The organism is Dyella acidisoli (genome assembly GCF_030160295.1).
Lineage (GTDB): Bacteria > Pseudomonadota > Gammaproteobacteria > Xanthomonadales > Rhodanobacteraceae > Dyella_B > Dyella_B acidisoli.
This window is the reverse complement of record NZ_BSOB01000050.1, coordinates 1-115,343: the sequence shown is the minus strand read 5'-3', so window position 1 is coordinate 115,343 and position 115,343 is coordinate 1. Positions and strand designations below refer to the sequence as shown.

94 protein-coding genes and 4 tRNA genes (1 of these 98 running past the window's edge) are annotated in these 115,343 nt (G+C 60.0%); 40 read left to right on the top strand and 58 right to left on the bottom strand.

The annotated features are described in order from the left end of the window. From QQJ86_RS19245 to QQJ86_RS19230, 4 genes are all read left to right on the top strand, one after another. Positions 1-255: the end of an acetyl-CoA C-acyltransferase gene (locus QQJ86_RS19245; RefSeq protein ID WP_284322589.1), read on the top strand. Its footprint begins 951 nt before the window's first position; only the last 255 of its 1,206 coding nucleotides appear in the window; its start codon lies beyond the left edge, outside the window; the stop codon is at positions 253-255. Positions 256-590: 335 nt separating this feature from the next. Next, positions 591-2,024 carry a DHA2 family efflux MFS transporter permease subunit gene (locus tag QQJ86_RS19240; protein WP_284322644.1) on the top strand — a complete coding sequence of 478 codons (1,434 nt, stop codon included), beginning with the start codon at positions 591-593 and terminating at the stop codon, positions 2,022-2,024. Positions 2,025-2,112: 88 nt separating this feature from the next. Further along, positions 2,113-2,814 (top strand): pirin family protein, encoded by a 702-nt coding sequence (locus tag QQJ86_RS19235; protein ID WP_284322588.1) that lies wholly within the window; start codon positions 2,113-2,115, stop codon positions 2,812-2,814. 30 nt (positions 2,815-2,844) lie between these two features. Next, entirely contained in the window at positions 2,845-3,843 is a 999-nt protein-coding gene (locus QQJ86_RS19230; protein WP_284322643.1) for an NAD(P)H-quinone oxidoreductase, read from the top strand. A 166-nt stretch (positions 3,844-4,009) separates the two neighbouring features. Here the strand turns inward: QQJ86_RS19230 and epmA are convergent, their stop codons facing one another. Both epmA and ligA read right to left on the bottom strand, forming a co-directional pair. Continuing rightward, complete coding sequence (epmA, locus tag QQJ86_RS19225) at positions 4,010-4,981, bottom strand: EF-P lysine aminoacylase EpmA (RefSeq protein ID WP_284322587.1); 972 nt, start codon at positions 4,979-4,981, stop codon at positions 4,010-4,012. 23 nt (positions 4,982-5,004) lie between these two features. Next, positions 5,005-7,392 carry an NAD-dependent DNA ligase LigA gene (gene ligA, locus QQJ86_RS19220; protein WP_284322586.1) on the bottom strand — a complete coding sequence of 796 codons (2,388 nt, stop codon included), beginning with the start codon at positions 7,390-7,392 and terminating at the stop codon, positions 5,005-5,007. Between the two features lie 183 nt (positions 7,393-7,575). Here ligA and QQJ86_RS19215 point away from each other — a divergent pair, with 183 nt between their 5' ends. From QQJ86_RS19215 to QQJ86_RS19195, 5 genes are all read left to right on the top strand, one after another. After that, positions 7,576-9,039: an MFS transporter gene (locus tag QQJ86_RS19215; RefSeq protein ID WP_284322585.1), complete on the top strand. Its 1,464-nt coding sequence runs from the start codon at positions 7,576-7,578 to the stop codon at positions 9,037-9,039. Between the two features lie 44 nt (positions 9,040-9,083). Continuing rightward, the gene (locus tag QQJ86_RS19210; RefSeq protein ID WP_284322584.1) at positions 9,084-10,286 is read left to right on the top strand and encodes a cation:proton antiporter; all 1,203 of its coding nucleotides are present in this window, start codon (positions 9,084-9,086) and stop codon (positions 10,284-10,286) included. Between the two features lie 140 nt (positions 10,287-10,426). Beyond that, complete coding sequence (locus QQJ86_RS19205; RefSeq protein WP_284322583.1) at positions 10,427-12,073, top strand: serine hydrolase; 1,647 nt, start codon at positions 10,427-10,429, stop codon at positions 12,071-12,073. A gap of 26 nt (positions 12,074-12,099) precedes the next feature. Beyond that, positions 12,100-13,311 carry a sensor histidine kinase gene (locus QQJ86_RS19200; protein WP_284322582.1) on the top strand — a complete coding sequence of 404 codons (1,212 nt, stop codon included), beginning with the start codon at positions 12,100-12,102 and terminating at the stop codon, positions 13,309-13,311. Then, complete coding sequence (locus QQJ86_RS19195) at positions 13,308-14,063, top strand: LytR/AlgR family response regulator transcription factor (RefSeq protein ID WP_284322581.1); 756 nt, start codon at positions 13,308-13,310, stop codon at positions 14,061-14,063. Before QQJ86_RS19200 ends, QQJ86_RS19195 begins: the two co-directional genes overlap by 4 nt. A 64-nt stretch (positions 14,064-14,127) precedes the next feature. On the opposite strand, the gene QQJ86_RS19190 is transcribed toward QQJ86_RS19195, so the two are convergent. Genes QQJ86_RS19190 through QQJ86_RS19180 form a run of 3 tightly spaced genes read right to left on the bottom strand, consistent with a single transcriptional unit; the run spans position 14,128 to position 19,705 of the window. After that, positions 14,128-17,181, bottom strand: a complete 3,054-nt coding sequence (locus QQJ86_RS19190; protein ID WP_284322580.1) for an efflux RND transporter permease subunit — start codon at positions 17,179-17,181, stop codon at positions 14,128-14,130. Beyond that, on the bottom strand, positions 17,178-18,296 hold the full coding sequence (locus QQJ86_RS19185; protein WP_284322579.1) for an efflux RND transporter periplasmic adaptor subunit: 1,119 nt from the start codon (positions 18,294-18,296) through the stop codon (positions 17,178-17,180). Before QQJ86_RS19185 ends, QQJ86_RS19190 begins: the two co-directional genes overlap by 4 nt. After that, on the bottom strand, positions 18,293-19,705 hold the full coding sequence (locus QQJ86_RS19180; protein ID WP_284322578.1) for a TolC family protein: 1,413 nt from the start codon (positions 19,703-19,705) through the stop codon (positions 18,293-18,295). Before QQJ86_RS19180 ends, QQJ86_RS19185 begins: the two co-directional genes overlap by 4 nt. 383 nt (positions 19,706-20,088) lie before the next feature. On the opposite strand from QQJ86_RS19180, the gene QQJ86_RS19175 reads away from it, so the two are divergent. Further along, a complete protein-coding gene (locus QQJ86_RS19175; RefSeq protein ID WP_284322577.1) occupies positions 20,089-21,738 on the top strand; it encodes an MASE1 domain-containing protein in 1,650 nt (549 codons plus the stop codon). A gap of 19 nt (positions 21,739-21,757) precedes the next feature. Here QQJ86_RS19175 and QQJ86_RS19170 read toward each other — a convergent pair whose 3' ends face one another. Beyond that, positions 21,758-22,207, bottom strand: coding sequence for a hypothetical protein (locus QQJ86_RS19170; RefSeq protein ID WP_284322576.1), 450 nt, complete (start codon positions 22,205-22,207; stop codon positions 21,758-21,760). Between the two features lie 223 nt (positions 22,208-22,430). On the opposite strand from QQJ86_RS19170, the gene QQJ86_RS19165 reads away from it, so the two are divergent. Next, positions 22,431-23,090: a dihydrofolate reductase family protein gene (locus QQJ86_RS19165; RefSeq protein WP_284322575.1), complete on the top strand. Its 660-nt coding sequence runs from the start codon at positions 22,431-22,433 to the stop codon at positions 23,088-23,090. A gap of 67 nt (positions 23,091-23,157) precedes the next feature. Here QQJ86_RS19165 and QQJ86_RS19160 read toward each other — a convergent pair. From QQJ86_RS19160 to QQJ86_RS19110, 11 genes are all read right to left on the bottom strand, one after another. Further along, positions 23,158-23,231, bottom strand: a tRNA-Cys gene (locus QQJ86_RS19160). An 81-nt stretch (positions 23,232-23,312) separates the two neighbouring features. Then, positions 23,313-23,388, bottom strand: a tRNA-Gly gene (locus QQJ86_RS19155). A 145-nt stretch (positions 23,389-23,533) separates the two neighbouring features. Further along, a tRNA-Gly gene (locus QQJ86_RS19150) sits at positions 23,534-23,609 on the bottom strand. A 37-nt stretch (positions 23,610-23,646) separates the two neighbouring features. Further along, positions 23,647-24,264 (bottom strand): CDP-diacylglycerol--glycerol-3-phosphate 3-phosphatidyltransferase, encoded by a 618-nt coding sequence (gene pgsA, locus QQJ86_RS19145; RefSeq protein ID WP_284322574.1) that lies wholly within the window; start codon positions 24,262-24,264, stop codon positions 23,647-23,649. A gap of 45 nt (positions 24,265-24,309) precedes the next feature. Further along, positions 24,310-26,136 carry an excinuclease ABC subunit UvrC gene (gene uvrC, locus QQJ86_RS19140; RefSeq protein WP_284322573.1) on the bottom strand — a complete coding sequence of 609 codons (1,827 nt, stop codon included), beginning with the start codon at positions 26,134-26,136 and terminating at the stop codon, positions 24,310-24,312. Between the two features lie 53 nt (positions 26,137-26,189). Then, positions 26,190-26,672 carry a low molecular weight protein-tyrosine-phosphatase gene (locus tag QQJ86_RS19135; protein WP_284322572.1) on the bottom strand — a complete coding sequence of 161 codons (483 nt, stop codon included), beginning with the start codon at positions 26,670-26,672 and terminating at the stop codon, positions 26,190-26,192. Continuing rightward, the gene (kdsB, locus tag QQJ86_RS19130) at positions 26,654-27,424 is read right to left on the bottom strand and encodes a 3-deoxy-manno-octulosonate cytidylyltransferase (protein WP_284322571.1); all 771 of its coding nucleotides are present in this window, start codon (positions 27,422-27,424) and stop codon (positions 26,654-26,656) included. Before kdsB ends, QQJ86_RS19135 begins: the two co-directional genes overlap by 19 nt. Before the next feature lie 176 nt (positions 27,425-27,600). Beyond that, positions 27,601-28,908: a 3-phosphoshikimate 1-carboxyvinyltransferase gene (gene aroA, locus QQJ86_RS19125; protein ID WP_284322570.1), complete on the bottom strand. Its 1,308-nt coding sequence runs from the start codon at positions 28,906-28,908 to the stop codon at positions 27,601-27,603. Continuing rightward, positions 28,905-29,993, bottom strand: coding sequence for a prephenate dehydratase (gene pheA / locus QQJ86_RS19120; RefSeq protein WP_284322569.1), 1,089 nt, complete (start codon positions 29,991-29,993; stop codon positions 28,905-28,907). Before pheA ends, aroA begins: the two co-directional genes overlap by 4 nt. A gap of 48 nt (positions 29,994-30,041) precedes the next feature. Further along, complete coding sequence (gene serC / locus QQJ86_RS19115; protein ID WP_284322568.1) at positions 30,042-31,127, bottom strand: 3-phosphoserine/phosphohydroxythreonine transaminase; 1,086 nt, start codon at positions 31,125-31,127, stop codon at positions 30,042-30,044. 58 nt (positions 31,128-31,185) lie between these two features. After that, positions 31,186-31,959, bottom strand: coding sequence for an FHA domain-containing protein (locus tag QQJ86_RS19110; protein ID WP_284322567.1), 774 nt, complete (start codon positions 31,957-31,959; stop codon positions 31,186-31,188). Between the two features lie 101 nt (positions 31,960-32,060). On the opposite strand from QQJ86_RS19110, the gene QQJ86_RS19105 reads away from it, so the two are divergent. Both QQJ86_RS19105 and infA read left to right on the top strand, forming a co-directional pair. Beyond that, positions 32,061-32,339 carry a polyhydroxyalkanoic acid system family protein gene (locus tag QQJ86_RS19105; RefSeq protein ID WP_284322566.1) on the top strand — a complete coding sequence of 93 codons (279 nt, stop codon included), beginning with the start codon at positions 32,061-32,063 and terminating at the stop codon, positions 32,337-32,339. 386 nt (positions 32,340-32,725) lie between these two features. Next, a complete protein-coding gene (infA, locus tag QQJ86_RS19100) occupies positions 32,726-32,944 on the top strand; it encodes a translation initiation factor IF-1 (protein ID WP_115494636.1) in 219 nt (72 codons plus the stop codon). 69 nt (positions 32,945-33,013) lie between these two features. On the opposite strand, the gene clpA is transcribed toward infA, so the two are convergent. After that, positions 33,014-35,284: an ATP-dependent Clp protease ATP-binding subunit ClpA gene (clpA, locus tag QQJ86_RS19095; RefSeq protein ID WP_284322565.1), complete on the bottom strand. Its 2,271-nt coding sequence runs from the start codon at positions 35,282-35,284 to the stop codon at positions 33,014-33,016. Between the two features lie 122 nt (positions 35,285-35,406). Further along, positions 35,407-35,733 (bottom strand): ATP-dependent Clp protease adapter ClpS, encoded by a 327-nt coding sequence (clpS, locus tag QQJ86_RS19090; RefSeq protein ID WP_284322564.1) that lies wholly within the window; start codon positions 35,731-35,733, stop codon positions 35,407-35,409. A 136-nt stretch (positions 35,734-35,869) separates the two neighbouring features. Between clpS and QQJ86_RS19085 the strand changes: the two genes are divergently transcribed. Genes QQJ86_RS19085 through hflD form a run of 3 tightly spaced genes read left to right on the top strand, consistent with a single transcriptional unit; the run spans position 35,870 to position 38,110 of the window. Further along, positions 35,870-36,361: an NUDIX hydrolase gene (locus QQJ86_RS19085; protein WP_284322563.1), complete on the top strand. Its 492-nt coding sequence runs from the start codon at positions 35,870-35,872 to the stop codon at positions 36,359-36,361. Then, a complete protein-coding gene (mnmA, locus tag QQJ86_RS19080; protein WP_284322562.1) occupies positions 36,358-37,485 on the top strand; it encodes a tRNA 2-thiouridine(34) synthase MnmA in 1,128 nt (375 codons plus the stop codon). Before QQJ86_RS19085 ends, mnmA begins: the two co-directional genes overlap by 4 nt. Before the next feature lie 10 nt (positions 37,486-37,495). Beyond that, complete coding sequence (gene hflD / locus QQJ86_RS19075) at positions 37,496-38,110, top strand: high frequency lysogenization protein HflD (RefSeq protein ID WP_284322642.1); 615 nt, start codon at positions 37,496-37,498, stop codon at positions 38,108-38,110. Between the two features lie 141 nt (positions 38,111-38,251). Here the strand turns inward: hflD and QQJ86_RS19070 are convergent, their stop codons facing one another. Both QQJ86_RS19070 and acnB read right to left on the bottom strand, forming a co-directional pair. Then, positions 38,252-39,151 (bottom strand): LysR family transcriptional regulator, encoded by a 900-nt coding sequence (locus QQJ86_RS19070; RefSeq protein WP_284322561.1) that lies wholly within the window; start codon positions 39,149-39,151, stop codon positions 38,252-38,254. 100 nt (positions 39,152-39,251) lie between these two features. Continuing rightward, positions 39,252-41,843, bottom strand: coding sequence for a bifunctional aconitate hydratase 2/2-methylisocitrate dehydratase (gene acnB / locus QQJ86_RS19065; RefSeq protein WP_284322560.1), 2,592 nt, complete (start codon positions 41,841-41,843; stop codon positions 39,252-39,254). A 462-nt stretch (positions 41,844-42,305) separates the two neighbouring features. Here acnB and acnA point away from each other — a divergent pair, with 462 nt between their 5' ends. After that, a complete protein-coding gene (acnA, locus tag QQJ86_RS19060) occupies positions 42,306-45,056 on the top strand; it encodes an aconitate hydratase AcnA (protein ID WP_284322559.1) in 2,751 nt (916 codons plus the stop codon). A gap of 55 nt (positions 45,057-45,111) precedes the next feature. On the opposite strand, the gene QQJ86_RS19055 is transcribed toward acnA, so the two are convergent. Next, on the bottom strand, positions 45,112-45,699 hold the full coding sequence (locus QQJ86_RS19055; protein ID WP_284322558.1) for a nuclear transport factor 2 family protein: 588 nt from the start codon (positions 45,697-45,699) through the stop codon (positions 45,112-45,114). Here QQJ86_RS19055 and QQJ86_RS19050 point away from each other — a divergent pair. Continuing rightward, a complete protein-coding gene (locus QQJ86_RS19050; protein ID WP_284322557.1) occupies positions 45,698-47,386 on the top strand; it encodes a long-chain-fatty-acid--CoA ligase in 1,689 nt (562 codons plus the stop codon). The two genes, QQJ86_RS19055 and QQJ86_RS19050, sit on opposite strands and share 2 nt — an antisense overlap. 71 nt (positions 47,387-47,457) lie before the next feature. Here the strand turns inward: QQJ86_RS19050 and QQJ86_RS19045 are convergent, their stop codons facing one another. Then, positions 47,458-47,829, bottom strand: a complete 372-nt coding sequence (locus QQJ86_RS19045) for a PilZ domain-containing protein (protein ID WP_284322556.1) — start codon at positions 47,827-47,829, stop codon at positions 47,458-47,460. 781 nt (positions 47,830-48,610) lie between these two features. Here QQJ86_RS19045 and QQJ86_RS19040 point away from each other — a divergent pair. From QQJ86_RS19040 to arsC, 4 genes are read left to right on the top strand one after another with little or no spacing between them, the layout of a single operon-like run. Continuing rightward, positions 48,611-49,543: a segregation and condensation protein A gene (locus QQJ86_RS19040; protein ID WP_423372778.1), complete on the top strand. Its 933-nt coding sequence runs from the start codon at positions 48,611-48,613 to the stop codon at positions 49,541-49,543. 51 nt (positions 49,544-49,594) lie between these two features. Continuing rightward, a complete protein-coding gene (gene scpB / locus QQJ86_RS19035) occupies positions 49,595-50,533 on the top strand; it encodes an SMC-Scp complex subunit ScpB (RefSeq protein ID WP_284322555.1) in 939 nt (312 codons plus the stop codon). Further along, the gene (locus QQJ86_RS19030; RefSeq protein ID WP_284322554.1) at positions 50,530-51,903 is read left to right on the top strand and encodes a pseudouridine synthase; all 1,374 of its coding nucleotides are present in this window, start codon (positions 50,530-50,532) and stop codon (positions 51,901-51,903) included. Before scpB ends, QQJ86_RS19030 begins: the two co-directional genes overlap by 4 nt. Before the next feature lie 8 nt (positions 51,904-51,911). Then, complete coding sequence (gene arsC / locus QQJ86_RS19025; protein WP_284322553.1) at positions 51,912-52,256, top strand: arsenate reductase (glutaredoxin); 345 nt, start codon at positions 51,912-51,914, stop codon at positions 52,254-52,256. Positions 52,257-52,329: 73 nt separating this feature from the next. On the opposite strand, the gene QQJ86_RS19020 is transcribed toward arsC, so the two are convergent. The 5 genes from QQJ86_RS19020 to rlmE all read right to left on the bottom strand — a co-directional run bounded on the left by QQJ86_RS19020 (position 52,330) and on the right by rlmE (position 57,272). After that, the gene (locus QQJ86_RS19020; protein ID WP_284322552.1) at positions 52,330-53,043 is read right to left on the bottom strand and encodes an AraC family transcriptional regulator; all 714 of its coding nucleotides are present in this window, start codon (positions 53,041-53,043) and stop codon (positions 52,330-52,332) included. A 484-nt stretch (positions 53,044-53,527) separates the two neighbouring features. After that, positions 53,528-53,872, bottom strand: a complete 345-nt coding sequence (locus QQJ86_RS19015) for a hypothetical protein (protein WP_284322551.1) — start codon at positions 53,870-53,872, stop codon at positions 53,528-53,530. 86 nt (positions 53,873-53,958) lie between these two features. Beyond that, a complete protein-coding gene (locus QQJ86_RS19010; protein ID WP_284322550.1) occupies positions 53,959-54,552 on the bottom strand; it encodes a DUF2239 family protein in 594 nt (197 codons plus the stop codon). A 135-nt stretch (positions 54,553-54,687) separates the two neighbouring features. Further along, entirely contained in the window at positions 54,688-56,625 is a 1,938-nt protein-coding gene (gene ftsH, locus QQJ86_RS19005) for an ATP-dependent zinc metalloprotease FtsH (protein WP_284322549.1), read from the bottom strand. Next, the gene (gene rlmE, locus QQJ86_RS19000; RefSeq protein WP_284322548.1) at positions 56,622-57,272 is read right to left on the bottom strand and encodes a 23S rRNA (uridine(2552)-2'-O)-methyltransferase RlmE; all 651 of its coding nucleotides are present in this window, start codon (positions 57,270-57,272) and stop codon (positions 56,622-56,624) included. The genes ftsH and rlmE overlap by 4 nt, the downstream gene beginning before the upstream one ends. Positions 57,273-57,352: 80 nt before the next feature. On the opposite strand from rlmE, the gene yhbY reads away from it, so the two are divergent. Both yhbY and QQJ86_RS18990 read left to right on the top strand, forming a co-directional pair. After that, a complete protein-coding gene (gene yhbY / locus QQJ86_RS18995) occupies positions 57,353-57,649 on the top strand; it encodes a ribosome assembly RNA-binding protein YhbY (protein ID WP_284322547.1) in 297 nt (98 codons plus the stop codon). A 10-nt stretch (positions 57,650-57,659) separates the two neighbouring features. Beyond that, positions 57,660-58,037 carry an Mth938-like domain-containing protein gene (locus tag QQJ86_RS18990; protein WP_284322546.1) on the top strand — a complete coding sequence of 126 codons (378 nt, stop codon included), beginning with the start codon at positions 57,660-57,662 and terminating at the stop codon, positions 58,035-58,037. Between the two features lie 36 nt (positions 58,038-58,073). On the opposite strand, the gene QQJ86_RS18985 is transcribed toward QQJ86_RS18990, so the two are convergent. The 4 genes from QQJ86_RS18985 to surE all read right to left on the bottom strand — a co-directional run bounded on the left by QQJ86_RS18985 (position 58,074) and on the right by surE (position 61,204). Further along, positions 58,074-59,054, bottom strand: coding sequence for a peptidoglycan DD-metalloendopeptidase family protein (locus QQJ86_RS18985; RefSeq protein WP_284322545.1), 981 nt, complete (start codon positions 59,052-59,054; stop codon positions 58,074-58,076). Positions 59,055-59,118: 64 nt separating this feature from the next. After that, positions 59,119-59,727, bottom strand: a complete 609-nt coding sequence (locus QQJ86_RS18980; protein WP_284322544.1) for a YqaA family protein — start codon at positions 59,725-59,727, stop codon at positions 59,119-59,121. Continuing rightward, entirely contained in the window at positions 59,727-60,419 is a 693-nt protein-coding gene (locus tag QQJ86_RS18975) for a protein-L-isoaspartate(D-aspartate) O-methyltransferase (RefSeq protein ID WP_284322543.1), read from the bottom strand. The genes QQJ86_RS18980 and QQJ86_RS18975 overlap by 1 nt, the downstream gene beginning before the upstream one ends. Further along, positions 60,416-61,204 (bottom strand): 5'/3'-nucleotidase SurE, encoded by a 789-nt coding sequence (gene surE, locus QQJ86_RS18970; RefSeq protein ID WP_284322640.1) that lies wholly within the window; start codon positions 61,202-61,204, stop codon positions 60,416-60,418. The genes QQJ86_RS18975 and surE overlap by 4 nt, the downstream gene beginning before the upstream one ends. Positions 61,205-61,372: 168 nt before the next feature. Between surE and QQJ86_RS18965 the strand changes: the two genes are divergently transcribed. From QQJ86_RS18965 to QQJ86_RS18955, 3 genes are all read left to right on the top strand, one after another. Next, a complete protein-coding gene (locus tag QQJ86_RS18965) occupies positions 61,373-61,918 on the top strand; it encodes a Smr/MutS family protein (RefSeq protein ID WP_284322542.1) in 546 nt (181 codons plus the stop codon). 10 nt (positions 61,919-61,928) lie between these two features. Continuing rightward, the gene (locus QQJ86_RS18960; RefSeq protein WP_284322541.1) at positions 61,929-62,294 is read left to right on the top strand and encodes a gamma-glutamylcyclotransferase family protein; all 366 of its coding nucleotides are present in this window, start codon (positions 61,929-61,931) and stop codon (positions 62,292-62,294) included. Positions 62,295-62,465: 171 nt separating this feature from the next. After that, positions 62,466-62,897 (top strand): hypothetical protein, encoded by a 432-nt coding sequence (locus QQJ86_RS18955; RefSeq protein WP_284322540.1) that lies wholly within the window; start codon positions 62,466-62,468, stop codon positions 62,895-62,897. A 98-nt stretch (positions 62,898-62,995) separates the two neighbouring features. Here the strand turns inward: QQJ86_RS18955 and truD are convergent, their stop codons facing one another. The 10 genes from truD to cyoA form a co-directional block, all read right to left on the bottom strand. Next, positions 62,996-64,012: a tRNA pseudouridine(13) synthase TruD gene (gene truD / locus QQJ86_RS18950; RefSeq protein ID WP_284322539.1), complete on the bottom strand. Its 1,017-nt coding sequence runs from the start codon at positions 64,010-64,012 to the stop codon at positions 62,996-62,998. Continuing rightward, positions 64,009-64,335, bottom strand: coding sequence for a cell division protein FtsB (gene ftsB, locus QQJ86_RS18945; protein ID WP_284322538.1), 327 nt, complete (start codon positions 64,333-64,335; stop codon positions 64,009-64,011). Before ftsB ends, truD begins: the two co-directional genes overlap by 4 nt. Positions 64,336-64,355: 20 nt before the next feature. Then, the gene (eno, locus tag QQJ86_RS18940; RefSeq protein WP_284322537.1) at positions 64,356-65,654 is read right to left on the bottom strand and encodes a phosphopyruvate hydratase; all 1,299 of its coding nucleotides are present in this window, start codon (positions 65,652-65,654) and stop codon (positions 64,356-64,358) included. Positions 65,655-65,752: 98 nt separating this feature from the next. Beyond that, positions 65,753-66,586, bottom strand: a complete 834-nt coding sequence (gene kdsA / locus QQJ86_RS18935; protein WP_284322536.1) for a 3-deoxy-8-phosphooctulonate synthase — start codon at positions 66,584-66,586, stop codon at positions 65,753-65,755. After that, positions 66,583-68,256 (bottom strand): CTP synthase, encoded by a 1,674-nt coding sequence (gene pyrG / locus QQJ86_RS18930; protein ID WP_284322535.1) that lies wholly within the window; start codon positions 68,254-68,256, stop codon positions 66,583-66,585. The genes kdsA and pyrG overlap by 4 nt, the downstream gene beginning before the upstream one ends. A 150-nt stretch (positions 68,257-68,406) precedes the next feature. After that, a complete protein-coding gene (locus QQJ86_RS18925) occupies positions 68,407-69,369 on the bottom strand; it encodes a terpene synthase family protein (protein WP_284322534.1) in 963 nt (320 codons plus the stop codon). 404 nt (positions 69,370-69,773) lie between these two features. After that, complete coding sequence (gene cyoD, locus QQJ86_RS18920; protein ID WP_284322533.1) at positions 69,774-70,145, bottom strand: cytochrome o ubiquinol oxidase subunit IV; 372 nt, start codon at positions 70,143-70,145, stop codon at positions 69,774-69,776. A gap of 1 nt (position 70,146) precedes the next feature. After that, positions 70,147-70,773, bottom strand: coding sequence for a cytochrome o ubiquinol oxidase subunit III (gene cyoC, locus QQJ86_RS18915; RefSeq protein ID WP_284322532.1), 627 nt, complete (start codon positions 70,771-70,773; stop codon positions 70,147-70,149). A 3-nt stretch (positions 70,774-70,776) separates the two neighbouring features. Further along, entirely contained in the window at positions 70,777-72,792 is a 2,016-nt protein-coding gene (gene cyoB / locus QQJ86_RS18910; protein WP_284322531.1) for a cytochrome o ubiquinol oxidase subunit I, read from the bottom strand. A 3-nt stretch (positions 72,793-72,795) separates the two neighbouring features. Continuing rightward, on the bottom strand, positions 72,796-73,725 hold the full coding sequence (cyoA, locus tag QQJ86_RS18905) for a ubiquinol oxidase subunit II (protein WP_345782833.1): 930 nt from the start codon (positions 73,723-73,725) through the stop codon (positions 72,796-72,798). A 266-nt stretch (positions 73,726-73,991) separates the two neighbouring features. Between cyoA and QQJ86_RS18900 the strand changes: the two genes are divergently transcribed. From QQJ86_RS18900 to QQJ86_RS18885, 4 genes are all read left to right on the top strand, one after another. Beyond that, on the top strand, positions 73,992-75,791 hold the full coding sequence (locus tag QQJ86_RS18900; RefSeq protein WP_284322530.1) for an aminopeptidase P family protein: 1,800 nt from the start codon (positions 73,992-73,994) through the stop codon (positions 75,789-75,791). 108 nt (positions 75,792-75,899) lie between these two features. After that, complete coding sequence (parE, locus tag QQJ86_RS18895; protein ID WP_284322529.1) at positions 75,900-77,789, top strand: DNA topoisomerase IV subunit B; 1,890 nt, start codon at positions 75,900-75,902, stop codon at positions 77,787-77,789. A gap of 83 nt (positions 77,790-77,872) precedes the next feature. Beyond that, the gene (locus QQJ86_RS18890) at positions 77,873-78,670 is read left to right on the top strand and encodes a hypothetical protein (protein WP_284322528.1); all 798 of its coding nucleotides are present in this window, start codon (positions 77,873-77,875) and stop codon (positions 78,668-78,670) included. A 49-nt stretch (positions 78,671-78,719) separates the two neighbouring features. Further along, positions 78,720-79,241, top strand: coding sequence for a 3-hydroxyanthranilate 3,4-dioxygenase (locus tag QQJ86_RS18885; RefSeq protein WP_284322527.1), 522 nt, complete (start codon positions 78,720-78,722; stop codon positions 79,239-79,241). A 70-nt stretch (positions 79,242-79,311) separates the two neighbouring features. On the opposite strand, the gene QQJ86_RS18880 is transcribed toward QQJ86_RS18885, so the two are convergent. Further along, positions 79,312-79,821 carry an NUDIX hydrolase gene (locus QQJ86_RS18880; protein ID WP_284322639.1) on the bottom strand — a complete coding sequence of 170 codons (510 nt, stop codon included), beginning with the start codon at positions 79,819-79,821 and terminating at the stop codon, positions 79,312-79,314. A 139-nt stretch (positions 79,822-79,960) separates the two neighbouring features. Between QQJ86_RS18880 and QQJ86_RS18875 the strand changes: the two genes are divergently transcribed. The 3 genes from QQJ86_RS18875 to QQJ86_RS18865 all read left to right on the top strand — a co-directional run bounded on the left by QQJ86_RS18875 (position 79,961) and on the right by QQJ86_RS18865 (position 84,194). Further along, positions 79,961-80,941 (top strand): hypothetical protein, encoded by a 981-nt coding sequence (locus QQJ86_RS18875; protein WP_284322526.1) that lies wholly within the window; start codon positions 79,961-79,963, stop codon positions 80,939-80,941. A 206-nt stretch (positions 80,942-81,147) separates the two neighbouring features. Then, entirely contained in the window at positions 81,148-82,632 is a 1,485-nt protein-coding gene (locus tag QQJ86_RS18870; protein WP_284322525.1) for an amino acid permease, read from the top strand. Positions 82,633-82,709: 77 nt separating this feature from the next. Then, on the top strand, positions 82,710-84,194 hold the full coding sequence (locus QQJ86_RS18865) for an amino acid permease (protein ID WP_284322524.1): 1,485 nt from the start codon (positions 82,710-82,712) through the stop codon (positions 84,192-84,194). A gap of 387 nt (positions 84,195-84,581) precedes the next feature. Here the strand turns inward: QQJ86_RS18865 and QQJ86_RS18860 are convergent, their stop codons facing one another. Next, complete coding sequence (locus QQJ86_RS18860) at positions 84,582-84,914, bottom strand: high-potential iron-sulfur protein (RefSeq protein ID WP_284322523.1); 333 nt, start codon at positions 84,912-84,914, stop codon at positions 84,582-84,584. Positions 84,915-85,069: 155 nt separating this feature from the next. Here QQJ86_RS18860 and QQJ86_RS18855 point away from each other — a divergent pair, with 155 nt between their 5' ends. The 4 genes from QQJ86_RS18855 (at position 85,070) to QQJ86_RS18840 (ending at position 88,115) form a co-directional block, all read left to right on the top strand. Continuing rightward, the gene (locus tag QQJ86_RS18855; protein WP_284322522.1) at positions 85,070-85,717 is read left to right on the top strand and encodes a methylthioribulose 1-phosphate dehydratase; all 648 of its coding nucleotides are present in this window, start codon (positions 85,070-85,072) and stop codon (positions 85,715-85,717) included. After that, positions 85,714-86,274: a 1,2-dihydroxy-3-keto-5-methylthiopentene dioxygenase gene (locus tag QQJ86_RS18850; protein WP_284322521.1), complete on the top strand. Its 561-nt coding sequence runs from the start codon at positions 85,714-85,716 to the stop codon at positions 86,272-86,274. Before QQJ86_RS18855 ends, QQJ86_RS18850 begins: the two co-directional genes overlap by 4 nt. A gap of 136 nt (positions 86,275-86,410) precedes the next feature. Further along, positions 86,411-87,097, top strand: coding sequence for an acireductone synthase (gene mtnC / locus QQJ86_RS18845; RefSeq protein ID WP_284322520.1), 687 nt, complete (start codon positions 86,411-86,413; stop codon positions 87,095-87,097). A gap of 7 nt (positions 87,098-87,104) precedes the next feature. Then, positions 87,105-88,115 carry a C13 family peptidase gene (locus QQJ86_RS18840; protein WP_284322519.1) on the top strand — a complete coding sequence of 337 codons (1,011 nt, stop codon included), beginning with the start codon at positions 87,105-87,107 and terminating at the stop codon, positions 88,113-88,115. 79 nt (positions 88,116-88,194) lie between these two features. Here QQJ86_RS18840 and hisIE read toward each other — a convergent pair whose 3' ends face one another. The 9 genes from hisIE to QQJ86_RS18795 all read right to left on the bottom strand — a co-directional run bounded on the left by hisIE (position 88,195) and on the right by QQJ86_RS18795 (position 95,801). Further along, the gene (gene hisIE, locus QQJ86_RS18835; protein WP_284322518.1) at positions 88,195-88,827 is read right to left on the bottom strand and encodes a bifunctional phosphoribosyl-AMP cyclohydrolase/phosphoribosyl-ATP diphosphatase HisIE; all 633 of its coding nucleotides are present in this window, start codon (positions 88,825-88,827) and stop codon (positions 88,195-88,197) included. Then, positions 88,820-89,611 carry an imidazole glycerol phosphate synthase subunit HisF gene (gene hisF, locus QQJ86_RS18830; protein WP_284322517.1) on the bottom strand — a complete coding sequence of 264 codons (792 nt, stop codon included), beginning with the start codon at positions 89,609-89,611 and terminating at the stop codon, positions 88,820-88,822. The genes hisIE and hisF overlap by 8 nt, the downstream gene beginning before the upstream one ends. After that, positions 89,605-90,333, bottom strand: a complete 729-nt coding sequence (gene hisA / locus QQJ86_RS18825; protein WP_284322516.1) for a 1-(5-phosphoribosyl)-5-[(5-phosphoribosylamino)methylideneamino]imidazole-4-carboxamide isomerase — start codon at positions 90,331-90,333, stop codon at positions 89,605-89,607. The genes hisF and hisA overlap by 7 nt, the downstream gene beginning before the upstream one ends. A 165-nt stretch (positions 90,334-90,498) precedes the next feature. Continuing rightward, entirely contained in the window at positions 90,499-91,089 is a 591-nt protein-coding gene (gene hisH / locus QQJ86_RS18820) for an imidazole glycerol phosphate synthase subunit HisH (protein ID WP_284322515.1), read from the bottom strand. Continuing rightward, complete coding sequence (gene hisB / locus QQJ86_RS18815) at positions 91,086-92,153, bottom strand: bifunctional histidinol-phosphatase/imidazoleglycerol-phosphate dehydratase HisB (protein WP_284322514.1); 1,068 nt, start codon at positions 92,151-92,153, stop codon at positions 91,086-91,088. Before hisB ends, hisH begins: the two co-directional genes overlap by 4 nt. 15 nt (positions 92,154-92,168) lie before the next feature. Further along, entirely contained in the window at positions 92,169-93,260 is a 1,092-nt protein-coding gene (gene hisC, locus QQJ86_RS18810; protein WP_284322513.1) for a histidinol-phosphate transaminase, read from the bottom strand. Then, positions 93,257-94,564, bottom strand: coding sequence for a histidinol dehydrogenase (hisD, locus tag QQJ86_RS18805; RefSeq protein ID WP_284322512.1), 1,308 nt, complete (start codon positions 94,562-94,564; stop codon positions 93,257-93,259). The genes hisC and hisD overlap by 4 nt, the downstream gene beginning before the upstream one ends. A gap of 11 nt (positions 94,565-94,575) precedes the next feature. Further along, complete coding sequence (gene hisG, locus QQJ86_RS18800) at positions 94,576-95,469, bottom strand: ATP phosphoribosyltransferase (protein WP_284322511.1); 894 nt, start codon at positions 95,467-95,469, stop codon at positions 94,576-94,578. Beyond that, a complete protein-coding gene (locus QQJ86_RS18795; RefSeq protein WP_284322510.1) occupies positions 95,466-95,801 on the bottom strand; it encodes a YerC/YecD family TrpR-related protein in 336 nt (111 codons plus the stop codon). The genes hisG and QQJ86_RS18795 overlap by 4 nt, the downstream gene beginning before the upstream one ends. Before the next feature lie 158 nt (positions 95,802-95,959). Between QQJ86_RS18795 and QQJ86_RS18790 the strand changes: the two genes are divergently transcribed. Beyond that, positions 95,960-96,577: a DUF998 domain-containing protein gene (locus QQJ86_RS18790; protein WP_284322509.1), complete on the top strand. Its 618-nt coding sequence runs from the start codon at positions 95,960-95,962 to the stop codon at positions 96,575-96,577. A 134-nt stretch (positions 96,578-96,711) separates the two neighbouring features. Here the strand turns inward: QQJ86_RS18790 and QQJ86_RS18785 are convergent, their stop codons facing one another. The 3 genes from QQJ86_RS18785 to hisS form a co-directional block, all read right to left on the bottom strand. Beyond that, positions 96,712-98,604: an HAL/PAL/TAL family ammonia-lyase gene (locus QQJ86_RS18785; RefSeq protein ID WP_284322508.1), complete on the bottom strand. Its 1,893-nt coding sequence runs from the start codon at positions 98,602-98,604 to the stop codon at positions 96,712-96,714. Positions 98,605-98,651: 47 nt separating this feature from the next. Beyond that, the gene (locus QQJ86_RS18780) at positions 98,652-98,948 is read right to left on the bottom strand and encodes a GIY-YIG nuclease family protein (protein WP_284322507.1); all 297 of its coding nucleotides are present in this window, start codon (positions 98,946-98,948) and stop codon (positions 98,652-98,654) included. Positions 98,949-99,124: 176 nt separating this feature from the next. Beyond that, positions 99,125-100,540 (bottom strand): histidine--tRNA ligase, encoded by a 1,416-nt coding sequence (gene hisS / locus QQJ86_RS18775; RefSeq protein ID WP_284322506.1) that lies wholly within the window; start codon positions 100,538-100,540, stop codon positions 99,125-99,127. A gap of 162 nt (positions 100,541-100,702) precedes the next feature. Here hisS and QQJ86_RS18770 point away from each other — a divergent pair. Further along, a tRNA-Pro gene (locus tag QQJ86_RS18770) sits at positions 100,703-100,779 on the top strand. 194 nt (positions 100,780-100,973) lie between these two features. On the opposite strand, the gene QQJ86_RS18765 is transcribed toward QQJ86_RS18770, so the two are convergent. Further along, the gene (locus tag QQJ86_RS18765; protein WP_284322505.1) at positions 100,974-102,419 is read right to left on the bottom strand and encodes a glycosyl hydrolase family 28-related protein; all 1,446 of its coding nucleotides are present in this window, start codon (positions 102,417-102,419) and stop codon (positions 100,974-100,976) included. 328 nt (positions 102,420-102,747) lie between these two features. Further along, on the bottom strand, positions 102,748-115,329 hold the full coding sequence (locus QQJ86_RS18760) for a hypothetical protein (protein WP_284322504.1): 12,582 nt from the start codon (positions 115,327-115,329) through the stop codon (positions 102,748-102,750). Positions 115,330-115,343 lie beyond the last annotated feature (14 nt).

Sequence of the window (115,343 nt, the reverse complement as noted above, 5' to 3'; positions counted from 1 at the left end):
CAGCTCGACTGGATCGAACTTAACGAAGCGTTTGCTGCACAGGCGCTGGCGGTGATCGGCGATCTCGGCCTCGACCCGACCAAGGTGAACCCGCTCGGTGGCGCTATCGCCCTCGGTCACCCGCTCGGCGCCACCGGTGCCGTGCGTACCGCGACGCTGGTGCACGGCCTTCGCCGTCGCAAGCAGAAGTACGGAATGGTGACGATGTGCATCGGTACCGGCATGGGTGCGGCGGGTATTTTCGAAGCCGTCTGATCACTTGCCTGAAGCGGCCCCTCTCCCTCTGGGAGAGGGGTTGGGGTGAGGGTGCGATCAGCGCGTGATGAAAAAACTTGCGCGAGAACCCAGCACCGCGCTCCGCCCGAACCTCACCCGCCTCTCGGCACCCTCTCCCGGAGGGAGAGGGGCTCACTAAGGAACATCTTGTTATAAGCGTGTGCACTCCACGCTTGTCCGAATCTCCCCGCCAGCGAATAATGCGACAGCTGCGGCGCACACCCCGATGCGCCCACATCTCGAGCGCTTCTCGCATATTCGCCCACGCGGCATCGGCAAGCTGCGCTCATTGCAGGTAACGATTTGTGAGCGCGTTGAGTGAGGAAAAGCTGGACATACCGGCGGTTGTGCAGCCGGCGTATCCCGATTACCGCGTCATTTCCTTGATCGTCGGTTGCGCGATCTTCCTCGAGCAGGTCGACGGCACCGTGCTCGCCACCGCCTTGCCCACTATGGCACGCGACTTCGGTGTTTCCGCGCCGGCCATGAGCGTGGCCGTGACCAGTTATCTACTCGCGCTGGCCATCCTGATCCCGGTGAGCGGCGCCATGGCCGACCGTTTCGGCGCAAAGCGCGTGTTCAACAGTTCCATCGTGGTCTTCATCATCGGCTCGATCCTGTGCTCGCTCACTCGCAGCCTGCCGATGATGGTAGCGGCGCGTCTGCTGCAAGGTACGGGTGGCGCGATGATGGCGCCGGTGGGTCGTCTGGTCATCCTGCGCACGGTGGAACGTAAACATCTGGTGTCATCCATGATGTGGACGCTGATACCTGCCGTGCTCGGCACCATGGCCGGACCGCCGCTGGGCGGCTTTATCGTCCAATTCCTCGACTGGCGCTGGATCTTCTACATCAACGTACCAATCGGCGTGCTGGGTTACTGGCTAGTGCGCCGCTACATTCCGGTGGTGCATTGTGGAGCACGGCCAGCACCATTCGACTGGCTGGGCTTCGCGCTTTGCAGCGTCGGACTTGGATGCCTGCTATTCGGATTGGAAATGTTCGGCGAGAACACCGACATGCGCAACGGAGTGCTGCTTGTAGCCGTCGGCGCCGCGGCGTGCCTGGCTTACGTGCTGCATGCCAAGCGTCGCGAGCATCCGGCTGTGGATCTCACTTTGCTGCGCATCGACTCCTTCCGGCTATCGGTGATCTCCGGTTCGCTGATGCGCATTACGCAAGGCGCACAACCGTTTCTGCTACCGCTGTTGTTGCAGATCGGACTTGGCTTCTCTGCACTGCGTAGTGGCCAATTGATCCTGGCGATTTCGCTGGGTGCGCTGATGGCCCGCGGCGTCACCACGCGCTTGCTGCGCTGGATCGGGTTTCGCCGCGTGATGGTCTACAACGGCGTTCTCGCGGGCCTGAGTTACGCCGTTTGCGCGTTTTTCCAGGCTGATTGGCCGTTCTGGTTGATGTTCGGCTTGCTCGTGTGCTGCGGCGTCATCATGTCGATCCAGTTCACCGCCTACAACACCATTGCTTACGAAGCCGTACCGACCGATCGCATGAGTGCCGCCAACAGCTTCTACTCAACCTTGCAGCAGCTGATGCTGTCGGTGGGCGTGTGTTGCGGCGCGCTGATCCTCAAGCTCGCCATGGCCGCAAGCCACAACACCGAACCGAGCCGGCTGAATTTTTCCATAGCCTTTTTGGTCGTCACCTTGGTTTCGCTCAGCTCCACCTATTGGCATCGCGCCTTCGCTCACGATGCAGGCCACGAAATGAGCGGACATCGGCAACGTTGAGTAAGCAACACACTGTTTCTCTGGCGGCTGTTCTCTGTGGCGAACGCTGGCCCTATCTTGCCGGCTTCCGAAACGAGTGAGGTATCCCATGATCGAACGGCGCACATTCGACAGCCTTGGCGGAGCCGATCACGGCTGGCTCAAAGCCAAGCATCACTTCTCATTTGCCAGCTATGGCGACCCCAAGCGCATGGGCTGGGGTGCGCTGCGCGTATGGAACGATGACACCATCGCGCCGCAAACCGGTTTTCCCGCGCATCCGCACGCGGACATGGAAATCATCACCTACGTGCGTGAAGGCGCGATCACCCATCGCGACAACCTTGGCAACCAGGGGCGCACCGTGGCCGGCGACGTGCAAGTGATGAGCGCAGGGAGCGGCATCATGCACAGCGAGTACAACCTGGAACAGGACGCCACGCGCATCTTCCAGATCTGGATCATTCCTGACGAACGTGGCCGCGCACCATCCTGGGGTACGAAGCCCTTCCCCGCCGGCGATCGCTCCGGGCGCTTCGTAGCCCTGGCCAGCGGCATGGACGGCGATGCGGATGCCCTGCCCTTGCGTACCAACGCACGCGTGCTCGGCGCCACGCTCAAGGCTGGGGAGACGGCGCAGTACACGCTGGACAAACGGCGCTATGCCTATCTTGTGCCGGCCAAGGGCGTTGTGGAGGTGAACGGCGTTCGTCTCGATACGCGTGATGGTGCGGCGATTCGCGACGAGACTTCGCTCGAAGTGAAGGCACTGGAAGATGCCGAACTGGTGTTGGTAGATACCAGCCCGTAATCAACCCGAGGAGTTCTGCTGATGACATCCATGCAAGCCATCGAAATCCCGCATTTTGGTGGTCCGGAAGTTTTGCAGCCCGTCGAGCGTCCGATACCTCAACCCGGCACCGGCGAGGTGTTGATCAAGGTCGTCGCATCGGGCGTGAACCGGCCGGATGTCTTTCAGCGTCAGGGGCACTATGCCCCACCGCCCGGCGCTTCCGACCTGCCTGGGTTGGAAGTGGCCGGCGAGTTGGTGGAGGGCGATTTCAGCGGCAGGAATCCTTTCGGGCTTAAACCGGGCGATGCCGTGTGCGCGCTGCTCGCGGGCGGCGGCTATGCGCAATATGTCGTAGCGCCGCTGGGCCAATGCCTTCCCGTGCCCGCAGGTTTGAGCGTGCTGGAAGCCGGTTCATTGCCGGAAAATTATTTCACCGTATGGAGCAACGTGTTCGATCGCGGTCGCCTGGGCCTACGCGAAGACGGCAACAAGGAAAGCCTGCTGGTACAGGGCGGCTCCAGCGGCATCGGTGTCACGGCCATCCAGCTTGCGCACGCTCTGGGTCATCCCGTGTTCGCCACCGCAGGCAACGATGAAAAATGCCGCGCTTGCGAAATGCTTGGCGCACGCGCCATCAACTACCGTACTGAAGATTTTGTGGAACGCGTGAAAGCCTGGACAGATGGCCGCGGCGTTGATGTGATCCTCGACATGGTCGGCGGCGACTACCTGCCACGCGAAATAGATGCACTCGCCGACGATGGCAGGCTGGTATTCATCGCTACACTCGGCGGCATGAAAGCCGAGCTGGATATCCGCAAGCTGATGCACCGGCGCCTGAGCATCACCGGCTCCACCTTGCGACCACGCCCCGTAGCTTTCAAAGCGGCGATTGCTGAGAAGCTTCACGAACGTGTGTGGCCATTGTTCGCGGACAAGCGTCTTCGCCCGATCATCCACGAAGTCTTTCCTGCGCACGAAGCAGCACAAGCCCATGCGTTGATGGAAAGCAGCACGCATATTGGGAAGATTCTGCTGCGCTGGTAACTCATGTCCCCTCTCCCCTCCGGGGAGAGGGCTAGGGTGAGGGGGCACTCTTGCGATACGTGCCAATCAGAGCGCGGCTCTTATGAAGTTTGAGGCAAGCCTTGGCCCCTCACCCCAACCCTCTCCCCGGAGGGGAGAGGGAGTCGTTACGGTGCTCTAGGTTTTCCTAGGCCTTTGAAAACGGAAACGCCAGCACGTCGGCGATCTTGTCCGTACCCGCCATGCACATCAGCAAACGCTCGATGCCCATCGCCACGCCTGCGCAATCAGGCATGCGCCCCAACACTGCCAGCAGTTGTTCGTCGATCGGCATTTCGCGCAAGCCACGCTCACGACGGCGCGCATTGTCCCGCTCGAATCGCGAGCGTTGCTCCACCGCATCGTTGAGTTCGTGATAACCGTTGGCCAGTTCGTACGGCCCAAGGTACAGCTCAAAACGCTCGGCTAGCGGCGGTTCACCGGGGCGAATGCGAGCCAGTGCGCTCTGACTCGCAGGATAATCGTGGATCACCGTGATGCGATCACGCGGAAACGCCGGCTGCAGCTTGTGCGTAATCAACAGATCAAGCCAATCGTCGCGGGTCAGACCGGAAGGCTCGATGCCATATTGCGCCAACGGCTTGCGCAACTCCTCGATATCGGCATGCAACGGGTCCAGGCCCAGCTCATCAAGAAACAGCTGCCTGTAGCCTTCGATCACCACCTCGACGCGCCGCCCTACCATCGCCAGCGCAGCTTCGACCAATGCAATCGCCTCCTCCATCAGCTGTCGATGATTCCAGCCGACGCGGTACCACTCCAGCATGGTGAATTCGGGGTTGTGCCGCTCCCCTGCTTCGCCATTACGGAATACGCGTCCCAGTTCGTAGCAATCGCCCACGCCATCCGCAAGCAAGCGCTTCAAAGGATATTCCGGTGACGTGCGCAGCCACCGTTCACGCGAACCCGCATCGACGTGACCATGAAAAGGCGCGTTGAAGCTTTCGATGTTGGGATCAGTGTTGCCTGCCGCGGAAAGGATGGGCGTTTCCACTTCCAGTACGCCGCGATCGGCGAAGAAGTTGCGGATCAGTGCATAGAGCTTCGCGCGACCTTGCAGACGCAGACGGAAAGGGGTGATGTTATTGGTGGCGTCCATAGCGACGTTGCCTTATTTATTGCTCATTGCCCATGCTTCTTGAACAGCGCCAACAAGCGCTCTTCATCCCACACTTCTACGCCAAGCTCCTGCGCCTTATCCAGCTTGGAACCCGCTGCCTCGCCCGCCACAACAAAATTGGTTTTCTTCGACACACTGCCGGCCACCTTGGCACCCAGCGCTTCAAGCTTCTCCTTCGCCTCATCGCGCCCCAAGCTGGACAATGTGCCCGTGAGCACCGCCGTCTGGCCGGTCAATGGCAGGCTTTCCACTTTGGCGTGTTTCGGAATGGCCTCGAGCAAGCGATGCATGGCGGTTTCCGCTTCCTGCAAGGCGGTCAGCTGATGACGATCAGAGAGATAGCCATCGAGGCTGGCCGCGGCGTTCTGCGACAAGCCCGCAGTGATCCAATGCGTGATACCACCGCCATGCAATTTGGCAACGGTCGGAAAATGCGACGCCAGCAGTTCGGCGTTGCGATGGCCGATGCCGTTGATGCCGGCATCCTCCAGCAACACGGCCAAGTTGAGTTTCTGTTGCAGGCGTGGTGACGGATCAGTTTCGTCGCTTAGCGTCACGCCTGCTTTCAGCAAGGCGTCGACCACGTCGCGATTGCCCTTCTGCTTGAAGAAGGCCTCAATGGAACCGGCTACTTCTGCGCCAATATCAGGCAGCTCGCGCAAGATGGGTGCAGGCATGCTGCGCACCCATTCGAGGCGACCAAGCCATGTTGCTAATGTCTTCGCTGTGCTTTCGCCAATATGGACAATGCCGAGCGCGTAGAGAAAGCGCGCCAGCGTGGTCTTTTTACTGGCCTCGATGCCTTCGATCAGATTCTCCGCCCATTTCGTGGCGATCTTGCCGGACTTCACCGTTTCGGGCGTGGTGCCGTCGCGTTCGTCGGCGCGTCGCTTCATCTCTAGAAAATCATCGAGCGAGAGTTTGTAGAGATCAGCTGGCGTGTGCACATAGCCGAAATCCACCAATGCATCGACGAAACGTTCACCGATGCCTTCGATATCCATAGCGCGACGCGATGCGAAATGGATCAGTGCCTCCTTGCGTTGTGCTGCACATACCAATCCACCCGAGCAACGCCATGCGGCTTCGCCCTCTTCCCGCACCAGTGCCGAACCACACACTGGGCAGTGCGTGGGCATATGCCAGGGATGCGTCTTCGGCGGACGGCGATCCGGCACCACGCGCAGCACTTCGGGAATGACATCGCCCGCACGGCGCACGATGACCGTGTCGCCAACCCGCACGTCGAGCCGCGCCACTTGATCAGCGTTGTGTAGCGTGGCGTTGGTAACGGTGACGCCTGCGACCTGTACCGGCGTAAGACGCGCCACCGGTGTGGCGGCACCGGTGCGGCCGATCTGGATCTCGATCGCTTCGACCGTGGTGCTCTGCTCTTGCGCGGGAAATTTGTGCGCAATCGCCCAGCGCGGCGCGCGCGCGACGAAACCCATTTCGCGTTGGCCAACGGAGTCGTCCAGCTTGTACACCACGCCATCGATGTCGTAAGGCAGCTTGTCGCGCTTGGCGCCGATGCGCTTGTAATACGCGATCAGACCGTCGAAACCCTTGGCGGTGTCTACTTCCGGTGAAACGGGAAAACCCCACTCACGCAGTTTCTCCAAGGTCTTCGAATGCGCGGACGGCAGTTCCGCGCCTTCGACCAGGCCCACGCCGTAGGCAAAGAAACTGAGCTTGCGTTTGGCTGTAATCGCTGGATCGAGCTGTCGCAGCGAACCGGCTGCACCATTGCGCGGATTGGCCAACGGCTTTTCGCCATGCTCGCGCGCGTAAACGTTGAAGGCCTCGAAATCCTTGTGCAGCATGATCACTTCACCGCGCACTTCCAGCACGCTCGGCCAGTTTTCACCGCGCAGGCGCAATGGAATGGCGCGTACTGTGCGCAAGTTGGCGGTGACGTCTTCACCGGCGGCACCGTCGCCGCGCGTGGCGCCTTGTACGAATACGCCATCTTCGTAGCGCAGGCTGATCGCCAGGCCGTCCAGCTTCGGCTCCACCGAGAACACGGGGTTGCTGCGCCCCAGCGTCTGCTCGATGCGCCGCTCGAACTCCGATACTTCGCGATAACGTTCGCGATCATCGCTGCCTTCCTGCTCGAAAGCGTTGTTCAGCGACAGCATCGGCAAGGCATGCCGCACTTCTGCAAAACCGCCGGTTGCCCGTGCTCCCACGCGGCGCGTTGGCGAATCGGGCGTGGCGAGCTGCGGATGCTCGGTTTCCAGCGATTCCAACTCGCGCATCAGGCGGTCGTACTCGGCATCCGGAATTTCCGGATCGTCGAGCACAAAGTAGCGGTAGTTGGCGTGTTCGATCCGCGTGCGTAGGTCTTGTACGCGTTCGGTAAGCGACGGGGATACAGACGGTTTGCTCATGCGCGAAGTGTAACGATTTGCTGTGTCATTCCTTCTTCCTCCACGGTAGGTTGGGGTGCCAACCCCGACATCGCCATCCTGATCAACACCGCTACGTTGGGGTTTGCACCCCGACCTACAAATTTCTAAGGGAGTCGGTGATTCTTAAGCCAGATAACTGCCACAGCAGGTATCATACCGTCCATGCCCTCCTCGTCAGCCGCTTCCTCCACCACCGTTGCCACGGCAATGACGGACGAAGCAGCCTCGTCCCTCCCCTCACGCGAACACTACAGCGGCCTGATCTGGCTGGTTTCGGCGGCGTTCTTCATGCAGGCGCTGGACTCCACCATCGTCAACACCGCGGTGCCGGCGATCGCCTCGGCCTTGAACGAGTCGCCGCTGAATATGCGCAGCGCGCTCACCAGCTATGTGCTGACGCTGGCGATCCTGATTCCGGCCAGCCCCTGGCTGTGCGACCGCTTCGGTACGCGACGCGTATTCGGTGTTGCCATTGGCGTGTTCGCCATCGGTTCACTGCTCTGCGGTGTTTCGCAAACGCTACCGGAACTGGTCATAGCGCGAGTACTACAAGGCTGCGGTGGCGCCGCGCTGATGCCAGTGGGTCGCTACGTGCTGGCGCGTAGTATCGACAAGCGCGATTTCGTGCAAGTCATGAGCACCGTCGCCACGTTCGGTCTGCTTGGTTCGGTGCTCGGGCCGTTGCTAGGCGGCGCGTTAGTGGAATACACCAACTGGCGGCTGATCTTTCTGCTCAATGTGCCGGTCGGCATCGTGGGCCTGTGGCTCAATCAGCGCGAAATGCCCGAGTACCGGCTGGATACGGCCAACCGTTTCGACCTGTTCGGCTTCCTGCTGTTTGCCGCATCGTCCGCTTTGCTTTTGACCGCTTCGGAATTCGCATCGGACGAAACCATCCGCTGGGGCGCCATGGGCGCTCTGGTACTGCTGGCCATCGCGTTCGGCGCGGCCTACGTATGGCATAGCCGCCGTACTGATCATCCGGTGGCGGATCTGAGCCTGCTGCGTGTACGTAGCGTGTGGGTATCGCTGTCAGGCAACCTGCTGACGCGCCTCGGCGTAAGCGGCATGTTCCTGCTGATTGTGCTGTTTTTGCAGGTGGGCTGCGGCTGGTCGCCGCTCATGGCTGGCTTGATGATGGTACCGCAGGCGCTCGGTTCGATCAGCGCAAAATGGCTGGTGAATCGTATGCTGATCCGGCTGGGTTATCGACGCCTGCTGTTCGGCAATACGCTGATCGTCGCAGTGTTGCTGGCGATGTTCGCGCTGCTTGGGCCGCATACACCGATGATGCTGACCGCCTTGTTGGTGTTCGTCTACGGCGGTTTCATGGGCATGCAGTACACCGTGATGAACACGCTGATCTACACCGATCTGGACATCAAGCATGCATCGATGGCGTCGTCGATGGCCTCAACAACGCAGTATTTGTCGATGAGCTTCGGCATCGCGCTGGCAACGCTGCTGATGCAAACCCTGCTACACGGTCAGGACAGCCACGCTTATGTCGTGGCGTTCCGCTGGACTGTGATCGTGCTTGCCGTCATTACCGCGGTGGCCAGTCGCGTATTCGCCAAACTTGACAAGATATCGCCTACAGCCCGCAGCGTGTCATCCAGCGCATGAGCGGGTAGCATGTCGGGCATGCTCATGATCGAAGGATTCCGACCATGCACCACGCCAATGAAATTCTGTTCGCGCTTTTCATTGTGTTCGTCGCCGCGCAGATCGGCGCTGAGATCGCACAGCGCCTGAAGCTGCCTGGCGTGGTCGGCGAGATCGCCGCAGGCTGCGTCATTGGCCCTTCGGTCATGGGCTGGGTCACCCCCGAGCAGATCGCCCCCGGTACGCCGCTGGACGTGCTGGCCGAGATCGGCGTAGTGCTGCTCCTGTTTTCAGTGGGCCTGGAAACACGGCTGGAAGATCTGAAGAAGGTGGGCAAATCCGCCTTCCTGGTCGGCGTACTGGGTGTACTGCTTCCTTTCGGCATGGGCGGTTTCTGGGCGCATGCCAGCGGTTTCGACTGGGGCAAGTCACTGTTCGTCGCGGCAGCGTTCGTGGCCACGTCCGCAGGCATCACGGCGCGCGTGCTGCAGGAACTGGGCGTGTTGCAGCGTGTGGAAAGCAAGGTGATTCTCGGCGCGGCCGTGATCGACGACATCCTGGCGATGTTGCTGCTCGGCGTGGTGGTGTCGCTGCAGGGCGGCGCAGGTTTCGATCCAATGCATCTGATCATGGTGCTGGCGGGTGCGATCGGTTTTATCGCAGTGATCGGCTGGGGCGGCACGCGCGTGATGCGCTGGAATTCCACCTGGCTGGAAAAACCGCGCAGCGTCTATTCGCCGTTGTTGATCGTGCTGGCGTTGTGCCTGGGGTTGGCCTACGTATCCACGCTGTTTGGATTGGCCGCCATCATCGGCGCTTTCTTGGCCGGCATGATTGCATCTGAAACGCGGCAACAGCATACGCTGGAGCAACAATTCCAGCCGTTGCTCGCGCTGCTCACACCATTCTTCTTCGTGCTCACCGGTAGCAAAATCGACCTGCATCAACTCGCCAATGCCGATGCGTTAATCGCACTGCTAGTGGTGACGCTGATCGCGATCGTGTCCAAGTTGCTTGGTGGCTTCCTGGGTTCGCTGTCGCTGGGTCGCACAAGTGCTTCGATCGTCGGCTTCGGCATGGTGCCGCGTGGCGAAGTAGGTGTGGTAATCGCGAGCTTGGGACTTGCCGCGGGCGTTTTCAGCGATCAGATGTACGCGATCATCGTGGCGATGTCGCTACTGACAGCAATGGTGACGCCACCGATTTTGGCTTGGTTGTTGAAGCGAGCTGTGAAGGCAACACCTTCGACGGAAGTGGGCAGCGCCTAGCGTGCACGCCACGGCTGATCGCTCCGTCGCCAACAAACACCCATTCATCACCTTGTAAGCCCGCTTTATCGCATCGCCGGGCGCGAAACGTAGCGCATCCCTATCGTGGCTGAAACCTTCACTCAGATGGGGAACAAGTCATGGCTCGTACGTTACGTTACTCGCTCATTGCCGCAGCACTCTACGCCGGCTCGGCCACCGCGATGACCAATGACCAGTTGCAACATGTGCTGGAACAACGGCTTCGCGGCGACCGCACCGGCGCCTGCGTTGCCGCTGCCGTGATCGAAGGCAAGCAGGTGGCACGCGCCCGCGTTTGTGCAGATCCTGCCGACGATCGACGCATTGATGAACACAGCGCGTTCGAAATCGGCTCAGTCAGCAAGACGATGACGGCGGCCCTGCTGGCACAGCTGATCGAACAGGGAAAGGCGTCGCTGGACGATCCGCTTTCGTCCTGGCTGCCTTCCGGCACCAATGTTCCGGACTTCAACGGTCAGCCCATCCTGCTACGCCATATCGTTACCCACACGTCAGGCCTGCCTGGGCTGCCGCCGCGCATGCAAATACGCCATCCAGACAATCCGTATGCGGACCTGGACGAATCCACCGTGCTGACGTCACTGGCCGACGTGAAACTCAACGCAGTGCCCGGCACGCATTTCGAATATTCCAATTTCGCCATGATGGTGCTGTCGGATGCAGTGGCCCGCCGCTACGGCAAGGATATGGACAGCCTGTTGCGGCAGCATCTATTCGAACCGCTGGGTATGCGCAGCGCGTATCTCGACAAAGCGCCTGACGGCGTGAAAGCAGCTGCCGGACACCTACCTAATGGCAAAACAACGGCTGCATGGACCATCCCAACCAATCTCGCCGGCGTCGGCGGCGTACACGCCACGCTGGATGACATGGTGCGCTATGTGCAGGGTGAACTCGGCCTGCTCGACACACCGCTCACCCCAGCGCTCAAGCTCACGCAGCAGCCGGTTTCCCAATCATCGGGGAAAGCGATGGGCATGAACTGGATGCTTGTCCCGCATCAGTCGCCGCACTCGCTGGTGATCCATGGAGGCGGCACGGGCGGCTTCTCTTCGTTCGTCGGCTTCGATCCCGACAAACAGCGCGGCGTTGTGTTGTTGTCCGATACCGCACTCAATTCCATGGATGGTCTGGGTAAGGGATTGGGTATGCATCTGCTCGACCCTGCAGAGCCACTTGGATCGCCACGCAAGCCGGCAACGCCTACCGATGCTCTGCTTGATGGCCTAGCAGGCGAATACGTATTCGCAAACGGCATGCACATCAGCTTGCGTCATCGTCATAGCGGCCTGACAGCTCAAGTACCTGGGCAGCCAGAATTCGAGATGGGCTACGACAGCGCGGGAGATTTCTATCCGCTTCAACTCGATGCCTTGCTGCATCCACAGCGCGACGCAAAGGGCCGCTACAGTTTTGTCTGGACGCAAGGCGGCGGTGCATTTAGCGCAGAGCGAGTCGACTCATCCAAGTCTGTGGCGTCACTGGCGCCCAACTCGACCCAGCTTCAGGCATATACCGGCGACTATTCGCTTGCACCGGGTTTCGTCATCTCGATCACCAGCGATGGGCACCAGCTTTATGCGCAAGCCACCGGACAACCTCGCGTGGTGTTGAAAGCGGTCGCGGCCGACACATTCAAATTTGAAGTGGTAGCCGCTGAGATCGACTTTGAGCGCAAAGAAAATAAAGTCGTCGCGCTCACGCTGGTTCAGAATGGCGTTCGTCATCACGCCGAAAAGCACTGATCAACCCTTCATCGAGATCTGAGCCCATGCAACCGGATTACTCGCTTGATCTACCCCTACCCTCTGCGGTGATGACCAACAGTTCCCGCTGGTGGTCGCGTTATCGCCGCTATCCGGTGTTCAGTCTGCGCTGGCTGCTGGGACGCAGCCTGCGATTCGGGATCTGCATCGGCACATTAAGTGCGCTCACCGGGCTGAGCTTCACGATGATGGCGCGCGATATACGTCCAGGTCTAATCGTTGCGACAACTTTGCTCATCTCCTTCGCGACGGTTTGTTGTGCGGGTCCAGCGCTGGCGACGATCATGCGAAGCCGGCGCTGGCCCGCAAGCAGCGAGCGCCGGGCGATCATGCTCGCATTGCTAGCCGGCATAGCGCTTAGTTTCGCTGTAGACGAGTACGGTTCTGCCCAAATCGCCAATGTCTTACGCCATTTGGGCAGCTCACTGTCTGTTGTTCCGCGAATGGATCCGTCCGCCGCCATCGTTACGCGTTTGGTCAACATCGTTATTCGCGCATGCTTGTACAGCCTGCTTGGCGGCGGTCTGGCATGGTTGAGCTATCTGGATGAGCGTCACCGATGGGCCGCCTGGACTCGCGAAAAGGAACTGCAACCTTTACGTGAGCAACGCCAGCAGGCCGAATGGCGGCTTGGACTGTTACAGGCGCAGGTTGAGCCGCACTTCCTTTTCAATACGCTGGCATCGATCCGCTCGCTTGTGCGCGTTGATCCAACGCTCGCCGAACACGCCATCGATACGCTAGGGGATTATTTGCGCGGTATCATTCCACGACTACGCGATACCGGCGATGGCGTGGCTTCCACGCTCGGTCAACAGCTCGATCTTTGTGGGGGTTATCTTGAACTGATGCGTTTACGCACCGGTTTGCGGCTCGATTACGAGATTGAAGCGGATCGTGGATTACGTAAGCGCAGTTTCCCGCCACTGCTATTGCTCACGCTGGTGGAAAATGCCGTCAAGCACGGGGTAGAGCCCCGCCCCGGACCTGGCCATATCAACTTGCGCGCTGATCGCGATGAAGAGCGTCGCATACGGGTACGTGTATGCGACGATGGCATCGGCCTGCGCCCCAGTAGCGGCAGCGGAACCGGACTACGCAACTTGCGTGAACAACTCGTCGCGCGCTATGGCGATCGAGCTCATTTCACGCTTAGCAGTCCCACTGGTGGCGGCACCGAAGCGATACTGAGCGTACCCGACGAGGATCCGACATGACGATACGCGGGTTAATCGCCGAAGACGAAGCCCCGCAACGGGAAGATTTGTGCACAAAGTTGCGCGCGTATTGGCCCGAGCTGCAGCTTGTCGCTGCCTGCGAAAATGGCAGCGAAGCACTGGAAGCGGTATCGCAATGCCGCCCGCAAGTCGCTTTCCTCGATATCCGTATGCCGGGAGCGAGCGGACTGGACGTCGCCTGCGCGGTGGCAGAAACAGGCGGTCTGGTCGTTTTCACCACCGCCTATGACGAATACGCGATACAGGCATTCGAGGCCGGCGCCATCGATTACCTATTGAAACCCATTCAAGATACACGCCTGCAACAAAGCGTCGCACGATTGCGTCAACGTCTTGCCGAACCCGCGGGTGATCTTGTCGCGAGGCTCCAGCAGCTCTCACAGAACCTGGAGATGACTCGGTCGACACAGATTCGCTGGATCACCGCCAGCGTCGGCGACAGCGTGCGCATGTTCGACATCGACGAAGTCATCTACTTCCAGGCGCATGAGAAATACGTGCGAGTCATGACCGGTAGCGGTGAAGTGGCGATCCGCACGCCGCTGAAAGAATTGATCGCGGGCCTGGACCCCGACACGTTCTGGCAGGTGCAACGCGGTATCGTGGTGCGTGTTTCAGCGATCGAACGCTTGCGCAAAAACGAGCTGGGCAAGTTCGAATTGGTATTGAAGCAGAGGAAAGAAGTGTTGCCGGTGGGCTCAAGTTATGCGCAGCGGTTTCGCGGGATGTAGGTGCGTTGTGCGTCCCTCTGGCCTACGCAGCCAACCCCTCTCCCGATGGGAGAGGGGTTTTGGTTTATGACGCGGCGGCCGTCTTCCGCCCACGCATCAACACCGCATACAACACCGGCATCACCAGCAACACCAGCGGCACCTGCACCAGCATGCCGGCAATGATCGCCACCGCCAGCGGCTGCTGCATCTGCGAGCCGGAACCCAGCGCCAGCGCCAGCGGCAACAGAGTCAGAATGGCCGCCATGGTGGACATCAGGATCGGGCGCATGCGATGCCGTGCCGCTTCCAGCAATGCCTGATGCAACGGCATGTCGGCCGCGACGTCTTCCAGTTCGGAGAAATAGAAAATGGCCACTTCGGTAACGATGCCGACGATCATGGTCATGCCCATCATCGCCGAGATGTTGAGTTCGATGCCGGTCACCCACAGCCCCATGAACACGGCACCGATCGCCAACAACGGCATCAGCATGATCACCAGCGCCACGCGGAAGCTTTCGTAGAGAAACAGCAGCAGCGTAAACACCAGTGCGATCGCAGCGAGCAACACCACGGTCAAGCCGCGAAATGCTTCTTGCTGCTGCTGATACAGGCCACCTAACTGGTAATACATGCCCTTGGGCAGCATGCCTTGCTTGGCCAGCATGGCTTTCACGTCGTTGATCACCGCACCCATGCTGCGTCCGCTGATGCGGCCCGTGACAGCCACCATGCGCTTCAAATTGCTGCGCGTGATTTCCGGCTGCCCCTGTACGATCTGCAAGCTTGCTATCTGCGACAGCGGCAACAGATGACCGTCCGCCGCACGAATCGGTAGGGCTTCCACTTGCTCCAGACGTTTGTATGACGAAGCCGGCAAGCGCACACGCACACCAACCATCTTGCCGTTCGTCGGAAGCTGCGTGGCGACGGTACCCTCCACGGCCGCGTCGACCTGTTCCTTGACTGCCGTAGGATCGAGCCCCTGCAGCGCAGCCTTGGCCGGATCCACCGTCATGACCAGCGCATCACCCGCGGGGTTGATGCCGGGCAGCACGCCGTTGACGCCGTTGATCTTGCCTAGCGCATCGGCCACGCGCTGCGCCGTGTCGTTGAGCTCATCCGCGTTGTCACTGTAAAGCTGGATTTCGATTGGCTGCGGCACAGAGACCAGATCGCCGACCATGTCTTCGATCAGCTGCGAGACTTCCACGTCGAGCCCCGGCACCTTTTCTTCCACCTCCGTGCGGATGTCGTTCATCACCTCTTCGGTGGAAGGCCGCGAACCATTCTTCAGACGGATGAAAATGTCGCCGGTGTTGGCTTCCGTCAGTGCATCGCCAAGCTGCAACCCGGTGCGGCGCGAATACGTATCCACATAGGGATTGGCGCGGATGATGGCTTCCACCTGATTGAGCAGGCGTCCCGTTTCTTCCAGCGACGTACCTGGCTTGGAAAGGTAGTCGAACGTAAAGCCGCCTTCGTCCATCGCCGGCATGAAGCCGGTACCCACTTGGCTGAAGGCCAGCGCGCCGAGCGCCACCAGCGGCAGCACGATCACCACGACCCAGACCGGCCGCTTCAACCAGCGCTGCAGCACGTTTTCATACCCATGTTTGATACGCTGCGTAAAACCTGTTGCCGAATGATCAGCGATATGACGCTGGTCCAGCAGTCGCTCCGACAGCAACGGCACCACGATCAAGGTCAGCAGATAGGAAATCACCAGCGCGCTGGCCATGGTGAGCGACAGTGCTTTGAAGAACGCACCGGTAACACCGGTGAGAAACGCCAGCGGCAAAAAGATGACTACGGTCGCTCCGCTGGAGCCGGTCAGCGGGCGCGTGAATTCCCACGCGGCGCGCCCGATGCGCTCACTCACGTTCCCCGTGGCACCGTGCAGCCGACGCATGATGTGTTCCTGCATCACGATCACGTCGTCGATGATCAGGCCCACCGCAGCGGCCATGCCACCCAGCGTCATCATGTTGAAGCTCATGCCCAACACGTGCAGCAGCAACACGGTGATGGCCAGTACCGCCGGCACCACCAGCATGGTGACGAAAATGACGCGGGTATTGCGCAAAAAAACAAACAGCACCAGGCCCGCAAGCACGATGCCGATCAGGATTGCGTCGCGCACGCTGTTCGCCGAACCGGTGACGAGTTGCGACTGGTCGTACCAGTTGGCGATTTCCACACCGGCCGGCATTTGGGGGGAGTAATCCTGCAGGCGCTGCTTCACATCACGCGCGATCTGCACGCTGTTGCCGTCGGGTTGCTGCAGGATCTGGATCAATACGGCATCCTGCCCGTCGGCAGTCACCCGTATCCACTGCGGCACGTGGCTCAACGTCACATTGGCGATATCGCCAAGGCGCACGATGCCATGGCTATCTGCACGCACCACAACCTGGCGCAAAGCATCCACCGTACGAGGCTGGTTCTGGGCCAGCAAGAGATAGAGCTTGTAGTGATCGGAGACGTGCCCCATCGCTTCGATGGTGGCGGCGTGACTGACTGCGGTCGCCACATCGCTAAGGCTCAAATCCTGCGCACGCAGACGGTTCGGATCCACGTCGGCATGGAATTCGGCAACTTCCCCACCCTGCACCTGGATGCGTGCTACGCCGGGAATGCCGCTAAGCAAGGGGCGTAACTGATATTGCGCCAAGTCGTACAACGCGCTGGGCGACAGCGTATGCGAACGCAGGCTGTAGGCCAGCATGGGGTACGAACTGGGGTCCATGCGGCGCGTGGTGAGTTGCGTACCTGCCGGCAATTCGGGCAGCACCTGGCTGGCGGCGGCGCTGACATCGCCGAACGCGCGGCTCATATCGGTGCCCCAGTCGAAGCTGATCGATACATCCGCGCTGCCGCGGCTGGTGGTCGAGCGGATGTCTCGCACACCGGGTACTCGACGCAAGGCCGTTTCGATCGGCGTAGTCACCGCGATTGCCATCTGATCTGCGGGACGATCGCCAGCATCGAGCGAAAGCATGATGCGCGGAAACGCCACGTTCGGGAACATGGCGACTGGCATGAACACCGCGCTGGCAATACCGCCGGCAGCGAGCATCACAACGAGGAAAAGCAGCGAGCGCCAATGGCGCTGCATCCATGTGGCAACACTCACTTGGCCGACTCCTGGTCCTTGGCAGCTGTCGGTGATTCTTTCGCTGATTCCTCGTGCTCACGCACAGCATCACCATCGTTGAGCTCGTAGTTACCGCTCACGATGACGCGCGCTTGGGCATCCAGAGAACCTTGCACGCCGACGGTATCGCCGTCCGGGTGCTTCAACGTGACGTCGACGCGCTTGGCTTTGTCATGATCGACGATGAACACATAGTCGCCCTTGTCGTCATGCAACACCGCATCGCGCGGGAGTGCCCAGGCCGTGTAGTTGGAGGTGGCAATATTGGCCTGCACGGCGGCACCAGCCACCAACACGTTGCCTGCTTCCGGCGGCAAGCTGACTTGCAGCGGCAGCAAATGCGTCTGTGCATCAACGGCACGACCGACCATATCCAGGCGGCCATGCAGGGTTTCGCCATCACCGTAAGCGCCTTGTACGTCCACTGACATACCTGCTTTGAGGCGAGAACCTTGTTCCGGTTGCGCGCCAAGGCGTGCGACCAATGCTTGCGCCGGCGCGAACGTCAACAACGCCGTGCCCGCCTGGAAGCGATCGCCGAGATTGACGTTGAGCGCCGTCACCACGCCATCAGCGGGCGCGCTGACAGCTTCTTCGGTAGTACCACCGCCGAGCGCGCGCTGCGCCTCCAGTCCTGCCTTGGCGTCGTCCAACGCTTTGCGCGCCGTCGCCACCTGCGATTGCGTGGCCAAATGCTGTGCCGCCATCTGCTCGGTGCGCTTAAGTTCGCCACTGGCCAGATCGAGCGCGCTTTGCGCTTGCAGGAAAGCATTTCGCGCCACCGGATCGGGCGCTATGCGCAGCAAAGCCTGGCCACGCTGCACGGTTTGCCCCGCAGCTACCGACAGGCCGATCACTAAACCACCGTGACCAAGGCTGATCGTACTGGCGCGGTGCGGATCGCCCACCGCAGTACCCCAGGCCTGGATGGTGTCGTGGAAGGTCTGGCTTGCCGGCGATGCCGTCGTGACAAGCACGGTGCCCTTCACTTCCGGTGCTTCTTCATCATCGGCGCCGCCGCCCTTGCCGCACCCGGCCAACACAGCAAGCATCAATGCCGCCAGCGCGGCACGCGTAAAGACAAATCGATTCATGGTTTTGATGTCGATGCGGAAGACGGTTGGAGGTCGGTGCTGCCCAGCAAGGTTTCCAATGCAATAGCCTGCAGCGACTGCTGATCGCGTGCGGCGATGGCGTCCATGTCGGCGCCGAGCGCATTCGCGCGAATGGAGAGATAGGTCGGCCAGTCGAGCAGCCCCTTCTGCCAGGCGCTCTCGGCGGCGCGGCGCGCCTCATCCAGGTGCTGTGCATGGGCTTTCGATTGCTCGCGTTGCTTGCTGAGCGTGTCCTGGTCGGCCATCAACTGACTGATGTCATTGCGCGTGGTGAGCACACGATTTTCGTAGTCGTCCTTGAGCTGTTGCCGCGTGGCTTTCTCGATAGCGATGTTGCCGCGATTGCGATCGAACAATGGCAAGGTGAACCCGATGTTGATGCCGTGGGAAAGCACGCCGGAGTTGTCGCTTTGGCGATCAACGCCGAACGTCAGCGCGGGGAACTGCGCGCGGATCGCGCCACGCAGCGTGGCTTCCTGCGCTTTGTAGCCCGCTTGCAGGGCGAGCAGATCCGGACGCCGCTGCGGCAGGCTGGCCAATGCGACTTCCACCTGATCAGGTGTGGGCGATGTCTGGAATGGCTCGCCGGTCAGATCCAGGGGGGCATCCGGCGCAAGTCCTAGCAGCAGGCGCAGATCGTGCTCCGCCTGGTGCAATTGCACCGTGTTATCAGAGAGCCGCTTGCTGGCATCGGCATAGGCATTCAACCCAGCACTGGCAGCGTCGTAGGTGAGATTGCCGTCCTGCAGCGCCTTGCGTACATAGCCATCCACGGACACCAGGGCAGCTTGCTCCGCGGCGAGCCGTTGCTGCTGATCGCGCAGGGACACCACCTGATTGAACAGTTGCCGGGCCTGGGCGATGGTTCGCCACTCCGCCCAGAGCAGGTCCAGGTTCACCTGATCGGCTTGGGCGTTCGCAGCCGCCTTGCGGGTGGAGCGCAACAGCAGGCTGGTGATGTCCTCGCTGATGCCATAAGCGGAGGATGTGCGGAACCCCGGAATGGGATGCGTCAGGTATTCCTGGTTGAGGGAGATCTGCGGATCGGGCAGCAGCCCCGCCTGAAAGGCTTGCGCGCGCGCAATGCCCAGCTGATCGCGCATCACCTTCAGATCCGGGTTATTGGCAACCGCCAGGATCGCCACGTCGGTGACGTCCATACCGTGGGAAAGGTCCACGCGATGCGTGCGTAGCTCAGGCAGCGGCATGGTCGATGTGTCGGCGGAGAGCTGCGACACCTCCTTCGCCCCCTGCCCCTCGCCCAGCGGCAACGGCGAATAGGTCGCACAGCCAGCCAGCCACGCCACACAGGCCAAGGCACTCAGACGCCATGCATGCACCGGGGGTACTACCCGGCCATTTGGCAAATCCTTACGAAGCAACCGCACGTGTAAATCTCCGCCCTGGTCTCTGATCGTTTCGGGATAAAGGCTAACTGCCTTTGCTTAGCGCACTCTTTGTGGGAAAACTCGCCCAGCAATCGCCTCTACCGTCGTCGCCCGCCCTATTCCCGGAGCGGGCAAGGCTCCCTGATCTCGCTAATTTCGCAAGAAATTGTTTCTATAGTCCTACTTGTCGGCTGTCCCCATGGCGTTCCCAGAGCCCTCTCCCCGTGTCGCGCGTCTCAACTACGACAGTCGGCAGCCGATATTCCTAAAAAGGTCACGCAGGCTTCACGGCTGAGATTGTTTTATTCTTGGTCCAAGCTGGCGGGGAAACACTAGACAGCGCTTTAGTCATTTGTGGACCTCTTTTAGGGGAAAAAAATCGCATGGGAAAGCGGTGGTGGACTAACGATTGGCTACTGCAGCTGAGCGTCGCGGTCGGCTACGGGTTGCTTTACCTCGTTATCCATCCCTACTCCAGCTCACACTGGCCCATTCATGCCGGTGTGCGTCTTGCCTGCCTTCTGTTAGTTCCTTATCGATTCTGGCCCGCACTACTTCTTGGCGAAGCGGTGCCGAACGGCTACGAAGCTTTCCAGTGCCTCGACTCGCTCGGTCCTACCTGGGTAGCCATCAAATCCATTCCTCCCTTTGCGGTCGCGATGCCGATCGTATGGGCCTGCCGAACCTGGATGCCTCCGCTTCCCGCGAAGAATTTGGTGGATATCAAGGCGCTGTTGGTTTGCGGATTGCTGGTTTCCATAGGCGGGATGATTTACAGCACCGCCGCGCACGCCGTAGAACTACACCCCTCCACGCCGTTTGCTCTCATAAGCGCAGTCACCTTCTTCTTGGGACCCTATCTCGCCATTCTGTCTGTGGTGCCATGGGTATTGATGGCGAAACTCGATTATCGAGAAGGCCACTTGCGTGAGCAGATAGGCCAAATACTCTCAAGCCGATTGTTTCTGGATACCGTCGCGTTGCTAGTTCCCACGTTTGCCGTTCTCACGTGGATGAGCGTTGCCGGGAACGATCAGGTCAAGCAAATTGCGCCACTCGCCATGTTCCTTCCTATGGCCTGGCTTACGTTGAAGCATGGCTGGCGCGCCGCTGCCGTCGCAGGCCCGCTGGCCATCGCGTGCATTTCGCTGGAAATATCCATCTACGACGACTTCGATACCAAGACCTTTGCGATACAGACATTTCTCGCCATCGGCGTCAGCTGTCTGTTTGCGCTGGGCGCACGCATAAGCGTCCAATTGGTACAAGAAGAAAAGGAAAGAAACAGCGCAGTCAGCGTGCAACGCTTGGCCAGGCAGAGCCTTCAGCTCAGCGAGCAGCGTATGCGGCAAACCTCGCAGGCGCTCGAATATTTGGCCGGGACTTTGCACATAACAAATGGCCGCTTGCTCGATCAGATGCGCCGTATCGTCCCCAACATCGAAAGCCATGCTTTCTACAAGCAAGCCGTTGCTACGCAAAACCAAGTCTATCGCCTGGCGGAAAGCATGCATCCCGTGGCATGGCGTGAACGCGGATTACCCGCTGCACTCAATGAAACGATCGCTCGCGCATTGGATGAAGCTGGCATCGCTTATCGTTGTGAAATCAACGGGCGCGGCTTTACCCGCTTGGCACCTGCCGTTCTCACCGCCACTTATCGAACAGCTTGCGAAGCCGTCGTCTACGTAACTTCCCGACTTGCGTGTACACGCGTGAATCTCATGCTTCGCGGCGGCGAAACGCACGGTAAACGTTGGGTCGTGCTGCGCGTGGAAGGTGTGCTGGAAGAAACCGGTGTCGCCAGCGCCGTATACCATTCGGACGAGCGCAAGCGCTTGGGTGCGAAGCTCGGAGCGAGCATGCTGGATATTCCGGAAATGCGCGATCACGTGCACATTTTCGATGGGCTACTGCACCTTCGCATGCCCGCGGGCCATCTTCAGATTACGGCTCTACTGCATGACGCCATGCAGGAGGAGCAGAGGCCAGAACTGCGCTCTGCCCCTCCGCTGCGCTTGTGGGTGAAATAACGAGTTCCTCCGCATCTACTTAAGAACCGCCGCCGCCTGAGCATCCACTCGGACATGTCGTTGTATCAACCACGGTAAATCTTGTCCCATTGCTCTGGGGCGTAGCCGTCACCGTAGTGCTGCTGTCGCTATAAACCGTCTCCGTCGAAGACGAATTTGTCGTCGATGACGTTACGACGTTCTGCGAATCCACACCCACCGGCAATACGATCGACGTTCCATTGGCGGTACCGACCGCGGCATGCACAGTGCCATTCAGATCGTTGATCTGGATGTACTTGATTCCGTTCAACACGAACACGTAAACGTGGTAATTCGGACTGGCGCTGACGTCTGCAGCGTTTGGCCACGCTTGACCAAGCCCTGTTGCGGGCGTCGACGTTTGAGCAGAGGCGATGGAGGTCACGCAAAGAGCAGTCAGGGCGGCGAATGCTGCTTTACGGATAAAGCTTCCTTGAGTGCGGGACATGGGCTTCCCCTGGTATGGTAGTTCGCCTACCGGAGGCCAGAATGTAGCAGGGGAATCGTTCATAAGTTGGGGAATTTTTCCGGTGTAAACACCGACAATTCGGCCACGCAATAGCGCAATTGATTCCTTCACGTTTCCTTGACGACGTGATCCATCGATGGACGAACTTGAATCGTGATAACTAAAAAACTGCCCGACCACATCCCACAGCAGCGAGAAGTTCATGCCCAAACTGTGCGTACGCAGCTTTACGGCTTCCATCGACGGCTACGGCGCCGGCCCTAATCAAAGTCTTGACCAACCACTCGGCATTCGTGGCCCCGAATTGATGGAGTGGTTCTTCCACACGCACATGTGGAAACACATGCAAGGCGTTGACGACGGCGAAACGGGTATCGACAACAGTATCGCCGAGCAAGGCTTCGCGAACATCGGCGCGTGGATCATCGGACGCAACATGTTCGGTCCCGTGCGCGGCCCGTGGCCGGATGAAAGTTGGCGCGGCTGGTGGGGTGAGGAACCGCCCTACCACACCCCTGTCTTCGTACTCACGCATCACCCGCGCGCGCCACTCAAGATGAAAGGTGGCACGGAGTTTTTCTTCGTCACCGAAGGCATCCACGCTGCACTCGAACAAGCCATCGCTGCAGCAGGTGGACGCGACGTTCGACTAGGCGGCGGCGTTGCTACCGTGCGCCAATATCTGCAAGCAGGTCTGATCGACGAGCTTCACCTTGCTGTTCGCCCCTTATTGCTCGGCCATGGCGAACATCTATGGAACGGTCTCGATGCGCATGCGCTCGGGTACGAATGCACGAAATGCTTGGCGGGCGAACGCGCGACACATGTCTTTCTGAGCAAGCGTGAAGACGCACGTAAATAGTTGTGCGTTATTGCCCGGTACACGCAAAAAGAAAGCGCCACAAGGGCGCTGACTTTCGCGTTCGCATTGGAGGCCAGGGTCGGAATCGAACCGGCGTACACGGCTTTGCAGGCCGCTGCATGACCACTCTGCCACCTGGCCAGTGCGCTGAACCGCAACCATAACAGGTCCGGATCCGCTTTAAAAAAACAAAACCCCGGCTCACCGAGGTTTGCTTGAAACTGGAGCGGGAAACGAGACTCGAACTCGCGACCCCGACCTTGGCAAGGTCGTGCTCTACCAACTGAGCTATTCCCGCATCGGAGCGTGTAACTATAGCAGAACCCGGTTGAATGTGAATAGCCGTGTCTGCTTTTTTTCAGCCTTTCAAGCTACTTGCAACACATACTTGAAGTGCCGATACAACAAGGCCCCGGCGTGTGGCCGAGGCCTTGTCTGAAAACTGGAGCGGGAAACGAGACTCGAACTCGCGACCCCGACCTTGGCAAGGTCGTGCTCTACCAACTGAGCTATTCCCGCATCGGAGCCGCGCATTTTAACGTGTGAAACAAAACCGTCAAGCGTTTCGGTCCTGCTCGGGCGTGGATGCGACAGCTGGCGCGTCGTCGCGCAGGGACGGCCAGGCAGCGCGCACGTAATACAGACCGGACCAGATGGTGAGTATGCCTGCCAGTACCAGCAAGCCTTCGCCGATGTGATACAGGCGCAACGCTTCGGCATCTTTTTCGTGCTGCAGGATCAGCACGATCAAGGCCACCATCTGCATGACGGTTTTCAGCTTGCCTAGGAAGGCCACGCGCACTGTGGAGCGCATGCCGATCTCCGCCATCCACTCGCGCAATGCCGAGATACTGATTTCGCGCCCCACGATGACGGCCGAGGTCACAGCCATCACAATGCCGGACCAGTCGCCGCGGTGGGAGGCCACCAGCAGGAAAAGGGTGACGGCCACCATCAGCTTGTCCGCCACGGGGTCTAGGAAGGCGCCGAATTTGGACGTCAACTCTAAACGTCGGGCGAGATAACCGTCGAGCCAGTCCGTAATGCCAGCCAACGTAAACACGATGGCGGCGACGATGTTGTGGCCGCGAAATGGTAGATAGAACACCAGCACCATCACCGGCAGCAGCGCTACGCGGAACAGCGTCAGCCAAGTCGGCAAATTGATGCGCATGAGCTCTTTCCGTTTTTCCGTTCAGTGTCTCACGAACGCACTTGTTCAGGCATGGAGTGCGTCATAGATGCGCTCGGCCAAGCCGCGATCAATGCCTTTGACCTGCATCAACTCCTCGACACCCGCAGCCTCTACACCGGCCAGGCCGCCGAACGCTTTCAGCAGCGCCGCGCGACGACGTGCACCGACACCTTGCACGTCCTCGAGGACGCTGCGCTCGCGCGCTTTTTCGCGACGCTTGCGGTGCCCGCTGATGGCGAAGCGATGGGCCTCGTCGCGTACCGCAGCCACCAAGTGCAACGCAGGCGACGTGGGGCCCGGGTGAATTTCACGATTCGACCCGGCCAATATCAGTGTTTCTTCGCCGGCACGGCGCCCCGGGCCCTTAGCTACGCCCACGACTTCGATACCGGTGATACCCAGTTCCCGCAATACGTCCAGTGCTTGCGCCACTTGGCCGGTGCCGCCGTCGATCAGCAATACGTCCGGCCGTGCGCCCTCGCCTTCCGCCACTTTGCGGAAACGGCGGGTGAGCGCCTGATGCATGGCTGCGTAATCGTCGCCAGGCGTGATGCCGGTGATATTGAAGCGACGATAATGCGATTTCTCCGGCCCTTCCGGCCCGAATACTACGCATGAAGCAACCGTGGCTTCGCCGCGCGTGTGGCTGATGTCAAAACACTCGATGCGCTTGGGCGGTTCGTCCAGCTCGAGTACGTTTTGCAGATCATCGAAGCGCGCACCCAGCGTCTGCCGGCTGGCGATACGCGAAGTGAGCGAGGCCTGCGCATTGCGCTCGGCCATCTGTAGAAACTGCGCACGATCGCCGCGCACGCGTGTCTTGATTTCCACAGCATGACCGCATTGCTGGGTCAGCATCTCGCTCAGCAGTTGTTCGTCTTCGATCGGCTCACCGAGGATGATTTCGCGCGGCACCGGACGATCCAAGTAGTACTGCGCCACGAACTGCGCCAGTACGTCGGCCGGTTCTGCATCCAGCGGCAGGCGTGGGTAGAAATCACGCGTACCCAGGCTGATGCCGTTACGGAAGAACAGCACGCTGACGCAGGCAATGCCGGCTTCGATGCGACAGGCAATCACGTCCATGTCCGCGGTGGCGCCTTGCACGTGGTTCTGCGCATGCAGTTTGCGCAATGTTGCAATCTGGTCGCGCAAGGCGGCAGCGCGTTCGAAATTCAGCGCGGTGCTGGCCTGCTCCATCGACGCGACCAGCTCGTCGATCACGGCATTCCCGCGACCCTCAAGAAACATCTCCACGTGGCGCACGTCGCTGCGGTAATCCTCCGCGCTGATCAAGCCCACGCACGGCCCGGTGCAGCGACCAATCTGGTATTGCAGGCACGGCCGCGAGCGGTTGCGGAAGTAGCTATCCTCGCACTGCCGCACCTTGAACAGCTTCTGCATCAGATTGAGGCTTTCACGCACGGCGAAGGCGCTGGGGAACGGCCCAAAATAGCGTCCCGGCTGATTGCGCGCACCGCGATGGAACGCCAGGCGCGGGTAATCCTCGCCACCGGAGAGATAAATGTATGGGTAGCTTTTATCGTCGCGCAGCAGGATGTTGTAGCGCGGCTTCAGCGCCTTGATCAGCTGGGATTCCAGCAGCAGCGCTTCGGCTTCCGTGCGCGTGACAGTGATTTCGCAGCGAGCGATCTGCGACACCATCGCCGCAATACGCGGCTCCATACGCGGCTTCAGGAAGTAGCTGCCAACCCGTTTCTTGAGGTTGCTGGCCTTACCCACGTACAACAGCTCGCCGTCCTCGTCGAAGTAACGATAGACGCCGGGAGACGTAGTGAGCGTGCTGACGAAGACCTTGCCGTCGAAGGCCTGGAGGGGAGCGGGCTGCATACGGACGATTTTAGCCCGTTTGGCGGATTTCCAACCCCTGCCCCTGAAACAATTCAGCCGGTGCGCAGTCGCTCGATCAGTCCCCGGATGCCGCGCTCGGCCAAGGCGACGGATTGCGTAAAAGCGGTGAGCTCTTCGTAATACGGATCTGGGAAATCCCTTAGCGGCGTCACACCTGCCCATTCCAGGAACAGAGCCAGACGATCACTCGCCTTCTCTCTGGATGCATTCAGCATGTCACGCAGGTTGTTGCTGTCCATCGCCAACAGCAAGTCATAGTGGTCAAAGTCGGTGGCGTGCAATTGACGCGCGCGATGTGCCTCCAACTCATACCCCGCTTTCACTGCGGCAGCGCGCATGCGCGGATCTGCCTGCTCGCCAACATGCCAGCTGCCAGTGCCGCATGATGCAACCTCGATGTCCAATCCAGCATCGGCTAGCTGTTTACGCGCCACCGTTTCCACCAACGGCGAGCGGCAAATATTGCCCAAGCACACGAACAAAATGCTGCGCGCGATCACCGACGGCTCATCCATGCTTCGGCACGCTGCAAATCCGCTTCGGTGTCGATCCCGGGTGGAAATGGCTCCGGCGCTAGGCGAACAGCGATGGAATAGCCATGTTCCAGCACACGCAATTGTTCCAGTGATTCGGTCTGTTCCAAGAGTGTGTGTGATAAGCCGGTGTATTGCAGTAAAAAACCGGCGCGGTAGGCGTAGATGCCGATATGCCTTAGAAAAGGTATTTCATCCGGCAGCACATTGCGATCCGTTGCGAAGGCATCGCGCGCCCAAGGCAGCGGTGCGCGGCTGAAATACAGCGCACGGCCGTTGGCGGCGCGAACCAGTTTCACCACGTTGGGATCGAACAATTCGTGCGCATCGGTGATCGGCGTCGCGAGCGTCGCCATCGGCGCATTGTCTTCGGCCAGCGCCTGCGCCACTTCACGGATGCCCGCTGCGGGGGCGAAAGGTTCGTCGCCTTGCAGGTTCACCACGATGGTTTCGGGCGACCAGCCATAGTAGGCCGCGCACTCAGCCAGGCGATCGCTGCCGGATGCGTGGTCGCTCCGGGTCATGCAGACATCCACGTCTTGCGCGGCCAGAGCATCGGCGATGCGCTCGTCGTCTGTTGCTACCACTACTTGCGAAGCCCCCGCCTGCTGGGCTCGCTGCGCGACGCGTACCACCATCGGCACACCCGCAATGGGGCGTAACGGCTTGCCTGGAAGGCGGGTGGAACCGTAGCGGGCGGGGATAGCGACGATGAAATTGGGCGTGGTCGGCATTGAGAACTCGCAGCAAAGCCCCTCTCCCTCTGGGAGAGGGGTTGGGGTGAGGGTTCGCTCAGCGCGCGATGATAAAGGCTTGCGCAAGAAATCAGCATCACGCTCCGACCGCACCCTCACCCGCCTCTCGGCACCCTCTCCAGGAGGGAGAGGGATTCACTCAGGAAGATGGCGATTTAGCCCAGCGAAAACCCGCAACTATTGGCCAACTCCAAAAAACCCGGAAACGACGTAGCCACATTCGCGCAATCGCCAATCGTTATCGCATCACGCGCCACCAAGCCCGCTACCGCAAAACTCATCGCTATACGATGGTCGCCGTGGCTGTCCACTGTGCCGCCGTTGATGATGCCTCCGTCGATGATCGCGCCGTCCGGCGTTTCCTCGATGCGTACGCCAAGCGCGCGCAACCCAGCCGCCATCGTCGCGATGCGATCCGATTCCTTCACACGCAACTCCGCAGCTCCGCGAATTACGGTACGTCCCTTCGCCACCGCGGCAGCAACGAACAACGCCGGGAACTCGTCGATCATGTCCGGTACAAGCGCTTCGGGCAGTTCGATACCGTGCAACGGCGCATGGCGCACGATCAGATCGCCCACGGCTTCTCCGCCGCTTTTGCTCTGGTTTTCAATGCTGATATCGGCCCCCATCAAGCGCAGCGCTTCAAGCAAGCCGGTGCGACGTGGATTCAAACCCACCGCCGGCAAACGCAAGGTGGAGCCGGGCAAGATGCTGGCTGCAACCAGAAAGAACGCCGAGGAAGAAAAGTCCGCTGGCACGACGATATCCGTCGCACGCAAGCGATGACCGCCTTCAAGCTTGGCGTAACCGGGTGAGAATTCGATCGGCCAACCGAAGGCCTGCAACATGCGCTCGGTGTAGTCGCGCGTGGGATGCGGTTCGATCACTTCGGTGCTGCTTTCGGCATACAGTCCTGCAAGCAGCAGCGCGGATTTCACCTGTGCGCTCGCCACCGGCAGTTCGTAGCGGATACCATGCAGCTTACGGCCACCACGCACTTGCAACGGCGGCAGGCCATCCTGCGTATCGATCTGTGCACCCATCTTTGCGAGCGGATCCGTGACACGGCGCATCGGACGCTTGGAAAGTGACTCGTCACCGATCAGGGTGCTATCGAAAGCTTGTCCGGCAAGCAAACCCGCTAGCAGTCGCATACCAGTACCGGCGTTGCCGCAATCGAGCGGCTGGTTCGAAGCACGCAGACCATGCAAGCCCACGCCATGCACGATGCGCTCGCCGGCAGAAGGCGCTTCGATCGCTACGCCGAGTTGCGCCAGTACGGCAGCGGTCGCACGCGTGTCTTCACCTTCCAGAAAACCGCGAATATACGAGGTACCTTCTGCGATGCCCGAAAGCATCATCGAACGATGCGATACGGACTTGTCGCCGGGCACTACCACGTCGCCACGCAGGGCCGTTGCAGGCCGGCTGACCCAGTTCAGACGCTGCGCACCACTCATGGCAAGGCCACCGGGTAGGCGCCGAGTACGCGCACCTGAGCGGCGTGTGGCCCCATGTCTTTCAAGGCTGCCTGCAGGGGTACGTCGTCAATGTGACCGGAAACGTCGATAAAGAAAGCGTATTGCCACTTGCCGGTATGCGCCGGGCGGGATTCGATGCGATTCAAGCTGACACCATGTTTGGCGAACGGACTCAGTATTTCGTAGAGCGCGCCCGGTTTGTCGTTGACCGTAATCAAGAGCGAAGTGCGGTCATTACCCGAAGGTGGAAACAGCGAGCGACCGATCACCAGGAAGCGTGTGGTGTTGTCGGCGCGATCCTCGATCGCCTGCTCGATGATCTTCAAACCATAAACTTTCGCCGCCGTAGCGCCGGCAATCGCAGCGGCATCGTCAGCATGACGCGCCAGGCGCGCGCCTTCTGCATTGCTGTGCACGGCGATGCATTCGGCATCCGGCAGGTTCACGCGCAGCCAGGTCTTGCACTGTTGCAGCGACTGCGCATGCCCGTAAACCTGCTTGATGCCTTCAACCGAGTCGCGCTGTGACAGCAGGCATTGGTGAACGCGCAGCTCCACTTCGCCACAGATGCGCGCTTCGGAGGTGAGGAACATATCCAGTGTCACCTGGATCATGCCCTGCCCGGAATTCTCCACCGGCACCACGCCGAAATCCGCATGACCGGCAGCAACTTCCTGAAACACTTCCTCGATGCTGCCCAGCGGAAGCCCATAAGCGGCGTGACCGAAATGCTTGCGCACGGCTTGTTCGCTGAAGGTGCCTTCGGGACCGAGATAACCGACTTTAAGTGGATCTTCCTGCGCCAGGCAGGAAGACATGATTTCGCGGAACAATCGCACCATCTCCGCGTCGGAAAGTGGGCCGCTGTTGCGGTCCACCACCATACGCAGCACATGCGCTTCGCGTTCGGGACGGTAATAGTCGATCGCCGAAAGCCCCTCGCCTTTCACCTTGGCCACTTCGCGGGCCCAGTTGGCGCGTTCGGAGATCAGCTCCTGGATCTGCCGGTCGATGCTGTCGATGCGGTCACGCACCTGCACCAGCGATAGCTTGGGTTCGTTCATGCGATGGATGTCCAAACGTAAGGATGTCCGTTTCGGTACGGCAGTGTATCAGCCATGCCGGCGTGCAAAGTCGTGCATGAAATCCACCAGCACTTGCACGGCCTGCAATGGCACCGCGTTGTACAGCGATGCGCGCATGCCGCCCAGTGCTTTGTGTCCCTTCAGCGCGAGTAGACCCGCGGCCTCCGATTCCTGCAGGAAGGCAGCGTCGAGTGCGCTATCGTGCAGGGTGAATGGCACATTCATGCGCGACCGTACCGGCGGATCGATAGGGTTAGCGTAGAACCCACCGGAACCATCGATCGTCGAATAGAGCAGTTCGGACTTCTGGCGATTGAGCTCAGCCATCGCGGCAAGACCGCCGTTGTCCTTGAGCCATTCGAAAGTCAGCCCGGCCAGGTACCAGCCCCACGTGTTGGGCGTGTTGAGCATCGAATCATGGGCGGCGTGCTCGACATAGCGGAAGATCTTTGCCATCGGGCGCGTCGGCCGTTCGAGCAGATCGCGACGGATGATGATCAGCACCAGACCGGAAGGGCCGATGTTCTTCTGCGCGCCGGCATAGATCAGGCCGTAGCGGCGCACATCGACGGGGCCGGAAAGAATGTCCGACGACATATCCGCCACCAGCGGCACATTGCCCACATCAGGGGGCTGCTTGAACTGCACGCCGTGAATGGTTTCATTGGTGGCGATGTGCACGTACGAAGCGTTGGGGTCGAGCTTCCATGTCTCACGCGCCGACATGCGCAGATAGCTTTCAGACTTGCTGGTGGCCGCAACGTTCACGCGCACGTAGGGCGCCGCCTCGCTGGCGGCTTTTTCGCTCCAATGACCGGTGATGATGTAGTCGGCGCTGTCACCTTCGACCGCGAGGTTCATGGGAATCTGCGCGAAGTGCTGCGTAGCCCCGCCTTGCTCGAACAACACAGCATAGTCATCCGGGATGTCCATCAGCTCGCGCAGATTCGCTTCCACCTGCTGTGCCATGGCGATGAAGCGCTTGCCGCGATGGGACTGCTCCATTACCGAAGCGCCACTGCCGTTCCAGTCCAGCAGCTCGCGCTGCGCGCGTTCAAGCACCGACAAGGGCAATGCCGCCGGACCTGCACTGAAGTTCCAAACCCTGCTCACGCACCGCTTCCCGTCTTGTAATGATCGCCGCATTATGCCGCGACGCAGCAACAAAACGTCAATGCGCGTGCAACAACAACAGGAGTGCAATGCCTAAGGCCAGCACCGCTGCGGTGGCAATCAGCCACCACACTTCCCCACGCGGCCCGGCTGCATCTTCCGGCAAGGGGTTTGCGGGCTCAGGTGGAAGCACGATTTCCGGTTCGCGCTCCAGGCCCGGCGCATCGATCAGAAAGCGGTGCATGCCGATGCCAATCTGGTCGCCCGGAAGCAGCACCGTCTGCTGCGCGACGATGCCGTTGACCCGGGCTGGATAACGCCCATCGGCGGGCTGACTGGACTCCATGCGCAACTGACCATCACGCCAGAAAATCGTCAGCGTGGCCGTTTCGCCCTGCGGCAAGTCCAGCGGAACACGACCTTGCGACCCCAATTCCAGCCGATCGGCCAGCGGCAGTACCTGACCTGAGAGCGGCCCAGCCACGGCGCGAAGTGCCACGGTGCAACGCTCCTGCGCGGGCGTTTCGGGCGATGTGCGTCCGACAGGTGCTTCATCCGCACACAACAGCATGCGACAGTCGCCTACGCTAAGCATGTCCCCCGGATGCAGGATGGCACGCTCGCGCACCGGGCGCGCATTGACATAAATGCGATTGGCATCCGGCAGCACATCGAGCACCCAGCCACGTTTGTCTTGACTGATCTGCAGGTGATGCGCCGCAGCTTGGCCAGTCCCCAGCACCAGGTCGTTGCCGGAGTCACTGCCGATGCGCAACACCGGCTGGCTCCAGCGGAAATCCGCTCGGGTGGAATGGGGAAACTCGATGCGCATGAAATGATCAATTATATGACGGCGCGACTCTACCAGATGCATGAAAAATATCGACAGGATTTGCGTTTATCATGCCTAGTTAATCTGTTAGAGCAGCATCCATGCCCAGTATCGAAATCCGCCGTCCGCACCGTTTGTCCGCTGCCGAAGCACACGCCGTGATTGACCAGGTTGCCACGCGCATGCGTGAGAAGTTCCAGGTCCAGACACAATGGCAGAACGACAGCACGCTGAGCTTCGACCGCCCCGGCATCAACGGCAAGATCGCTATCGGCGGCGATGAAATCCAAGTGAGCGCGCAGCTGGGCATGCTGTTTTCCCCGCTCAAGGGCATGATTGAACAGGAGATCCGGCGCAAGCTGGACGAACATTTCTCCTGAGTGTTTGGATCTTAGGGATGCTCTGATCTATTCCACGTACCCGGCATGACGTCCAGAAGGCCCGCAGGGTGTGTTGCGTGGCGCAGGGCAGACTGGCCTGTTCAAGCCACGCGGCACAGCCTGCGAGCCTTCTGGAGGTCACCCCGCCATTAAATTCAACACGTTGGGGCCGCACTGTATGCGCGCAGCAGTTTGCCCCAGCGTCTCGACAGACAGCCAGTCTGCCTTCCCCGCTGCGACAAACTGCTGCGCGCATACAGTGCGGTGACGGGTGCGTGGAATAGATCAGAGCATCCCTCAGCCTAATTTCTTTGACCCGCCCCTGTTACGTGGCATAATGGATGGCTTACGCGGCCATGGTGGCCCGCGCACACCTCCCGGAACGCATGGCCAAAGACGACGTCATTGAAATGGATGGTACGGTCGTAGAGACCCTACCCAACACCATGTTTCGAGTGAAGCTGGAAAATGGCCATGTCGTGATTGCCCATATCTCCGGCCGCATGCGCAAGCATTACATTCGCATTCTCACTGGCGACAAGGTGAAGGTGGAAATGACCCCCTATGACCTTACCAAGGGCCGCATTACCTACCGCATGAAGTGAGCCTGACAAGTTTCCAAATAAAAAAGCCGCGCATCTGCGCGGCTTTTTTATTATGGCGACCGATCAACGTCAGGAGATCGTCGCCGGCACCGGTTCGGCCGCTTCGGTGTTCACCGCCAGCTGGCCTTCTTTAACGCTCAGGCTCACCTTGCCACCCTCGGCCAGCTTGCCAAACAGCAGCTCGTCGGCCAGCACTCGCTTGATCTTCTCCTGGATCACGCGTGCCATCGGGCGAGCTCCCATCTGCGGATCGAAACCGTGCTCGGCCAGCCAGCGGCGTGCATCGGCGTCGACGTCCAGCGACACGTGCTTCTCGCTGAGCTGCGATTCCAGTTCGATCAGGAACTTGTCGACCACCCGCAAGATGTGCTCGAAGTCCAGCGCGTTGAACTGGATGATCGCATCCAGGCGATTGCGGAACTCGGGGGTGAAGGTACGGCGGATCACTTCCATCGAATCCATGGTGTGGTTCTGCTTCACGAAGCCGATGCTGCGGCGCGAAGCCTGTTGCGCGCCGGCATTGGTGGTCATCACCACGATCACGTTTTTGAAGTTCGCCTCGCGACCATTGGTGTCGGTTAACACGCCGCGGTCCATCACCTGCAGCAGGATGTTGAACACATCCGGATGTGCCTTCTCGATTTCGTCCAGCAGCAGCACGGCATGCGGATGCTTGGTGACGGCCTCCGTCAGCAGGCCACCCTGATCGAAGCCGACGTAACCCGGAGGCGCACCCACAAGACGCGACACCGAATGCGCTTCCATGTACTCGGACATGTCGAAGCGGATCATCTCGATGCCAAGCTGCATGGCCAACTGCTTCGTGACCTCCGTCTTGCCCACGCCGGTGGGGCCGGCGAGCAGGAAGCAGCCGATCGGCTTGGAAGGATCGGCCAGACCCGAGCGCGCCATCTTGATCGATGCCGCCAGCGCTTCGATCGCCGGATCCTGCCCGAACACCACCATCTTGAGGTTGCGTTCCAGATTCTTCAGCACGTCGCGATCAGATGCCGACACTTGCTTGGCCGGGATACGCGCCATCTTGGCAACGATGTATTCGACTTCCGGCACGTCGACCTTGCCAGTGCGCTGTTCGATCGGCAGCAAGCGCTGGCGTGCGCCGGCCTCGTCGATCACATCAATGGCCTTATCGGGCAGCAGGCGATCGGGAATGTGCTTCACTGACAGATCCACTGCGGCCTTCAGCGCTTCCAGCGTGTAAGACACGTTGTGGTGTTCCTCGAAGCGCGACTTCAAACCCTTCAAGATCTCCAGGCTGTCGGCCACGCTGGGCTCGACCACGTCGATCTTCTGGAAGCGGCGCGCCAGCGCGCGATCTTTTTCGAAGATGCCGCGGAATTCCTGGAATGTCGTGGAACCAATGCAGCGCAACTCGCCCGAAGCAAGCATGGGCTTGATCAGGTTGCTGGCATCCATGGTGCCACCTGACGCAGAACCAGCGCCGATGATGGTGTGAATCTCGTCGATAAAGAGAATCGCGCCCGACTGCTTCTTCAGCTGACCGATGACGGCTTTCAGGCGCTTCTCGAAGTCGCCGCGATACTTGGTGCCAGCCACCAGCGCGCCTAAGTCCAGCGCCCAGATGGTCGCGTTTTCCAGCACCTCCGGTACTTCGCCGTCGACGATGCGCTTGGCCAGACCTTCGGCTAGCGCTGTCTTACCCACACCAGCCTCACCGACATAGAGCGGGTTGTTCTTGCGGCGACGGCATAGCACCTGGATGGTGCGTTCGATTTCGTCCTGGCGGCCGATTAGCGGATCGATCTTGCCTTCCAGTGCCAGTTCGTTGAGGTTGCTGGCGTATTCGCTGAGCGGATTGCCTTTGCCCTCGCTGCCTTCCTCGGCATCGCGCTCGCTGCCGGAGATGCCGCTGGAAGGCTCGTCGCCGATCTTGGCGATGCCGTGCGAGATGTAGTTGACCACGTCCAGGCGCGTGATTTCTTGCTGATGCAGGAAATACACCGCATGGGAGTCCTTTTCACCGAAGATCGCCACCAGCACGTTGGCGCCGGTGACTTCCTTACGGCCGGAAGACTGCACGTGGTACACCGCCCGCTGCAGCACGCGCTGGAAACCCAACGTGGGCTGCGTATCGCGTTCGTCACCGTGCGGCAGCACCGGCACGGTCTCGGCGATGATCTTTTCCAGCTCATGGGTCAGCCGCGGAAGGTCCGCGCCGCAGGCGCGCAGGGCGCCCAACGCCGACTGGTTTTCCGTGAGGGCGAGCAGCAAGTGCTCCACGGTCATGAACTCGTGGCGCTGTTCGCGGGCCTGCTTGTAGCACTGGCCGATGGTGACTTCGAGATCCTTGCTGAACATCCGGACCTACTCCACTAGCAATGTTGGGCGGCTTCACCGCGATAGATGCAAGATGGGGGCCAAAAAGACCTGATCAATATCTTCCGCACAAGAGCCGTCTTGACGAAAAGTTGAACAGATCCTCAAACCTTTTCCATCGTGCACAACAGAGGATGCTGGTTGGCACGTGAATACTCGTTCACCTGGGTGACCTTGGTTTCGGCCACTTCACGCGTGAACACCCCGCACACACCCTTACCGCGAGTGTGTACGTGCAACATGATCTGTACGGCTTTCTCCTGGTCCATGCCAAAGAACATACGCAGTACCTCAACTACGAAGTCCATCGGTGTGAAATCGTCGTTCAACAGCAACACCTGAAACAGCGGCGGTCGCGCCACCTCAGGTTTTGACACTTCTACTGTGAGCCCATGCCCACTGCCGTGTTCTTGATCGGATTCGTTCGCCATGCTCTGAAAAATGGATTCGGCCTGTTCGAGTTAAGTATACGCCTGGGGATTATTTTGCTACCCGGCGGGTGCGCTTGAGGTAATGGCACAATAACGCCATTTCCAGTCCCCCTCCCCAGGGTTCTTTGACCCGACGATGACAACACCCGATAACTCAAGCTGTGACGTGTGGCGTCCGCATGTGACAGTGGCCTGCGTTGTAACAGACCGCGACCGCTACCTGATGGTTGAAGAGGAGGTCAACGGCTGCGTGGCTTACAACCAGCCCGCAGGTCATCTGGACGACCTCGAGAGTCTGCAACAGGCGGCCGTGCGCGAGACACGTGAAGAAACCGGTTGGACAGTGTCACTGACCCATTTAATTGGCGTGCATCAGTGGCGCAGCAAGGAACACGGCCAGGTCATCGTGCGTTTCAGCTTTGCGGCCAAGCCCTTGAGCCACGATCCTCAGCAACCGCTCGACGCGGGAATTCGTCGCGCGCTGTGGCTGACACGCGCCGAAATCGCAGCGCTGGGCGACCGCCTGCGCAGCCCGATGGTGTTGATGAGCATCGACGAATGGCTCGCCGGTCAGCGACTACCGCTGTCGGTGGTCACCAGCCTGATGCCCGGCAGTGATGCGTCATGAAAGTGATGCTGGGCATTTCAGGTGGTGTCGATTCCTCCGTCGCTGCACTGTTGCTGCAACAAGCCGGCCACGAAGTGGAAGGCCTTTTCATGCAGAACTGGGAGGAAGACGACCGTAACGGCCCCTGCACCGCCGACCAGGACCGCAAGGATGCCGTCGCCGTCTGCGGCCGCCTGGGTATTCCTTTTCACGCCCGCAATTTCGCCGCCGAGTACTGGGATGGTGTATTCGAGCACTTCCTGGCCGAATACCGCGCGGGACGCACGCCCAACCCGGACGTGCTCTGCAATCGCGAAATCAAGTTCAAGACCTTCCTGGACGAAGCGCGCGCCTTGGGCGCAGAAAAGATCGCCACTGGCCACTACGCACGCGTGGACTGCCTGGACGGACGCTACCGACTGCTGCGCGCGGTCGACGCCGGCAAGGATCAAACCTACTTTCTGCATGCGCTGGGCCAGCAACAACTCGCCGCCACTTTGTTCCCGGTAGGCGAGATCGAGAAATCCCAGGTGCGCGACATGGCGCGCAAGGCGAACTTGCCCACGCACGCCAAGAAGGATTCCACCGGCATTTGCTTTATCGGCGAGCGCGATTTCCGTCAGTTTCTGACCCAATACATCCCTGCCTGTCCTGGCGAGATGCGCAGCCCGGACGGTCGTCTGATCGGCGAGCACCAGGGCGTCATGTATTACACGCTCGGGCAGCGCAATGGCCTGGGGATCGGTGGACGCCAAAATACCGGCGGCGAGCCCTGGTATGTGGTCGGCAAGGATGTCGCCCGCAACGTGCTGTACGTGGCCCAGGGCGGTGAGAACGAATGGTTGCAGTCCCGGCGGCTGCTCGCCGAAACACCTACCTGGGTGGCAGGTACGCCGTCGGCAAAGGAATTCCGCTGCACGGCCAAGACCCGTTACCGACAGCACGATCAGGCCTGCATGGTGTCAATACACCATAACGGTCTGGAAGTACGGTTCGACGAACCACAGCGAGCTGTCACGCCTGGCCAATCAGTGGTGTTCTACGCCGGTGAGGAATGCCTGGGCGGCGCGGTGATCGCAGCCACCGATGCCGCGTATGGCGGCCTTGCCCACCCAACTACAAAGGATATGACGCAGCGTGCTTAAAGCTTTCGCCATCAACGAGGAACGGGTGCTGGCGCTGGCCGGATTGTTCCAGGCTTCCGCCCTCGCCCACCAGCTCGCCAATGAGGGGCGCTGCGACGATCTCGCACTCGACGCCAGCTTGGCCAGCGTGTTCCGCATCGATGCACCGTCGGTGGTCGGGGTGTACGGCAACGTATCGGGCATTCGTCTGGGTCTGCGCACCCTGATCGGGCAACTTGACGAAAACGGCCGCGACATGGCGATCACCCGCATGGTGGTCACCGTGATGCGCCTCGAACGCAGCCTGGCCCATCGCAAAGACCTGCTGGATCAACTGCAGCAAGGCATCGTTTCTGCCAAGCGGCAGGTCGATCATTTCGGGCTGAATTCGCCGCAGGTTTACAGCCGCTTGGCTGAGCTGTATGCGACCACGCTCTCAACGCTGAGGCCACGCGTGATGGTCACTGGCAATCCGCAATGGTTGCAGCAACCCGCCCTGGTCGAACGGGTACGTGCAAGTCTGTTGGCCGCGGTGCGTTCGGCAGTGCTGTGGCGACAGATCGGTGGACGTCAGTGGCAACTGCTGCTGCATCGGCGGCAATGCACGATGTTGGCGCGCGGGTTGTTGACCGGTACAACTTTGTAGATTGGGGTGCGAACCCCAACATGGCACCGCGCACATGCATAGCAATGTTGGGGTTTGCACCCCAACCTGCAGCGCTGCGTCGAAAACGCAGCGTCAGAGCTTGCGACGCTGCACATCCGCCATGCAATCGGCCCGGCCTCGTTACATCGCATCAATAAGGTGCAAACCGGGGCGTTGTCTGGCCAGCTTGCGCAGCAATTCTGCAAAAGCCTGCAGATCGCCATGCCATGGCGACGCCTCGCGCCAATACAGCGCAATCTCCCGCCCTGGCGCCTCGCCCTTGATCTTCGCCAGCACAATATCCGGCATCGATGCCAAGCGATCATGCGCAAGCGCTGGCACCAACGCATGCCCACCACGTAGCGTCACCAGGGCAGCGAGACTCTCCAGGCTGACATCCTGCACATAGCCTTCGTCATCAGCATGGCTTTCCGCCATCAAGATCGCCTGGCTGGCATCGAGCTGATCCATCGAGATCGTGCGTTTGCCGGCCAAAGCGTGATCCGCGCGCAACAAGACTTCCCAGGGTTCGAAGAACAGCGGACACATCACGATGCCGCTCAGCGAAGACGCTGGCGGTGCAAGCACGGCATCTAATTCACCTTCATGCAATCGACGCAGCAACCCTCGCGGTTTACCTTCCGACAGACTCAAGCGCGCACCAGGAAAGTGCTGTGGGAACGGTTCGATCAGATGCGGCAACAGATAAGGCCCCAAAGTGGCCAACACACCCAGCCGCAGTTCACCGCCGAATGCAGTGTCACCGGCACGCGCTGCTTGCTGCAAATGTTCTGCAGCAAGCAATACCGCATCGATCTGCTCCAGCAGGCGTTGCCCGCCTGCCGTTGGCACGACGCGCCGCCCGCCGCGCTCGAACAATGGCGCACCGAGGGCCTGCTCCACTTTCTGAACCTGATGCGAGAGGCCCGACGCGCTGATGTGCATGGCACGCGCGGCGCTGTTGAAGCTGCCGTGGCGATGCACGGCCTGCACAAGAATCAGGTCACGCAAGGAAACTGCCGAGAGGTGGGTGGAGATCATCGTGTGGCCCTAAGTACGTCACGGCAAAGCATAAACGACGAAGCCCGGCACTTGGCCGGGCTTCGTATCTCTTCTTGGGAAAGAAGGGATCGTTCGCGGTTTACGCAGTGACCGTATCCGCCACTTCCTTGAAATCAGCGATCTGATCGAAGTTCATGTAGCGATAGATCTTCTCGCCATTCGCGTTGATCACACCGATGTCGGCCAGGTATTCCTCCTGGGTCGGGATGCGGCCGAGACGCGAGCAGATCGCGGCGAGTTCCGCCGAACCCAGGTACACGTTGGTGTTCTTGCCCAGGCGGTTCGGGAAGTTGCGGGTTGAGGTGGAGAACACCGTGGCACCTTCGCGCGCCTGCGCCTGGTTGCCCATGCACAGCGAGCAGCCCGGCATTTCCATGCGCGCACCGGCCGTGCCGAGTACACCGTAGTGACCTTCCTCAGTGAGCTGCTTCTGGTCCATCTTGGTCGGCGGAGCCACCCACAAACGCGTGGGAATGTCGCGCTTGCCTTCAAGCAGCTTGGACGCGGCGCGGAAGTGGCCGATGTTGGTCATGCACGAACCGATGAATACTTCGTCGATCTTCGCGCCGGCCACATCAGACAGCGTCTTGACGTCGTCCGGATCGTTCGGGCATGCCACGATCGGTTCATGGATGTCGTTGAGGTCGATCTCGATCACGGCGGCGTAGTCGGCATCCTTGTCGCCGTCGAGCAATTGTGGATTAGCCAGCCATGCTTCCATTGCCTTGATTCGGCGCTGCAGACTGCGAGCGTCCTGGTAGCCCTGCGCGATCATGTACTTCAGCAGCGTGATGTTGCTGTTCAAGTATTCGATGATCGGCTCCTTGTTGAGCTTCACCGTGCAGCCGGCGGCGGAACGCTCAGCGGACGCATCGGACAGCTCGAACGCCTGCTCCACCTTCAGATTCGGCAAGCCTTCGATTTCCAGAATGCGGCCGGAGAAGATGTTCTTCTTACCCTGCTTGGCGACCGTGAGCAGATTCTGCTTGATCGCATACAGCGGAATCGCATTGACCAGATCGCGCAGCGTGACACCCGGTTGCAGTTCGCCCTTGAAGCGCACCAGCACCGATTCGGGCATATCGAGCGGCATCACGCCCGTGGCAGCCGCGAAGGCCACCAGGCCGGAACCCGCCGGGAACGAAATACCGATCGGGAAGCGGGTGTGGCTGTCGCCGCCGGTGCCGACCGTATCGGGCAGCAGCATGCGATTGAGCCAGGAGTGGATCACGCCATCACCCGGACGGAGGCTGATACCGCCGCGGGTGGAAATGAAGGCCGGCAGATCATGGTGCGTCTTCACGTCCACGGGCTTTGGATAAGCGGCGGTGTGGCAGAACGACTGCATCACCAGGTCAGCGGAGAAACCAAGGCACGCCAGATCCTTCAGTTCGTCGCGCGTCATCGGGCCGGTGGTGTCCTGCGAACCCACGGAGGTCATCTTCGGCTCGCAATAGGTACCTGGACGCACGCCCTTGCCTTCTGGCAAACCGCAAGCACGGCCGACCATCTTCTGCGCCAGCGTGTAGCCCTTGCCGGTGTCGACCGGGCTCTGCGGCAGGCGGAACAGCGTGGACGGCGGCAGGCCCAGCGCTTCGCGCGCCTTGGCGGTGAGACCACGGCCGATGATCAGCGGAATGCGGCCACCGGCACGCACTTCATCGAACAGCACGTCGGACTTCACCTGGAATTCGGCGATCACCTGGCCGTTCTTCAGCGCCTTGCCTTCATAAGGGCGCAACTCGACCACATCGCCCATGTCCATGCTGGAAACATCCAGCTCGATCGGCAGCGCACCGGCATCTTCCATCGTGTTGTAGAAGATCGGGGCGATCTTGCTGCCCAGGCACACGCCGCCGAAGCGCTTGTTAGGAATGAAGGGAATGTCTTCGCCGGTCCACCACAGCACGGAGTTGGTCGCTGATTTGCGGCTGGAACCGGTACCGACCACGTCACCCACGTAGGCGACCAGGTGGCCCTTCTGCTTGAGATCCTGGATCAGCTGGATCGGGCCGCGCTTGCCGTCTTCTTCCGGCTGGAACGGTGCACCGTCGCGCTTGTTCTTCAACATGGCGAGCGCGTGCAGCGGGATGTCCGGACGCGTGGTGGCATCAGGTGCCGGCGAGAGATCGTCGGTGTTAGTTTCGCCCGGCACCTTGAACACGGTGATGGTGAGGCTCTCCGGCACCTGCGGCCGGCTGGTGAACCATTCGGCATCCGCCCAGCTCTGCAGCACGGACTTTGCGTTGGTGTTGCCCTTGTCCGCTTTCTCCTTCACGTCGTGGAAGGCGTCGAATATCAGCAGGGTTTTCTTCAGCGCTTCCGCCGCGATACCGCCCACTTGCGCATCGTCCAGCAGTTCGATCAACGGATGGATGTTGTAGCCGCCGAGCATGGTGCCCAGCAGTTCCGTCGCTTTCTCGCGGCTGATCAGCGAGCACTTCTCGGTGCCGAATGCCACGGCGGCGAGGTAGGACGCCTTGACCTTAGCCGCATCGTCCACACCGGCCGGCACACGGTTCGTGATCAGATCGACCAGGAAGGCCTCTTCGCCCGCGGGCGGGTTCTTCAACAGCTCGATCAGGTCGGCGGTTTGCTGGGCCGACAGCGGCAGAGGCGAAATGCCCAGCGCAGCGCGCTCGGCGACATGTTGACGATAGGCGTTGAGCATGCGATCGGATCCTGTTCGGGAGGCTACAAGTTGCAGTGAACCAGTCCCCTCTCCCCTCTGGGGAGAGGGCTAGGGTGAGGGGCCAATCTTGCGGATGGGCTTTGTGGCGCGAGGGAGAAGGAGCAAAAGCTTCAAAGCATTGATCAAGTTTTCGGCAAGCCCATCCCCTCACCCCAACCCTCTCCCCGGAGGGGAGAGGGAGCAGTGAACTCGCATATTTTGCCAGCCGCCCCCAAAGCCCAGCAACGAAAACCTGTTTCCGGCTGCGTTCGAAATCTTGCAATGTGATCGTGGCCAAATCGCTCGAAAGTGGCTTGCACGGTTACCGAATTGGCCCAAACTTTCGCGGCATCGCCAAGACGGAACGCAAGCCTCCTTGCAATTCCCCTAACGTCCGCTGTTCTAGCATTCCCCTGCTACGCCGCGTGCGTCCGCCAGTCTTCAAGCAACAGGAGCTACCCCATGCTGGACTCATTTGCCACCCGCGACACCCTCAAGGTCAACGGCAGCTCGTATCAGATCGCCAGCCTTACTAAGCTCGGCCAGCAGTTCGATCTGAAGCACCTGCCTTACTCGATGAAGATCCTGCTGGAGAACCTGTTGCGCCATGAGGACGGCGTCAACGTCACTAAAAAGGAAATCGAAGCGGTCGCCAAGTGGAATCCCAAGGCCGAGCCGGATACCGAAATCTCGTTCATGCCCGCACGCGTCGTGCTGCAGGATTTCACCGGCGTGCCTTGCGTCGTGGACCTCGCTGCGATGCGCGACGCGGTGGTGAAGCTTGGCGGTGACGCCAAGCAGATCAACCCGCTCGCACCCGCAGAATTGGTGATCGACCACTCCGTGCAGGTCGACGCCTACGGCTCACCTTCGGCGCTGGAGAAGAACGTCGAGATCGAGTTCGAGCGCAATCATGAGCGCTACTCGTTTCTGCGCTGGGGCCAGAAGGCGTTCAATAATTTCAAAGTGGTACCGCCGCGCACCGGCATCGTGCACCAGGTGAACCTGGAACACCTTGCCCGCGTGGTGTTCACTGGCCAGAAGGATGGCGCCGACTGGGCCTATCCCGACACTGTGTTCGGCACCGACTCGCACACCACCATGGTCAACGGTCTTGGCGTGCTGGGATGGGGCGTGGGCGGTATCGAAGCCGAAGCGGCGATGCTCGGGCAGCCATCTTCGATGCTGATCCCGCAAGTGGTCGGCTTCAAACTCATTGGCAGGTTGCCGGAAGGCGTGACCGCCACCGACCTCGTGCTTACCGTCACGCAGATGCTGCGCAAGCTTGGCGTGGTGGGTAAATTCGTGGAGTTTTTTGGCGAGGGTCTGAGACACCTGCCGCTCGCCGATCGCGCCACCATCGGCAACATGGCGCCGGAATACGGCGCAACCTGTGGCATCTTCCCGATCGACCAGGAAGCGCTCAACTACCTGCATCTGTCAGGTCGTAGCGAAGATCAGATCGCGCTGGTCAAAGCCTACGCACAGGCACAAGGTCTGTGGCATGACGAGAACACACCGCATGCACAGTTCTCCACCACATTGGAACTCAATCTCGCCGATGTGAAGCCATCGCTGGCTGGCCCCAAGCGTCCGCAGGATCGCGTGCTGCTCGAAGACGTAAAGAAGAGCTATCACGATAGCCTCGCCACACTCACCGCCAACCGCAAGAACGGCGGCGAAGTACGCGCTGAAGCGCGCCTTGCCGGCGAAGGCGGTGGCACCGCGGTGGGCCATGACGCCAGTGCGCTGGCGAAGGGGCCGCATGTATCGATGAATGGCGAAAACTTTCATCTACAGGATGGCGCAGTGGTGATCGCTGCGATTACCTCATGCACCAACACATCCAATCCAGCGGTGATGCTTGGCGCCGGCCTGCTCGCCAAGAAAGCCGCGGAGAAAGGCTTGAAAGCCAAGCCGTGGGTGAAAACCTCGCTCGCACCTGGCTCGCTGGTGGTCACCGATTACCTGGAAAAAACGGGCTTATTGAAGGAACTGGAAAAAGTCGGCTTCTATATCGTCGGCTACGGTTGCACCACCTGCATCGGTAACTCGGGTCCATTGCCCCAGGAAATCAGCAAGGGCATTGGCGAAGGCGATCTCGCCGTGGCGTCCGTACTTTCCGGTAACCGCAACTTCGAAGGTCGCGTGCATCCGGAAGTCAAAATGAACTACCTGGCCTCACCGCCGCTGGTGGTGGCTTATGCGTTGGCCGGTTCGCTGGATGTGAATCTGTCGAGCGATCCGCTCGGTACCGGCAGCGACGGCAAGCCGGTGTACCTCAAAGACATCTGGCCGAGCAACAAGGAAATCTCCGATGTGATCGCCGGTGCGATCAACCCTGGGATGTTCACCAAGAACTATGCCGATGTGTTCAAAGGCGACAGCCGCTGGAACAGCATCGCCTCGCCGGAAGGTTCGGTCTACAAGTGGAGCGAGTCTACTTACATCAAGAACCCGCCCTACTTCGAAGGCATGACGATGGAGACGGGCAAGATCGAAGACATTCACGGTGCGCGCGTGCTCGGCTTGTTCGGCGACTCGATCACTACTGATCACATCTCGCCCGCTGGCTCGATCAAGAAAGACAGCCCAGCCGGCCGCTTCCTGATCTCCAAAGGAGTGGAACCGAAGGATTTCAACTCCTACGGCTCCCGCCGCGGCAATGACGACGTGATGGTGCGCGGCACGTTCGCCAACATCCGCATCAAGAACCTCATGCTGGATGGCGTGGAAGGTGGTTACACCTTGTATGTGCCGGTTGGCGAACAGTTGGCCATCTACGATGCAGCCATGAAGTACAAGGCGGACAAAACACCGCTCATCGTGATTGCCGGCAAGGAATATGGCACCGGCTCCTCGCGCGACTGGGCCGCCAAGGGCACACTGCTGCTCGGCGTAAAAGCCGTGATTGCGGAAAGCTTCGAGCGCATCCATCGCTCCAACCTGGTTGGCATGGGAGTGCTGCCGCTGCAGTTCAAGGATGGCGAGAATGCCAAGTCCCTTGGCCTAACCGGCAAGGAGACGTTCGAGATCACTGGCTTGCAGGATGGCGAGGCGAAGGAAGCCAAGGTGGTGGCCAAGAGCGATAAGGGCGAGAAGACCTTTACCGTGAAGGTGCTGCTGCTTACGCCGAAGGAGCGCGAGTTCTTCCGGCACGGTGGCATCTTGCAATACGTGTTGCGACAACTTGCAGGTAAAAAAGCGGCCTGATCGGATAAGCCCCTCTCCCACCGGGAGAGGGGAGGCAGCGCAATATCTGCTCGCGTCAAATCTGCTGCGTCCACGTCGCGCTATAACAGCGCCAATCATGCCCTTCCCTGCGCCACGCAGTTTCCACTTTGTAGACGCCCAATTCCGAAGGAAACAACTTTCCACCGCTGGTCAGTGTGATGGTGAAACTGGCCACGTACCGCTCACCGCGCGGCTGCACATCCACCGGACCCAGCACGGCATGCAAGGTTTCGCTACGGAATTTCGCCGCCCGCAGCAAATTGCCGATGTCCTGTCGAGTCATCCCGCCGCCATTGCCGTCGAAATCATCGGTCAATGGGGCGACCACCGCAGAAGCGTCGACCTGCTCGGTAGCCTGGGCCACTTTGTCGATGGCTTGCCGGATCAGCACCTCGTCCGGCGCGCGGTGGCAGCCGGTTGCCATCACCACCAACAAGGCCAGAAACGCAAAACGGTACAGATATTTCATGGTCGATCGTCCGGCAGCTTTTCCCAAGGAGTGCTCGCTGCGACGCGGCTTGCCGCTGTACGCTAGCGTATGCTCCAATGCTTCGCCCGCATGATGCACGATGCGCGCGGCCACCACCAACGGTATGTATTTGAGGAGCTTGGGATCGAACATGAGTAATCAGCGTCCGTGGCTGAATAACTATCCGGATGGTGTTCCCGCAGAAATCGACATCAACCAGTACGCGTCGGTGGTGGCGGTATTGGAAGAGGCTTTTGACGGATACCGCGATCGCGACGCTTTCTCCAGCTTCGGCAAACGGCTGACCTACCGCGAAGTCGACACCCTGAGCCAGCAATTCGCCGCTTACCTCACCGGGGAGCTGAAGCTCACCAAGGGTGACCGCGTTGCGATCATGCTGCCGAACATCCTGCAGTATCCGATTGCCCTATTTGGCGCGCTTCGCGCCGGCATGGTGGTGGTAAACACCAACCCCATGTACACGGCACGCGAACTCAAGCATCAGCTGGAAGATTCGGGCGCCGTGGCGATCGTGGTGCTGGACAACTTCGCGGCCACCTTGCAGCAAGTCGTTGCAGAAACGCACGTCAAGCACATCGTAACCACTGGCATCGGCGATCTGCTCGGTCCCAAGGGCGTGCTGATCAATTTTGTGCTCAAGCACGTGAAGAAGATGGTGCCACCGTACTCGCTGCCACACGCGGTACGGTTCAAGGATGCGTTGGCCGCTGGCGCAAAGCACGAGGCGCCGAAGCCCTCCGTCACGCATGACGACATCGCATTCCTGCAGTACACCGGCGGCACCACGGGCGTGGCCAAGGGCGCCATGCTCACCCATGGCAACATGGTGGCGAACATGATGCAGGCTGGCGCTTGGATCGGTGCCAATCTCACGAAAGAACGCGAGATCGTGATCACCGCGCTGCCGCTGTACCACATCTTTTCGCTTACCGCGAACGGCCTGGTGTTCTTGCGCCTGGGTGGCTTGAACATTCTCATCACCAATCCGCGCGACATGCCCGCCTTCGTGAAGGAACTGCGCAATTCGCACTTCTCGGTGATTACCGGCGTCAACACGTTGTTCAACGGACTGCTCAATACGCCTGGTTTTGAAAGTGTCGATTTTTCCAATCTGCACTTGAGCCTGGGCGGTGGCATGGCGGTACAGCGCGCCGTGGCCGAGCGCTGGAAGAAAGTCACCGGCTGCACGTTGGCCGAAGCTTACGGACTTACTGAAACATCACCGGCAGCCTGCATCAATCCGCTGGACCTGAAGGAATACAACGGCTCCATCGGTCTGCCGATTTCATCCACTGACGTGGCGATCTGGTCCGAAGACAACCAACCACTGCCTATTGGCGAAGTGGGCGAGCTGATGGTGCACGGCCCGCAAGTCATGAAAGGCTATTGGAAGCGCCCCGACGAAACCGCCAAGGTGCTCACCGACGACCGCTGGTTGCACACCGGCGACATCGCCAAGATGGATGCGAACGGCTACGTGTACATCGTCGACCGCAAGAAGGACATGATCCTTGTGTCGGGCTTCAACGTGTATCCGAACGAGATCGAGGATACGGTGATGAAGCACCCCGGCGTAGCCGAGGTCGCCGCCATCGGCGTGCCCGACGAACATTCGGGCGAGGCAGTGAAGCTGTTCGTGGTGCGCAAGGACCCAAGCCTCACGGTGGATCAGCTCAAGGAGTTCTGCCGCGAAAACTTCACCGGCTACAAGCGTCCGAAGATCATCGAGTTCCGGGACGCGCTGCCCAAGAGCAACGTGGGCAAGATTCTGCGGCGTGAATTGCGCGATGAAAAGAAACAGCCCGCGGTAGCGGGCTGAGTGTTCACAAATCGGGAGTCGTAAATCGTAAAAGGCGAGAAGTCCCGTTTTTTACGGTTTACGATTCCTGCCTATTGGTCGTGCCACATCTCCAGAATGTCGGCATAGCCACCAAGCAGATTCCACAGCGGCACCTGCTTATCTTCGGGAATACGCGTGTAGGCAAAACCGATATGCCGTTCTGACACGCGCGCCACCTTCGCTTCCAGGTGAATGTGCAGATCATCACCGAAGATCATATCCAGCACCCAGCTCTCGCCCGCGTTGCCGAACCATTCGTTCGGGCGCAATACCAGAGCGCCCGTCGCTGAAATATCAATCAGGTCGGTCGGGTGCGATTCGTCACCATGGCTCATCAGGACCGTGGTCTTGATGCGCATCCGCGCAGGGCGCAGATGGTCCTTGCCTGAACCGTCCATGGCATCGTCACGTTTTGTGTTCATGCTTTTTAGCTCCCTACCCGCTCAACGCCGTCGATGCGACGCCCAGATCCGACTTGCGCTGCAATGAAACCCGCACTTTCGGTGGCTCCTCCGTCACTCGTCGGCACCAGCGTATTCCTGCTGGCGTCCCCAGATGTGCGCATATGATGAAGCAAGCCACATGCCACTGCTACAGCTACGTTTCAGTGCGCGATAGTGTCTGTTTCCAGCACCCGCTGACTCGCGGCGGACACAAAGGGTCACATGCTGCCGTAGCTCGAACAATGGCGAATCAGGCCACTCTTCGGTGCCTACAGGCGCATTTTTGCTGTCCGGCGCTGCCGCAGGCATTTTCTTGACAACCCGCTACCGCAGCTGAAGCGTTCGCTGGACATGCCGCAACAGTGCCGTTAATCTGTAACTCGCGCGTGGGGCCATGCATGGATGGTCGCCGGGAACCCCGGTTGGAATGGTCTTCACCCGATGTACTCAGCCGACCTTTTACGAATCGCGGGCGACGCCAGCGGCGTCACGCCGGTTTTTGCCTGATCGTATCTTCACCGACCCGGCACCCGGCGGCCGTCAGCCTGACACGAACCACGCATGTGGATTCATCAGGGCCAGCAATTGCGGGAAACCGCACGCTCGGCTGGGCACCGTACAGTGGCTTTATCGGAATGACCTCAAGAAACCGGGCATTCCAGGCATGAACCCTTAATCTTCTGCGTACCGGAAAAAAGGGTTCTGAGTCGTCAACAGAACGAATGCCAGCCCATATCGGGCGGGCCAATGACATGCATTGATGAGCACTGAGCCAACCGAGTCTCAGCCAATAGAAGCAACGCAAAATGCGTTCGCCGGGGTACCGCAGCAGCAGGAAATGCCGCTGGCAGTCGTGCGCGGCGAACCGATTCTGCAGATGCCGCAGGATCTGTACATTCCACCGGATGCATTGGAAGTCATCCTGGAGGCATTCGAAGGGCCGCTGGATCTTCTGCTGTACCTGATTCGCCGGCAGAACCTGGACATTCTCGATATTCCGATCGCCGAGATCACCCGGCAGTACATGGAATACATCGATATGATGCGCGACGTGATGCGCCTGGAGTTGGCTGCCGAATACCTTTTGATGGCAGCGATTCTGGCCGAAATCAAATCGCGACTGTTGTTGCCGCGGCCGCCATCGGAAGAAGGGGTAGAGGAAGACCCCCGCGCCGAACTGGTGCGCCGCTTGCAAGAGTACGAGCGCTTCAAGAAAGCGGCCGAAGACATCGACACCCTGCCTCGCCTGGAACGCGACACCGTGGTGGCACAGGCCGATACGGGCGAGCGCAACGTGATCAAGTTGCCGCCGCCGCTGGATCTGAAGGAAATGCTGCTGGCCCTGAAGGACGTGATGCATCGGGCCGAATTGTTTGGGCACCACGCCATCAAGCGCGAGGCGCTGAGTGTGCGCCAGCGCATGGGCGAGTTGCTCAGCCGGCTCGACGACACCCAGTTCCACCGCTTTGAGTCGCTGTTTGATGTGAGCGAAGGAAGGCTGGGCGTGGTGGTCACCTTCCTTGCCATGCTGGAGCTGGCCAAGGAATTTCTGATCAGCATCGTGCAGGAAGAAGCGTTGGCGCCGATTTACGTGAAGGCCAATGTCGCCCCGGCTGGCGAAGCCGCCGTGGTGGAGGACTTCGGTGGCGACGACGTGTTCGAAGAACCGAGTGCCGCTTCCGGCGGCGAATGACACGCAGCCCTACAAGAAACGCAACCGCTATGGATACCCGATCCTAAGGCCATGCAGATCGAGCAACTCAAACCGATTATCGAAGCCGCCCTGATGGCCGCCAGCCAGCCGTTGACCGTAGCGCAGCTGGGTGAGCTGTTCGTGGAGGAAGACGAGGTCGACCGCGCGCAGATCGCCATGGCACTCGAAGCCCTGGCTGAAGATTGCCAAGGCCGCGGCGTAGAGCTGAAAGAAGTCGCTTCCGGCTTTCGCTATCAGGTGCGTCAGGACGTGCACCCGTGGATCTCACGCATGTGGACGGAAAAACCCAGCCGTTACTCGCGCGCGCTGTTGGAAACGCTGGCACTGATCGCCTACCGGCAGCCGATCACCCGCCCGGAAATCGAACAGATCCGCGGCGTGGTGGTGTCCTCCAACATCATCAAGACGCTGGAGGAACGCGAATGGATTCGCATCGTCGGCCATCGCGACGTACCTGGCAAACCTGCGCTGTTCGGCACCACCCGCGCCTTTCTCGATTACTTCAATTTGAAATCGCTGGATGAGCTGCCGCCGCTCTCCGAAATCCGCGACATGGAAGATCCGCAGCTACGGCTGGACGACGATTCCTTCCCGCCCAAGCCGATACGTAACCTGCCCATTGATCCAGACGCAGAAGAAATCGACGGCGAAACACCCAGTGACGAAGCACTGACCAAAGAAGAAGAAGAAGAAACCATCAGCACAGAACACGGCGAGCCGCATGCCAGCGAAGAAACCACAGACGCGGCACCTGCTGAAACGCACATTCACGAATCACCTTCGGACGAAGGCCAGGAAAGTTCTGAGCCATCGCCCCATTCGCAACACGCTGCACCCGAGCACGACGAGCCCACGAATGAAGTGAGCGCTGCCGTCGAAACCCATTCCACCACTGCCGACGAGGCAGCGAACCCAGCGGATGCCGATCACGGCACCGCCGAGCAAGACACCGAGGAGTACCGCGCATGAATGCGCCGCAAAAATCCGTATTGAGCCTCAAGCGCGCCGCACCGGCCGAAAACGCACCGCAGATCGAAGAGCGCTTGCACAAAGTACTCGCTAACGCCGGGCTTGGCTCGCGCCGCATGCTGGAGCAACGCATCCAGGCCGGTGAGGTCGAGTTGAACGGCAGCCCCGCCACCATCGGTGCAAGCGTCCATGCAGGCGATCGCGTCGTGATCGACGGCAAGCAATTCGTCGTCGCCACCGACAACCGCGACGATGCTGAAGTACTGGTCTACCACAAGCCCGAGGGTGTGGTGACCACGCGCGAAGATCCCGAAGGCCGTCCCACCGTGTTCGAACAGCTGCCGCGATTGAAAGGCGCGCGCTGGGTCGCTGTGGGTCGCCTGGACATCAACACCACCGGCCTGCTGCTGCTTACCACCGACGGCGACCTCGCCAATGCGCTGATGCATCCGCGTAGCGGCCTGGAACGCGAATACCTGTGCCGCGTGCATGGCGAAGTTCCCGATGAAGTCATCGAGAAACTCAAGGCCGGCGTAGAACTGGAAGACGGCCCTGCCCGCTTCGACGAGATCGCCATCATCAGCCGCGGCGGCAGCCATAGCTGGTTCCGTGTGGTAATCCGCGAAGGACGCAACCGCGAAGTACGCCGCCTGTGGGATTCGCAAGGCTTCCTTGTCAGCCGCCTCAAGCGTATCCGTTACGGCGCCACCGAACTGCCGCGCATGCTGCGCCGTGGCGATTGCGAAACACTGAACGAAGAAGCAGTAAAGGAACTGCGCAAGAGCGCCGGCCTCGGCGCTCCGCAACCAGTGCTGACGCTGAGCCCGGTGCTGCACCAGCGCCGCGCTCCGCGCAACGTCGTGGAATATCGTCCCGAAAAAGGTGGCGGGGCTAATTGGAGCGGCGGCTATCACGACGAAGCACGCGAACTGCGCGCCTTTGACCGCATTCGCGAAGAAGCCCCCGCGTATGGCAAGCAGCGCCGCCGCGCAAATCCGAATCGCGAAGTGAACGGCAATGTGGCCACACCCGAGCGCCAGAAGAAGAAGGTCCACAACAAGAAGAAGCGCGGTATCGGTCCCGGCCAGGAACTGCCTCCCGCACGCACCTGGTTCGCAGGTGAAAACCGCGAAGGCGGGCGCGCTCATGGCGGTGGCCAACAACAGCAAGCACGCGGCAATCGTCGCGGAGGCGGTTCCGGCGGCACGAACCCTTACGGCGGATTCAATGCCGGCGGCGGCGGCGGTAGTGGTGGCGGCAACGCCAATCGCAACAACCGCGGCGGCAACCGTCCAGGTCCAGGTGGTCGTCCGCAACGCGGTAACCGACCGCATGGTGGTGGTGGCGGCGGTCGTTCCGGTAATCGCTGAACTATCGCGTGATCCGCATCTATCACAACAGCCGCTGCTCAAAATCGCGCAGCGCGCTCGCTTTAGTGGAGCAGACTGGGAAGCCGTTCGAGGTAGTCCACTATCTCGAAACGCCACCCACCGCCACTGAGCTGAAAACGCTGCTGTCGCAGCTCGGCATCACGGCGCGGCAATTGCTGCGTGCTGGTGAGGATGAATATCGCGAGCTTGGGCTTGATGATTCATCGCTAAGCGAAGAGGCGCTGATTGCGGCTATGGTGGAGCATCCGCGTCTGATAGAGCGGCCTATCGTAGTCGCCAACGGAAAGGCCGTAATCGCTCGCCCTCCGGAAAAAGTGCTGGATATCCTCTAAAGTCCGTAAGTCAGAGGTGCAAACCCCAACATCGCCATGTTTGTGGCCTTCGTGTTGGGGTTTGCACCCCAACTTACGCCTGCACGAGCGAACGATACGCGCTGGGCGTCATCCCCACCGTCGCCTTGAACTGGCGCGCAAACGCACTCTGATCGACGAAACCGCACGCAATGCCGATCGAGGCCACGCTATCGTCGGTGTGCAGCATGCGCATGGCAGCCTCGATGCGTAGCTTGATCAGTACCTGCTGTGGAGTGAGCTGGAATACGCGACGGAAATGGCGCTCGAATTGCGCAACGGAAAGTTCCGCCAGCTCGGCCAGCATCGGTATGCGGATGGCGTCGCCATAGTGATCCTGCATATAAGTCAGCACGCGCTTCAGTCGATCGTAGACGGGATGACGCCCATCCGGCAGCCCAAGATCACGTGAAATGCCGATCACGCCGCCAATCTTGCCGCGTATCAGCAATGGACGTTTACAGGTGAGACACCATCCCGACGCGCGGTTGGCGAACATGTGCACTTCCAGCTGATTTTCGATCACCTCTCCCATCAACACACGTTGATCCTGCGCCGCGTAGGAACCGCCCATCGCGCTTGGGAAAAGCTCGGTCACGTCTTTGCCAATCACTTCGTTGCGCTGTTTCAAACCAAGACGGCGCACCAAAGTGAGATTGGCATGTGTGTATCGCCCTTCCGTGTCTTTCACAAAAAACACGACATCCGGCAGAACGTCGAACAAGGGCTCCAGCTCATCGGCAGAAATCTTCATGGTGACAAGAAGCAAGCTAGCAAGTGGATGATAACGCTGCGGACCTTCACATCATCGTCCGGTGCTGCATCTTAAGCAGTTTTCTGCACATTCGTGCAAGTGCCCCTGCATTTAGCTGCTGCGAAGCAGCAAGCACATTGTGCAGAATTCCGCACTCAATACTCCTAAACCTTTCTAGACATTGATGCATTTTCACCGCGCAGCAAGCTTGTGCCGAAATATGCATTTGTCGTGCCTCAAATATTCAAGACGCGCCGTATCCGCTTGCACATGCTTACGCCAGCTTGCAGCAAGTCATTCGTACGCAATGCAGGCGGCTATCCGCAACTCGAGGCAATCACAAACCTGCGCGTCCCCAATCTCTCAACTTTGCCGCCACAGTGTTCGGTTGCCGAGCACGACGACCTTCAGCATGCGCTATTCGTTTTGACGCGTCTCCCCAGGACGCGAAGTGGCAGTGAGCACAGGGATGTGCTCGTTTTTGGATTTGCACCAAACATCAGGGATCGACAGGTGTCAGCGGCAGCAAACGCGAATCTTCGAACGCCGCAATGCGATGCCCTATCACGGCCAGATAAGCTTCATGCGAAGTGAAAGCCATGAAGGATGCAACGCTTTGCTGGCGCACCAGCATAGCCATATCCCATCGTTCGTTTGGCGGACCGATCAGAAAATCACGGCCATGACCAAGAAACAACACGTCACCTCCACTCTCACGCAAGTACGGCAACGTGTGCTCGATGTAACGTTGAAAGGCTTCCTCACTGCTGATGGCGTTGGGCGGTGCTAAACCCGGCGTCGCCGAATAATCGGCCAACGTATGAAAACGCAGCAGATTGAGCATTACGACGCTGCCTTGCAGCGTCTGGCCATGAAGGCACGCCCTGCTTCCCAGGTTGGTTCCAAGTAGTTCGTCATGGGCGTGTCCGTTTAATCGGCGAACGCCAGGTGCGTGGCGTAATCGCGCACATCGACGGGCCACTGGGCGATCAGCTCGCCAAACTTCGTGCGATCGTTAGCGAACAAAGCGCGCGTGGCTTCTTCGAAACCGGGCATGTTACCGGCCATGGCTGACATGAAGTGATACGCACGCTCTTGCGCCGCGCGAGCTCTGTCGCCTTCGCCATGGGCGCGACGTGCTTCCTCCACCAGCTTGCGCAGCGTGACGGATGCGCCGCCCGACTGGGATTCCAACCATGTCCAATGTCGCGGCAACAAGGTCACTTCGCGCGCTACTACACCCAGCTTGGGACGGCCGCGACCGCGTGGCGCTTCAGGTTCTACCTCTGCGGTGCCCTGACAAGCGGAAACGGGGCGATAGCGGGCAACGACATCGTCATCAGTTCCACGCGTGTCGAAATCGATTGAACGGCCTGTGCTGTCATCGAAGATCAGAACCGGCCTGGAACCACCACGCTCGGCGGCGAGCTTCACCGCCAAGGCGACAACGTGTGGGGCGCCAGAGGCCAGGCGCCGATGGCCTTGGAAGCTTGTATAGCTGATAGGTGGCAGCGTATCGGTCATGAGGCAGACTCCTGTCGGGCACCAAATAATACCCGGGTAATATTTTACCAACAATATCACCCGGATAAAATAATTTTCATGTCCCAATAAAAAAGCCGCCCACAAGGGGCGGCTTTTCTCGAATGGCTGGCGGACTCAGATCCGGCTTTGCGTGGCTGGATCCCCAACCTTCGCACCCGCATCGCCACGCGGCGGCGGCGGTGGCACCGACTGCCCCATGGATGAGGTCTTGGACCAATCCGCCGGCGGACCCGGCACGCGGCCGGACATGATGTCGTCGATCTGGCGCGCATCGATGGTTTCATACTGCAGCAAGGCATCGGCCATGACGTGCAGCTTGTCGATGTTCTCAGTGAGCAACTGCTTGCTGCGACCGTACGCGCGGTCGAGGATCTCGCGCACCACTTCGTCGATCTTGCGCGCGGTCTCGTTCGAAACGTTCTTGTGCTGGGTGACTGAACGACCCAAGAAAACTTCGTCCTCTTCCTCGCCGTAGGTTACTGGGCCGAGTTCATTCGACAGGCCCCACTTGGTAACCATGTTGCGAGCCATCTTGGTAGCGCGCTCGATATCGTTGGATGCGCCAGTGGTGACCTTGTCGTTACCGAAGATCAGCTCTTCGGCTACACGGCCGCCGTACAGCGAGCAAAGCTGCGATTCGATTGCGGTCTTGTTCATGCTGTACTTGTCGCCTTCCGGCAAGTACATGGTGACACCCAGCGCACGGCCGCGCGGAATGATCGTAACCTTGTAGACCGGATCGTGCTCCGGCACCAGGCGACCAACGATAGCGTGACCGGCTTCGTGATAGGCGGTGAGCTTTTTCTCGTCCTCGCTCATTGCCATCGAACGGCGCTCGGTACCCATTAGAATCTTGTCGCGCGCCTTGTCCATGTGAGTCATGCGGACTTCGCGAGCGTTCTCGCGTGCTGCGAACAATGCTGCCTCGTTGACGAGGTTCGCCAGATCCGCACCCGAGAAACCCGGTGTACCGCGCGCGATGACCATCGCGTCCACGTCGCTGGCGATCGGTACCTTGCGCAGGTGCACTTTGAGGATCTGCTCGCGACCCTTCACGTCTGGCAGGCCCACCACTACCTGGCGGTCAAAGCGACCTGGACGCAGCAGCGCCGGATCGAGCACGTCAGGACGGTTGGTGGCAGCAATGACGATGATGCCTTCGGTACCTTCGAAACCATCCATTTCCACCAGCAACTGATTGAGCGTCTGTTCGCGCTCATCGTGACCACCGCCAAGACCCGCACCACGGTGACGGCCCACGGCATCGATTTCGTCGATGAAGATGATGCACGGTGCGTGCTTCTTGGCTTGGTCGAACATGTCACGTACGCGCGAAGCGCCCACGCCGACGAACATTTCGACGAAGTCAGAACCGGAGATCGAGAAGAACGGTACCTTGGCTTCGCCCGCGATGGCCTTGGCGAGCAAGGTTTTACCGGTGCCTGGCGGGCCAACCATCAGCACGCCGCGCGGAATCTTGCCGCCGAGGCGCTGGAACTTGCCCGGATCGCGCAAGAATTCCACCAGCTCGCCCACTTCTTCCTTGGCTTCGTCGCAACCTGCGACGTCGCTGAAGTTGACCTTGACCTGGTCTTCACCTTGCAGCTTCGCACGCGAACGACCAAAGCTCATCGCACCGCGGCCACCGCCGCCCTGCTGCATCTGGCGCATGAACCAGATGAACACGCCGACGATCAGGATCACCGGTAGCCAGTTCACCAACAGGCCGATCAGCGAGAACCCGGTGCCGGAATCCTGCGTGACGGTGACGTTCTTATCCTGCATCTGCTTGACCACCGAATTGGTGGAGAAGCCGAGTACTGGCGCGACGGTGCGGTAGTTGCTGCCGTCCTTCAGTTTGCCGGTTAAGGTGGCGGGATTTTCGGCGCTGATGTTGGCCGTGGCGACATTACCGCTGTCCACACTCTGTACGAAGCTGCTATAGGGCAGATCCGAAGAGGCGCCACCGTGCGGATTGAAGCTCTGGAACACAGTGATCAGAACCACCGCGATCACCAGCCAGAGCAACAGAGTTTTCCATGTTTCGTTCATGCGCGGGTCTCGCCAGTTTGCCGGCCAGCCGGTCGATAGCCGGTGGCCAGCGCATATACCTCACGCGAACGCGCGCGGGAGGCCTTGGGTTTACGCATACTTACGCGCGAGAACTCGGCGCGCAAGGTGCGCAAGTAATCATCGAAGCCTGTTCCCTGGAATAGCTTGATTAGAAACGCTCCGCCCGGTTTGAGCCAGTGCCTGCCGAAATCAAGCGCCAGTTCCGCCAGATCCATTGCCCGGATCTGATCGGCCAGTGCTACACCACTCATATTGGGGGCCATGTCCGACAGCACAAGATCGACCTTTTGGCCATCCAAGCGTGCTTCCAGTGCACGCAGAACAGTTTCTTCACGGAAGTCGCCTTGCAGGAAATCCACGCCGGCAATTCCCTGCATCGGCAGGATGTCCAGCGCCACCACAGTACCACTATCACCCAGGCGCTGCCGGACGAACTGCGACCAGCCGCCGGGCGCCGCGCCCAGGTCGACTACGCGCATGCCAGGCTTCAGCAGATGATCGCGGTCGACCAGCTCTTCCAGCTTGAACACCGCGCGCGAACGCAGGCCCTCGGCTTGGGCCTTTTTGACATAGACGTCATCGAAATGCTCCCGCAGCCAGCGGGAACTGCTCTTGCTGCGAGGCATGGGTCGGCTATTGGACCGGGAACAGGGGATGGACATGATACCCTTTACGATTATCCAGCTGTAACTCTGAGACTGAATACATGCCCATTTCTCCCTCGCAGCGACGCTACTTGCGAAGCCTCGCACACGACCTCCATCCGGTGATTCTGCTCGGCGCCAAAGGCGCCACCGAGGCGGTGGTGAAGGAGCTGGATCTGGCGCTCTCACATCACGAACTCGTGAAAGTGAAGCTGTCCGGTGGTGACAAAGAGCAGCGCGAGGAGCAGATCCAGGTGCTGATCGACGGCACTAAAGCGGAGAACGTCCAGGAGATCGGCCACATCGTGGTGCTCTTTCGCCGCAATGAGGACGATCCGCGGCTTGCCCTGCCGCGTTGAGGACGCAGTCATGGATCTCTCTCTGGACCGCCACGGGGATTACCTATTCGTCCGCCGCGTCACTGAGCGCGCTATCACCGTGGTCGACCGCGAATTGACCGAGAGTTTTCTGCTTTCGCCCCAGCGTGCGGTAGAACAGTGGCCAGTCAACAATGCCCAGGCCTTGAGTGATGACCATGTCGAGTCAGTGCTCGAACTAAAGCCCGAAGTCGTGCTGCTTGGCACCGGCACTCGTCAACAGTTTCCGCCGGCTGCGTTCATGGCGGGTTTTCTGCGCAAGGGTGTGGGGATTGAGGTGATGGACAACGCCGCCGCTGCGCGTACCTACGATCTGCTCGCCAGTGAAGGGCGGCGCGTGGTCGCGGCATTCATTCTTCCGGCCGCTTGAGCTTCCCTCTCCCGTCCACGGAGAAGGAACAACGACTCAACGCGACGGCAGATAATCGAGCGGATCCACAGGATTGCCGTCTTTGCGGATCTGGAACTGCAATTCATCGCGCGAACTGCCGCTCGAGCCCATCTCAGCAATCTGCTGCCCCGCCTTCACCTGCTGCCCTTCGGTGACCAGCCGCTTGCGGTTGTGACCATACGCGGAGAGGAAGCTGTCGTTGTGTTTGATGATGATCAGCTCGCCGTAACCCACCAAGCCATTACCGCTGTACACCACCGTGCCGTCAGCGGCGGCAACCACGGAATCGCCTTCTTTGCCTGCGATGTCGATGCCTGGAATCGCCGCGCTGGACTGAAAGCGTCCGATGATCTGGCCGGACGCCGGCCAACGCCATTTCACGCCGCCCGCGCTGCGCGTGCCCCCGCTTGTCCTTGCCACGACCGGTGGCGCCGGCGCTACCACTGCTGCTGGCGGTGGATTACTGGGAGCAGCGGCGGCTGGCGCCACCGTGTTATGCAGCGCTGGCGCAGGATGCACGGCCGCCACGGAAACGGGGGCCACAGAGCTTGCGTGTGCGGGTGATGGTGCTGACTGTGACCTCTCCGGCGCAGGTGTGGCTTCGACCGTCTGGAACACCGGCGCTGTGGTTGTCGGCGGTGGCGGGACAGAAGACGAAGGTGCCTTAGCGACGGCAACCGCTGGCGACGCGTGTGCAGCAAGCGGCTCGGCACCTGCACCACGTCCCGGCAGCTTCAACACCTGCCCGGGCCAAATCGTGTACGGCTGTGCGATGCCATTCAACCTGGCCACTTCGCGAAAATCGGTGCCGTTACGGAATGCGATGGAGTAAAGCGTGTCGCCTTTGGTCACCGTGTACGTGCCGGGCTGCTGCATCGGCATCGGGCGCGGGGTGACTACCGGCGCATTCGCTGGCGGCTGCACCACCACCGTGCTGCAGCCGGTCATGAGTAACGCTATAGCGGCAAGTGCGGACCATCGCTTCCATTCATTCATGCGTGCCAGCATAACGAGGTCGCGCGGAGTTTTCATGCGATCGAAACGGAACCATCGCCGCCCGTTAATGCTTCAGCACCCACCACCCGGCAAGGCCCGCTAATACGATAAGCGCCGCCCAGCCAATCCACTCGATGTGCTTATGCAGAATGCGCTCCGCGCGTTCGCCAAACAGGCGGATCAGCAAAGCCAGCACCCAAACACGCTTTCCGCGCCCAAGCAGAATGCAAACCAAGAACGGAATCACCGGGACGCCGACGATGCCCGATGCCCAGGTGACGAACTTCATCGGCACCACCGGCTGCAGCGCGGCGAGCATCAATACCAGCAAGAGTTCCAGCCAATGCTGGTTCATCTGCGCGCGCAGGCTTTCCACGCCACGCTCGATCGAGTCGTACAGATGGAGGGATTGCAGCAGTGGCGTAAGCGCATGGAAAGCCCAATGCCCCAACGCGTACCCCACCAACGAACCCAGCAGCGAGAAGAGCAGGCTGAGGTTGGCGTAGAAAAACGCCCGATGCCGTTTGCCCAGCATCATCGGCGCCAGCATCACTTCCGGCATGATTGGGAAGATAAAGGCTTCCACAAAACTCAGGCCGCACAGGTAATACACCGCCCGACGGTCGCGCGCCCAAACCAGAACGCGCGCATAAAGCTTTCCAAAGAGCCGCATCAGCCGATACCACCCAGCAAAGGTACGAAACTCACCGCTGCTAGTTCTTCCTGCATGAAATCGCCTTTTCCATCGCCGCGCATGCGGATCAAGGTTTGACTGCTGGGAGACCCGACCGGTGCAACCAGCACACCGTCGGGAGCCAACTGATCGAGAATCTGAGAGGGAATGGCATCACCCGCCGCAGTGAGGATGATCGCATCGAACGGAGCCTCGACGGGCCAACCGAGCTTGCCGTCATCGTGGCGAGAGCGGATGTTTTCGAGACCGAGCTGACGGAAGCGACGCCGCGCCTGGCGCAGCAATTCCTCGATGCGCTCCACCGTGTAAAGCTGCGGCACCAGTTGCGCCAGCACCACGGCCTGATAGCCGGAGCCCGTGCCGATTTCCAGCACTTTTTGTGGCCGGCCCGATTTGAGATCGAAAGGTTCGAGCAACGCTTCCGTCATGCGCGCAACCACCCACGGCTGCGAGATGGTTTGCCCGTGGCCGATTGGCAGTGCAGTGTTCTCGTAAGCGCGCGAATGCAACGCCTGATCGATGAAGTGGTGACGCGGCAGATTACGCATCACATCGAGCACGCGCTGGTCGCGAATACCCTCTTCCTTCAATTTTGCGATGAGCCGGTCGCGTGCGCGCTGCGAGGTCATGCCCTCGCCTTTCAAAGCAGATGGCGGCAACGGATGAATCATGCAGCCTTACCGTTTTCCTGGTTCATGCCGTCGCTCAACGCGCGCACCCAACTGCCGACTTTCTCCAGCGCCTGGAAGCGGGTGAGATCGACATGGATGGGCGTGACCGAAATGTAGCCGCGCCGCACGGCATCGAAATCCGTGCCCGGCCCAGCGTCGTCCACGTCACCCGCCGGACCGATCCACCAGATCGGCTTGCCGCGCGGATCGGTCTGCTTGATGCATGGCGCGGAACGGTGGCGCTTGCCAAGGCGTGTGGTTTCGAAACCGCGGATATCTTCCCACCGAAGATCCGGCACGTTGACATTGAGAATGGTATCGGCCGGCAGCGGATCGACCAGCAGGCGCTCCATCAGCAGCAGCACGGCCTTGGCAGCCGATTCGTAATGCTCGCCCTTGTGATCTTTGCTGACCAGCGACACGGCGATCGCCGGCAGACCGAGGAAGCGTCCCTCCATCGCCGCCGACACGGTGCCGGAATAAATCACGTCGTCGCCAAGATTGGCGGAGTTGTTGATGCCTGAGACGACGATGTCCGGCTCGTAATCGAGCATGCCGGCCAGCGCGATATGCACGCAATCGGTAGGCGTACCCACTACGCGGTAATAACCGTTGTCCATGCGTGAGACGCGAATCGGCGCATCGAGGGTGAGCGAATTGCTGGCTCCCGAGCGGTCGCGGTCCGGCGCCACTACGGTGACCTGGCCGACCGCACCGAGGCGCTCGGCGAGCACACGGATACCCGGCGCATCTACGCCATCGTCATTGGAAACCAGAACTCGCATCATGATCCGTTAGAGGTTGACTACCCGGCACACGGCCAGCAGATAAGCTGCACGCACCCTAGTTTTAGGAGTCTAACTTAGCCGACCGTTTGTTTCACCGGCGATTTTGCCGGATTGCATACATCCCATCTTCACCGTCGCGACGACGCATTCGCTACGATAGCTACTATGAAACGCCGCCATCCCGCCACCGTGAGCGACGAGGACAGCCGCATGTTCCGCGAGGCCATCGGCGAGATACGCCAACTCGACCCCGTCGAGCCCCCGCCGGCCAGTCCAAAGCCGGAACCTCACCCGTACATGCTGGAAGCCGACGAGGCTGCCGTGCCAGGCGAACTGCTGGACATGGCTTTCGACCCCGGCCTGATGGAGGTGGGTGAAGAACTTAGCTACCTGCGCGACGGCTATCCGCCGAAACTGTTGCGCCAACTCAAGCGCGGACAATTCAGCGTGCAGGACGACATCGACCTGCACCAAATGAACGCTGCGGCGGCGCAAGCCACCATTGCCGAATTTCTTGCGCAAGCTGCCGAACGTGGCTTCCATTGCGTGCGCATCGTGCATGGCAAGGGCTTGCGCTCCAAATCGTCCGGCCCAGTTCTGAAGGTTTTGACGGATCGCCTGCTACGTCGACGCGACGACGTGATCGCGTTTGCTTCCGCACGTCCCATGCAGGGCGGTACGGGAGCTGTAGTGGTATTGCTGAAAGGATAGATGGCCTTCTATGCCCAAGCTTTTTTCATACGGCACGCTCCAGCAGGAAGACGTGCAACTCGCCACCTTCGGCCGCATCCTCACCGGCCATCGCGATCAGCTGACCGGCTTCGTTCAAACCGAGGTCGAGATAGACGATCCAGACGTGGTCGCCACCAGCGGCAAGACTCACCATCCGATCCTGGTATTTACCGGCAAGCCGAACGATTGTGTCAGTGGCACCGTCTTCGACATCACCGACGCCGAACTCGCGCAAGCGGATGACTATGAAGTCGACGACTACAAACGCATCGCCGTGACGTTGGCTTCCGGAGTGCAAGCCTGGGTCTACGTGGATGCGCGCCAGGACATATCGCACGATGCGACGTCAGCTTGATCAACTGTGTCGCACACGCTGCCGCCACACCGTGAGCAAGGTCGTTCACTTATGAACAGCATCCGTATGACATGTAAAGGACAACCATCACACATGGCATCTTTTGCTAGCCTAGACGCTGAGCGACAGACAACGAATCACCCAGCCAACGGCATCGCAAGGAAGGTACTTATGGGAAGCAAGATCATCGCAGCAGCGTGGTTAGTCTTCGGTTTGGCACTGTCTTCTCAAGCCGTCGCGCAGGATGCCAGCAAGTCCATCACGAGCTTCCAGAACTTGACAAGCACACCTGGGCTATCCACCACTGCGGCGCATATGTCCAATGTACGGGTCGCAAACCAAGCGCAAATCAACGACTGGAAAAGCAGCCCTCCGATACTCGGTTCGTCTGACCAATTCACAAACCCTTCGAACATCCATCTTTCGTTGACGCCGGTATCCAACACGCAAGCACTCCGTCGCCTCCCGTTTTATGTAACGGCTCCCTATTGGCTGCCGCGGAGCCGACCATTCAACGCCAGCAACGACATCTCTACCGCACAACACACCACGCATGGCGCACTCATCAACGATGTAGCGGCCCTGGTGCGGTCGTCTAATTAAGCTGAGTAAGATCCGCTGACGAACTCGGATTCACCGCACTCTGACACGGGTGTTGCTTCTGTCATGGGTGCAATCGCTTACAACCAAGGCACGAATATTTAAGCGATCAGTTCACGCGCCACGACCGTGGCATAGGCGCCAGCGGGCAATTCGAAGCTTAGCTCTAGCGCCTCATCATCAAGCCAGCGCCAGCGAAACTCTTTTGCAAGCAAGCGTAATGGACGACGTTCCTGATCCATGCGTGCTGCGGCAAGGCCCTCGGTCAAGTCGCTAAACGCGGCGGAAACCTCATGCTCCAATTCACCCGCTGCGCCGCCGGCAGGTGAATCACCCTGCCCCCACAGCGGCCCCGATGGATGGATATCGCCCTGCGCGAGGCGTGTGGCAAGCACATCGTCGAATGGTTCTGGTCCAAACCACGAGCGCGAACCAGCCAGCGACCAGATTTCTCCTTCCAAAGGTTTGTCCCACGCATCACGCTCTACCCGCGCAGCCAGCACACCGTTGAAAATGTGCGAGCGTGCGGCGGATAGCAGGATAGAACGCTTGTCACGATCCACACGGCGGCCGGCGAACATCGCCCGCGCCTGTGCGACGTTGCCGCCTTCGCGCCCGAAACGCTGTTCTCCGAAATAGTTCGGTACGCCACGCGTGGCGATGTTGTTCAACACCTCTTCTGCACGCTCGCGATCTCCGCGAACGTCGCGCAATACCAGTACGAAGCGATTGCCACGCAAGGCCCCGCGCTTGAGCTTGCGCTTGTGGCGCGTGCTTGCGAGCACTTTGACTTCGGCGTGCGGGAACGCGCTCCAATCCGGATCGGCCTTGCCAGGCAACTGCACGGTGAAAGCCTGCCGCGTGACAGCGTGGCGATCCTTCAATCCGGCATAGCCGACGTTCACCGGTGACACGCCCGCAAAACGCGCCAACTCACGCGCGACCCAATCGGTATTGGCCTCGCGTTTCTCCACCCACAGCAAAGCATGTTCACCTTCGCCATCGGCGTCGTAGCCAAGGATTTCCTCAACGCGGAAGTCTTCGGGTGTGCTGCGCAGTGTGCCTGTCAAAGGCGGCGTGCCATAGGCACGCGGAAGTTCGGATTCTGTCGTGTTCAATTGCCGCTGCTCGTGCCGGAAGCTGCTGGCGCAGCCGTACTCGCCGCCGGCTTCGGCACTACCTGATAAAACGTCTCGCCCGGCTTGATCAAGCCCAATTCACCACGAGCACGCGCTTCCACGGCCTGCTCGCCATGCTTGAGATCGTTCACGTCTGCCGCGAGTGCCTGGTTGCGTTGAGTGAGCTTGTCGTTCTCGTCCTGCTGCTTTTTCACTGCGGCACGCAAACTGGCCACCTCGGACATGCCGCCGTGACTGGACCACAGTTCAAACTGCAGTCCAATCAGCATCAGCAGCAGGATCAAGGCGACCCAACGCAACATGGCTTTAGGTGCGACCTCGCTCAGCCTGGCAAATGGGTCAGACTGGGGAAGGCATTACGGCCGGCGTAGATGGCAGCCGAACCGAGTGCTTCCTCGATGCGCAGCAACTGGTTGTACTTGGCCACGCGATCGGTGCGGCACAGCGAACCGGTTTTGATCTGCGTTGCGGTGGTGGCGACGGCAATATCGGAGATGGTGGTGTCTTCGGTTTCACCGGAGCGATGCGACACGATCGCGGCGTACTTGGCGGCGTCGGCCATGGCGATGGCTTCCAGCGTTTCCGACAGCGTGCCGATCTGGTTCACCTTGATCAGGATCGCGTTGGCGATTTTCTTGTCGATGCCTTCGCGAAAGATCGACGGATTGGTCACGAACAGATCGTCGCCGACCAGCTGCACCTTGTTACCGATCTTATCGGTCAGCAGCTTCCAGCCGTCCCAGTCGCCTTCGGCCATGCCGTCTTCGATGGTGACGATCGGATACTGCTGCGCCCAGCTTGCCAGCAGATCGACGAACTGCGCAGGCGTGTAGACCTTGCCCTCGCCTTCCAGATCGTACTTGCCTTCTTTGAAGAATTCGGAGCTGGCGACGTCGAGGCCAAGCAGGATCTCGCTGCCGATCTTGTAGCCGCTCTTGTTCACCGCTTCGAGGATGGTGTCGAGCGCTTCGATGTTGGAACGCAGGTTCGGCGCAAAACCGCCTTCATCGCCCACGGCAGTGTTGAGGCCCTTGCCCTTCAGCACGCTCTTGAGTGCGTGGAAGATTTCGGTGCCGGCGCGCAGTGCTTCGGCGAAATTCGGCAGGCCAACCGGCAACACCATGAATTCCTGCACGTCGACGTTGTTGTCGGCGTGTGCACCGCCGTTGATGATGTTCATCATCGGCACCGGCAGCGCACCCGGCTTGCCGTTGCTGAGGTACTTCCACAGCGGCTCGTGGCGCGAAGCGGCCACAGCGTGTGCGGCAGCCATCGATACACCGAGCAGCGCGTTCGCGCCCAGGCGACCCTTGTTCGGCGTACCGTCAAGTTCGATCAGCTTCTTGTCCAGGCCTTTCTGATCGGCGGCGTCGAAGCCCTTCAGCACATTGGCGATTTCACCGTTGACGTTACCAACCGCCTTTTTCACGCCCTTGCCCAGGTAACGCGATTTATCGCCATCGCGCAGCTCCACCGCTTCGCGCGTACCGGTCGACGCACCGCTGGGTACCGCTGCACGGCCGAAGGCGCCGCCGGCCAGCGTCACTTCTGCTTCGAGCGTGGGGTTGCCGCGAGAGTCGAGGATTTCACGGGCGTGGATGTGCGTGATGGCTGTGGTCATGGGGTGCCTTGTTCTATGTTGGAAAATGACGAGTGCTTCGAACTTGCCAAATACTGTTCCCTCTCCCCCATCCTTTATCAAAGACGGGGGATAGGGAGTTAGATCTGCTGCTCCAGGAAACCATGCCGCTTAGTCACGGCATCCAGCTCAAGCAAGGTCTGCAGTAGCGCCTCCATCTTGCCTAACGGCCATGCATTCGGGCCGTCACTAAGCGCCTTATCCGGATCCGGATGCGTTTCCGCGAACAAGCCAGCAATACCCACCGCGACCGCAGCACGCGCCAGCACCGGCACGAATTCACGCTGACCACCGGAGCTAGTGCCCTGCCCGCCCGGCAACTGCACCGAATGCGTAGCGTCGAACACCACCGGGCAACCGGTTTCGCGCATCGCGCTAAGCGAACGCATGTCGGAAACGAGATTGTTGTAGCCAAAGCTGGCGCCACGCTCGCAGACCAGGATGTCGTCATTGCCGACGGCCTTGGCCTTGGTCACCACGTTCTTCATGTCCCACGGCGCGAGAAACTGGCCTTTCTTGATGTTCACCGGCTTGCCGGCGCGCGCCACGTTCTGGATGAAATCGGTCTGTCGGCAGAGAAACGCCGGCGTCTGCAGCACGTCCACCACCGCAGCCACTTCATTCATCGGCGTGTATTCGTGCACATCAGTTAGCACTGGCACGCCGATCTGGCGTTTCACCTCAGCCAGCACACGCAGGCCCTCTTCCATGCCGGGGCCGCGAAAGCTGCTGCCGGAGGAACGGTTGGCCTTGTCGAAACTGGATTTGAAGATGAAGTTGACACCAAGCCGGCCGGTGATTTCCTTCAGCTTGCCGGCTGTATCGATCTGCAGTTGTTCGGATTCCACCACGCAAGGGCCGGCAATCAGGAACAGCGGCTGATCCAGGCCGACCTCGAAACCGCACAACTTCATGCAACCGACTCCTTTGCCGCCAGCTTCTCACCGTCACGAACAGCTTTGAACTCCCGCGCGGCACGCACAAAGCCGATGAACAGCGGGTGGCCGTCGCGCGGCGTAGAGGTGAATTCTGGATGCGCCTGGCAACCGAGGAACCACGGGTGCTGCTGCAGCGGCAGCTCGACGATCTCCACCAGCAGGTCGTCCATCGACTTGCCTGAGATCACCATGCCCAGATCCTCGAACGATTGGCGATAGCGGTTGTTGAATTCGTAACGGTGGCGATGGCGCTCACGCACGACATCCTGGCCGTAGAGCTGGCGCGCCAAAGTGCCAGCCTTGAGGCGGCATTCCTGGGCGCCAAGGCGCATCGTGCCGCCGAGATCCGAACGCTCGCTGCGCTGCTCGACTTCGCCGGTCGCCGTGGTCCACTCAGTGATCAGCCCGATCACCGGATTCGGCGTGTGACGATCGTTCTCGCTGGAATCAGCGTCGGTGAGACCAGCGACATTGCGCGCAAAATCCACCACCGCTGCATGCATGCCGTAGCAGATGCCGAAATACGGAACGCCATGCTCGCGAGCGTATTTCGCGGCCAGAATCTTGCCCTCGAAGCCGCGCTTGCCAAAACCGCCAGGCACCAGGATCGCGTCAACCCCGCTCAGCACCTTGGCCGCGCCTTCCGCTTCGATCTGCTCGGAGTCGATCCACTTCAGGTTCACACGCGTCTGCTGCTTGATGCCGCCATGACGCAGCGCTTCACCCAGGGACTTGTACGCGTCCTTGTGCTCCACGTATTTGCCAACGATGGCGACGGTGACCTCGTCCTTCGGATGCTCAACCGCCTCGACCGTGCGCTGCCAGCCGGAAAGGTCGGCCGGTTTGGCGTCCAGGCCCATCTTCTTCACGACGATGTCGTCCAGACCCTGCTGGTGCAGCCACAGCGGCTGCTTGTAGATGATGTCCACATCGGCCGCGCTGATAACGGCTGGCTCCGGAACGTTGGTAAACAGCGCGATCTTGCGTCGTTCGCTGTCGGGCAGCGGCTGCTCGCAGCGGCACAGCAGGATGTCCGGCTGGATACCGATGGAGCGCAGCTCCTTCACGGAGTGCTGGGTTGGCTTGGTTTTGATCTCGCCGGCGGCCTTGATGTACGGCACCAGGGTCAGGTGCATGAACAGGCACTTTTCCGGGCCGTGCTCGATGCGCAGCTGGCGGATGGCCTCCAGGAACGGCTGGGACTCGATGTCGCCCACCGTACCGCCGATCTCGACCAGGGCCACGTCGAAGCCGCGGGTGGCCTCGTGGATGCAGTGCTTGATCTCGTCGGTGATGTGCGGGATCACTTGAACGGTGGCGCCCAGGTAGTCACCGCGGCGCTCCTTGCGGATGACCGATTCGTAGATCTTGCCGGTAGTAATGGAGTTTTTGCCGGTGAGACGGGTGTGGACGAAGCGCTCGTAATGGCCGAGGTCCAGGTCAGTTTCCGCGCCGTCGTCGGTCACGTAGACCTCGCCGTGCTGGAAGGGACTCATCGTGCCTGGATCCACATTGATGTAGGGATCGAGCTTCATCATGGTGACCGAGAGGCCGCGCGCCTCAAGAATGGACGCAAGCGACGCCGCTGCGATGCCCTTGCCAAGTGAGGACACCACACCGCCAGTGACAAAAATCAGGGGGGTCATGGAAAGCAGCCGTGCTGGAAATCAGCATTTTAGCGGCAGATCGTCCCTGCCGCGAGATGCTTGCATGGCTTTAATGCAAACTTCCTGGTTAATTGCGCAGTTCCGCCTGCCAAAAACCCAGTTGGCTGATGCTCGGCAGCATGTAGCGATTCAGCTGACGACAACGGGTACCGCCCCGGCGACGGGAGAGCCGGCGGCTTTTGGCACGGTGGATGGAATCCAGCACGCAATACGCTTCCGGTCATAGCGCGGGCAAACGAAATGCCAGTAACTGAAGCCCTCGGCCATGTGAAGCATAAGTACGCCCCACTCTTGCAGCCCGGCAGGCAGTGCATCGACCAAGGTTGACAGTTTCGCCAACTCCGCGCGGCACAAGCCAACCACCCGGTCGTAAGCTGATTCAAAATCGCATTGATGCCGGTTCTGAACCAGCGCAACAAGATTTACGCGATCCGCATCCTTTTCCACACTTACCAGTTCATTCACGATGGCGACGATGGCGGATGCTGCCATCACCACGCGCCGGGCCGTCGGCAGGCGATCCACGTCGCCAACATCCAGATCGAGGAGCTGCGCGGTGGGAATCACACCGATCGTAACCAGGCGCCTGCGCAGATGGGACCATGGATTAACCACGCTAGCTGAATACACGGAATGATTTTCGCGAGCGACCGTCTTCACCCAGGTGGCCATCTTTCGATTAAGTCGGCACAGATAGTCGGGAGAAACCCCCAATTCTTTGTAGCCATCTACGATCGACCTCCAAGCACGCAGATAGAGGTCCTTTTCCTGCCAGGCGCCACTATCCCATCGAAACGCATTCGCCATGCCATGCAAGACTGCCCTCAGATCCGTTGCTCTTTCCACCACCACATCGTCCCAGAGCAACCATAGAGTGATGTATTTCGAATACAGCAAAAGCTCTTCGCTGTTGGCAAAGGGATGCGAAAAGCCGGCGTATCCCCACACCGCCATGTTGCTTACGCTTTCCAGACAATGCTCATCAGGAATAAGGCCTGAGGCATCCATCCACGCAATCGTTTCGCGCTCTACTTCATAGGCATAGGGCGAAAGTTTCACATGCGAAAGACTTAGCTCATGGCGCACAGCCATGCGCGAACTCGCCGGAGTCCGCGTCTGCAACTCGTCAACCGAATCCATTCCCATCGTCCACCTCGTGCGGCGAGAAGCGATTGCAGCAACGGATGACCATCGACAAAGCGACACGTATCGCCCGGCGCATTCAAGCTCGGGCGGCACTTGTAATGTAAGAATCGCGCCAGTATCGGCGCGCAGTTGATGCTATGCGCGCATCTATAAACCTTGAAATAAATTGCCGTTAAAAACCTCGCCGGCAACATGTCCCCCTTCTTACTTCAGGCAATCCATTTCGGACACTCCGTCACAGCAAAGAAGCGGCGCATAAAAAAAGCCTCCCGTACAGGGAGGCTATTCTTTCGGCTGATGCAAAAAGAGCCACGATCCCGCCCACAGGGTTGGGCGGGATCGTGCACGCTTTAGCCGATGCTCGAGGACGTCGACTGCATCATCGGATGCATCATGTACATATTCATGTTGTGCATCACCCACAGCGAACCCACCACCACGATGGCGATGATGAGCAGCGTGAAGACACCGATCGACAGGTTGTCGCGCTGCCCTGGCGCGGCGCTCATATGCAGGAAGAACGCCAACTGCACCAGCAACTGCGCGATGCAGAACACCACGATACCTGGCACCACCAGGTGCTGCGGCACCGCGCCGCTCATCACGCAACCGAATGACAGCAGCGTAAGAATCAGCGACAGCGCAAAACCTACGGTGTAGCTCTTCAGGCTGCCGTGTGCGTTGTGTTGATGGGCGTCAGAATGACCATGCTGGCTCGACATCTCAGAGCACTCCGAACAGATAGACAAAACTGAACACGCAGATCCACACCAGATCCAGGAAGTGCCAGAACAGGCTCAGGCAGGACAGACGGCGCTGCACGGCATCGTTGAGGCCGAACTTGCCCACCATGACCATCATCGCCACCAGCCAGATAAGGCCGGAGGTAACGTGCAGGCCGTGCGTGCCGACCAGGCCGAAATAGGCGGAAAGGAATGCGCTACGGTCCGGACCGGCATGCTCGGCCACGATCAGGTGATGGAATTCGTAGACCTCCATGCCGACGAAGCCTGCGCCGAACAAGAACGTAACAAACAACCAGACGATCACCTTGCCGCGGTGGCCGGCATGCATGTTCAGCATGGCCAGGCCGAAGGTGAAGCTGCTGATCAGCAGCAGCATGGTTTCGCCGAACACGTACTTGAGATCGAACAGCTCCTTACCGGTCGGGCCGCCAGCAGTGGAGTGCCCCAGCACGGCGAAGGTGGCAAACAGGCCTGAGAAGATCAGGCAGTCGCTCATCAGGTAGATCCAGAACCCTAGCAGGGTCTTGGAACCATCATCGTGGTGCTCATGGTCATGGGCACCGCCATGTACGACGGCGCCGTGGTTAGCAGTGATAGCAGTCATGGATTAAGCCACCTTCTCGCCGGCCGATGCCGGGCCCACGTTTTCGATCAGCTTGTGCAGCGGCACCAGACGTGTACGCTCGATCTTCTCCACCTCGGCACCCGGTACGTAGTAATCCACGTCGGTGTCGAAGGCCCGGACGAGGAACGAGCCGATCATGCAGAGCAAACCGCCGATGGCGAGCCACCAGATGTGCCACACCATGGCAAAGCCGAACACCGTGCCGAACGCAGCCATGATCAAGCCTGCGCCGGTGTTGCGTGGCATGTGGATGTCGTCGTAGTGCGCGTACTGCGGGTAGGCGCGCTTGTGTTCCTTGTCGGCCCAGAACTGATCCAGTTCTTCCACCTTCGGTAACACCGCAAAGTTGTAGAACGGCGCCGGCGAGCTGGTAGCCCACTCCAGCGTGCGGCCGCCCCACGGATCGCCCGTCAGGTCGGGATTCGCAGCGCGATTGCGGATGCTCACCACGAACTGCAGCAGCATGAAGCCGATGCCCAGTGCGATGAAGACGGCGCCGACGGCTGCCACGATCAGGTATGGCTGCCAAGCAGGGTTCGCATAGTGATTCATACGACGCGTCATACCCATCAGGCCCAGCACATACAGCGGCATGAAGGCCAGATAGAAACCGACCACCCAGCACCAGAACGAAGCCTTGCCCCAGCGCTCCTCCAGCTTGAAGCCGAAGGCCTTCGGGAACCAGTAATTGATCGCAGCAAACACGCCAAACACCACGCCGCCGATGATCACGTTATGGAAGTGCGCAATCAGGAACAGGCTGTTGTGCAGCACGAAATCCGCGCCCGGCACAGCCAGCAGCACGCCGGTCATGCCGCCGATGGTGAAGGTGACCATGAAAGCCACCGTCCACAGCATCGGCAGATTGAAGCGGATGCGGCCGCGGTACATGGTGAACAGCCAGTTGAACAGCTTCACGCCTGTCGGAATCGAAATGATCATCGTCGAAATGCCGAAGAAGGCATTTACGTCCGCACCCGATCCCATGGTGAAGAAGTGATGCAGCCACACAATGAAGGACGCCACGCCGATACCCGCGGTGGCATACACCATCGACTTGTAGCCGAACAGCGGCTTGCCGGAGAACGTCGCCACGACTTCGGAGAACACACCGAAGCACGGCAGGATCAGGATGTACACCTCCGGGTGACCCCAGATCCAGATCAGGTTGATGTACAGCATGGCGTTGCCGCCAAGCTCATTGGTAAAGAAGTGCATGTCGAGGTAGCGGTCGGCCGCCAGCAGCGCCAGCGCGACCGTCAATATCGGGAATGCCGCCACGATCAGGATATTGGTGACCAGCGCCGTCCAGGTGAACACCGGCATCTGCATCAGCTTCATGCCCGGCGTGCGCATGCGCAGGATGGTCACGATGAAGTTGATGCCACTAAGCGTTGTACCGAGACCGGATAGCTGCAAAGCCCAGATGTAGTAATCCACGCCTACAGTAGGACTGAATTTCAGCTCCGACAGCGGCGGATAAGCCAGCCAGCCGGTCGCGGCGAAATCGCCCACGAACATCGACATCATCACCAGCACCACGCCTGAGGCGGTGAGCCAATAGCTCAGCGAGTTCAGGAACGGATAGGCCACGTCGCGCGCGCCGATCTGCAGCGGCACCACCAGGTTCATCAGGCCCACCACGAACGGCATGGCCACGAAGAAGATCATGATCACACCGTGCGCGGTGAAGATCTGATCATAGTGATGCGGCGGCAGATAGCCTGCCGCATCCGACGCGGCGACCGCCTGCTGGGCACGCATCATGATGGCGTCGGCGAAGCCGCGCAGCAGCATCACCAAGGCCAGAATGACGTACATGATGCCGATGCGCTTGTGGTCCACCGTAGTGAACCACTCGGTCCACAGATAGCCCCACTTGCGCTGGTACGTGAGCCAGCCGAGCAGTGCCGCACCGCCGAGGCACACCATCAGCAGGGTGCCCATGATGATCGGCTCATGGAAAGGAATGGCCGATAGAGAAAGTTTTCCGAACATGGCCTACTCCGAAGCCTTGGCGTGATCGTTGTGCGAGGGAATGGCGCTGGCTTGCGCAGGCGTGGTACCGATCTTGTCCATGGACATGTCGCCCATGTACTGATTGATGATGCTGTCGAACATGCCCGGCTTGACGTTGCCGTAGTACGACACCGGCACTTTCTCGCTCGGCTGCGTCAACGCGTGATAGGCCTGATCATCAAGCTTGACCGAGCTGGCCTTGGCCTTCTTGATCCAATCCTCGAAACCCTGCTGCGACGTCGCAATCGCGGTGAAGTGCATGTCGGAGAAGCCCGCACCGCTGTAGTTGCTCGACAGGCCGGCGTAGGTACCCGGCTGGTTCGCGATCAGGTTGAGCTGCGTCTTCATGCCCGCCATGGCATAGATCTGGCTGCCGAGCTGCGGAATGAAGAACGCATTCATCACCGAATCAGAGGTGATTTCGAAATGCACCGGCACGTTGGTCGGGATCGCCAGTTCGTTGACGCTGGCCACGCCGTAATCCGGATAGATGAAGGCCCACTTCCAATCCATCGATACGGCCTGGATGGTGATCGGCTTGGTCTGATGATCCAGCGGCTTGTACGGATCGAGTGCGTGCGTGGTGCGCCACGTGATCGTCCCGAGGATAGCGATGATGATGCACGGAATAGTCCACACCACCGCTTCGATCGCGGTTGAATGCGACCACTTCGGCGCATACGTGGCCTTGGTGTTGGAGGCGCGATAGCGCCAGGCGAAGATCAAGGTCATCGCGATGACCGGGACCACGACCAGCAACATCAGGCCCGTGGCGATCAGGATCAGCGACTTTTCCTGCATTCCAATATCGCCCTTGGGCGAAAGGAGTTCCAGGTTGCAACCGCTAAGCAACAGCACAGCAATACCTACGCACGACCAGCGCGCGGCGGAGACGAGGGAACGCTTGTTCACGAACGACTCTTGAGAAGGACTGATTGGGAGGTGTCGTGGGGGAACGACTTAAATAGGATATCGCGCCGCAGCAAGTTATGACTAGCCTGACAGCTGCCGCGACGGATAGACAGAATGTCGCGGACCGGTCGTAGTGAGTTGTCCCGCGCGTATCACGACGCACGCTTCGCGACAAGTTCGTAGGTTGGGTTAGCGCAGCGTAACCCAACAATGCCGCTTCGAATGTGTTGGGTTACGCTGCGCTAACCCAACCTACAATAGCGCCAATGAGCACTCCGATTCCCGCCCGCATTGTCGCGTTGCGCGACGCGATGACCAAGAACGGCATCGCCGCCTGCATCGTGCCGACCGCCGATCCGCATCTATCCGAATACCTGCCCGCGCACTGGAAGGCGCGCGAATGGTTTTCCGGCTTCGATGGCTCGGCCGGCATCTTGATGGTCACCGCCAAGGCAGCGGGACTGTGGACCGATTCGCGCTATTTCTCGCAGGCCGAACAACAGCTTGCAGGCACTGGTATTGCGTTGATGAAGCAGCGTCCTGGGCAAGCAGCCGAACATCTGACCTGGTTGCAGCAGCATCTGCATCAAGGTGATGTGGCGGCGGTAGCCGGGGATAGCGTGTCGGTGGCGACGCAGCGACAGATCGAACGCCTGCTTGGTGCGGCCGGCGCCACCCTGCGCGTCGACCTGGATTTGCCAGACATGGCATGGCGCGATCGCCCCGCCCTGCCCCATGCACCGGTGTTCGAGCATCCCCTCAACTACGCCGGCACATCGCGTGCGGAGAAATTCGACAAGCTGCGCAACGCGATGCGCAAGCAACACGCCACGCATCATCTCATCTCCAGCTTGGATGACGTGGCCTGGCTCACCAACCTGCGCGGCAGCGATGTAGAGTGCAATCCCGTATTCCTGGCGCACCTGCTAGTGGAGGTATCCGGGCAGGCCACACTGTTCATTGATCGGGACAAGCTCAAGGACGATGTTGTCGCGGCGCTCGGTGCCGACGGCATCCGCATCGCTAACTACGCCACGTTGGGCGACAGCCTTGGCGAGTTGAAAGCCAGCGATACCTTATTGTTTGATCCGGGCCGGGTTGTAAGCGACGTGCTCAAAGCTGTCGCCGCCGATGTGAAGCGCATCGAAGGTCCCAATCCTTCCACCGCGTTCAAAGCAATCAAGAGCGAAAACGAACTGGCGCATATCCGCGAAGTGATGCGTCGCGATGGCGCCGCATTGGTACGCGCCTTCCGTCGACTGGAAGAGCGCCTCACCGCCGGCATGACGCAGACCGAGTTGGACGTCGACGTATTGCTGCGCGATGAGCGTTCGGCGCAACCCGAATTCGTTGGCGAAAGTTTTGCCACCATCGCCGGCTATATGGAAAACGGTGCGTTGCCGCACTATCGCGCGACGCCACAGGCCCACAACACTTTGCAACGTCACGGCCTGCTGCTGGTCGATTCCGGTGGCCAGTATCTCGGCGGCACCACCGATATCACTCGCGTGCTGGCACTGGGGCCGACCACCTCCGAACAACGGCGCGACGCTACATTGGTCATGAAAGGCATGATTGCGCTCTCGCGGGCCCGTTTTCCGAAAGGCGCGAGCGGTCCGCAGCTCGATGCATTGGCCCGCGCGCCGCTGTGGGCAGCCGGCATGGATTACGGCCACGGTACCGGTCATGGCGTGGGATATTTCCTGAATGTGCATGAAGGGCCGCATAGCGTTCGACCGCCGGTCTCCGGCGCCACGCTGGTTGCGCTGGAACCCGGCATGATCACCTCGATCGAACCCGGCTTATATAAGCCGGCACGCCACGGCATCCGCCACGAAAATCTCGCCGTGGTGGTTGAAGCCGATCAGACCGAATTCGGCGAGTTTTACGCCTTCGAAACCCTCACTCTGTGCCCATTCGACCGCCGCGCACTGGAGCCTGGCCTGCTGAGTCCGGATGATCGGGCCTGGCTGGACGATTATCACGCAACAGTACGTGCAGCCTTGTCGCCTTTGCTGGAAGATGCGGATCTGGCGTGGCTGGAGAAGCATTGCGCGCCGCTGTGAGTTGCCCAATCCCCGCCCAGAAGGGGATTGGGAGTAAAAGCACGACATCTTGACCTTACCAGCACAGCAACTCATCCTCCCGCGTCTACATTCTTCGCAAACATTCCCATGAGCAGTCGCTATAACGCCGCCGACATCGAAGTTCTCTCCGGCCTAGACCCGGTCAAGCGCCGGCCGGGCATGTACACCGACACAACGCGCCCGAACCACTTGGCGCAGGAAGTGATCGACAACTCCGTCGACGAGGCGCTCGCTGGCCACGCCAAATCGATCGAGGTGGTGGTGCATACCGACGGCTCGGTCGAAGTCACTGACGACGGCCGCGGCATGCCAGTGGATATCCACCCGGAAGAAGGCATCCCCGGTGTCGAGCTGATCCTTACCCGCTTGCACGCAGGCGGCAAATTCTCGGGCAAGAACTACAACTTCTCCGGCGGCCTGCACGGTGTGGGCGTGTCGGTGGTGAATGCGCTGTCTAACAAGGTGGAAGTGACCATCCGCCGCGACGGCAACGAATATCGCATGGCGTTTGCCGACGGCGACCGCGCCAGTCCACTGGAAACCATCGGCACCGTGCCTAAGAAGAAGACCGGCACCACTGTGCGCTTCTGGGCCGATCCGAAATACTTCGATTCGCCGAAGATTTCGATGCCGAAGTTGAAACATCTGCTGCGGGCCAAGGCGGTGTTGTGCGCCGGCCTCAATGTGAAGCTCGTCGACGAAGCGAGCGGCGAAGTCAGCGAGTGGTATTACGAGGACGGCCTGCGCGACTACCTGCGTGGTGAACTCGATGGCGCCGACTGCCTGCCATCTGATTTGTTCGTGCATCACGTAACACGCGAAACGGAAGGCCTTGATGTCGCCCTCACCTGGCTGCCGGAAGGCGAACTGGTGCAGGAAAGCTACGTCAACCTGATTCCCACCGTGCAAGGCGGCACACACGTCAACGGCCTGCGCACGGGCCTGACCAATGCGGTGCGCGAGTTTTGCGACATCCGCAACCTGCTCCCGCGAGGCGTGAAGCTGGCACCGGAAGACGTGTGGGAGCGGCTGGCGTTCGTGCTGTCCGCCAAACTGCAAGATCCGCAATTCGCCGGCCAGACCAAAGAGCGTCTTTCCTCGCGCAACGCTGCCGCCTTGGTGGAAAGCGTGGTGCACGACGCCTTCAGTCTCTGGCTCAACCAGCATGTCGATCTGGGCGAGCGCATCGCACAACTGGCCATCGAACGCGCCAGCGCGCGCCTGAAAGCCGCCAAGCAGGTCGTACGCAAGAAGATCACGCAAGGCCCTGCCCTGCCCGGCAAGCTTGCCGATTGCACCGCCACCGATCTCACCCGCACCGAACTGTTCCTGGTGGAAGGCGATTCGGCCGGCGGCAGTGCCAAGCAGGCGCGCGACAAAGAATTCCAGGCAATCCTTCCGCTGCGCGGCAAAATCCTCAACACCTGGGAAGTGGAATCCACTTCGGTGCTGGCCTCGGAAGAAGTGCACAACCTGGCAGTGGCGATCGGCTGCGATCCGGGCAAGGACGATTTGAGCGGCCTGCGCTACGGCAAAGTAGTCATCCTGGCAGACGCCGACTCCGACGGTCTGCACATCGCCACCCTGCTGAGCGCGCTGTTCCTGCGCCACTTCCCTGCACTCGTGCGCGAAGGTCATGTGTTCGTCGCAATGCCGCCGCTGTTCCGCGTAGACGTCGGCAAGCAGGTGTTCTACTGCCTGGATGAAAACGAAAAGCAGGCCATGCTGCAGCGCGTGGAACGCGAGAAGATGAAAGGTCAGATCACTGTGACCCGCTTCAAGGGCCTGGGCGAGATGAATCCCTCGCAGCTGCGTGAATCCACTATCTACCCCGACACACGCCGCTTGGTACAGCTCACCGTGGAAGACAGCGACGGCACCGCCAAGCTGATGGACATGCTGCTGGCCAAAAAACGCGCCAGCGATCGTAAGAGCTGGCTGGAAGAGAAAGGCGATCTGGCCACGCTGGAAGTCTGACCTCGACAGCGGCATCCGCCTTCAATAACGTGGGGCGAACCCCGAATACGGATGCTGCAAAACTACGAACACAATGCGCCGCCATGAGCGGCGCATTTTTTATGCGCGCATGGACAGGCGCATTCGGCATGAAGAAGTACTCGAGATGGTTCCTGGCGCTGATGCCCTTCATCTGCGCGGGCTGCAAACCAACGCCACCCGTCAACGGCCACGTCGTACCGGAAGCAAAACTCTCCAAGGGCCAGCTGATTCAATCCGACCCCAACCGCATGGCGAATCTGGAGATTCGTAACAATCTCGATACGCTGTATCTGCTGATGGACAAGCTCTACAAGCGCAATCCATCGGAATGGAAAAAAAGCGGCGCAGCCAGTCGCGAAGAAGCTGAAGCACGAGTGCGCAACGCCGTCGATCAACACACTGCCCTGCCTGGACTTACCGAGCGCGATACCAAGGCCATGCAACGGGCGCTCGATCCAAACTTCAAAGGCGATCGCGTCGGCACACTCATTTACGGACTCGGCGACATGCTGATTACCGCGCACGGTGGCAAACGTGTGATGTATCTCATCGACGGCCTTGATGCGCAACGCGTCTACAACGCCGCCCGCAACGTGGAAATCGCTATGTGGTTGCTGGCTCAGCGTAAAGATAGCGCGGGACAGCCACTGCTGCTTTCCAATGCGCTATCGGAGCGCGACCAGAATCTCAGCTATGAGCGTTTGTTTGGCAGCATGATTGGACGCACTGACCTGGTGGCGGAATTCACCGCTGAGAAATACCGGCGAGCGGTGATCGATTACGGGCAAAGCTTCTTCGGCGGGCAGTTTCTGCAGTTCTTGCCGGTGAGCGAGGTGGCTGGCGCGGCATCTTCCCTCTAACGGCGCTGCGGCGTTATGGTGGCGCCCTGCCTTCGCCGGACTTCGTCGCATGCCCCTGCTGCCACCTATCGACCTTCAACGCTGGATTGGCGAACACCGTCACTTGCTGAAACCACCGGTCGGCAACAAATGCATCGTCGACGGTGACTTCATCATCATGATCGTCGGCGGACCTAACGCACGCACCGACTATCACCACGACGAAGGCCCGGAGTTCTTCTACCAGATCGAAGGCGAGATGGTGCTGAAAGTGCAAGACGACGGCGTGGCCCGCGACATCCCCATCCGCGCCGGCGAACTGTTCTACCTACCACCCCGCGTACCGCATTCACCGCAGCGCATGCCGGAATCAATTGGCCTGGTGATCGAGCGCCGTCGGCTGCCACATGAGAAAGATGGTTTGTTGTGGTTTTGCGAAAAGTGCAACCACAAGCTGTATGAGGAATATTTCGTTCTGCAGAGCATCGAGACCGATTTTCCGCCGGTGTTCGATCGGTTCTACGCATCCAGGGAAACGCGGACATGTAAGGCGTGCGGACACCTCAATCCCGCACCTGCACGCTACGGCTAGCGCATTTGTAGGTTGGGTTAGCGAAGCGTAACCCAACCTATTCGAGGCGATTTTGTTGGGTTGCGCTTCGCTAACCCAACCTACGCCGCGCCAGCCACTTGCGCGCCATGCGGCGCAAGGATTCATCGGCGTCCTGCGCTTCGGCTAGTTCACGAATGGACATCCACGCAAGTTCCAGCGACTCATCGCTCACCACAAACTGCTCGCTGCCACCCGTACGCACAACATAGCGCACGTCGTAATGCCAATGCCCGGGTTCGTTTTTGCGCTCCGGAATCCAATGACAGTCCACGTCAAAAATCTCCGACTCGACAGTCAAGTCCACCAATCCTGATTCCTCACACGCTTCGCGTAAGGCGACGGCCGCCAGATCGCTATCGCCATCGGCGTGACCGCCCAATTGCAACCACCGCTGCAACTTGCGGTGGTGTGTAAGCAAAACGCGCTCGCCACAGCCATCCACTAGCCAAGCCGAACCCGTGAAATGACCGAACAGAGTTTCTCGATGAAAAGGCTGTTCGGCTTCATCGAGGAAACGCCTACACGCAGCTACGTGCTCGTCATCTCCATAGTTCTGCATGTATCGGTCCAGCGACATTCGCAACGTCATCAAACTTAGTCCTTCATGGGTGTTATTCGAGACTTTCAAAGTTATTCGATAGATCGAAAGAAAGCCTGTCGATAGTTTGAATTTTCCGTCTCTCATTGGCGCACATACGATGACGCATCCCAATTATCGCCGCGGCTTTCTGCTCGCCTGTGCATCCGTATCCGCCCTATGCGCGAGCCAGGTCAGCGCACAAGATTCGTCCGCCAATTTTACCGGACCTCTGCTCACTTCGAATGCGGTGACACTTCCAGCAGGGAGCTGGCTGATCGAGCCTTATCTGATGTACTACCAGAGCAACGCGTATTACGACGAACAGGGCAACCGTCACGCGCAGACGCCCAGTACTCGCCAGTGGCAAACGTCGATACCCATCTATTACGGCGTTACCGACCGTCTCCAAGTACAACTCGGCCTTGGCGGCGCCCACGCGATGTCCGGTGGCGCGCATACCGATGGCATTGGTGCCACGGATACGTCGCTAGGCCTCCAATACATGCTGCTAGATCCCGGTGCGGACAAAAAGGATCCGGCCGTATCGCTGGCGTATTCGCACCGGTTCCCTACCGGCGTCTACGATCGGCTCGATCAGAACCCATTGAATGCGATCGGCAATGGCGCCAACGTCGATACGTTTTCCGCGCTGTTGCAGCAGTACGTGTGGCTACCAAACGGCAGGCCGATGCGTTTTCGCGCCACCATCTCTTACAGCCTTCCACCTAGTCGTGTCGATGTACGCGGCGTGAGTGCTTACGGCACGCCGCAAGATTTCCGCGGCAACGTGCAACTGGGCAGTTCGCTGGGCATTTCCACTGCGGTCGAGTACAGCATCAATCCGCAGTGGGTGCTGGCGATGGATCTCGCTTACAGCCGGGACACCGCTTCGCAGTTGAAAGGCATGATCGGACAAGGCGAAGCGGCCACGCAGTTCGCACGCCGCGACGCCTCACGCGATGTCTACAGCCTCGCGCCAGCCGTCGAATACAACTTCAACGATCGCATCGGCATCGTGGGCGGCGTGCAATTCAGTTTCGCCGGACGCAACAACGGTGCATTCGTCACGCCGATGGCCGCCATCAACATGGTCTTCTGATGCAAGCAGCAAAATACGCTATCTAATACAAGTGCCATCGGACGGCGCGTACATGCTGCAAGCCCTTCGTACTACGGCAAATTCATCCGCAATGCAGCTTGTACCTCTGCCCTCCGCTGGGCTATGTTTCGCGGATGCCTCCGACCCTAGGGTCGATTCCACAGCGTTTTCGATAAACGAGGCACCGCATTCACGGGGAGCATTTAATGCTATTCAAACGCGTCAAGCCACTCGACCAGATCATCGCCACCGCAGAAAAAAAGGCTCTCACGCGACAGCTTGGCGCATTCCAGCTCACCATGCTCGGCATCGGCGCCATTATCGGTACCGGTATTTTCGTGCTTACGGCGGAAGCCGGCCAGAAAGCTGGTCCCGGCATGATGGTTTCGTTCGTGATCGCCGCCATCGTCTGCACGCTCGCCGCACTGGCTTACGCTGAACTCGCCTCGATGGTTCCGGTGGCGGGCTCGGCTTACACCTATACCTATGGCGTACTCGGCGAAGGCATGGCGTGGATCGTCGGCTGGGCGCTGATTCTGGAATACACCATCGCGGCGAGTACGGTGTGCGTCGGTTGGTCAGGTTACATGAACGGCTTGTTGGCCAGTCACGGACTTGGACTGCCCGAGTTCCTGCGTGCAGGTCCGATGGACGGCGGCACCTTCAACCTGCTGGCTTTTCTGATCGGTGCGGTGGTCACGTTCCTGTTGGTGATCGGCACGTCGAAGTCGGCCAAGGTCAATGCCATTCTCGTTCTTGTCAAAGTGATCGCGCTGACCGTGTTCATCGTGCTCGCCTTGCCGAAAGTGCAGGATACGAATTTCCAACCGTTCACGCCCAATGGCTGGGGCAGCCCGATGGGTGGCATTGGTGTGCTCGGCGCAGCAGCATCCATTTTCTTCGCTTACGTAGGCTTTGATGCGGTCTCGACCGCCGCCGAAGAAACCAAGAATCCCAATCGCAACATCCCCATCGGCCTGATCGGCTCGCTTGGCATTTGCACGATCTACTATCTCTTGGTGAGCTACGGCGCTATCGGCTCGGTGGGTGCACAGCCCGTAACCGGTCCCGGTGGTGTGATGCTCCAACCGGGCACGTCGGAAATGGCAGCTGCTTGCAAAGGGTCTGACGCGCTGGTGTGCAGCAAGGAAGCGCTGGCGCATGCACTGCGTCTGCTGCACCACAACTGGTGGGGTGACGTGATCGGCGCCGCAGCAAGCATTGCGTTGCCTTCGGTGATTCTCACCATGACTTACGGTCAGACACGCATCTTCTTCACCATGGCGCGCGACGGCCTGCTCCCTTCTTCGCTTTCCAAGATCCACCCGCGTTTCCACACGCCGCATGTGATCACGCTGATCACAGGCCTGTTCGTGTCTTTCTTTGGTGCGATCTATCCGGTCGGCCAGCTCGCTGATATCACCAACTCGGGTACGCTGTTCGCCTTCATGATGGTGGCCATCGGCGTGATGGTGCTGCGCGTGACGCAGCCGGAGCGCAAGCGTCCTTTCCGCACGCCGATGGTATGGCTGGTATGCCCGCTCGCCGTGGTCGGCTGTTTGCTCTTGTTCGTCAATCTGCCTTGGAAAACAATCGAAGTGTTCCTCGGCTGGGGTATCGTCGGCTTGGTGGTGTATTACCTCTACGGTCATCGCAAGAGCCATCTGGCCAACGGCACCGAACCCGCCTAAGGTCGCACGCCGCGTTACCGAGTGACTCAAGCCCGGCACGGTGAACACACCGTGCCGGCTTCATTTCAGGGAGCCTTATGCTCAAACAGTTGTTCGCCCGCAAGACCGATTTTTCCGAAGACGAAAACGCGCATGGCCCTGCCCTGCGGCGAACGCTTGGTCCTTGGGGCATTACCGCATTAGGTATCGGCGCTGTGATCGGCACCGGTATTTTCGTAGTGACCGGCCAGGCGGCGGCGGAGAACGCTGGGCCAGCGGTACTCATTTCCTTCATTCTTGCGGCGATCTGCAGCGGCTTTACTGCGCTGTGCTATTGCGAATTCGCCACACTGATTCCGATTTCGGGTAGCTCCTATTCCTATGCCTATGCCACGCTGGGCGAACTGGTGGCATGGTTCATCGGCTGGAACATGGTGCTGGAGTACGCCATCTCCGCATCGGCCGTAGCGGTGAGCTGGACCGGTTATTTCACCAGCCTGCTCGACCATGTCGGTATTCATCTACCCGCTGTGCTGACCGGTGCCCCACTCGACTTCAAGGATGGCCATCTGGTCCCCACCGGGACTCTGTTCAACCTACCGGCCGTCGCCATCGTGCTGGCCCTTACCTGGGTTTGCTACATCGGCATCAAGGAATCTTCCGGTATCAATTTCCTGATGGTGCTGCTCAAGGTCGGCCTGATCGTGGTCGTAGTGATTGCCGGCTATCGCTATATCGATCCAGCCAACTGGCATCCCTTCATTCCCCAATCTCAGGGCGGCCATAAATACGGCTGGGCCGGCATCATGCGCGGCGCAGGCATGGTGTTCTTTGCCTATATCGGCTTCGAGGCCACCTCCACTGCTGCTCAGGAGTGCAAAAACCCACAGCGCGACCTGCCGTTCGGCACGCTCGTCTCGCTGGTGATCTGCACCGTGCTGTACCTGGCGATGGCTGCGGTGCTGACAGGCCTGATTTCGTATACGCAACTCGGTACGGACGAACCGGTGGTCACCGCCATCAAGGCACATCCAGAACTCGGCTGGCTGCGTCTGATCGTGGAAGTCGGCGCGATGATCGGCTTGTCTTCGGTGATCCTGGTGATGATCATCGCGCAGCCGCGCATTTTCATGATCATGTCTCGCGATGGCTTGCTGCCACGGGTGTTCAGCCGTATCCATCCACGCCATCGCACGCCGCACCTGAACACGCTGATCACGGGCTTTGGCATTGCTGTGCTAGCCGCGGTGTTTCCGCTCGGCGTGCTGGCCGACCTTACCTCCATGGGCACGCTGATCGCTTTCGCCGCCGTGTGCGTGGGTGTGTTGATACTGCGTTATACGTCGCCGGAGTTGCCGCGCACCTTCCGCGTGCCGTGGGCGCACTTCGTGTGCATCGCCGGCGTGCTGAGCTGCGGCGCGCTGCTGGCCACCATGGGCTGGTACAACTGGGCGCTGATGGTGGCCTGGACCCTGTTTGGCTTTGCGATTTATTTCACCTATGGAGTACGCCATAGTCACCTGCGTATCGCCAATAGGTCGGCAAAACCCGGAACGCCGGCGATCTCCGGTGAATCTCCGTGATTTGTACCAAACAGACGGGATTTTGACGCTAACGCCGTTTTAATGAACTGAATGTGGCGCCTTCGATTTTATCTCTATCTTCATGATTTTTAAGAAGAAATATTTTCAGCGCCACAAATTTCCAGCCTCGGCCCGCCGTATTTCCGTCAACCGGAGTATCATCAGTGGCCCGTGGGTTGATCACTTGGCAGTGGGCCCCGGATCGCGACCCGGCGCGTCAGGCCAGTTAGCTCCTCGACCTGACGCGTTCGGGTAGCACCTTTCAGCAACACCCCTTCGTTTCTTTTCATAAACGCCTGTCTCGTACAGGCGTTTTTTTATGCGCGCGTGTCACGCGCAAACAAAAAGGCCGGCGCAAGGCCGGCCTTTGTACAGCGGCTGATGCGATCAGGCTTGCTTTGCCGTATGCGAGATGCACCACCCTTTCGCACTCACTGCTTTGCCCGGGAACAACTGACATGGCCCATAACCGGTCGCAGCACCCGAGTAGAACTGGCAGTTGACGCAGTTGTCGCCAGGCTTGTGCTTGGCGTCCGTGGTCTTCGTAGCGTCTTCGACATAACCCAGCGCCTTCGCAGTGGGATCGGCTTCGGAAACATGCGGCAGATCATCTGCACGCGCAACGCGTGGCAACCCGCTCACCAACATTGCCGCAGTGGCCGTGCCCGCGGCGAGTTTGAGGAAACGACGACGCGACTCGATCTTTTCTTGTCCTGACATAACCACCCTCATCGTTGTTTTTCGCCGCGGGAGCTGCGGCGACGCTGTCCGCATCCTAACGTGATGAGACGCACCGAAGCCTGTTCGCGAATAACTCGCATTTGGCACTTTTCCCACCGTGCTATAGTCGCCTTCCGTTTGGACGTCTATTTGCCATGAGCCAAGACCTTCCCGCTTCCATTCCCGCCGCGCTGTTTTACGACCGCGCCGACGCGATCGCCGACGCAGCGCGCGAACTTGCACAACACGGCTGGACGCCCGCCACCAGCAGCAATTTCTCGATGCGAGTAGACGCCGATCACGCCGCAATAACAATCTCCGGGCGTGACAAAGGCAAGCTCGGTCGCGACGACATCATGCTGGTGGACATGCATGGCAAAGCCGTTGGCACCACCGCGCGCCCCAGCGCGGAGACCGAATTGCACACGCAGGTATATCGCCGCTGGCCCGAAATGAATGTGGTGTTACATACGCATTCGCGCACGCAAAGCGTAGCCTCGCGCTTGTTCGCGAACGACGGCGTGATCCGCCTGGAAGGCTGGGAACTGCAGAAGGCGATCCGCGGCCATACCACGCACGAAAGCGTGCTCGACATTCCCGTGTTCCCCAACACGCAGCACATGCCCGAGCTGGTGGATCAGGTGGATGCCTGGATCGATGCCGGCAAACCGCTGCATGCCTACTTGATCAACGGCCACGGCATCTATACGTGGGGTCATGACATGGCCGAAGCACGCCGCCATCTGGAGGCGCTGGAATTCCTTCTCGGCTGCGAACTAGATCTAAGGAGATTGCACGCATGAGCCGCTTGCGCATTTTCGAAGAACAACATCCGCACAGCCCGCTTTCGATTCACGAAGACCACGCTGGCATCGCTCGCGAGCTAGCCAAGGTGGGCGTGCGCTTCGAGCAATGGGAAGCGAACCAGCCGATCACGCCCGGTGCGAGCCAGGACGAAGTGATCGCCGCTTATCGCAGCGACATCGATCGCCTGATGCGCGAAGAAGGCTATCAGTCCGTTGACGTGATCAGCTTGAAACCGGATCACCCGGATCGGGCCACGCTGCGCCAGAAATTCCTCAGCGAACACACTCACAGCGAAGACGAAGTGCGCTTCTTCGTCGCCGGCGCGGGCCAATTCACGCTGCACATCGGTGAAAAGGTTTATGACGTGCTGTGCGAGCAGGGCGATCTGATCGGCGTACCGGACGGTACCCGCCACTGGTTCGACATGAGCGAGGCGCCCTACTTCGTGGCGATCCGCCTGTTCACCAACAAGGAAGGCTGGGTCGCCAACTTCACCGGTTCGGATATCGCCCAGCAGTTCCCGCGCATGCAGCCGCTGGCAACCGCGGCATAGGTTGGGGCGCAGCCCCCAACATCCTGCCGTATGTGCATGGCAATGTTGGGATTTACACCTCAACCCGTAAAATCAAACGCTTGCGCCCGCACAAGCCCACGCTAAGCTTGGGAGCCCCTTATCCCCTCCGGCTCCCATGACCGTCATCCGCGCCATCGTCACCGACATCGAAGGAACCACCAGCTCGATCAGCTTCGTCAAGGACGTGCTGTTTCCTTACGCCCGCAAACGCCTGCCGGCCTATATCGAGACGCACGGCGACACGCCCGAAGTGCAGCACTGGCTGCACGAGGCGGCCAAGGAGGCCGGCATCATCGAAGCGAGCCGGCAAGACATCCTGGAAATGCTGCTGCGCTGGATCGACGAAGACCGCAAGTCCACGGCGCTCAAGGCGCTGCAGGGCATGATCTGGCAGGAAGGCTTCGAGGCCGGCGAATACCGCTCCCACATGTACCCCGAAGTCGCCGCTCGTTTGCACGCCTGGCGTGGCGAGGGGCTGCACCTGTACGTGTATTCCTCCGGCTCGGTGCAGGCGCAGAAGCTGTTCTTCCGCTACAGCGACTCTGGGGATCTCAGCCCCCTGCTCTCAGGCTACTTCGATACCGAAACCGGTCCCAAACGAGAGCGGGTTTCCTACGAGCGCATCGTGGATGCCATCGGCGAACGTCCAGAGCACGTGTTGTTTCTCTCTGACGTGGTGGAGGAACTGGACGCCGCCCGCGCCGCCGGCCTGCACACCGGTTGGCTGCTACGACCGCCGCTGGAAGTGCCGCCCGAACCCAGACATCCCGCTTACGCCAGCTTCGACGCCATCTCGCTCTGAGCCCCCCATGCGCACGACCCTGACCGTCCTGCTCTCCTTCGCCGCCGGCGTGCTGCTGATGTTGCTGATAACCGGGCACCGGCCACCGCATAACGACGAAACGTCAAGCACGGCCAACGCGCCAGCCCCTTCGTCCACCAGCAGCGACGTAGAAGACAACGAAACCGGCGATACCTGGCCCAGCCAGGGCCCCTCGCCCGAACAGGTGATCTACGCGCAGCCAGCCATGGTGCGTAAAGCGCTGGCCAAACTCTCTCCACGCGTCGCCGACAAGCCCAACCTCTATCTGGTGGCTTTCGCGGGCGACGGCGGCGAAGACGTATTTCGCAACGAAGCCGAATACGCGGCGCAACTTTTTACCCAGCGCTATGGCCCCACCGCGCATGCGCTGGTGCTTGAAAACAATCCCACCAGCTTGCAGGCGCACCCGTTGGCAAGCTGGAGCAATCTGGAAGATTCACTGGACCAGCTCGCCAGTGTGATGAACCCAGAGCAGGACATCCTGGTGCTCTACATGACCTCACACGGCGACGAGGACCACAACCTGCTGGTGGATATGGATCCGCTGCCGCTCGACCAGATCGGCGCACCCGATCTTGCCGGCATCCTGAAGAAGCGACCCTTCAAATGGAAAGTGGTGGTCGTGAACGCCTGCTATTCCGGCGGCTTCGTACCGGATCTACGTGGTCCAGGCACGCTGGTGCTCACCGCTGCGCGCACGGATCGCAGTTCGTTCGGCTGCGGCAGTGATTCCGACATCACCTACTTCGGCAAAGCGTGGCTGGTCGATGCACTGAACAAGACCGACAACTTCGTCGACGCCTTCCAACTCGCCAAGAGCGATATCGCTACGTGGGAACAGCAAGACAAGCTCACGCCCTCCGAACCGCAGATCGATATCGGCACAGGCATCGCACAGCAGCTTGCGCAGTGGCGCAAGGATGTGACGCCGGGGCCTGCTGTGCCGTTCGTGCCGCCGCCTGCGCCGGCGAGTAGTGCGAGCGCGGCAGCTCAATGACAGGGATTTCCTTACTTTCTCAATCTTGCGGCATCGTCATTCCGGCGAAGGTGTTCGCCGGAATGACGACGTGGAGGCACTACCCGTGCCGTTCCACCAAAACCTTCGCGACATCACCAAGCCCAAACCCGCGCGCACGCAGCAACACGGTGAGATGAAACACCAGATCCGCCGCTTCGCCCAATAGCTCGTCATCACCCTGCGCCACTGCAGCCAGAGCGGTCTCGACACCTTCCTCGCCCACCTTCTGCGCAATCCGCCGCGTTCCGCCATGAAACAACTTGGTGGTGTAACTGCCTTCAGGCAATTCCTCCTTGCGGCTTTCCACCAACGCATCCAGCTGCGCAAGAAAGCCCACTGGCGGTCGCACTTCGTTGCCGAAACAACTACGCGTCCCCAGATGGCAAGTCGGCCCGTGTGGATCGGCCAACACCAACAAGGTGTCGCCATCGCAATCAACACGGATCGACTTCAAATGCAGCACATGCCCGGAGCTTTCGCCCTTGGTCCATAGGCGCTGTTTGCTGCGGCTGAAAAAAGTCACCTTGCTGCTGGTTCGCGTAAGCGCCAACGCTCTCTCATCCATATAGCCCAGCATCAACACTTCGCCCGTCAGCCAGTGCTGCACGATCGCAGGCACCAATCCTTCCGTCTTGGCCCAATCGATCTGGCTGAGATCCAGCGAATCGAAATTGCTTACTGTTTCACTCATGGCCGACGGCCTCTTGCAAACGAATCACGATCCCTTCCTGCCGGAGATAACGCTTCAGATCGGGAATGGCAATGGCGCCACTGTGAAAAACACTGGCCGCCAAGGCACCATCAACACGAGCACGCGTGAACGCATCGCGAAAATGCTCCGCAACTCCCGCCCCGCCTGAAGCGATCAGCGGCACCGTACAGACCGCCCGTGCTGCAGCAAGCTGCACCAGATCGTAGCCTTGACGCACGCCATCGGTATCCATGCAGTTGAGCACGATCTCGCCCGCACCACGACGCTGCGCCTCTACCATCCAATCAATCGTACGCCGCGCCAGCGAGCGCGTTTTGGACGGATCGCCGGTGTATTGGCGCACGCGCCACTCGCCATCCACATCGCGCATGGAGTCGACACCGACGACCACGCACTGCACACCGAAAGCCTCGGCCAATTCGTCGATCAGCTCCGGGCGCTCCAACGCCGGCGAATTGATCGAGACCTTATCCGCCCCGGCGTACAACACCTCGCGTGCATCCGTCACCGAGCGAATGCCACCCGCTACGCAGAACGGTATGTCGATCACCCGCGCCACGCGTTCCACCCAGCCACGATCCACGCTACGCCCTTCCGGGCTGGCGGTGATGTCGTAGAACACCAACTCGTCAGCACCTTCATCGCGATAACGCAAAGCCAGATCGACGATTTCGCCCATCACCACGTGATCACGGAAACGCACGCCCTTGACGACTTTGCCGTCACGCACGTCCAGACAGGGAATAATGCGGCGACTCAACATGCCAATGCATCCTCCAGCGTAAAGCGCCCTTCCAGCAAGGCGCGCCCCAGAATCACACCGCGTGCACCGGCCGCACGTGCAGCACGGATGTCTTCCAGCGAACGCACACCGCCGGACGCCTGCACCGCCAATTGCGGCACGGTCTGCGCCAGGTGTTGGTAAAGCTCAAGGTTGAAACCGGCCAACATACCGTCGCGCTCGATGTCCGTGCACAGCAGATGGCGTGCGCCGTGCGCTGCATACCAGGGAGCCAGTTCATCCAACGTGCGCGCTTCGTCTTCGGTCCAGCCAGCGCTGGGTAAGGTCCACCTATTGTCGCGGCGGCGTGTATCCAGCGCGATGGTGAAGCGCTCTGCGCCGTGTTTATCCAGCCATTCCGCTACGCGCTCCGGTTCGCGAATGGCAACGCTACCCACGACCACGCGACGTACGCCTACTTTGAACAGACGAAGGATGTCTTCTTCCGCCCGCACGCCGCCGCCAGCCTGCACTTGCATACCGGCTTTCGCGAGCGCTTCGATGACGCTGAGGTTGGCGAGGTCACCTGCACGCGCGCCGTCGAGATCCACCACGTGTAGCCAACCTGCGCCGGCTTGCGCATAGCGGGCGGCGATCTCATGAGGCGCAGCAGCGTACTGGGTTTCTTGCGCATAGTCGCCTTGCTTCAGACGCACTACCTGCCCGTTGCGCAGATCGATGGCGGGGATAACCTCAAAGTTCATTCTGATCTGCTCTTATTGCTATGCGCATCCCGCAAATGCCCAATCTTACCGGCCGTCATTCCCGCGAAAGCGGGAATCCATTTGCTCTGATGCACCTTTGAAAATGGATTCCCGCTTTCGCGGGAATGACGACCCTCTTGTACTAACGAGATTTTCCTCACACTGTCAAAGCTCAAGAAAATTCTTCAACAACTTAGCCCCAACCCGCGCCGAGCGCTCCGGATGAAACTGCATCCCATGAAAATTGCCACTCGCAATCACCGCTGAAAACGCACCACCGTAATCACTACTCACGAGCGTGTAATCACCCAGCGGTACGCCATAGCTGTGCACGAAGTAAGCCCAATCGCCCTCTTCCAGATTTTTCAGAAGAGGATGCTGGCTGACAGGTGATAACTGGTTCCAACCCATATGCGGTACACACAGCTCAGGCGTTTCTTCGAATCTGCGTACCGGCGCGGGAATCACCCCCAGACACGGCGTATCGCTTTCCTCGGAATGCTCACACAGCAGTTGCATCCCTAAACACACACCCAGCACTGGCTGCGTGAGTGAACGAATCACATCGACCAATTCCAACTCACGCAAGCGAGCCATGCCCGGCGCCGCGGCGCCGACACCCGGAAGAATGACTTTGTCCGCACCGCGAATGCGCTCAGCATCGGCGGTCAAGGCAGCATCCACACCCAGCCGCTGTAACGCATAACGCACCGAGCCGATATTGGTGCCGCCGGCATCGACCAGGACCACGCTCATTGCAGAGCTCCCTTCGTACTTGGCAGTTCATCACCTTCGCGACGGATCGCCTGGCGCAAAGTACGCGCGGTGACCTTGAAGCAACCTTCCACCATGTGGTGTGCGTTGTCGCCCTTCACCGTCAGGTGAAGGTTGGCGCCCAGCGTGTCGCACAGGGAACGAAAGAAATGCGGCACCAATTCGGTCGGCACGTCGCCGACCCGCTCGCGCGGAAACTGGCCTTCGAATACGAAGTACGGGCGGCCCGACAGATCCAGCGCAGCACTGGCCAAGGATTCATCCATCGGCAGCGTAAAACCGTATCTACCGATGCCGCGCTTATCGCCCAGAGCCTGGCGTAAAGCCTGCCCTAACGCGAGCGCGCAATCTTCGATGGTGTGGTGCTCATCGATCTCGGTATCACCATCACACGTGATGCTGAGTGCGAAACCACCGTGCTTGCCGATCTGCTCCAGCATGTGATCGAAAAAGCCCAGGCCGGTGTGCGCTACCGGTTCCGCTTGCGCATCCAAATCCACGCGCACCTTGATGCGGGTTTCTTTGGTGTTGCGCACCACTTCTGCCACGCGCGGCCGATCGAGCAGTTGATGGGCAACCTCTTCCCAGCTCACACCGTTCGGCCCTACGCGAAAGCCACGCACGCCCATATTCGCCGCAAACTGCAGGTCGGTCTCCCGATCGCCTACCATGGCGGAATCTGCGCGCGTCCAGCTGTCATCGGCCAGATATTGCCGCATCATGCCAATGCCTGGCTTGCGCGTATCCAGCCCATCGTGTGGAAAGCTGCGGTCGATGAGCACTTCGCGAAAGCGCACGCCTTGCGAAGCGAAGATGCGCATCAGCAAATCGTGCGGGCCGTCGAAATGCGCTTGCGGAAAACGATCCGTACCCAATCCATCCTGGTTGGTAACCATCACCAACTCGTAGCCGGCTGCGACGATGCGCTGCAACGCGGCCATCACACCTGGCAGCAAGGACAGTTTTTCATAGCTGTCGATCTGCTCGTCAGCAGGTTCTTCGATCAGGCAACCATCCCGATCAACAAATAATATTTTTCGGCTCATGCTTGTTAGTTACCTTTATGCCGATCCATCGGCAAAAACCCGGCCGTCCATAGCCGGACTATTCAACAGAGCAAGCACACGCTGGTTCTCGGCAGGCGTGCCCACAGTGATGCGCAACGCATCCTGCAGCTTGGGGTAGCGACGCACATCCCGCACCACGATCCCCGCCTGCAGCAGGCGCTGATAGACAGCACCCGCATCGTCGAAACGCACGGCCAGGAAGTTGGCATCGGAAGGAAGGACTTCGCGCACGCCCGCAACGCCGGCCAGGGCATCGCGCATAACAGCACGCTGTTCTCGCACGATAGCAATATGTTCGCGCGCAGCATCCTGACCCGATGGTGACAGTGCTGCCAACGCTGCCGCGACACACGGCAACGGCAACGGATAAGGCGGCATGATCCGCCTGATCAGTCCGATCACTTCGGGATTCGCAATCAAGCTTCCAATACGCGCACCTGCCAGCGCCCAGGCCTTGGACAAAGTTCGCAGCACCGCAAGGTGTTCATAATGCTCGATCAGATCAGCGACGCTGGCCTGATCGGAAAACTCGATATATGCCTCGTCCACCACCAGCAAGGCACGGCCAGCCAGCGCTTGCGCTACGCGCTCGACATCTACACGCGATATTGACTTGCCGCTGGGATTATTGGGCGTACACAGGAACACCAGCTTTACTGCAGGCGTGATCGCCGCGAGCAAAGCGGAAATGTCGAGGCTGAAATCCTCCGCCAACGGTACTTCGATCACACCAGCATCCTGAATGCGCGCACCAACGGCATACATGCCGAACGTCGGCGGCTGGATCACGATTGCATCCTGACCGGCGCGGCAGAACGCGCGCACTAGCAAGTCAATCGCTTCGTCGCTGCCGCGGCCGACGAACAACTGCTCGCGCCGCACGCCGTAGAGGCTTGCCAGCGCCTGCAATAGCGCAACCGGTTGCGGGTCAGGATAACGGTTGCAGCCAAGCCCTACGTCGCCGGCAGGCTCCCAGGCTGATTCGTTCGCATTAAGCATGATCTGCCCACCGCCTGCTTCCATGCGCGCAGACGAATACGGCTGCAGCGTGCGAATTTCCGGCCTTGCCAAATCGAGCACACTCATAAACGCGTTCCAAGAGCTTCCAAGCGCAACGTCACGGCACGTCTGTGCGCTTCGAGTTGCTCGGCTGCCGCCAGCGTGGCGGTACACGGCCCGATGGCCCGCAGGCCGTTGGGGTCCAATTCCTGCACCGTAATCTGCTTCTGATAACTGGCCACCGACACGCCGCTGTAGCTGCGCGCATAACCATATGTCGGCAATACGTGATTGCTGCCGCTGCAGTAGTCGCCCACCGATTCGGGTGTCCATGCACCGACGAAGATGGAGCCTGCGCTTTCAATGCTGGACACCAAGTCGCGTGCGCCATTGACTTGCAGGATCAAGTGCTCCGGCGCGTAGCGATTGCTCACTTCCACCGCCTGCGCCAATGATTTCACTTCCACCAATCGGCTCTGTGCCAGCGCTTGCTCCGCGATAGCACCGCGCGGCAGTTGCGCGCATTGGCGATCCACCTCAGCCGCAACCTTGTCGAGCAGTTCGGCGGAGTGGCTGACCAACACCACTTGCGAATCCGGCCCATGCTCGGCCTGCGACAGCAGATCCGCTGCCACAAACACTGGATTGGCGTGCGCATCCGCAATGACCAGCACTTCCGAAGGGCCGGCCGGCATGTCGATGGCCGCGCCATTCGGATCGGAAGACACCTGCAACTTGGCTTCGGTGACCCATGAGTTGCCTGGACCGAACAGCTTGTCGCAGCGAGGCACGCTTTCGGTGCCGTACGCCATGGCCGCAATCGCTTGCGCGCCGCCCAACTTGAAGACGCGATGCACGCCCACGGTACGCGCGGCGAACAACACGGCTTCATCACAGGTGCCATCTGCACGTGCTGGTGAACAAAGCACCACTTCGCGACAACCGGCGATGCGTGCCGGCACACCCAACATCAATGCGGTGGAAGGCAGCGGCGCACTACCTGCCGGCACATACAAGCCGACACGATTAATCGGGCGAAGAATGCGCTCGACCCGCACACCTACAGCTGTGTTTACGCCCACTGGTTGCGGCGCAGTTGCGCTATGAAACGCTTCGATACGCTCCGCGGCCTCACGAATCGCCGCTTTCAGTTCCGGCGTCAGTTTGGCTTCGGCCGCTTTGAACTCCACTTCAGTGACTTCGAAGACGTCCAGCGTGCAGCGATCGTAACGTGCGGAAAGTTCACGCAGCGCCACATCGCCTTTGGCTCGCACTTCAGCAATGATGCGTTCGACACCAATACGCAGTTCCTCTGCTCGCGACTGTACTGGCCGCGCCAGTGCCGCGTTACGCTCGGCTTCGTTCAATGTATTCCAATCGATTCGTTTCATGCCGAGACGTCTCACGCAAGCATTTTTTCGACCGGAAGCACGAACATCTCGCGCGCACCGGCCTTCTTGATTTCTTCCAATTGCCGCCAACTCACTTCGCCGGCACAAAGCGCCTGCAACATCAGCTGATCGGGCTGCCCCGCCACAGGCAGCAGCGTCGGCTGCGGGCCGCCCGGCAGCAGTCGCGTGACGGCTTCGAGCGAAGTGCGCGAGGTTTGCAGCAGCAGCAGGCGCGATTCGCGTACCTGGATCACGCCGTCAAGGCGCTTGAGCAGCAGCTCCACCATATCGCCGCGCTCGTCGGTCGGTAGTGTTTCCGGACCGGCCAGCACAGCCTCACTTTCCAATAGCACGTCAGTTTCGCGTAACTGGTTCGCCACCAGCGTGCCGCCGCTTTGCACGAGATCGCAGATCACGTCAGCCGTGCCAAGTTTGGGCGCAATTTCAACTGAGCCGGCCAAGGTGATGACGCCGGCATCCACGCCCTTCTCCCGCAGCCATGTACCGAGCAGTGCGGGATACGAGGTAGCGATGCGCAGGCCTGCCAAATCCTCTGGCCCGTTGTAGTTCATGTCCTGCGGCACGGCGACCGACAGACGGCAGCGTCCAAAACCCAGCGGGCGCCACTCGGTGAGCGACGCAGCGCCATTGCCAGCCCCGTTCTTGAATTCGTTGAGTACATTGCGGCCAACGATGCCGAGATCGCAGACGCCCTGGGCAATGAGCCCAGGAATATCGTCATCACGAACCAGCAGCAGATCCACCGGCTCGCCCTCGCCAAAGCAGAACAGCTTGTCGCGGCTCTGGCGGAAGGTAAGGCCACAGCGATTGAGCAGATCCAGCGCCGGCTCGGTCAGCCGGCCGGATTTCTGCATGGCGATACGCAAACGATCCCTGGGTTTCATGCACGCGCCCTTTTCGCTGCCGTACGGGCACGCGTAGCGCGCGCAGCCGCCGCGAGATAACCACCGGCGCCCTGGTTCAGATAGCGCGCGACCCGCCCGATCGTGGTGATGCTGACGGCAGTGCGCTCGTGAATCTCCCGATAGGACACACCCTCGAGCAGGTACGGCACCACCCGCCAGCGATCCACCAACACCTCCAGCTCGGCCGGCGTGCACAAGTCGTTGAGGAAGGCATTCATTTCCTCAGCGTTCTTCAACGAGAGCAAGGCCCGGCACAGGCTAAGCCTGGCGGACTCTTCCGGGGTCTCGGGGTCGATCGATCGGCGCTTCATAATGTACTAACGCATTAACACAGTGGAGCGCATTCTAGACGCTGGTTATGTTTTGCGCAAGCCGCCATCCGGGGCGTGATCTGGGCATCTATGCGGGGCGTTCAACGACCGTATCATTCGCAGGCGGCGCCCTTCCCCACGCCACGCATGGAGATGCCATGAACAAAGGACTTGCCTCCCCAGTGATTCGTCCTGCGGCCTACCTGATGATTGCCGCAGTCATCGCTTTCGCTGCCGTCTGCGGCGCCGCGCAGTACTGGCGCACGGATCTCGATCCCATCGCAGTGCCGCTGAGCATCTACCTCACTGGTCCAGGTGGCGCATACGTACGCCTCACCTACTATCTAATGGGCGTGGCGCTGATCGTGTTTGCCGTACCCGCTTATCGAGCAACCGCTGCGCCATTGCGCAGTGCTCTGGCGCTGGTGTTATTCGCCATACCAGGGCTGTTGCTGCCTGTGGTGGCGGCGACCGAGCTATTCAAAGGCACATCACATGAAGACCTGGCCGCGTTGATTCATGGACTGGCGGCACAGTCGACCTTCCTAACGTTGAGCTTCGGCATGCTGCTGCTTTCCAGCCGTTGGCGTCGTGATCCGCGCTTGGGGGTCAGTCGTTATCCAGGCCTTTTGCTCGCGTGGTTAGCTACAGTCGCACTTTGGCTGCAGGTGCTCATGCGCAATCTTCCGCATGGCCTGATGCAGAAGCTGCTGATTGTCTTGATATTGCTGTGGCTGAGCTGGGCCGCACGCCAGTTACTGCGCTCAACTCGGTGACATAGGTATTTACGTGTCGCCGGGGTTGCTTGGCAGAGCCTCACCGCCATTCCGGCGAAGGCCGGAATGACGACTCGACGAGTTTTGTCTGTTCAACGTGTTACGCAGACACCCATGCCTCAGTGCGCCGGGCTTTACACGCCCGCGAACGCCTTCTGCTGTACCAGTTCACACACCGTACGCACATCGCCATCCATCGCACGGTCACGGTGGATGAAGCTGATCTGCTTGCGCAGGGTTTCATATGCCTTGCGCACGGCTTCACCCGCGTGGAACTCACCAACTTCCGACAGCGCGGCGGTGAGCTGCTTCACTTCTTCGACGAACTGCGCATAGTGCGAGTGATCTTCACGCGGCGCATTGGTGACCTTTGAAGCCAACGCCTGCCAATCACCACGCGCAGCAAGGCGGCGTGCGGCGTTGAGCATTTCCTGACGGTAGTCCAACGCCTGTGCCGCGGTGTACAACTCCAGCGCCAGCACGTGACTGAGGTCTTCGGTCATTTCCAGTACATGGCGTGCTTCGTTTGCACCCATGGAAACGTGATCTTCCGCGTTCGCGCTGGTCGGCACCGAATACACGCTGGCCGGATGCGCGCGCGTGGCCAGATCGTTCACCAACGCCGCCGCCGTGTACTGCACGATCATGAAGCCGGAATCAGTACCGTCTTCGTTGCCGGTGAGGAAAGCCGGCAGGCCATCGTTGGTGGCCGGGTCGACCAGCTTGTTGAGGCGGCGCTCGGAAATCGATGCCAGCACCGGAATCGCAGCCTTCACGTAGCTCATCGCCAGTGCCAGCGGCATGCCATGGAAGTGGCCCGCGGAAATCACCTGCTCTTCGATGTGCGTGGCATCGGTGTTATCCGGGAAGATCAGCGGATTGTCGGTGACCGCATTCAATTCAATATCGATGATGCGGCAAGCCTGCGCCCAGGCATCACGCACCGCGCCGTGCACCTGCGGCATGCAGCGCAGGCAGTAGGCATCCTGCGGCTGATGCTTCTTGCCACCCTTGAACGGCAGGAAGCGGCTGTAGAACGCCTCGCGACCGTGACGCTGATTGGCTGGCACCCAATCCCAACCGATATCGAAACTCAGCGCCTGATCTTCCGGTGTGTTCCACGCCTCGGCGCTCCACGGGCGGAAGCGAGGCACCAAATGATAAGGAATGTCGACCAGCGTGGAGCCGGTGAGCAGATCACGCACATGATCCGCTGCTTGCACCTGGCCCGGATGCGGGCGCAGCGCATGCACTTCCGGCCGCAACGCGCCGCTGCGGCCAGCGAAAGCATCCAGGGTCATCGAAGCGGCAAGATCTGCCACGTTGATCAGATATTCCAGCGTATCCAGCGCCAGCGCTGCCGTGGCGAGCATCTGCGCGGTCCCGTTGTTGAGCGCCAAGCCTTCCTTGAAGGAGAGACGGATCGGCGTGAGGCCGGCGCGCTTAAGCGCTTCCGCACCCGGTAAACGTTCACCTTTGTAGAAGGCCTCGCCGCCGCCAAGCAGCACGATCGCCAGGTGCGACAGCGGCGCCAAATCTCCGCTTGCACCCACCGAACCCTTCTCCGGCACCACCGGAATCACATCGCGATTGAGCAACTCCGTCAGCGCTTCCAACGTCTCGACGCGAATGCCGGAATGGCCGCGCATCAGCGTATTGATGCGGATCACCAGCAGCGCGCGAACTACTTCCGTAGAAAACGGTTTGCCCACGCATACGGCGTGCGTGGTGATCAAGTTGTGCTGCAGCTCTTCCAGCAGCGTGCCTTCCGGCTTGTGCGGATTGCCGCCCGGCAGTTCATCACGCAGGCGATACGCGCCAAGGAGCTTGTCTGCGTTGCTGCCGAAACCGGTAGTAACACCGTAGATCGGCTCGCCGCAGCTGACCTTCTCCGACAAAAAATCCGCAGTACGACGCACACGCGCCAGTTGTTCGGCATCGAGTCGTACACCGTAACCATGACGCGCCACAGCAGCGAGTTGTTGGCGGCTGAGGCTGTTACCGTCGAGGAGAATGGTTTGGTTCACAAAGGCTCCAACGTGTTGTCATGACCGCGTAAGCGGAAAACCACGATTCAATCCTGCAGATTTTCCCAGAGATCACGCCATGTGGGGTTGGCGGTCTCGATCAGTTGAAGCTTCCATGCGCGAGTCCATTTCTTTAGTTGTTTTTCGCGAGTGATAGCGGAGGGGAAGTTTGCGTGATGTTCGAACCAGACGAGACGCTTCACGTCGTACCGCTTGGTAAAACCACCACCCAAACCCTCGCGGTGTTGCCATACACGAAACCTAAGATTTCCCGTCACACCGACGTACAGGGTGCCGCGCTCACCACTAGCCATGATGTAAACGGCGGGTTGCTTTGAAGCCATCCATGCATCTCTTCTTCATCCATGACCTACAACACGCAGCAGCAACCTCATTCGCCCTCAGAGCCGTCATTCCCGCGAAAGCGGGAATCCATTTTAAGGATGCGACAAAGGGCAAGATGGATTCCCGCTTTCGCGGGAATGACGGCAGTGGAAGCTTGAGGCGCAAGGCAACAACCTCACCCCATCACCGCTGCCTGCTCCAACTCCACCCGCAGCGTTTTCACGAGCTCCGTGCGCGCCACCTCGAACTGATCCTCGCGACGCAAATCCTTCACCGTCACCACACCTTTCGCCAGCTCGTCCTCACCCAGCACGAGCACAAAGCGAATACCCGCGCGATCGGCATACTTGAACTGCTTGCCGAGCTTGCCACCCTCCAGCACCACTTCCGTGGCAATGCCGGCCGCACGCAGCTCGCTCGCCACCGCCAGATACGCCGGCAATTGCGCAGCATCCATCTGCGTGACCAGCACATCCACCGTGCTGTGCGCTGTGCTGATCAAACCCGCATCGCGCAACTGCCAGTAAAGACGCGTCAAGCCGATGGAAATACCCACGCCCGGCAAATGCGACTTGGTGTACTGCCCCGCCAGATTCTCGTAACGGCCGCCCGAACAGATCGAGCCGATCTGCGGGTGATCGTTGAGCGTGGTCTCGTAGACCGTACCGGTGTAGTAGTCCAGGCCACGCGCGATCGACAGATTCAACGCGTAATGCGTTTCCGGCACACCGAAATCGCGAATCAAGCCAAGCACTTCTTTCAGTTCGGAGCGCCCTTGCTCCATCACTTCAGGACCAGGACCCAACGCATCAAGCTTCGCAAACGCATCCTGCAACGACGTGGAACGCACCTGCACGAAATCCAGCACCTTCTGCGCCGCCTCGGCACTCATGCCGAACGCCGCACCAGTCAGCGTTTCACGCACGTAATCAGCGCCGCGTTTATCCAGCTTATCCACCTCGCGCAGCACCAGCGTCTGCTGCTCCGGATCAGTCACGCCCAGGCTCTCGAAATAACCGCGCATCAGCTTGCGGTTATTGAGCTGGATAGTGAACGCGCCAATGTTCAGCTCGCGGAACACGCTATAGATCACCGCCGGCACTTCGGCGTCGTAACGGATCGACAAGCTATCCTTGCCAATCACGTCGATATCGCACTGGTAGAACTCGCGGAAGCGCCCGCGCTGCGCACGCTCGCCGCGGTAAACACGCTGCATCTGATAGCGGCGGAAAGGAAAACTGAGGTCGTGCTCGTGCTCTGCCACGTAGCGGGCAAGCGGGACAGTCAAATCGAAGCGGAGCGCCAGCTCGGGTACTTTGTCGGTTGCTTCAGAACGTTCATGTTCCTCAACCCATTTACCCAGGGCATTTAACGTGCCGGTGGACTGTACAAAATACACCTGCCGCTCCGTCTCCCCGCCGGTCTTGGTCAGCAGCACATCCGAATACTCGATCACCGGCGTCTCCACCGGCAGGAAGCCAAAGCGCTCGTAGTTGCGACGGATCACGTCGAGCATGCGCTGGAAAGCAATCTGGTCGAGCGGCAAAAGCTCGAGCACGCCGGGCATGGTGCGGGCCTGGGTAAGCGCCATGGAATCCTCTGCTTTGGGGGTGGAAGCGCTGCGGAACAGCAGCCCAATAGCGTAACAGATGCAACCGTCTCCCTTCCCCGCCACTGGCAGGAATTCCACCCCAGGAGCAGGCTCTCGCCTGTTGCCAACCTCACCCGTCCCCGTTAAGATACGCGGCTCCCACGGGGTGTAGCTCAGCCTGGTAGAGCGCTACGTTCGGGACGTAGAAGTCGCATGTTCGAATCATGTCACCCCGACCAATGTTTCTTAAAAAAGCCGGCCTAGCAGCCGGCTTTTTTCATGCAATTTGAACAGGCCTTTTTCTCCCGGCCCCAAGCTTGACGAGACGCCTAACCCACCGCGTCGTCATCCCCGCGAAAGCGGGGATCCATTTTCGCTTCTCACCGAGAGCAAATCGCTTCCGCGAAAATGATGTTCCCGTCTTAATCCTTTGCTAGGTCAAATTGCTGCCAACCAACCTATTTGGTCCAGTGCCATAGTCACTAACCCCAGAGACAACGTTCCCGTGGGTGTAGTTATTGACAATCATGTAATTACCGCCCGTACCAGAATCCACGATGATGCCGAAGTTTTGCGTATTGCCAAAACCTTGTACTTGCGCAGCGGTGCAATTTCGGATGGAGAAATTACCAATGCCCGGACCGACGTAAATGCCCGGCACATTCGCGCTCGTTGTTCCATTGCCAGAAGCAACGCATGCATCCATCGAAAAATGGGCCACACTCCCAACAAACTGCCACCCTGCTAACGCGTTATTGAACGCACGACAGGCCGTGAATTGGATGTTGTAACCGCCTCGCACCTCGAAGCCCGTAGCAGCACAGCTTGAACCCCAACAATTCACCAGCTGAATACCTTGAGCGATTCCTCCAGAGGAAGGATTGATCACCCATCCGTTGGAGTAACAGGTATCCGCAGCGACGCTTTCGCCAAAAACCCATTGGACAACATTGCCCGACGGTGGACTGATGTTGACGCCAGTCCCAAGACGCAGGATATCGACGTTTGTCATGCGACACGTATCGCCACCAAACAGGGCAATACCGGTTGCAGCGTTGGAAGAAGGGCAGCTGATGGTGCCGCTTTCGATGAAGATCAAGCCACCGTTGCTCGTACCGGGCGTTGGCTGATTCCAATAAATTCCAATGTGACTGACGGTATCAATGTCGAACGTTTGTATATAACAAGGTGCATTTACACCATTCACATAGACGCCGTAGTAACAGTTGTAAAAATAGAAATCCTCACAACGAAAGAATCCACATGTATCCACATTCAACACCGCACCGGCCGTTGGCGCGCCGGCAAAACTGACACTCATGCTTGCGAAGCCACACAGCCCAACATTGCTGAAGTGAAAAACGTCGACGCTTGCAGTAGGTGAAATTTGTGCAGCCCCCTTAGATTCCCCAACAATCTGTGTGCCTGTGGTGCTAACGACCAATGTGGCGCTGGTCACATAGTGGCCCGCAGGAAAGTAAACAGTGCCGGCACCGACATTGATTGCATTTTGAATAGCGACAGTGTCGTCGGTAGTACCGTTACCTGTTGCGCCGAACCATTTGACCGATCGCCAGTTACCGTAACCTGCTCGATACCAACTTCGGCCTGAAGCATCATTGATGATCGTGCCATTGTTATCCGCTGCATTCGCACCAACGACGAAAAGCCCCTGACCACCGTCCCCGTTTGTGCTGTAACCAAGCAACTGGCAGAAGGTGTCTGGAAGCGTAGTAGAGGTAGCTAGTCGAAGTGCTGCAATATTGGCCAGCCAGACCGTATCGCCCGAAATCCCCTGGGCGCATGAGTCCCCACTACCCAAAGCCATCGCCCCGCCAACTGCAAGTGGGAAGGCTTCAAGAAATTTTCGTCTTTCCATGTACTGCTCCTCAACTACAAAAGCGATCAGGCTACTCGATGGGAACAAAAAAGGCCCCTTCAAAAGGGGCCTTTTCGCAGAACATTACTGCTTCACAGGTGGCTTACTAGCGCCCTGCCTTTCGCAGTCAATATATAGACGGGCATAGACTCAGTCTCGCCCTCCACTATCTCAACCAAGCCTTGCCCGGCTAGCTCTGAAGCAAGCCGAGCTATGTTCTCACGGCCACCCATACCTGTGCTCGACAGCGCCCTATCCAGACTGTACCAAGTCCAGTTCTTGTCTTTGCTTGAAAGCAACTTCAAGACAGATTTTTTAATTTCTTCGTTCATTTAGGTGCATCCGGGTGATAGAGCTGTCCATCTCGAAGTCCGTAATCTTCGAGAGTCGCCGTATGAGCATTGTTCCACAGTTCGTAAGCCTCATCAGGATTTGAAGGTTGCCCTGACTCCCAGCCAAGGTTCGAATATCTCTGAAACTCCCTGATTTCATGAGTATAGAAATTTAGATCTACTTGCGTAGGATCTAAATTTCCATTTGCGATCTGACTTAGGCGGTCGATCATAAAGTCATTCGCATCATCTTGACCAAATCGAGAGAGATGCTGGACAACAGTGTCTACACCATCGTTAGTTATCTGTACGCCGTCAGTGCTGAGATTCTCTATTGGGCCTCCTGCCTGAGTAGGATCAAAGGGCCGACCGCTAACCGGCCCTCTCGCACCATAGATTCCTGTGTCTGGAACAGCACCGACTGAGTCCGTAAACAAACTCTTTAGACTACTAAATGCACCCTCAATGCCGCCTTCCAGCAATCCTACCCCACTGGTTATAGCAGTTGCTGCCGAGTTGAACCGCTCATTCCAGGCATCCACCCCCATTATAGAAGTCCCGGAAAATGGATTGACACCCTGCTCCAATCCGCCGTTCGCGTCCTTGTTCCATAGAGCGGACCAGGAGGCCCACACGTTGCCCATACCGTTGAGTACGCTACCGCCCATGCGGTACATCATGGCCGATCCAGGAGCATAGGGTTGTAGCTCCGATGCAGTGTCCTGGGTGTAGTTGTAAATGTTATTCAAAAGGGTTTGAGGCACAGGTCCAATCGTGGACTCATTTATCTGCGTAGATGATTGCAATCCGCTGAATGGGTTTAACAAAGATCCCAGGTAGGCATTGAGCATCCACGGTCGAGCTAACGCCGCATTTGATCCGCTATCCCCTGCGCCCCCGTTTTGAGAACTATCACTAGATGGATCAGATCCTGTTTCTGCCGTCGCAGCGTCACTGGAATTTACGGTCACAGTACCGAGCGTCTTCGCGCCCGCCGTACTTGTCGTATCGGTACCGTCATAACCCGGTGCCCGCCATTCGAGCGAATCATTGTCGCCTGCAGAAGAGGGAACAGAACCCATTTCACTAGTCGCTGTTAATACAGACGTATCGCTCAACGAAGTCAGCGACACATCACTCAACGCCCCTGCCTGAATCGTCACATTAGGCGACACGCTGTAATCCGAACTCGAAATCGAAGGCAAGTTGTCGCCGCTGCTCTGTTGCTGGCTCAACTGCACTTGCGATGCACTCACCTGCCCCTGCAACTGCAGTGCCGTATCACTCGCACTTTGATACTGCCCTTGATCAGACGTGTACTGCGCCGAAAGATCGTCGACCTGCGACTGATCGGCGGAGTATTGCGCACTCAAACTGGTGTATTGCGCGTTATCGGACTGATAAGCAGTGCTCAAATCGCCTAACTGCTGCTGAGTGGAAGCATCAACCCAAGAGCCCAGGTTGTTGTTGCTTCCCAGCAACCCACCCAGATTGTCGCCATTCCACCAACTCGCGCTCCCATCGCTCGTTGATCCGCTGCTACCTGAGTCGCCAACACCGGCTCCAGCCGTAGCCAGGCTGTAACCGGGGATGACCACGGTGCTACCACCGCCGGGATCATTGACCAAAGCCATCCCATCACTGTCCTCACCCTGGAGGCCATCCGGCGGAGGGGCCGCGTCCGACATGTTGCCTTCAGCTCTAGCCTCTTCGGCAGTACCCACCCCTATAGAGGGGCGATGGGACCAAGCGGAAATCGCCACTTCGCTGGCAGCTTCTGTAGCCTTGGACGGCTGCCCCCAACCGGCCATTTCACGGGCCCACAGATCGTCTTGAGCAGACTCAGGTTTTGGCGAGGCGGATGACAACTCAGCCTGCTGCGCGACCTCGCCTGCTTGCAGTTGCACCTGTTTGGCCTGACGCAGCGCCTGTGCCGCCTGCCCATCGGCAGCATCCGCCTGATCTTTGGCGTTAGCCACCGCCTGCGCATCCTCTAAAAGTTTCTTCTGCAGCGCCTCCGCTTGCTGCTGCGCGGTCGCCGCCGCTTGTTGCTGTTGCTCGATTTGCGCCACCGTCTGCGCCAACGCCGATTGCTGATTGAGCACCGACTGAATCGAGGCCGTCACGATCTGCGCGGTTGTTTCACACGCTGTGGCGCCGCCATTGACGATCCCGTTTTGGGCATACGGCTGGAAGGTGCTAGACGCATTCGCCGTGGTGGTCACTTGCGGGATGTGCAACACCATGCCCACCGGTAAGGGGCTGTCGACTTGCAGGCCATTGGCTTCCGCCAGGATGTAGGCGTAGTTGCTGTCGCCGTAGATTTTCCACGCCATCACCGCCAGCGTATCGCCGGCTTCCACGGTGTAGTTCTGCGTGCCCAAGCTGCCGTTGGTATAGCCGCCCGTGGTGGCGAGCACGTTGATCGCGCCATCGGTGTTGACGCTGCCCAGGCCTTGCTGGCCGGCGTATAGGAAGACGGCCGTGTTGGACGCGCTGCCACTGGGGGTGTTGGTTTTCTGCAGCACTTGGCCATCCGCGGTGTAGGCCATGACGTTCGTTTGCGACGTGCCATTGACCGTGCCGCTGGTTTGGGCCAACACACCCAGGTCGTTGTACGTGTTGGTATTGGTAAGGTTACCGGCACTACCGGTTTGCACGGTCTTGCTGAGCAGCGCCGCGTTCTGCAGCAAGTAGCTGTTTTGATAGTTGGTGGTGCCGGCCGTGGGACTGCCGTTGACGACCGTGGGTTGGCTGCCGGTGATGACGCGGTAGCCGAGCAGATTGCCATCCGCGTCGTAACCGTAACCGGAGGAGAAAGCCTGGTAGTTGTCGTCGGTGGACAGGTACAGCGCGCCGTCCGTGGCGCTGCCCATGCTGGGCAACGACGACGGCACCGATTGGTCTTGCGTGGCGTAGGTGCTGCTTTGGATGGCCGCGGCGGTGTGGTACTGGTTGATCAGATCTTGTGCGCCGTCTTCGTCGTATTCGCTTTGATCTATGAGCTCGCCATCGGTGTTGTACGTGTAGATGACGTCGCTCTTGATCCAACCTGCGTCGCTGAAACTGACAGTCGAACCGCTGTACGTACCGGCTTCGATGCTGCCTGGCAGTTGGTAGGTGATCGTACTGATCAAACGACCGTCAGCGTCAAAGGTTTGCGTTTGATAGTTGGCGAACGAGCTGCCGCTCGACGTCTGCGTTTCGATGAGCTTTTTTTCGCCGAGCTGGTCGTAGATGTATTTCTGGCTGGTCGTCTGATTGGATGAATTGACCGTGGTGTACATCGCCAGATCGCCGGCGGCATCGTAGGCATTCTCGCCTGAGTTGAGGCCGCTGGTGATGACGATCTGGCCGTTTTGCAAGCTGCCGTTGGTTACCAGCACGCGACTGTCTGCGTCGTAGGTGTACCAGTTCGCCACCATGTTCGGAGCAGGCGATGGCGCAGGTGTCGATGCCGGCGTGGCAGCGGGCGTCATCACGGCAGCGGTTCGGTTGGATGTTGTCGTGGTTGTCGTCGGTGCTGCCGTGATAGCCGGATTCACTGTACCGGCGATCAGGATACTCATCGTCACCGAAACCGACTGACCATCGACGGGGTCGGTCACCGTTAACGTCGGGTAGTAGTAGGTGTTGCCACCGGGGGCCGATTGTGGGAGCACGGATGTCGGTGCACGCACCGCGTACGGGTTGGAACGGTTGTAAGTCAGAACGCCTGCCGAGCTCATGGCGGTATAGGGCGGAACACCGCCAGACAGGGTGTACGTGAGTGACCGCCCCATGGGATTGGTAAACATGGTGCTCGGCACCGTCCAGGTGTAGGTACCGCCCCCTCCCCAGGAGAGCTGGATATCGCCTGAGCCGTTGTAGACCGGTGGCGGAGCCGGATTCACGGTGAGCGTGAAGGTGGTCGAAGCGACCGCACCGTTGCCGGCCGTGGCGGTGTACGTGATGGTGGAGGTACCCGCTGCGCTTGGCGTGCCACTGAAGGTACGTGTCGATGCGTTGAAACTGATGCCTGATGGCATGCCGCTTGCGCTGTAACTGACACTCAAGCCTGCAGGATCGCTTGCGGCGGGCGCTTGGTAACTCCACCCCCCGGCCGTAGCGGTGGCGGCTTGGTTCGCAGGCTGACTGCTGAAGACAGGCGTCGGCGACGGCACCGTGATGTTGAAGGTCTGCGAAGCAGACTGCCCACCTGTCGTGGCCGTTGCGATGTATGTAACGGTGTAGGTGCCGCCGGTGTTCAACGTGCCGCTGAAGGTGCGCGTCGAAGCATTAAACGTCATACCCGATGGCACACCGCTCGCGCTGTAGGTGACGCCATAGCCATTCGCGTCGGTCGCCGTGGGTGCCTGATAGCTCCAAGCACTGCCCGGTGTCACTGTCTGCGTGCCAATGCTGCCCGTAAAGGTTGGCGCGACATTGGACACCGTGATCGTGAACGTCGCCGTCGTGGCGGGACCACCGCTCGGTGTCGCGGTGTAACTCACTGTGTACGTGTTACCGGCGGCGGGTGGCGTACCACTAAAGGTGCGCGTGGACGCATTGAAGCTGACGCCTGACGGCAGACCGCTGGCGCTATAAGTGATGGCGTAACCATTCGCATCCGTCGCGGCAGGCGCCTGATAGCTCAACGCCTGGCCCGGCTGTAGAGTCTGGTTCGTCGGCGCGCTGCTAAGCACCGGCTGCACCGCTGGCACGGTCACGGTGAAACTGCCGCTGACACTGTTGCCCAGTGCATCCATGGCGGTGACGGTGACGGTGTAGCTGCTCGCTGCCGTAGGGACCGGCGGCGCGCCGGTAAAAGTGCCGGTGCTACCGTTGAAGCTCAACCAGCTCGGCATGCCGCTGGCTGTGTAGGTAAGCCCCATACCAAGCGAATCGCTGAAGCTCCCCACCACGCTGTAGTTCAAAGACGTACCGCCGGGCGCTACCGATTGCGCGGTCAGAGCCGTGCCTAATGTCGGGCCACCGGCGGTGAGCGGGATCGGCGTAGCCGTAGCACCATACGCGCTGCGCGTGAAGACGGCACGGCGATTGCCATCGGCGTCGTACACGTACACGTTGCGCATCGTGGCCGTGTTGCCTGCGCTATTTTCGTAAGTCGCTTCCCGCAAGCGGTTATGGCTGTCGTAAGTGAGCACGGTCTGCCCGCTCACCGCATTGCCACCGCCGTCCTGCGTGCTGACCGTTGACAGGATTTCATTGCTGTTGGCGTCGTAGCTGTAACCGTAGGTGGAGGTGACGGTGCTGCTGCCGCTGGTCACTGCCTCGGTCAAGCTGGCCAGCCCACCATTGGCTTCGTAGCCGAAGGTGAGCGTGGAGGTAATCGAACTGCTAGGCCCGGTGGGTGACCAGTTGCTGGTTTCCTTCGTCAGCAAACCCGAGTTGGCGTCATACGTGTAGGTGTACGTCGCACCGCTTTCGTCGGTGTGCGTTTGCACTTGCTTGAAGTAGTTGTAGGTCCAGCTTTGCGTATAGCCATCGGCATCCGTCTGATGGATCAGGTTGCCGTTGACGTCGTAGACGTACGTGGTCGTTTCGTTGAGCGGCGTGGTGCTGGTGAGAACGCGATGTTGGCTGTCGTAGGTGTAGGTAGTCGTGTACTTAGCTGCATTGGCTGTATCGCCCTTTTGCCAGTACCCACTGCCAATACCATCGTACGTAACCAAACGATCGCCATTGGCATCGAGCACGTAGTGGTTCTGCAACACTGGCGTGCGTGGCGTGCTCTGACCATTGAACTGAAGGTAGCCCTGGTCTGTCACCTGGTTGAGGTTGTTGTAGGCGGTGAAGCTGATGTTGGCCGCCGTGCCGGTGGCAGTTTGCGCTGGCGGCGTTTGCGTGGCGACCGCGCGACCCAACGCGTCATAGCTGGTATAGGTGTAGGCACCGGTACCATCCACCACCACAGTCTGGTTGCCTACCGCGTCGTAGCTGTAGATCGTGGCGTTACCGTTCGCGTCCGTCTGCTGCTGCAGCTCGCCGTTGACGTTGTAAGCCCAGGTTTCGATCGGGTTAGTCCACGTGTACACGCCGGAAGCGGAGACCACCAACACGTTTGCGCCGGTCTGCTCGATCAGGTGGTTCTGGCTGTCGTACTGGGACGTAGTGGTATTGCCGTTAGCGTCCGTCTTGGCCGTGACGTTGCCCCAGCGGTCGTAGCTCAGGCTGACCGAAGCACTGTTTTCGCCTGCTGCAGCGTTCGTGGCCGGCGTGATCTGGCTGACCACTTGATCGCTGAGGTTATAGGTGTTGTGCGTCCATACGGCAGAGGCGCCGCCGGTCACCGTGCTGCGGTCGACCACCAGGTTGCCGACAAGGTCGTAGCCATACGTGTGCAGCGCACCGTGGCTGTCCGGCGCGCTGCTTTGCTGCCCGGCGGCGTTGTAGGTGTAGGTGGCCTCAAAACCATTGTTATCGCCCTTGGCGATCACCTCGCCGAAGGCGTTGTATTTCTGCTGGGTAGAGCTGTCGTACGGGCTCACGCCGCTGCGCTGCACCGCGGTGCTCAGCAGTTGATTGTTCGCATCGTAGGTGTTGGTGGTGGTGACGGTGGTGCTGCCGGTCAGCGTATAGCTCTGCGTGAGTACGTTGCCGTTAGCGTCGTAGGTGAAGGTGCGCGAGGTTGCGTTGGCATCCGTACTTTGCGTGAGCTGGCCGAGCGCGTTGTAGCTGGCGTAACTTTGTTGGGTCAAACCACCGCCCGCGACCGTGGTGCTGACGGCGTGGCCGAGCGCGTCGTACACATAGGTGGTGACGGGGCTGACGCTGGTATAGAGCGCGGCGGTCGTGAGGTCGTCGGTGGGCGTACTTTCCAGGATCGACTGCCAGTTGCCCACCAACACCGAACGAGCCGGAGCGGTGACGGTCAGCACACGGCCCAGTGCGTCGTAGGTGGTGGTGGTCACGGCACCGTTGTGGGTTTGGGTCAGGACCTGGTTTTCGCCGTTGTAGGTGTAGGCGTTGCTGACGTTGGCGGTGGTGTAGCTGGTCGTGGAGCCACTGGTGGTGTAGTAACCGCCAGTGTCGAGTTCGGTGCTCACCCGGCCGATCGCGTCATAGGTGGTGGTGGTGGTGCGATCGGCGCCACTGGCTTGCGTGGCCGCGGCCGGTAAGCCCGGTGGCGTCGTGGTGGTGATGCTGCCGGTGCTGATCGCCTGCGCGTACTGCGTGCTGCTGGTCACCTGGCCAAACGCGTTGTACGCCGTGGTGGTGACGTAACCTTGTGGACTGGTGTACGCGCCAGTCGGCGTCACGACCATCACGGCGCGATTGAGCGCGTCGTAATAGGTGTACGTGGTGGCCCACACCGCGGGTGTCGTAGTCGAGCCCGACGTCAAGGCACCCTGCACCAACTGCGACGAGCTGGTCACGTTGCCGTACGCGTCGTAGGTATAAGTGGTGGTTGGCGAGCCGGTGGCGACGTTGCCGCCCAGTACACCCATGGAGAGGTCGTACGCGATGGACGACAGCACCACCTGTGTCTTTTGGTTGAGCTGGTTATAGGTCGTCGTCGTGGTGCGATCGTTGGACGAAGTGACGAGGCCCTGCTGCACCTGCGCCGCGCTCAGTGGCTGGCCCGCACTCCAGCCCGTGATCGCGCTGGTGTTGAGCGCCGTGGCGTACTGCGTGGTGCTGAGCACGTTGCCGTAGGCGTCATACGTCGTCGCCGTGAGGTAGCCATTGCCATCGATGCGGTCGAGCACGCGACCATCGGCGTCGTACACGGTGTACGTGAGGTTGCCGTTGGCATCCTTCGCCACCACCGCCTGGCCGAGCGCGTTATAGGTAGTGGTCGTGGTGTGGTTAAGCGCATCGGTGGTCTGGATGCGCCGCCCCATCGCGTCGTAGGTATAGCTCGTGGTGCTGATGGTAGAGATCGCGCTGGCGCTCGCGCCGTAGCCCTGGCTCACATCGATGAGGTCACCGAACGCGTCGTAAGTGTTGGTGGTGTAAAGCGATTGATTGGTGAGCGGATTGCTGTTGCCATAGCCGCCCACTGTGACCTGCGGACTCTGCGTCTGGATCAGCCGGCCCGCACTGTCGTAGGTGTAGGTCCAGACGGCGCCGTCGCGATTGGTATAACTGATTTTCTGACCCAACGCGTTGTAGCCATAGCTGGCGTTGGTGCCCAGCGCATCGGCGGTGCTGATCACCTGCCCGCGCGAGGTATAGCTGGTGGTGCTGAAGCGCACACCGGTTGTCCCGGCAGCCGTGACGGCGGCCGCGATCGTGCTGGCGGTAATCGTGCCCGGCAGCGTGATGGCCGTGGCGTATTGCTGCGTCTCGATCACGCGACCGACGCCGTCGTAGCTCAGCTGGGTGACGTTGTTGAGCGCATCGATCGTGTAGAGCGCGCGGTTGTCGGCGTCGTAGACGGTGCGGGTGGTTTCCTTGGTGGTGAAGCTCGCCACCGCGGTGGTGACACCGGCCGTGGTGAGCTGCGCGCTTAACGACGATCCGGTGCTCAACGTGAGCGTGTTGCCGTAAACCGTCTGGCTGGTGACATTGCCATTGGCGTCGTACGCATAGGCGGTCACCTGCCCCACCGTGCCGTTCTGCTGCACGGTGAAGGCATGACGACCGGCCGCGTCGTACAGCATGAGCGTGGCTTCGGCGCTGCTGTCCGGATTGCTGCCCGTGGTGCCGCCGACTTGGCCGCTGAGCCAGCTGTAGGCGGCGCCGGCTTGCAGGGCACTGGTTTCGGTCGTGGTGCTGATGGCGTTGGCATAGGCCAGGGTTTCGATCACGCGACCGGTCGCGTCGTAGCGCGTCTCGCTCACGTAGCCGAGCGGGTCGATCGTGTAGCGCGCCTCGCCCGCGCCGTCGTACACGGTGTACGTGATGGCATCGTTCGCCGTCGTTGTGAGGACTGCCGCGATCTGCGCGAGTGTCGGTGTATGACCGAGTGTGGCGAGCTGAGCGCTGGTCAGCGCCGTGGCATAGGCATGCGTGCTGGTGACGCGGCCATCGGCATCGTAGGTGGTTTGTGTCACCGCACCGGCGGCGTTGACGGTGAACAACACGCGGCCCGCCGTGTCGTAACTCGTGATGCTGGCGCGATCGTTCGCGCTGGGGGTGATCAGCGCACTGACCTGCGCGAGCGTGGGCGTGCTGCCGAGCGTCGCCAGTTGGGTGCTGGTCAATGGCGTGGCGTAGGCGATCGTCGTCGTCACGCGACCGGCGGCATCGTAGAGCGTCTGCGTGACATCCCCGGCGCCATCGATGCTGTACACCGCCTGGCCGTCGGCGTTGTAGGCGGTGGTGGTGACCAGATCGTTGGCGCTGGTGGTGAGGTAGCTGGCGACCGTGGCCGGTGTCGCCGTGGGGCTCAGGCTGCTGGTGGAGAGTGCCGTGACGTACTGGCGAGTTTGCGTCACCTGGCCAGCGGCGTTGTAGGTGTACTGCGTGGGATTGAGGCCGATGCCGTTGATGCGGTAGACCACTTGGCCGTCGGCGTTGTACACGCTTTGCGTGTAGCGGTCATAGTTGCTGGTCGTGAGATCGGCGGTGACGGCGGCGATCGTCGGGGTGGTGCCCAGTGCACTCAGCTGGCTGGCGGTGAGTACCGTGGTGATGGTGCGCGTCGCGGTGAGATGACCGTCGGTGTCATACGTGTTTTGCGTGACGGCGCCGGTCGGATCGATCGTGAAGACCTGTTCGCTCGCCTCGTCGTAGACGTAACGCGTGACGTTACCGTTGGCGTCGGTCTGGGTGATGAGGTTGTCGTTCGCGTCGTAGGTGTACGTCGTCGTCAGATTGAGCTGGCCGGTACCTGGATTGACGATCGTTTGGCTCAGCCGTTCGAGGTTGTCGTAGACGTATTGCGTGGTGGTCGCCGCGCTCGTCCCCGCCCCTTGCGTCACGGTGAGCGTCTTGCCGTCGCCGTCATAGCTGTAGGTGGTGGTGAGGTTGAGCTGGCCGGTGCCGGCATTCACGACCTTGGTCAGCACCTGGCCGTCGGCGTCGTAGCTGTAGGTGGTGACGGCGCCGGTGGGATCGGTGATGCTGAGTTGGCGGCCTTGGCCGTCGTAGGCATAGGTGGTGACGAGGTTGAGGCCACTGGGATCGACCGTCTGCGTGAGCACCTTGCCGCTGGCGTTGTACGTGGTGGTGACCACGTGACCGGCGGCATCCGTGGTCTGGATCAGCGCGCCATCGGCGTCGTATTGCCGATGGCTGACGTTGCCCAGCGCATCGGTGGTGGTGAGCAGACGGCCGTCGGCATCGTAGGTGTAGGTGGTGGTATTGCCGCCGCCATCGGTCACGCTCACCGTGTCGCCCAAGGCATCCTTGACCGTGGTGGTGGTGATGCCACCGGGCGTGGTCACCGTCGCGGTGTGCGTGGCCACGCTGTAGCTGTACGTGGTGGTGTTTCCGAGCGCATCGGTTTCGGTCAGCACCTGGCCGAAGGCGTCGTACGTCGTCTGCGTGGTGCGGGCGGTGCCCTGCACGGTCAAGCTCGTCGTGATCTGGCGGCCGAGCGCGTCGTAGGTGTAACTGATCGTGTGGCCATTGCCATCGGTACGGCTGGTCACGCGGCCGAAGGCATCATAGGTCTGTGAGGCGGTACGTGCGACGGACGACCCGACCCCATCGGTCTCGCTGAGCTGCTCGCCACGTTGATCGTAGGTGTAAGTGGTGATCGTGCTATTGCTCGCAGTCAGTGCACTGCCCGGCTGACTAAGTTGTTGCTGGACTTGCGTGACGTCGCCAAACGCGTCATAGCTGCGGGCCGTTTGATAACCGTTGCCGTCGGTGACGGTCGCGACCTGGCCATCAAGGGTGTAGGTGGTGAGCGTGACTGCATTGGCGTCGCCGCTCGGTGCGGCAAGCGGGGTCGCCAACGCTGCCGTCACTTGCGCCGTGGTGGCGGTCGCGATGTTGAGCGTGGCGCCACTGCTCGTGCCGGTGGTGGTGAGCGTGAGTTGCCCCGCATACGTCGTGGTGCTCGTTACTTCGCCGAAGGCGTTGTATTGATACGCCGAGACATTGCCGAGTGCATTGCGCGTCGCGCCGCTCGGCTGGCCCTCAATCGTGTACAGCAGCTTGCCGTTGGCGTCGTAATACGTCCAGGTGCTGTTACCGAGCGCATCGGTCGCTTCGATGTGTTGACCGAGCGCGTTGTAGACGTAGGTCGTGGTCGCCGTCGCGGCATCGGTCGCGGTCACCGTCTCGCCGAACGCGTCGTAGGTCGCACTCGTGGTGCGCGCAGCACCTTGTCCACTTGCTGGCGTCACCGTGCTGCTGAGCACTTGGCCCACGCTGTTATAGGTGTACGTGGTGACGGTGCCATCGACCGCGGTGCGGCTCGCGACCTGGCCGTCGGCGTTGGTGGTGACGTGGCTTTGTTCGCTGGCCGTGTTCGTGCCAAGGAGACCCACCAACGTGGCGACGCTCTCGCTGCCGGTCAGCGCACTCAGCTGGCTGCTGGTCAACGCGGTGGCGTAGCGCGTGGTGGTGGTCGTGTTCGTCGTGGTGTCGTACGACGTCGTCGTGAGATAGCCGTCCGCATCGATCGTGGCCACGACGCGGCCGTCGCCGTCGTCATACGTGCGCGTCGTCTGGTCCTGTGTACTGGTAACGATGGCATTCTGCACGGCGGCAAGATTGGGCGTGTCGCCGAGGCTGCTCAACGCTGTACTGGTAAGTGCGGTCGCGTAAGCCGTTTGCCGTATCGCCTCGCCCGCGTCGTTGTACGTGGTGACGGTGACATAACCCTGCGCATCGATCGTCGCCGCCGCACGGCCGTCGGCGTCGTAGATCGTGAGCGTCGCGCGGTTATTGGCATTGGCCGAGAGATAAGGCTTCAGGTTGACCAACGCGGGCGGGGTGCCCAAGCTGCTGCGCTGGGTACTCGTAAGCGGCGTGGCGTAACGGGTCGTGGCAACCGCCTGACCGGTACCGTCATAAGTAATAACCGTGACGTTATTGGCCGGATCGATCGTCGCCACCACCTGGCCGGCGGCGTTGTAGATGCTCGTCGTGGTGCGGTCGTTCACCGTGCTGGTCGGCACCGGCAGGCTGGTCGGATAGCTGCTGGTGAGCGCGCCGCTGCTGAGCCACGCGGAGGGGTTGATGGGCGTGGCGTACTGCGTGGTCTGGAGGACCTGCCCATCAGCATCGTAGCTGTAGGCCGTGACGTTGCCATCCCCATCGATGGTGCCGGTTACACGACCATCGGCATCGTAGAACGTGTAGGTGACGTTGCCGGCCGGGTCGATCACGGCAATCGCTTGCCCATCGGCGTTATACAGATAGCTCGTGATGCGGCTGGTTTGGCCGCTGGCCGATTGCGTGCGGTTGAGCAATTGGCCCGCACTGGTGCGTACCTGCGTCGTCGTCAGGCCATTGGCTTGCGTGATGGCGAGCGTGTTGGCACTGTCGGTGTAGACGTAGCTGGTGACGTTACTGAGCGGATCAGTGGTGCTGAGCAGCCGTCCCAAGCCGTCGTAGGCATAGGTGGTGGTCTGCAAGGTAGTGCGGTTGGCACCGGTCTCGGTGCTGGTTTGCAGGAGACGACCCTGCACGTCGTAGGTCGTGGTGGTGATGACGGTGCCGTTCGTCAGCACACCATTGCCGTTGC

What these genes read in the sequence shown, in the direction of transcription:
- QQJ86_RS19235 (WP_284322588.1), top strand. Translation starts at nt 2,113, where the DNA reads ATGATCGAACGGCGCACATTCGACAGCCTTGGCGGAGCCGATCACGGC.
- QQJ86_RS19230 (WP_284322643.1), top strand. Translation starts at nt 2,845, where the DNA reads ATGCAAGCCATCGAAATCCCGCATTTTGGTGGTCCGGAAGTTTTGCAG.
- epmA (WP_284322587.1), bottom strand. Translation starts at nt 4,981, where the DNA reads ATGGACGCCACCAATAACATCACCCCTTTCCGTCTGCGTCTGCAAGGT.
- ligA (WP_284322586.1), bottom strand. Translation starts at nt 7,392, where the DNA reads ATGAGCAAACCGTCTGTATCCCCGTCGCTTACCGAACGCGTACAAGAC.
- QQJ86_RS19215 (WP_284322585.1), top strand. Translation starts at nt 7,576, where the DNA reads ATGCCCTCCTCGTCAGCCGCTTCCTCCACCACCGTTGCCACGGCAATG.
- QQJ86_RS19210 (WP_284322584.1), top strand. Translation starts at nt 9,084, where the DNA reads ATGCACCACGCCAATGAAATTCTGTTCGCGCTTTTCATTGTGTTCGTC.
- QQJ86_RS19205 (WP_284322583.1), top strand. Translation starts at nt 10,427, where the DNA reads ATGGCTCGTACGTTACGTTACTCGCTCATTGCCGCAGCACTCTACGCC.
- QQJ86_RS19200 (WP_284322582.1), top strand. Translation starts at nt 12,100, where the DNA reads ATGCAACCGGATTACTCGCTTGATCTACCCCTACCCTCTGCGGTGATG.
- QQJ86_RS19195 (WP_284322581.1), top strand. Translation starts at nt 13,308, where the DNA reads ATGACGATACGCGGGTTAATCGCCGAAGACGAAGCCCCGCAACGGGAA.
- QQJ86_RS19185 (WP_284322579.1), bottom strand. Translation starts at nt 18,296, where the DNA reads ATGAATCGATTTGTCTTTACGCGTGCCGCGCTGGCGGCATTGATGCTT.
- QQJ86_RS19175 (WP_284322577.1), top strand. Translation starts at nt 20,089, where the DNA reads ATGGGAAAGCGGTGGTGGACTAACGATTGGCTACTGCAGCTGAGCGTC.
- QQJ86_RS19170 (WP_284322576.1), bottom strand. Translation starts at nt 22,207, where the DNA reads ATGTCCCGCACTCAAGGAAGCTTTATCCGTAAAGCAGCATTCGCCGCC.
- QQJ86_RS19165 (WP_284322575.1), top strand. Translation starts at nt 22,431, where the DNA reads ATGCCCAAACTGTGCGTACGCAGCTTTACGGCTTCCATCGACGGCTAC.
- pgsA (WP_284322574.1), bottom strand. Translation starts at nt 24,264, where the DNA reads ATGCGCATCAATTTGCCGACTTGGCTGACGCTGTTCCGCGTAGCGCTG.
- uvrC (WP_284322573.1), bottom strand. Translation starts at nt 26,136, where the DNA reads ATGCAGCCCGCTCCCCTCCAGGCCTTCGACGGCAAGGTCTTCGTCAGC.
- QQJ86_RS19135 (WP_284322572.1), bottom strand. Translation starts at nt 26,672, where the DNA reads ATGGATGAGCCGTCGGTGATCGCGCGCAGCATTTTGTTCGTGTGCTTG.
- kdsB (WP_284322571.1), bottom strand. Translation starts at nt 27,424, where the DNA reads ATGCCGACCACGCCCAATTTCATCGTCGCTATCCCCGCCCGCTACGGT.
- aroA (WP_284322570.1), bottom strand. Translation starts at nt 28,908, where the DNA reads ATGAGTGGTGCGCAGCGTCTGAACTGGGTCAGCCGGCCTGCAACGGCC.
- pheA (WP_284322569.1), bottom strand. Translation starts at nt 29,993, where the DNA reads ATGAACGAACCCAAGCTATCGCTGGTGCAGGTGCGTGACCGCATCGAC.
- QQJ86_RS19110 (WP_284322567.1), bottom strand. Translation starts at nt 31,959, where the DNA reads ATGCGCATCGAGTTTCCCCATTCCACCCGAGCGGATTTCCGCTGGAGC.
- QQJ86_RS19105 (WP_284322566.1), top strand. Translation starts at nt 32,061, where the DNA reads ATGCCCAGTATCGAAATCCGCCGTCCGCACCGTTTGTCCGCTGCCGAA.
- infA (WP_115494636.1), top strand. Translation starts at nt 32,726, where the DNA reads ATGGCCAAAGACGACGTCATTGAAATGGATGGTACGGTCGTAGAGACC.
- clpA (WP_284322565.1), bottom strand. Translation starts at nt 35,284, where the DNA reads ATGTTCAGCAAGGATCTCGAAGTCACCATCGGCCAGTGCTACAAGCAG.
- clpS (WP_284322564.1), bottom strand. Translation starts at nt 35,733, where the DNA reads ATGGCGAACGAATCCGATCAAGAACACGGCAGTGGGCATGGGCTCACA.
- QQJ86_RS19085 (WP_284322563.1), top strand. Translation starts at nt 35,870, where the DNA reads ATGACAACACCCGATAACTCAAGCTGTGACGTGTGGCGTCCGCATGTG.
- mnmA (WP_284322562.1), top strand. Translation starts at nt 36,358, where the DNA reads ATGAAAGTGATGCTGGGCATTTCAGGTGGTGTCGATTCCTCCGTCGCT.
- QQJ86_RS19070 (WP_284322561.1), bottom strand. Translation starts at nt 39,151, where the DNA reads ATGATCTCCACCCACCTCTCGGCAGTTTCCTTGCGTGACCTGATTCTT.
- acnB (WP_284322560.1), bottom strand. Translation starts at nt 41,843, where the DNA reads ATGCTCAACGCCTATCGTCAACATGTCGCCGAGCGCGCTGCGCTGGGC.
- acnA (WP_284322559.1), top strand. Translation starts at nt 42,306, where the DNA reads ATGCTGGACTCATTTGCCACCCGCGACACCCTCAAGGTCAACGGCAGC.
- QQJ86_RS19050 (WP_284322557.1), top strand. Translation starts at nt 45,698, where the DNA reads ATGAGTAATCAGCGTCCGTGGCTGAATAACTATCCGGATGGTGTTCCC.
- QQJ86_RS19055 (WP_284322558.1), bottom strand. Translation starts at nt 45,699, where the DNA reads ATGTTCGATCCCAAGCTCCTCAAATACATACCGTTGGTGGTGGCCGCG.
- QQJ86_RS19045 (WP_284322556.1), bottom strand. Translation starts at nt 47,829, where the DNA reads ATGAACACAAAACGTGACGATGCCATGGACGGTTCAGGCAAGGACCAT.
- QQJ86_RS19040 (WP_423372778.1), top strand. Translation starts at nt 48,611, where the DNA reads ATGAGCACTGAGCCAACCGAGTCTCAGCCAATAGAAGCAACGCAAAAT.
- scpB (WP_284322555.1), top strand. Translation starts at nt 49,595, where the DNA reads ATGCAGATCGAGCAACTCAAACCGATTATCGAAGCCGCCCTGATGGCC.
- QQJ86_RS19030 (WP_284322554.1), top strand. Translation starts at nt 50,530, where the DNA reads ATGAATGCGCCGCAAAAATCCGTATTGAGCCTCAAGCGCGCCGCACCG.
- QQJ86_RS19015 (WP_284322551.1), bottom strand. Translation starts at nt 53,872, where the DNA reads ATGCTCAATCTGCTGCGTTTTCATACGTTGGCCGATTATTCGGCGACG.
- QQJ86_RS19010 (WP_284322550.1), bottom strand. Translation starts at nt 54,552, where the DNA reads ATGACCGATACGCTGCCACCTATCAGCTATACAAGCTTCCAAGGCCAT.
- ftsH (WP_284322549.1), bottom strand. Translation starts at nt 56,625, where the DNA reads ATGAACGAAACATGGAAAACTCTGTTGCTCTGGCTGGTGATCGCGGTG.
- rlmE (WP_284322548.1), bottom strand. Translation starts at nt 57,272, where the DNA reads ATGCCTCGCAGCAAGAGCAGTTCCCGCTGGCTGCGGGAGCATTTCGAT.
- yhbY (WP_284322547.1), top strand. Translation starts at nt 57,353, where the DNA reads ATGCCCATTTCTCCCTCGCAGCGACGCTACTTGCGAAGCCTCGCACAC.
- QQJ86_RS18990 (WP_284322546.1), top strand. Translation starts at nt 57,660, where the DNA reads ATGGATCTCTCTCTGGACCGCCACGGGGATTACCTATTCGTCCGCCGC.
- QQJ86_RS18985 (WP_284322545.1), bottom strand. Translation starts at nt 59,054, where the DNA reads ATGAATGAATGGAAGCGATGGTCCGCACTTGCCGCTATAGCGTTACTC.
- QQJ86_RS18980 (WP_284322544.1), bottom strand. Translation starts at nt 59,727, where the DNA reads ATGCGGCTCTTTGGAAAGCTTTATGCGCGCGTTCTGGTTTGGGCGCGC.
- QQJ86_RS18975 (WP_284322543.1), bottom strand. Translation starts at nt 60,419, where the DNA reads ATGATTCATCCGTTGCCGCCATCTGCTTTGAAAGGCGAGGGCATGACC.
- surE (WP_284322640.1), bottom strand. Translation starts at nt 61,204, where the DNA reads ATGCGAGTTCTGGTTTCCAATGACGATGGCGTAGATGCGCCGGGTATC.
- QQJ86_RS18965 (WP_284322542.1), top strand. Translation starts at nt 61,373, where the DNA reads ATGAAACGCCGCCATCCCGCCACCGTGAGCGACGAGGACAGCCGCATG.
- QQJ86_RS18960 (WP_284322541.1), top strand. Translation starts at nt 61,929, where the DNA reads ATGCCCAAGCTTTTTTCATACGGCACGCTCCAGCAGGAAGACGTGCAA.
- QQJ86_RS18955 (WP_284322540.1), top strand. Translation starts at nt 62,466, where the DNA reads ATGGGAAGCAAGATCATCGCAGCAGCGTGGTTAGTCTTCGGTTTGGCA.
- ftsB (WP_284322538.1), bottom strand. Translation starts at nt 64,335, where the DNA reads ATGTTGCGTTGGGTCGCCTTGATCCTGCTGCTGATGCTGATTGGACTG.
- eno (WP_284322537.1), bottom strand. Translation starts at nt 65,654, where the DNA reads ATGACCACAGCCATCACGCACATCCACGCCCGTGAAATCCTCGACTCT.
- kdsA (WP_284322536.1), bottom strand. Translation starts at nt 66,586, where the DNA reads ATGAAGTTGTGCGGTTTCGAGGTCGGCCTGGATCAGCCGCTGTTCCTG.
- pyrG (WP_284322535.1), bottom strand. Translation starts at nt 68,256, where the DNA reads ATGACCCCCCTGATTTTTGTCACTGGCGGTGTGGTGTCCTCACTTGGC.
- QQJ86_RS18925 (WP_284322534.1), bottom strand. Translation starts at nt 69,369, where the DNA reads ATGGCTGTGCGCCATGAGCTAAGTCTTTCGCATGTGAAACTTTCGCCC.
- cyoD (WP_284322533.1), bottom strand. Translation starts at nt 70,145, where the DNA reads ATGTCGAGCCAGCATGGTCATTCTGACGCCCATCAACACAACGCACAC.
- cyoC (WP_284322532.1), bottom strand. Translation starts at nt 70,773, where the DNA reads ATGACTGCTATCACTGCTAACCACGGCGCCGTCGTACATGGCGGTGCC.
- cyoB (WP_284322531.1), bottom strand. Translation starts at nt 72,792, where the DNA reads ATGTTCGGAAAACTTTCTCTATCGGCCATTCCTTTCCATGAGCCGATC.
- QQJ86_RS18900 (WP_284322530.1), top strand. Translation starts at nt 73,992, where the DNA reads ATGAGCACTCCGATTCCCGCCCGCATTGTCGCGTTGCGCGACGCGATG.
- parE (WP_284322529.1), top strand. Translation starts at nt 75,900, where the DNA reads ATGAGCAGTCGCTATAACGCCGCCGACATCGAAGTTCTCTCCGGCCTA.
- QQJ86_RS18890 (WP_284322528.1), top strand. Translation starts at nt 77,873, where the DNA reads ATGAGCGGCGCATTTTTTATGCGCGCATGGACAGGCGCATTCGGCATG.
- QQJ86_RS18885 (WP_284322527.1), top strand. Translation starts at nt 78,720, where the DNA reads ATGCCCCTGCTGCCACCTATCGACCTTCAACGCTGGATTGGCGAACAC.
- QQJ86_RS18880 (WP_284322639.1), bottom strand. Translation starts at nt 79,821, where the DNA reads ATGCAGAACTATGGAGATGACGAGCACGTAGCTGCGTGTAGGCGTTTC.
- QQJ86_RS18875 (WP_284322526.1), top strand. Translation starts at nt 79,961, where the DNA reads ATGACGCATCCCAATTATCGCCGCGGCTTTCTGCTCGCCTGTGCATCC.
- QQJ86_RS18870 (WP_284322525.1), top strand. Translation starts at nt 81,148, where the DNA reads ATGCTATTCAAACGCGTCAAGCCACTCGACCAGATCATCGCCACCGCA.
- QQJ86_RS18865 (WP_284322524.1), top strand. Translation starts at nt 82,710, where the DNA reads ATGCTCAAACAGTTGTTCGCCCGCAAGACCGATTTTTCCGAAGACGAA.
- QQJ86_RS18860 (WP_284322523.1), bottom strand. Translation starts at nt 84,914, where the DNA reads ATGTCAGGACAAGAAAAGATCGAGTCGCGTCGTCGTTTCCTCAAACTC.
- QQJ86_RS18855 (WP_284322522.1), top strand. Translation starts at nt 85,070, where the DNA reads ATGAGCCAAGACCTTCCCGCTTCCATTCCCGCCGCGCTGTTTTACGAC.
- QQJ86_RS18850 (WP_284322521.1), top strand. Translation starts at nt 85,714, where the DNA reads ATGAGCCGCTTGCGCATTTTCGAAGAACAACATCCGCACAGCCCGCTT.
- mtnC (WP_284322520.1), top strand. Translation starts at nt 86,411, where the DNA reads ATGACCGTCATCCGCGCCATCGTCACCGACATCGAAGGAACCACCAGC.
- QQJ86_RS18840 (WP_284322519.1), top strand. Translation starts at nt 87,105, where the DNA reads ATGCGCACGACCCTGACCGTCCTGCTCTCCTTCGCCGCCGGCGTGCTG.
- hisIE (WP_284322518.1), bottom strand. Translation starts at nt 88,827, where the DNA reads ATGAGTGAAACAGTAAGCAATTTCGATTCGCTGGATCTCAGCCAGATC.
- hisF (WP_284322517.1), bottom strand. Translation starts at nt 89,611, where the DNA reads ATGTTGAGTCGCCGCATTATTCCCTGTCTGGACGTGCGTGACGGCAAA.
- hisA (WP_284322516.1), bottom strand. Translation starts at nt 90,333, where the DNA reads ATGAACTTTGAGGTTATCCCCGCCATCGATCTGCGCAACGGGCAGGTA.
- hisH (WP_284322515.1), bottom strand. Translation starts at nt 91,089, where the DNA reads ATGAGCGTGGTCCTGGTCGATGCCGGCGGCACCAATATCGGCTCGGTG.
- hisB (WP_284322514.1), bottom strand. Translation starts at nt 92,153, where the DNA reads ATGAGCCGAAAAATATTATTTGTTGATCGGGATGGTTGCCTGATCGAA.
- hisC (WP_284322513.1), bottom strand. Translation starts at nt 93,260, where the DNA reads ATGAGTGTGCTCGATTTGGCAAGGCCGGAAATTCGCACGCTGCAGCCG.
- hisD (WP_284322512.1), bottom strand. Translation starts at nt 94,564, where the DNA reads ATGAAACGAATCGATTGGAATACATTGAACGAAGCCGAGCGTAACGCG.
- hisG (WP_284322511.1), bottom strand. Translation starts at nt 95,469, where the DNA reads ATGAAACCCAGGGATCGTTTGCGTATCGCCATGCAGAAATCCGGCCGG.
- QQJ86_RS18795 (WP_284322510.1), bottom strand. Translation starts at nt 95,801, where the DNA reads ATGAAGCGCCGATCGATCGACCCCGAGACCCCGGAAGAGTCCGCCAGG.
- QQJ86_RS18790 (WP_284322509.1), top strand. Translation starts at nt 95,960, where the DNA reads ATGAACAAAGGACTTGCCTCCCCAGTGATTCGTCCTGCGGCCTACCTG.
- QQJ86_RS18780 (WP_284322507.1), bottom strand. Translation starts at nt 98,948, where the DNA reads ATGGCTTCAAAGCAACCCGCCGTTTACATCATGGCTAGTGGTGAGCGC.
- hisS (WP_284322506.1), bottom strand. Translation starts at nt 100,540, where the DNA reads ATGGCGCTTACCCAGGCCCGCACCATGCCCGGCGTGCTCGAGCTTTTG.
- QQJ86_RS18765 (WP_284322505.1), bottom strand. Translation starts at nt 102,419, where the DNA reads ATGGAAAGACGAAAATTTCTTGAAGCCTTCCCACTTGCAGTTGGCGGG.